The organism is Anaerovorax odorimutans (genome assembly GCF_024459955.1).
Lineage (GTDB): Bacteria > Bacillota > Clostridia > Peptostreptococcales > Anaerovoracaceae > Hominibacterium > Hominibacterium odorimutans_A.
In genome coordinates this window covers 1-115,343 of the sequence record NZ_JANFXK010000006.1, presented here as the reverse complement: position 1 = coordinate 115,343, position 115,343 = coordinate 1, and the positions used below count along the sequence as shown (strand labels likewise).

The window sequence follows — 115,343 nt, the reverse complement described above, 5'->3', positions numbered from 1 at the left end:
CTGGCAGCCTCCGATACGATCAGGCCGGAAGACTTGTGGGACCTTCCGCTGCTCTGTTCCCGCCAGACGCTGGTGCGCAACGAATTGTCCGGATGGCTGGGAGACGCCTTTGAAAAGCTGAATATCATAACTACCTATAATTTGATTTACAATGCGGGACTCATGGTTGAAGAGGGGATCGGCTACGCAATGTGCCTGGATAAACTGGTGAATACCACCGGGGACAGCAAGCTCTGTTTTCGGCCTCTGGAGCCGCGCCTGGAGGCCGGTTTGGATATTGTCTGGAAGAAATACCAGGTATTTTCCAAGGCCGCCGAGAAATTTCTGGAACAAGTGCAAAAAGAAATCGCCGCTGTCAATGCGCAGGGCTGACAGCGGGCGAAATAAGTTTTATTTTCATTTCCTGTAATCCAATATTTAACCTCATCCGACAAATCTTTGATAGAGATACTTGTTCGCCGCGATCTCTCTCTGATCGTCCAGCGGCTGCAAATGGGCATGGCCATATTTGCGTTCCAGCGCATTGGCAATAAGATAATCACAAATATGCGGGTTTTTGGGAAGCAATGGTCCGTGAAGATAAGTCCCAATTACATTTTTATAGATAACTCCTTCTGTCCCATCTTCGCCATTATTTCCCTTTCCGCAAAGGACCCTTCCAAACGGCTGGTTATCACCGATATAGGTCCGTCCGCCATGGTTTTCAAATCCCACGATGGGCATAGAATGCAAAGGGCTTTCCAGGACAACATTTCCGATGGACCTTTGCGCTCTTTCCTCCGTGTACAGATCGATCAGGCCAAGCCCCGGAGTCCTGCCGTTTCCCGTATCATAATAATGGCCCATCATTTGATAACCGCCGCATAGGGCAAGGACCACGCCCTGATCGTCAATATAATCGCGGAATTCCTGACGGATACCATAAAGCTGCCTGCATACCTGTTGCTGTTCCCCCTCAGCGCCTCCCCCTAGCAGAACCAGATCAAGGCTGGCAAAATCAATATGATCGCTGAGATCGAATTCCTTTAGTTCTACCTTTACACCCCTCCACAGGCAGCGCTTTAAAAGGCACTGAATATTTCCTCTGTCTCCATAGAGGTTCAGGAGGTCAGGATACAAATGACCGATTGTAATATTCATAACTTTTTTCCTCCATTTTCTTTAAAATCTTATGCGCCTCATAAAGTCCTGTGTAGTTGACGAGAAGATACAAATTTTTTGTCCCATCTTTAAGCCTGACTTTCGATTGAATAGCGGCTTCGATTTCCGGCTCCGGCTCACTGGGAATGTCCGCGTATTTGAGCCGCAGACACATGTCCAGACAGCGTATGCCGCTGACCGTTACCGAGGCTGCCCTTGCTTCGTGCAGCCGCTCAAAATTAACATCCCAGATCCAGGAAATATCCGTTCCATCCTGAGCATTATCGTTGATTAGGATAATGATATCTTTCGGCTTTTGATCCGCCAGGATCGCACAGATATTCTGATCAAAACCCACTTGATTTTTGGCCAGCTTCAGCATTACCTTCGTATCGCCGATTTTAAACGTCTCGTTGCGTCCGGGCGGCGGCGAGTAGCTGCAAATGATCTTGTTAAATTCACTCAGGTCCGCACCGGAAAGGGTTGCCGCGCTGTAAACGGCCAGCAGGTTATAGATGCTATAAAAATCTTCAAAACCTGTCTTTATGTGGTAATCCCGGATATTAAATTGAAGTCCTCCGGACAAGTTGACCTGCGTTCCTTCGAAATCAATGGCAGGTCGCGTAAATCCGCATTTTGGGCAGCAGTAGTCGCCCAGCTGACCGTAGTGGTAAAAACGGTACCGGAGCTTTTCCCCGCAGCATTTGCAGAACTGGCCTTCACGGATTTCTTTCGTATCCTGCAGCTCTTGCACCTGCTGACTGACTCCGTAAGTAATCATCGGGTTTTGGTTTCTCTGAGCCAGATAGACAGACAGCGGTTCGTCACCATTGATCAAAAGTTTCATTTCCGGGGCCATCTCTATTGCCCGAGACAGCAGCTCCATAGTTGCGTCAATATCACCGTAGCGATCCATCTGGTCACGAAACAGATTGGTAAGAATCATAAAGTCCGGCTGAAAATGCGGTATAACTTTGACCGCAGAAGCCTCATCAACCTCGAGACACGCATAATCCGCATCCAGATGGCCGCCTGCTCCCGCGCCAAGGACAAAAGCGGAAACCACGCCGCTGAGCATATTGGAGCCAGTGCGGTTGCAGATTACCCTGCCGCCGTCTGCTTCCAGCACAGAAGCCAGTAAGGTATTGGTCGTTGATTTGCCGTTGGTTCCGCAGACAATAAAAATATGGTTCCGCACTTCCGCGGCCAGGGCGGTCAGAATCGACGGGTCAATGCGCAGCGCCACTCTGCCGGCAAAAGTTCCCCCCTGTTTTCCACACATTCGACAAAAGAACCTAATGGCGTGGGCGCACCATACTGCGACAAGTCTTCTCAGGTACATGATTTCTTCTCCTTTTCCAATGTATAGTGATGTTTATCAGTGGACGACAATCATAGTTGCATCGTGTCTTAATATGTCTCAACAAGTCTCAACATCCGAATATCAACAGATGCACAAAAGTAATGTGCTTTTGATAGTTTTACAGTAATTCGAGTAAATGAAAGCGGCTACTATGCGTATTTGTTCAACAACGGATTCATTTCGACTTAGTTGTTGAAGTATTTCCAATGGTTGTGGCCTCTGCTGTTGTTCAAATCCGCATATTGAATGAGTTTTTGTGCTCGCAGGCGCTGTAGCTTTGAAAAAAGGTCAACAAGAGCTTAATTTTTCGCCGCATGTTGAGAAAAATCGCAATTTAGCTTTTGGGCCGTTTTTCATATGGGACGACCCCAACGGGCAGTTGCGGCAACTAACCCCGGAGAGCAAAGGGTTACGCATTTTTCAACGATCCTGCAGCCTCCAAAGCGACCGATAGCACAGATCTTCATCATTAAATGGAATATCCTTATCCGGCTTGCGACCATGAAGCTTTTTTAGGGACAATGGTCGCGGGATTTTCCGACAAAACTGGGATTTGGTCGCAAATCCCAAACCATTCGCTGCTCTCTGTTGCCTCTGGGCCACGTTCTGTCGGGAAGAAACGCCTTCGCACTTTCGCATAGTAATGTATTAAATCGTTTCCGGAACTTTCATCAAAAAGGAAAGGTAAAAGCGGATCTTTTTTCAACGTTTCTTGCCCTTGCTAGTTATATTCAAGTGGAAATTCCACAAAAATAAATCTACAAAACCCGCAAACCCGCATATTTTGTCCGCTCCGGCTTAATTTCGAAACAAAAAGCGCCAAGCCATCTTCCTGCCTGCCAGACAACTCGTAAGTTACACTATGAATTTTATTATCTCATTGCCGCAAGTATTCTTCCAGGCAAACGCTTTGTTCATAAATTTCTTTGGCCGCCTGCTTTCCCACATAGCGGTAATGCCAGGGCTCATAGCCAATGCCGGTGATACTGTTCTTATCAGACGGATAACGCAGAATAAAGCCGTATTTCCAGCAATTCTTCATCAGCCATTTTTGCACCGCCGTGTTTTCCTGTGAATGGTTCAGATTCTGGTTGCTTACGGAAACAATGTCCGCGGCAAGTCCCGTCTGATGTTCGCTGGTTCCGGGCACGGCAACCCAGACTGCGGCTTCCCGTTCAGCGGCCTCTTTTTCATAGCCCCGGTTTTGATAAGCCTTGACCTGTTCATTGAACAGCCTGGTTTGCAGTTCATTGGTCCGGTAGGAGGAACAGATCAGCGGATCGAGGCCTGCCGCCCTGGCATCCTCAAGCATCTTCTTCAGACCCGGGTATGCCCGGCGGTCAATACTATGCTCGCCCTCAAGCGGAACAAGGTCCGCCTTCCAGCCCTTAGGCAACGGATTTTTGCCATTGACCAGGGTGAGCAGCGGATCCTTTTTATTGGTCCGCGCTCCCTGTGTCTGTTTTTTCGATTCAATTGGCGCCGCGGCCTGTATGGGTGCGGGTTTCGAAACATCTGCCGTTTGACGCGTATTCCTGAAATACAGCATGCCGATCAACAAAGCAAGAGCGGCAAGGCCGATGATAACTGTTCGGTCCCGTATTCTGCCCCTTTTCCTCTTTTTTCTCCCCATTTTCCTCTCCCTTCCAAAGAGAAACATATATGAAAAATCCCCTCTGTAAAATCATACAAAGGGGATGCGTCGAAGTTGGGGCCAACTTGTATCAAAACTGCATCATTTTATTTCGCTGTCTTGCAGTTTAAGGCTGACTCTATTTCCCTTTGTAAAGGAATAAAGGGATTTGAATTGCTTTGTGCTGATGGACAGATAGCTTGAAAAAACAGCTGCAACTGTTTCTTCATCTACGGTGTCCCGTATGGTTTCAGGCGCCTTTACTTCATATTGATAGATTGTATAGGTATCTGCGTCAGCCCAGACGTTGAAGGTGACAGTGGGTGTTGAAAACTCCAGGGTATAGACAGGCAGCTCCCATCCGTCATCTGACAGTAAACTGCTCTTACTGAATATATCTCCATTGATTTTAAGCTCCTCGTGGAGATCAAAATCAGGGAATCCTCCGCGTTCCTGCAGCTTCTCCAGTTCTTTCAGGACCTGCTGCACAGACTCATCTTCTAAATATCCTTTCGGGTCTAAATCTTTAACGATAGCACGATACTCAAAAACTGTTTCGGAGTTGTACAGCAGCCTCAGCCGGTCTAAAATAGAGACATTGGACTTTTGAACATTTCCTTTGGTGACAGTCTCCGTCTTCGCCCGGTATAAAAGGGCTTTATCCTGCACGGCAGAAAGGATAATGGGAATCGAAATCGACAGGGATAAAAGTAATATGGCGAGGAAAAACGGAAGGATTGTCTTAAGCTGTTTCATCATCGCAGCCTCCTTCTAAACCAATTGTTACCTGTGTGCCCTCTCCCGGACGGCTCGCAAACTCCATGGTTCCATTGTGAACCTCAACGATCCGGGCACAGATCGCCAGTCCCAGACCGCTTCCGCCGCCGGCTCTGGCTCTGGCTTTGTCTACCATATAGAACGCCTCGGTGATCTTTGAAAGTTCCTCCTGCGGGATCCCGCATCCATCATCAGAAACGATAATTTCATAACCTGAATCTTTACAGACTCCGCGCAAGCAAATCTGCCCTTTTTCCTGTACAGCTTTATAAGCGTTGTCCAGCAGGTTGATGCAGACCGTTTTCATCAGGTCCGGCTCTATGAGCAGCACGCCGTCTTCTATTGTGGTCGAAAAATCGATATGCTTCTGTTTCATAATCGGCAGCACCGTATTGCGGACAGAATTGAAAAAGGTGTGGGCGGATACATGCCTGCGGGGAATCTCTTGATTTCTAATGACAATCAGTTCCATCAGTGTGGCGGACAGCTTTTCAAGCCGTCTTCCCTCCTGAACGATCTGATCTGCCGAGAGAATCACCTGTTCCTCAGACAGTTTTTTTGAACGCAATAAATCCGCATAGCCGATCATGGAGGTCAGAGGTGTCTTCAACTCATGGTTGAAACTGCTGACAAACAATTCCTGTCGTTGGGCAGCATCTTTCAACTCTTCCACATTTTCCGCCAATTGCCCGGCCATGCTGTTAAAATCCTGAGTAAGCTGTCCGATTTCATCTCTGCTGTAAACCGGCACTGGTTGGATATCGCAGCCGTCGGACAGCTGTCTTGCGGCCTTTGAAAGTTTTTTTATCGGCCGCATCAGCCATGCACTGACGATCAGGGTAACAACAATGCCGACTGCAAACAAAAGCAGCAGTAAGGAGATATAGCTCCTGTACTGCGTCTGCCTGTTATGAAACAGCGGCGTAATCTGGCGATAGCTTTCAATGTAGAATGGAAAATCCAGCATCTCCAGCGGACTTGCGCACAAAATATAGTAGGCATTTCCGCTCTCTGTAATTTTATATCCTCTTTGGCCGCGATCCAGACTTTTCACCAGTGAATCCACAGAATCGAGCAAATCTTCACCGGCATAAACGCTGCCCTTTTCATCCTTTATGGAATAAGGAATCACTTTGCCCGAGCTTTTGGCAATCGTTTTACTTGTTATTCGCTTGAGCAGTTTGTAGCTTTCCTCTTTTGTCTGTTCTCTTTTGTAAGCGGAAGATGCCTGCCAATCAAGGCTTTGTTCCAAGGCGTCCGAAATAATTTCGTTTTCACGGTAAGCCATGTCCACCTCCCGTTCCAGCGATGCGCGGAAACCCGACTGGATCAGCAGGTATCCTCCGATGCTGAAAAAAGCCATGGTAACGATCATGAGGCTGAAAAACAGTTTCCAGAAAAATTTCACTCGCGCACCTCCAGGCGGTAGCCTATTTTGTAAACAGTCACCAGCTTGTCCTCCAGCCCCAGCTTTTTGCGCATGCGCTGGATATGAAGGTCCACCGTGCGGCTGTCCCTCATGTAGGTATCGCCCCAGACAGTTTCGTAAATCCGGTCGCGGAATAAGGCGATATTCTTGTTCTGTAAAAACAACAGCAGCAGATCATACTCCTTTGCTGTCAGTTTTACGACCGTCTCTCCTTTTTTAACGATCCGCGAAAGGGTATCCACCGTAATGTCGTATGCGGACAGATACTGCTGTGCCTTGTTGTAGCGCCGCAGCACGGTTTCCACTCTCGCCAGAAGCTCCATAATTTCAAAGGGCTTTGTGATATAATCTTCAGCGCCCATTTTCAGCCCTTTTACTTTATCCTTGACGTCTCCCTTTGCGGTGAGAAACATGACCGGCGTGCCCAGTGTTTTAATATATGCCAGCAATTCATAGCCATCGACCTTTGGCAGCATGATATCAAGAAGAACCAAATCGTAAGATTCTTTCTCCAGCAAGTCCGCTGCCGCTTCCCCATCGCCGGCGCAGACGCAGGAATATCCCGCATCTGTGAGGCTCATGCGAATCAGATCGGAAATCGGCTTTTCATCTTCAACAATCAGTATTTTATTCAAGCGGCTCCCCTCCTCTTAACTAAGATAGATTATATCAGACTTGCATCATATTTGTATCATTCCCTGCAACAGGGCAAAAAAAGCCTCCCAATCGCAATACTTGTCACAATTGGGAAGCTCTGTTTTTGTGCCTGAAACATTATCCTTCGTAGATCACTTTGCCTTCCGAGATGGTCTGGCAGACTTTTACTTTATAGATATCGTCTACCGGCTCTTCAAAGATGTTTTTTTCGAGAATTACCATGTCCGCGCACTTTCCGACTTCAATGGAGCCCGCGATATCCTCCATTCTGCACGCGTAGGCGTTGCCGATGGTAAAGGCTTTCACCAGCTGGTCGACGGATACCCGTTCCTCCGGTGCCAAAACGAGGTCCATGTCCGAGGAGTCTTCATCGATGCCAACTCTTGTGACACCGATCTGAATGCCCCTCAAAGGCGCCGGTATTGGAGTTACGTTATAATCACTGGCCGCGCCCAGCCGGATACCGGCATCAGTCAGGCTCTTCATGGGATACTCTTTGTATGCCCGTTCTCCCAGATACGGCACCTCGATATCTTCGAAGAAACCTCTGTATTTAAAGTGCCAGTACGGGTTGGTCACAGCGGTCACGTCATGGTCCGCGATACGCTTGTAATCCGCAGGGTCCACCACCTGCAGGTGGGTCATTACGCAGCGGCGGTCTCTTTTGGGGTTATCCTTTTCGATGTCGTCGAGAACGTCAAGGACCATTGCGGCGGCTGCGTCTCCGATCACATGGAAGTGAAGATCCAGTCCCAGCAGATCGGCCTTTTTGCAGAATTGGGAAAGAACGTCAAAGTCCCAGATCGGGTCACCGCAGTATTCCGTCTCTCCTGTGTAAGGCTCCTTTAAATATCCGGTCTTTCCTTCGATTACTCCATCCGCCATGATTTTCATCTGATCGATCTTGAACATATGGGAATTCGCCCGCGCACTGGTTTTCTCATACAAATCAATATGCTTGTACGGGTCGTTTTCAAAGCTGCGGTAAGCGCCCCTCGTTTTGCAGATCAATTCGCCGTTTTCGCTCATTTCCAGCAACGCCGGAATACTGTTCTCATCCAGATCCAAAATAGGATCCAGCATGGAAGTGATTCCGTACTGCGCCAAATGCTTCTGTACCCAGGTTATGGCCTCCTTGTAATTTTCTTTTGAAAATACCGGTTTGATGGGATCCACCAGGGCGATGGCCGCAAACTCTCTCAGCGTTCCCTTGGGAGTTCCGTCCTCTTCCTTTTCGATGATATTTCCCGGAGGAACCTGTGTGTCCTTTGTAATTCCGCAGACTTCCATGGCTTTGGTGTTGACCCACAGGGAATGCTTGTCGTGGGACCACATCATCATTGGCTTGTCAGCGCAGATTTCATCCAGCAGTTTGCGGGACGGACCTGTTTTTTCAAACATGGGATTTTCCCAGCCTGCGCCTTCATATACCGGTAAGTCCGGATGCTCTTCCACAAACTTTCTTATTGCCGCAAGATAATCGTCCGCGCATTCTCCGCCAAACAGGCTTACTTTGAAAACCGCGTCAATGGACGCCCATGTCACATGGGCATGAGCCTCAATGAATCCGGGGAGTACCATTTTCCCCTCTAAATCAACGACCTTCTCAGCTTTTATGGCTTCTGCCTCCTCATTGCTGCCAACAAAGGTAAATTTGTTTCCCTTTATGGCACAGGCCTGAGCCCAGCTGTCATTGGCGTCTACGGTATAAATTTTTCCGTTTTTATATAAAACATCCTGTACTGTGCTGTCTGTCATTTTTCAACCTCCCGTTTGTTATGTACGGTTCTTTACTATCTGTATTTTTTATTTAATACGTGCTCAAAGCCTTCCGTATTGAATTCTTTTCCCGCACGCTTGTTTTCCAGCTGTGCGTACATCTTCTTGTACACATCCTGTTTCAGCGGGTAGAAGAAGATTACGATACCGCTCAGCACGAATGCGATTCCCGATACCAGGCAGAACATCATCTGAATAGCATTGAGTACCGGCTCCGCATTGGCCGCTCCCAGGGTTTCGTCATAACCAACGTTGGCAAGAACTGCTCCGATGGCTGCGGCTGCGATGGCATATCCGGCTTTCTGACATAACAGATATACGGAAGTCATGGTGCCTTCTCTTCTCTTTCCGCACTGGAATTCGTCTATTTCAATGGAATCATACATAATCGGCATATTCATCGACCAGTAAGCGGAAGAGCCTATAACATAGCAGGTGGCCAGGAGACACGCGATTCCAATGGAGTTGACTTCTACAAAATTGAAGATAATCATTGCCACGCCGGAGGCGATAACCAGCACGCAATAAAGCTTGGTTTTATCGATTTTTTCTACCATTTTCATCAGCAGGGCGATAACGATGATTCCGCCGAAGGAAATAATCATCGTACACATACTCATCTGCATTTCGCTGAGTGCCACTACATAGAGGAAGAAATAGGCCATTGTCGTCAGGAACAGGCAGTAGCCGATTCTGAAAAACAGGGATGAAAGCGTCATCAATAAGTAAGGTTTTACCTTCAGTACCTCAATATAATCTTTAAAGAATCCGGTCTTTTCCTTTTCTTCCGGTGATTCTTCAAAATCCAGTTCAATGCCCTTGGTTGACAGGAATACGATAATCAGAGTTCCCACGCATAACGCGCCTTCGATCCATGCCGTGTAGTGCCATGCGTTGTAATCGGAAAATCCGTAGTCTTTGAAGAAGGACACAAACATAGTCGGCGCAACTGTTGAGAAAAACACGCCTACATACTGAATGATCTGAGACAGCATTCTGATCTTGGTTCTTTCCTCGTTATTCATGGTCATGGAGGCGCCAATGGAATAGTAAGGAATGCAGAAACAGGAATAGGACATCCAGAACAACAATGTCATAACCAGAAAATAGATATTTGCTGTCGAAGTTGTAATTCCGCCTAGTCTTGTAAACAGCAGCAGATAAGAAGCAAATAACGGGATAATCGCTATCAGCAGAAACGTTCTTTTTTTGCCGAATCTTGTCTTGGTGCGGTCTGCCAGGTTGCCGATGATCGGGTCCATAATCATGTTCCACACTACACCGATCGTTATAATACTGCCCGCCCAGGCAGGGCTTACACCCGCAAAGTCTGTTAAAAAGAATAGCAGGAACGCCGCAATAAAATCATATGCCAGTGTATCCGTAGCACCGCCTACGCTGTAACCGATTTTCTTGCCAAAGGATACTTTTTGAGTATTTTGTAGTTTTTCCATAAATACACCTCCTTAATGGTTTTAACTGTAACAAATGAGTCATATCGGGCTTGTTTCACAATTCCCATCTCTCGACAGTGCCCATATAGTCCGATTACGATTATATCTCTATTGTACCGAATTCTACGGCTGCCTGCTATAATTTACTTGTGTTTTTTCGAACTTTTCTGACTCTTCTTTCTTTTTTTGCGGCGTAATTCGACTTCCATATAATGAATAATAGCAACTAAGACCTTTTTGGGGGTTATTAAACAAAGCAGTATGGCTGTGACTGTTGTATACATTATGGAAAGAAAGGTATCAACCATGCAGCGGCAGACCCTGTGAGACCGGAGCCGCAGATCTCCCGGATTCCGGCAGAAAAAACACCGCATCTAGCAGGCCTGGGCTAAGTCCATTCAAGACTGGCACAGCGCTGCAAGATGCGGTACATATAAAAACCTGCCCAAAAGGCAAAGTGCCGGTAACTTTTTTTGATTTTTCTAGAAAGTTACGCATTTTTCAACGATCCTGCGACCTCCGAAACTGACCTGTAGCACAAATTTTCACTTTTAGCGATTTCGAGTACCCGCAAACCCACAACTTTGCGTAACTTTGCATCGTTTTTTGCGAAAAGTTACCGCCCGGGGCCGCAAGGCTAAGCCCTGTCTATTGAGGATGGCGCCGCGCCAATCCGCTCAACATCGCCCGCCCTTTATACCCACTGAATATCTTCCCGCTTTAATCGCTGGGGGATATGCAGATATTCTTCATTCTGCGGATAACCGACCATAAAGGCGCCGTAGAAGCTGTTGTTGTCCGGCAGCTGCGGAAGCAGCTCCCGAATCTGCGGGATCGAGTTGCACAGTCTGGTCAGGTAGCCGGACCAGCAGGTGCCGATTCCTCTTGCCTGCAGGATCAGTTCTGCCGTAGTCATGGCAATGGCCGTATCCGCCGGGGAATTGATGGCGTTGTTTCTGGCATAGCAGAGGATCAGCATGGGCGCGGTGCCCATCACTACGTTGTTTCCCTCTTCGTATTCAGTAGCGATCTCCGGAGAAGTTCCGCTTTCCCGGACGTATTTCAGTATGTACTGCATCATTTTTTCGATCACTTCTTTTGAGTCGATGACGATCCATTTGGCCGGATGCTGATTCTTCGCGCTGGGTGCCCAGGATGCCAGCTCAAGCGCATGGCGGATCGTTTCCCGCTCTGGCGGCTCCGGTTTAAAGTGGCGGTAGGATCTTCTCATCAGGATGTGCTGCTCCAGCTGCTGAGGGAATTCTTCCGAAAGTACCGGAAGCGGCTGCGGCAGCACGGAGTCCTCTTCGTCAAAAGAAACAGCGTTCTGCGGGCATGCCGCACCGCAGTGCATGCATTTAAGACAGGCTTTCCCTTCCCTCAGCTGAGGTCTGCCGTCCTTTTCCCCCAGCACTGTAAAGGGGCATACGGATACGCATTTCATGCATCCAATGCATTTTTCCATATCAATTCTTATCATGTTTTTCCTCCGTTTAAATGATTTCGTATCTGCATCCTTCAAAAGCCAGGTCAAACTGGCAGATACCTTTGTATTTGCAGTATGTGCAGGCGCTCACCTGGCCGGATTTTTTCGGCTTTACGGCTATATTTCCCCGCAGCAGTTCTTCGCACAGCTCCCCAACCTTCTCGTCCACATTTTTCTGCAGCTCCCGGAAGGTCTCTTCGTCCATCAGCTTTCCCGCTCCGGTACCGGAAAAGCCTTTCTGTGTCTGTCGGACCGGCACCACATCGGAGTAGCCGGAAAACTCGCCGGCAATATCCCGGATCACCTGTGGATCATCCACCATGACCCCGTCCATTTTGCAGGCTTTTTTCGCCTCCAGCTCCACCTTTTCAGTCAGCTCCTCAGGGCGGATTGATTCTGCGCTTACGGACGGCTCACTGATGAGAAAATAGAATACGCCCGCCGGCTCCCGTTCCTGCTGCTGCGCGGCCTTCAGGTAGAGCATCAGCTGCAGGCGAAAGCCTTTTTCCGCCTCATTGACGCTAAACTTTTCGTTCCCTGTCTTATAGTCGATGATCTTAACTTTGCCGTCCTCCAGAAGATCCACCCGGTCGATCTTGCCTTCGATGAAGACCTGCCCCTGCTCCGTTTCCACCGTTACCGGCGGGATACTCTTTCCCCTGCCGAACGCCTGCTCGAAAGCAATGGTGCGGATGCTGCCCCGCCTTACGTGGTCGATCATGATCCAGCTTATTTCATTGCAGATCTCACGGAGCCGTTTTGTTCGATACGTTTCCTCACTGCCGGAAGCAAGGATGCCCTCCCGATACAAAAGCGATTCTCTTTCCACAATGCTGCCAATCTTTTTTTCACACTCTTCCTTGGATACGGTCATCCATTTGGAAGCCGGGTCATTGACCGGAATGCCGTCCTCTGTCAGCCACCTGGATATCTCCATCAGGCAAGTGTGATACAGGTCGCCGATTTCTCTGCCGCCCAGCTCGTAGATTCGCTGTTCCTCCGGCCGCAGTCCGTATCCGACAAAATGGGCGAAGGGGCACCGGCTGTACTGTTCCAGCCGGGACGGACTGACCGCCAGCTCCTGAGGATGCTCCCGCTTATAAAGCGCCTCTGTAAAGGATTTGGAAATATCCTCCTGCTTGTTGGTGAAGAAAATGCCTTCCTGCAATTGGGCAATATCCCGATTTTCCCGATACCAGGAAACCGCCGTCTGCCACCCGGGATCCAGTTCCCCGCTGTCCATGGTCCGCCGGAGAGCCGCAGTCAGATGCTCCATCGCTGCGTTTTCGGCCTGCAAAAGCTCCATCGGCACGCCTCTGCTCACAAGATCCTGCTCCACTTCCAGATTCGGATAAATCGCCTGAATCTTGCTGAATATGGAGGAAGGTTTTATTTCCCGTCCGTCGCCATCCGAAGCCGAATAGCTGATCCACAGCCGCCTTCCCGGTCTGGCCAGGTTTTTATAGATGGCCAGTTTTTCTTCCTGAAGACGGATCTCATCCACTTTACAGATTTCAATTTCCTGCTGCGCGAGATAATGCTTCTCATCCTCATTGAGAATACTGTCCATGGGCGCCGAAGCCGGAAGCAGCCCCTCGTTGGCCCCCAGGATCAACATAGCTTTCACAGGTCCGCTCCTGGTTCGCTGCATGGTTCCCATAATCAGCCCGTCAGCGGAAGGAGGAAGAAGGCCCACTTCAATGGACTCCAGGCCAGCCCGGAAAATATCCCCAAAACTGTCTGCGAGAATCGTCTCTTCACCTACGATTTCCACGAACTGATCCAGCACATCCATAACCAGGCCCCAGACCTGGGCAGTTTCCTCCGCCGCTTCCAGATATCCTTCTTCTTCCTGTCTGCGGATCATGTTTTCCAGTTTTCCCGGAAGACCGCAATCCTCCGCCAGATACAGATACAGGGCCCGTACCCGTTCTTTTACCGTGCCGCCCGCTTTGAACTTCTGGGAAAAGGACTCCACCAGCTCAACAAACGCTCTGCGGGAGCATTCCAGCTGCTCCAGTCCTTCCTTTCCGTATTCACCGGCCCCTCTGGTGAAAGCTTTCTTCCACCGGCTTCCCCGGATACGGAATTTTCTCGCATAATTCTCCAGTTCCTCAATCTCATCCCATGCAAGAGATGTGAGGCCGGTCTTGAGCAGACGAAAAACATCCTCCGTTCGGTAGCCTTTGCTGCTGATATCCAAAAGCGACAGAATAAACACAGATGCAGGGTTATGGAGAATATTCTGCTTTTTATCTAAAAACAGCTCTATCCCGTACTGGGAAAAAACTCGTTTGACGATAGAACCTCTGGTTTCCATATCGTTGCAGATCAAAATGATGTCCTTATATTCCAGGCCCTCATCCCGAACCAGGGACAATACCTCCGCTGCCGCGGATTCCGCCTCACTGTAAAAGTTGGCAGCCCGCATCAGCGTGATGCCATCGTGCTCCTCCGACGCCTTTACCGGTATGGCATACAGCTCATGCTCCAAATGAAGGATTGCCGGAGCTTTTTCCCCGACCCGATAATCCTGAGAAATGGCCGACTTTTCCCACGGGATTCCCTGTTCTTCCGCCAGGCGGCAGAACTTTCCCATGATGCTCCCGGGAAGACCGAACAGCTCCCCATCCCGGCCCCCTTCTCCATAAGTCAATACCAGATTTACCTCTTTGGCCGTCCGCATCAGCTGTCCGATGACCTCCGTATTTTTGGGGGTAAAGGAATCAAAGCCGTATACCCAGACGGCAGAATCTCTGATCTTTTCCGAAGCGGTGATCTTCTCAGCGTAAAGGCTGACATAATCTTCCGTATCGAGATACTTGTCCTTTATATATTCTTCGTAGCTCTCGAATACCAGACCGATATCCCTTAGCTTTTTTCTCAGGAACGTGCTCTCACCTAAGCCCTGAGCAATGTTCTCCAGCTCCTGAGGCGTGGTGCCGTACTGTTTTAATTCGGAAATAAAATTGTTGACCATCTCAATAAAGGACTGCTTTTTTTCCAGCCCCCGGTAGATGGAAAGCTCTTCTTTCCTTTCTGTGAGTATCTTGGTCAGCAGCATATGTCGCCCATACTTGTCAATGAGCGCCGTCCGTCCGCCGCCTGTTTCGGCCAGGATCTTAAGGCCCAGCCTGGAAATGCTGACCACTTCCAGATCCATAAGTCCTCTTGCTCCCAGATAAAAAAAGGCATCCCTCTCCGCCTGTAACGTAAACTGGTCCGGTACAAGCAGCAGGGTTTTGCCTTTTATAGAATCGAATATGAATTTATCTTTATTGATATTTTCGCGGCCATAATAAATATGAAGCATGAAACCCGTTCTCCTCCCCCGGAATCTGTTATCGTGTGAATTCGTTGAAGATATCGGCCACGCTTTCTATTTTATCCGCTTTGTAAACTTTGCTTCCGCAGAATATCAGGCCGTTATCCAAATCCCCCAGGGCCGCGTTGATCAGTCCCTGTGTAATACACCGGGGATCCTCGCTGATCCGGTCAACATAAGGGCTTTTGATCACCCTTCCCGGAAAGCCCTCCGGACTCGTAATAATTGTAACATCCTTTTCACTGCAGTTCAAATAGGCGTTCTTAAACGCTTCGCAGGCATCGCATTCTCTGGTGGTCACAAAGCGGGAACCGATCTGAAAGCCATCGGCACCATAGGCATAGACTTTTTCTGCGTCCTCTCTGGTATAGATGCCGCCGCAGACGATGAGCGGACAGTGATCCAAATCCTCCAGCTCTCCCTTGAGATCGGCGATGTTCTTGTAAAAATCCTCTGCCGCCGCTTCCATCTGGAATTCCTTGACTCCCAGATATCCACCCGCCAGCGGTCCCTGGAAAATAAACCCGTCGGGCGTGCGGTTGTACTTCTTGGCCCAGTTTCGGATAATGATATTTGCTGCCCGTTTGGATGATACGATTGGAACCAGCGCCACCTTCTTATCTTTGCAGTAGCGGGGAAGATTGATCGGCACTCCCGCCCCGCAGATAATCACCTCCGCGCCGGCCGCTACGGCCGTCTCCACATATTCCTGAGGATGCCGTGAAGACCACATAATGTTGACGCCGATGGGTCCTCTGCCCTCACAGTCCCGCACCAGCTGCAGCGCCCTTTGAATCTCTCTTTTCAAAACCCGTTTGTTGGCTGCCAGCGGGTCTGCGTCAAAATCAGGCTCGCGAAATCCGATCTTGGACGCGGCTATAACACCGACGCCCCCTTCCTTTGCCACGGCGGCTGCCAGCGAACTCATAGACAGACCGATGCTGAGAGCTCCCTGAAAAATCGGTACCGGTACGGTCACTTTGCCCAGTTTCAGAGGTTTCATGGCAAAGGGTCCCGGGTCCCTGGCCGGAGGGTGCTTGCGCATCAGCAGGTATTCATTGATATTGTCGATGGATTCGATGAATTTTCCCACCTGATCCTCCGGGATCTGGGAAATGGCCTCCCGAATCATGGCCGTATGGAACTCCTCGTGCTCCCGCACCGCTGAGGCGCCTTCGTCCGTCAGACGTATCTTTACGATCCGCCGGTCCTCCGGGATACGGAACCGGTCCACATATCCCTTTTTCACCAGCTTATTGACTGCTGCGGTAAGGGTGCTGACATTGATCTTTAAGGCTGCCGCAACCTGGCTCATGGTCTTGGGTTTTCCCTCGCCGATGGCTACCAGAGTATGCAGCTCTGTTATGGAAAGGTCCCTGCGGGTGGATTCTTTAATCGCCTTTTCTTCCAGCTTTAAAACCACATTGAAAAGGTTTACTAAAATATCGTTGATTTTTCTGACGTTATCCACCTTGGACGCTCCTTATTCAAACATAAACATGATCTCGCATTTGCAGGCCAGCTTGTCGCCCACGTAAGCCTCAGCTTTTCCGGTGCCGGCTCTTTTTCTCAGCTTTTCAAAATACACCTTCAAGGTCAGGGTATCGCCGGGGACCACCTGATGCTTGAATTTCGCCTCCTTGATGGAGCCGAAGAAAGCCAGCTTGCCTTTGTTTTCCGGCAGAGAAAGGACAGCGACCGCCCCGGCCTGGGCCAGAGCTTCCACTTGCAGAACGCCCGGCATCACTTTTCTCTCCGGGAAATGGCCCTGAAAGTAATATTCCTCTTCCCTTACGTGCTTGATGGCCGTAATCGACTTGCCCGCTTCCATTTCCACCACTTCATCCACCAGAAGGAAGGGCTCTCTGTGGGGAATGATTTCTTTGATCTGTTCCTGATTCATTAACATGTTATCACCTTATTTCTCGAACTTCTTGACAATAATGCTGCCGTTGTGTCCGCCGAATCCCAGGGAATTGGAGAGCACATAGTTCAGATCTGCCTCTCTTCCTTCGTTTGGCACATAGTCCAGCGTCAGTTCCGGGTCCGGCTTTTCAAGGCCGATGGTAGCCGGAATGAATCCATCGTTGATGGCTTCTACGCAGAATACGGTTTCGATGCCACCTGCCGCTCCCAGCAGATGTCCGGTCATGCTCTTGGTGGAGCTGATAGGAACTTTTGTATCGTTTCCAAAGATTTTTTTGATGGCATTCGTCTCAAACAAATCATTGTATGGCGTTCCGGTTCCGTGGGCATTGATGTAGTCGATCTGATCCGGTGCGATGCCCGCTTCCTGCAGCGCCAGTTCCATGGCGTTGGCCGCGCCTTCGCCGTCCGGCGCCGGTGCCGTGATATGGTATGCATCGCAGGTGGCTCCGTAGCCCACCATCTCGCCGTAGATCTTCGCGCCTCTTGCCAGCGCGTGTTCCAGCTCTTCTAAAATCAGAAAACCGGCACCTTCTCCCAGCACAAAGCCGTCTCGTTCCGCATCAAACGGTGTGGAGCATCTTGAGGGGTCCGTTCTTGTAGACATAGCCTTCATGTTGGCAAATCCGGAGAAGCATACGGGTGTGAATACGGATTCCGCAGAGCCTGCCAGAACCACATCCGCATAGCCGTGCTTTACGTTGCGGAAAGCCTCTCCCACGCTGTGAGTACCGGCCGCGCAGGCGGAAACCACACCGAAGCAGGATGCTTTCGCCTGGAATTTGATCGCCAGATTGCCGGATACGGCGTTGGGCATTACCATGGGCACCAGCAGAGCGGATGCTCTTGCGGGATTATCCTTTTTTACACATTTGGTCACTTCGTTTTCCAGGGTGGAGATGCCGCCGATTCCGGTCCCGGCGAACACGCCGAACCGTTCCGCTTTCACGTTTTCACCGCTGACAATGCCTGAATCCGCCACCGCTTCTCCTGCGGCTGTCAGGGCCATCTGGGAGGAAAGGTCCAGTCTCTTGGCTTCCCGTTTATCTTCAAAAACAAAATCTTTGACTTCCGCGCCCATTTTTACTTTATGGGAAGTGACATCAAAGCGGGTGATCTCCGCGATTCCGTGTTTTCCTGCTTTGATGCTGGCCCATGAATCGGCAATATTATTTCCAACGGGTGTAACGGCTCCTCTGCCTGTAATTACAACTCTTTTTTCCATTAATTCAAATCCTTTCTCTCTACATGGTTAATCCGCCGTCTACGCAGATGGTCTGTCCTGTAATATAAGAAGCGCTGTCGGAAGCCAGAAACAACGCGGTCTTTGCGATGTCCTCCGGCTTTCCCGTGCGGCCCAGACTGATGGCCTCAGCAATCTTTGCTTTCTGATCGTCCGTCATCACGGCGGTCATGTCCGTATCAATGAATCCCGGCGCGATGGCATTGACGGTGATCCCTCTTCTTCCCAGTTCTTTTGCCGCCGACATGGTCATGCCGATGACGCCCGCCTTGGAAGCGCTGTAGTTGACTTGGGCCGGATTCCCCTTTACTCCGGCAACGGACGACATGTTGATGATCCTGCCGGATCTCTGCTTTATCATAACCTTTGAAGCTTCGCTCAGGAAATAGAAGGAGCCGTTTAAGTTGGCGTTTATCACATCGGTAAAATCCGCGCCCGACATGCGCATCAGCAGCTTGTCTCTGGTAATGCCCGCGTTATTGACTAAAATATCCACTTTGCCGAACAGCTCTTTGGCCTTTGCTACAGCAGCTTTGGCTGTCTCCGGGTCCGCCACGTCGCCTTTTAAAAGCTCGACTTTCGTCCCATGCTCCGCAAGCTCGGCGGCTGTTTTCTGCGCCTGCTCGTCATTGCTTCGATAGCAGAGCAGCACGTCGGCGCCGTTTTTACAGAATTCCTCTCCAATCGCTCTGCCTATGCCCCGGACGCCGCCTGTAATGATAGCTGATTTTCCCTGTAACATATCTATTCTCCTTCTTTCAGAGCCGTCAGCCCTTCGATCGTCTGCTGCAGGCTCTCTGCGTTTTCGATATTGAATCTCGCGATGGCAGGGTCGGTCTTTTTGGCCAGTCCGGATAAAGTCTTACCCGGTCCGATTTCCACCAGCACCTCTGCGCCGTCGCGTTTGAAATTGCGGATTGTTTCTTCCCAGTAAACCGGGCTCATGGCCTGTCTGGACATGATATCCGCCAGGTATTCGACCGGGTCTGTGCCGTCAAAATCCTTCATCATATCTTCTGCGGTAACGTTGGCGTAGATTTTCGCACCAGGAGCTTTCAGTCCCGCCTCCTTGAGCACGTTTTTCAGCTCCTTTGCCGCCGGAACCATCATTGGACTGTGGAAAGCCGTTCCCACAGGCAGCACCATGGCTCTGATTTTCTTTGCCTTCGCGGCTTTAACAAAACGTTCAATCGCTTCTTTATCGCCGGCTACTACCGTCTGGGCAGGGGAATTGAAGTTTACGCCTTCCAGAATCCCATCTTCTCTGACTTCTTCCACCACTTCCAGGATCGCTTCCCGTTTTCCCATTCCGGCTGCCATCGCGCCCCTGGGATTGCCATCAGGCCCCAAACCGGCTTCATTCATCAGCTGGCCTCTCTTGGTTACGATCTCCATGCCTTTTTTAATTTCATCAATTGCTCCGGCTGCGGTCAGAGCCGCGTATTCGCCGAGACTGAATCCCGCATAACCGATAATTTCCACATCGTCTTCCATGCCGGCCTTTTTCAGGGCTTCCAGAAAGGCTTTGTAAGCGGCCATCGTCACTGTATAGATACATGGCTGGGTGACGTGGGTCTGCTTTAAAGTCTCTTCATCGCCCTCAAAGCACCATTCCTTCACTTGGTCTCCCGCCATGTCAAAAATTTCTTTTGCTGATTCATATGTGTCGTACAGGTCTTTGCCCATCCCTTTATACTGAGCGCCCTGTCCTGCAAATGTGATTCCGATCTTCATAAATCTCTTCTACCTCCTTAAACATTTCTTCGATGATTTCTGCTGCCGGCTGTTCCTTCTTTACCATACCGGCGATCTGTCCGGACATGATGTTGCCATGATCCGCGTCTCCGTCGCGCACTGCGGCGGCCAAGGTTCCCGTGCAGAGCTCGTTGATCTTCTCCACGTCCTCGTTTTTCTTTTCCAGCGCCAGAATTTCTCTGGCCAGTTTATTTTTAATGACTCTTACCGGGTGGCCCGTGCTCCGGCCGGTGGCCACGGTGGAAGAATCCTTTGCTTTTAAAATAGCGTTTTTATAACCTGGAGCCACGATACATTCGTTGGCTACCAGGAATCTGGTTCCTACCTGCACGCCTTTGGCGCCCAGCATATAGGCTGCGGCGATGCCCCTGCCGTCAGCAATGCCTCCGGCAGCGAGAACCGGAATTTTCACTGCGTCTACGATCTGCGGAACCAGCGCCATGGTCGCAGTCTCTCCGATATGCCCTCCGGCCTCTGTTCCTTCCGCAACTACCGCATCGGCTCCCGCACGTTCCACACGCAGAGCCAAAGCCACATTCGCGATAACCGGGACAACTTTAATACCGCACTCCTTCATTCTAGCAATATACTTTCCCGGATTTCCCGCGCCTGTCGTTACTACCGGTACTTTTTCCTCGCAAACAACATCGATGAGCTCATCCACATTGGGGGCCAGCAGCATGATGTTGACACCGAAAGGCTTGTCTGTCATTTCTCTTGTCTTTTTGATCTGCTCCCTCAGCCAGTCCGCTGATTCACCGCCTGCCGCGATGATTCCCAGTCCGCCGCCGTTGCTCACGGCCGCTGCCAGGTTGCATTCGGCAATTCTCGCCATGGCTCCCTGGATAATCGGATATTCAGTGCCCAATACTTCGCATACATTTACCATTTCATTTTCCTCCTACTTCCTATCTGACTATGGGAATGCCCTTTTCTACCATTCTATAATGGCCGCAGCGGCAGAAAGTCCGCCGCCGAATCCCATGACTGCAATTTTATCGCCTTTCTCCATTTTACCAGTTTTTGAAAGATCATACAATGCCATTGGAATACTTGCTGAAGAAACATTGGCGCTTTTGTTGATGCTGATCTGGAATTTTTCGATGGGCTGGTTCAGCCGCTGTGCCGCGGCAATCATGATCCGGCCGTTGGCCTGATGCGGTACGAACCAGTCGATGTCATCCAGAGTCAGTCCCGCTTTCTCCAAAGCCGCCATGGTTACCTCTTCAATGGAATTGACTGCGAATTTGAATACGGCCTTTCCCCGAAGGGCCAGATGCTGCGGCTGTATTTCGTCCTGCCAGAAGGGGATCTTATGATACTCCTTGCCGCAGGTCAATACGCCCCTTTCGTCATCGTAATTTTTCAGGTATGTAGCCAGTATTCCCGAGCTGCCCGGTCTGTTTTCCAGCACGGCCGCTCCGGCTCCGTCCCCGAACAGGATGCAGCTGGAACGTTCCTCCCAGTTGGTGATCCTGGAAAGGCGCTCTACGCCGATCACCAGCGCCCTTTTGATTTCCATTGTATTGGAGCCTGGCATGGCTCCGTTTTTCATCAATGCCTCCGCGTTCCACAGTCCGTACATAAAGCCGCTGCAGGCAGCGTTTATATCGAAGGCTACTGCGTTTTCCAGTCCCAATCTCCGTTTTACCTGCGCGCTGGTCACCGGAACCATGGCATCCGGCGTCACGGTGGCTACCAGTACCAGACCGATGGAATCCCGGTCAATCCCCCGCAGTGCTTCTTCCCCTGCTCCGCACGCCAGATCCACGCCGGTCTCAACCGTAGCCACATGCCGCTGTTCAATGCCGGTTCTCTCGATGATCCAGGTGTGGTCCGTATCGACCAGATCGGAAATGTCGTCATTGGTTACGACTTTTTCCGGCAGGCATTTTCCCAATCCTACAATTTCTACGCCCAAATCGTCCTCCTTTGATGCTGTTTTTATTGTTTATAGATAAAATAGTTTGATAGTCAAACTATTTTATAATATTATAATTTATTTTCAGGAAAAGTCAATGGGTTTTGTTGTTGTAGATTTTTTTGAAATACAGCAAATGCCGCGCATTCGATATTTTCTACACAAAAAAACCCGAAAAATCGGGTTTTTCCAATGGCATCATAGCTTATCTTTTATATTTCTATTGTTATATAGAATCCTTCTCACTTCCATTCATACGCTCCCTTACTCTTCCGAACACTTCATTTGCTGTAAATCTTGTTGCATCTGCTGCCGCAGCTTTATCGGCTTCATCTAATTTCAGCTCTACGTCTTCTGTCAGCGCCGCATACTGCTCAAGACTCAAAACCACCATCGAACCGTATCCGTTCTTAGTAAGATATACTGCTTCCCCTTCTCTTACGATTGATTCAATTTCCGTAAAATTATTTCTTAAATCGGAAACCGGTCTTATATTAATCATCTTCTTACCCTCCATATTTTGCACATTCTTTATGGCATAATTTTATCATAATTACGCCATATTTGCAATATACGGATCTTGATATCATTCGCTCTGGCCGGGTTCTGTTTATACTCATGGGCGAAACATAGCCCGCCCAGCTCACCGAAATCTGCTTGCCCATTTCGCCGGATAAGGTTATAATACTTTTATCAATTTAAGGAGTTTTTTATGAGCATTTTGACAGTTGAACATTTATCCCATGGCTTTGGAGACAGGGCCATTTTTAATGACGTTTCCTTCCGCCTTCTGGCCGGCGAGCATATCGGTCTTGTGGGCGCCAACGGTGAAGGAAAGTCTACCTTTCTGAATATTGTTACCGGTAAGCTGGCCCCGGATGAGGGCCGCGTGGAATGGGCAAAGAACTGCCGCGTCGGTTATCTGGATCAGCACACGGTTCTGGAAAAAGGCATGACTATGCGGGATGTACTGAAATCCGCTTTTTCCTATCTATTTGAGATGGAGGCGCGCATGAATGAGATCTGCGACCGGCTGGGAAGCGCCGATGTGTCGGAGATGGACGCGCTGATGGATGAGCTGGGAGAAATTCAGGATATGCTCACCATGCACGATTTTTATATTATTGACGCTAAGGTTGAAGAGGTCGCCCGGGCGTTGGGGCTCACGGACATTGGGCTGGACAAGGATGTGTCGGATCTTTCCGGCGGCCAGCGGACCAAGACCCTGCTGGCAAAACTGCTTTTGGAGAAGCCGGACATTCTTCTTTTGGACGAGCCGACCAATTACCTGGATGAGGAGCATATCGAATGGCTGCGGAGGTATCTGCTGGATTATGAAAACGCTTTCATTCTTATATCCCACGATATCCCCTTCCTCAACAGTGTAATCAATCTGGTTTATCACATGGAAAACCAGGAGCTGAATCGCTATGTGGGCGATTACGATAAATTCCAGGAGGTTTATGCGGTAAAGAAGGCGCAGCTGGAGGCCGCTTACAAACGGCAGCAGCAGGAAATCAGTGAATTGAAGGATTTCGTAGCCCGCAATAAGGCGCGGGTAGCCACCCGCAACATGGCCATGTCCCGTCAGAAAAAACTGGACAATATGGATTTAATCGAGCTGGCGGCGGAAAAACCCAAGCCGGAATTTAATTTTAAGAAGGGACGTACCTCTGGGAAGGTTTTATTTGAAACTGCGGATCTGGTCATCGGTTATGATGAACCGCTTTCAAAACCCCTGAACCTTTCCATGGAGCGGGGACAGAAGATTGCGCTCATCGGAGCCAACGGCATCGGGAAAACGACGCTTTTGAAAAGTATCCTGGGCCTGATTCCGCCTCTTTCCGGGACATGCGAGCTGGGCGATTATCTGCAGATCGGCTATTTTGAGCAGGAGATGCCGCCGGGGAATACCAATACCTGTATCCAGGAGATGTGGAATGAATTCCCGGGACTGAATCAGTTTGAAGTGCGCGCGGCTCTAGCCAAGTGTGGCCTTACCACCAAGCACATTGAAAGTCAGGTGCGGGTTCTGTCCGGAGGCGAACAGGCCAAGGTACGGCTTTGCAAGCTGATTAACTGCGAAAGCAATATTCTGCTTTTGGACGAGCCGACCAATCATCTGGACGCGGACGCCAAAGCGGAGCTGAAGCGCGCGCTGATCGATTATAAAGGAAGCGTTCTGCTGATCTGTCACGAGCCGGAATTTTATCAGGATGTGGTGACGGATGTATGGGATTGCAGTAAGTGGACGACAAAGCTGATATAAAAGAACAGAAACCGTTTTGCTGCGGCAGGGTCCTCGACCTGTGCAAAACGGTTTCTTCTTTTTTGAGATTTGTGTTCCAATTACCCTTAGATCAAGTCCAGCAGGTCTTCTGCTTTTTCGATTATATAATCCGGTTTATTGGGTCCGGTTTTCTCTTCTTCGGTCACAGCCATGGCCCAGCTTACCAGCACGGATTTGACGCCGGCGTTCTTGGCACAGAGGATATCGAACATGGTATCCCCCAGCATAATGCTGCGCTCCGGGGCAGAATCCAGTTTTTCCAGAGCGATGTGGATGGGCTCAGGATCCGGTTTGTGCTTGTCCGTATCGTCGGCAGTAACCACCGTATCGAAATAGTCCGCGATCTCATATTTTTCCAAACCCTGCTGGGTGGTGTTCCGAAGCCGGGAAGTTACCATTGCCGTTTTATAATTCCGCTGTTTCAGCTCGGCCAGCAGCTCTTTCATTCCCGGAAACAGGGAGATCAGCTCGCCGAAGTTGTCCCGGTGATAGCTTCTGTAAATTTCCACGGATTGCTCTATCGGTACATTGGGAAACAATTTTTCCATGGTTATCTGCAAAGGCTCCCCGAAGGTTTCTATAATCTTTTCAACATCTTCTTCCCGGTTTTCCAGCGTTTTGAAGGTATGCTGCCAGGAATTGATGATTACCTCGTTGGTGTTCATGACGGTCCCGTCAAAATCAAATAATACAGTGTCAATCTTGCTCATTATTTTTCTCCTTTTACATGCTGCACGGTCCCTTTTCTATCCGGCTGATCGGATTGCCCGATTGCCGGCGGGACAGTACACTAGTTATTATAGGTGCAAAAGGATGGTTTTGCAATGGCAAGATTGACAGCGAAAGGATGGCGGACCTGACTTAAACCACTGGTTTCTCGTTATTCCATCGCAACCAGGGCTTCCCTTCCTTTATGGTAATCCTCCACTCTCCGCACCGCATTTCCATCTTCATCATAGCCTGTCACCGCTTTGATCTCCCACTGGATTTCGGGGCATGGACCGTCATATAAATTTTCTCCCACTGTATATTCCTCGTTTAAGCAATCCAGTGTTTCCGATTCCGTGTATTCTCCGGAAATCTTCGGGATGTAGAAGATTCCTTTATCCAGCATTTGCGCCTTTTCCGTCCGCCCATCTGTGAATTCGGCTTCAATTCTCGTGATCTGCGGGTTGGAAATCAAACCGTAGAGAATCCCCTGCATTTCATATGTCTCGCCGGCCTTTGTTTCGTACAGAGGCTTTGATTCTTCAATGCGAAAGCCAAAGTCACCCGTTTGCTTTTCACGGTCATAGACGCTTTGCAAACCTGCGGGTTTCCAAAGAAAACCGCCGATTCGCTCTTCTATGGAGCACAGGGTCCATGGTCCGCAGTTGCCGAAAACAATGCTGATATTTTCCTGTTTCACACTGCCTGCGATCTCGGAAGGTCCGAAGCCGATATTTTTTTCTTCATCCCGCATTGCCTGCTGCGGCAGCAGGTTTACCTGAAAAACAGTTCCCAGAATCAGAGCCAGCAGCAGGATCAGCAGGATATTTATAACCACTTTTGTTTTTCTTGTAAGCTTTATATGTTTACGCATCGCCGCCCTCCTTCAAAGGAATGTCCACGTCCCAGCTTCTCCCATACCGGTCAAAGCTCAGATGCATCGATTCGGCGTCTCTGGGAATAGGGTTCAAACTGAGACCAATCCTGCGATAATTAAAACCCTGCCTTTGCCATATCACCCGCATGGAGGAGTTCTGTTCCCCCAAGGATTGAGAAAATTCTTCCTTTCCGGCAGTTGCTTTGAGACCGGATATATCGAAGAATTCCCCTCCAAATAAGTCTTTCTTCACAGATACGATCAAGCATCCGCTCTGGTCCTTTCCAGTGCCGCGAATCAGTTTTTCTATGGTCACCTGATATCCGTCCGCATCAATTGTCTTATCGATTTTCTGAGTAACACAGGAAATGTTCTGCTGGCTGTATTCCGCTTTTACCTCTTTTTCAGCAGAGTCAGCGGCTGACACCAGTTGATTAATACCTCCCAGCGAAAAGCCAATACACACGAAAATCAACACTGCTGTCACTGCCGTACTGATGAGCCAGAGCCACCCCAGCCAGAAATGGTGCTGCCTGTTGAGCGCCTTTCCGATTTCTTCTGCGTTTCCCATCGCTGCGACAGCCTGCTGCTGGGCCTTTTCCGCTTCCACGCCCTGTGCCCGCAGCTCCCATGCCGCATCTTCAATATGAGCTTCCAGCTCTTTTTTTATCGCTGCCCTGTCCCAGATAAAATGAATTTGCTTTAGCACATCATTCAAAAAATCGTCTCTATGAGAACCTTCCTTCTTTTTAGGCCATACCATACACACCACCGCCAATCACTTTGTTTACGGAATCGGAAAAAATATTCCATTGTTCTTTTTCCGCTTCCAGTTGCTTAAGCCCCTTTTTCGTAATCTGATAATATTTTCTGGATTTTCCCTGGGGCGTCGTCTGCTTGTAGGAAGCAACGTAGCCACTGTTCTCCAGCTTGTGGAGAATCGGATACAGAGTCCCTTCTTTGAACTGGAACGTATGATCGGAACGTTCTTCCAGCTCACGGATCAGCTGATAACCGTAAGAATCCTCTTCGGATAATAGCGTCAGGATCAGCATATTGGTGCTGCCGCCTATTAAATTTTTGTCGATTTTCATACTTTCACCTCCTTTCATACCTAGAAATTCTATGTACGGTTATTATACTTAGAGATTCTAGGTATGTCAAGTAAAAATCTTTTCTTCGCAAAGCCATTTGTTATTTTCACAGAGGTGATATAAAATAACGGAATAGGGTTGCAGCATGGCATCGGGAAAAAGGAACCTATGGTTTTCAAATCATACACGGAGGTAATCAGTGGAAAGTTCATTTATGCAAAATATCATTCAAATAGAAGGCACTCCCCTCAGTATCAGCGTCTACTCGGTTAAGGACAAGCCCCTTTGCATGCATGAGGCAGGCACGCTGGAGATCATCTTCTGTCTCACGGGAACGATAAAGTTCGCCTACGCATATGAAGAGTTCACCCTCAATGCGGGCGAATACGTTTCTGTGGACCGGGACGCATATTATCTGCACAGTGATGGTTACAATATGTGCGTTTCATTTTATGTTGATTTAATGTGGTTTGAAAAAAAATATCCTAATATTAAAGATATCCTGTTCGTCTGTGAGGGCTGCGCGGAAACTACCATGCCCTATCCGACCGTTTATCACGACCGCCTGCGGGGAATCTTGATCGCGCTGCTGAAATTTATTCTTGACAGCAGCGTAAAGCAGGATACGGCTAAGATCACCCGTATTACCGAATCCATCGTCGATCTGTTCGTTCATCATTTTGATATTGTTTTCTTTCACTCCGGCAGAACGGAGATCAACGAAGAAATTCTGAAAAGGATTCAGGAAATCTATGCCTATGTGGACCAGCATTTGGAGGAGAAAATAGCCCTCGATGACTTGTCTGCGCATCTTGGACTGAGCAGCAGCTATCTCTCCGAATTCATGCGTAAGATGTCCATTGGGTTCAGGCAGATCCTCGCATACATCAGGGCCAACAAATCGGAATGGTATCTGATCAATACCAATTATACAATCGTTGAAATTTCAGAGGCCTGCGGGTTTTCCGATCCCCAGTATTACTACAAAGCATTCAAAGAATGGTATAAATGCACGCCGAAACAGTTTCGGGAAAAATACATTAAACAGTCCCAGGACAACATGGTGTATTATGAGCCTTACGTCATCCGCACGATTGTGGATCAATTGATGATTGAACACTATATGAGTTTGTTTTTGGAATAGCTATGAATCAGGCCCCTTCAACAAAAAGGCCGCCCCGGTAACTTATCCCTTTTTTCTCGAAAAGTTACGCGTTTTTCAACGCTCCTGCGAGCTATAAAACAGCCGGAAGCACAAATTTTCACTTCCTGCGGTTTCGGACACCCGCAAACCCGCAACTTTGCGTAACTTTGCCTCAATTTTGCGAAAAGTTACCGCAGCCTGCAAAACGGCTCGAGTTCCTTCAGGCCAGCAGGGGCCGCACGAATCCGGCGAAGCCGCGCCTAATTGACCGTAACTATATGACCCTTGCGACCAAGGTGCTTTTTGGGAGTCAATGGTCGCGGGATTTGCCGGCAAAATCGGAATTTGGTCGCAAACCCGCAGCCATTCTTAGCTCCTTGCTGCATCCTTGCTGCATCCGGGTCGCATCCGGGCTGCGTTCTGCCAATTCCGCCAAGTCTGCCGGAGAGAAACGCCCATCCGCTTTCTCATTATAACGTACTAAAGCATTTCCGGAGCTTTCATCAAAATAAAACGATAAAAGCGGATCTTTTTTCAACGTTTCTTACCCTTGCCGGGCAAGCTTAAGTGGAAATCCCCAAAAAATAAAGGCCTAAAGCCCACAAACCCACACGTTTCGTCCGCCCCGGCCCCAGTTCAAGGCAAAAAGCGCCAGGCTGCTATCTGCACCATTTTCTTGCCGGATAGTTTATTGTTGAAATCATTATCCATCATCAAAAAACAACAACAAAACAACATTGCTCAGGATTAATTTTCTGAATATTATGATTGTATCGACATGATTCCATTATAATATAAGGAGGTTTATTATGAGTGAACGAAATCAAGCAGGAGAAGTTACATTAAAACGAACGCTGACACTGCCGCTGATCATTATGTTTGGGCTGGCGTATCTGGCCCCCACTGTGGTTTTCAACTACTACGGCCTGTTTACACCCAGCACCCACGGCATGTACACATTGGCATTATGCGTGACCGCCATAGTAATGGCTCTCACAGCCTACAGCTACACACAGATGGTAAAAGCATATCCTTCCGCCGGTTCCGCATACACCTATGTAAACAGATCGGTGCAGCCGCATTTAGGCTTTCTGTCCGGCTGGGTTATGCTGGTGGATTACCTGCTGCTGCCAATGATCTGCTATCTGCTTTTGGGTGTATATATCAATGAATATTTCCCGATGATCCCGGTGTGGGCCATCGTTATTGTTGTCGCAGCCATAGGAATGATCGTAAACATTGTAGGTATAAAAACCGCCAGCATCATCGATACCATCGTAACCTGTGCGGCCATTGCTTTCACGATCCTCTTCGTTGCCTGCATCGTGAGATACGTAACAAACGGAGGCGGCTCAGGAACTTTATTTGATCCGTCGGCTTTTTACAACCCTGAGAACTTTGAGATCAAGGGTACGCTTGCCGCATCGGCGGTACTGTGCGCATCCTTTGTGGGCTTTGATGCGGTAACAACTCTGGCCGAAGAAGCGAAGGAACCGCAGAAAGTCATGGGAAAGGCCATCATGGGCGTAGTGATCGGAGCCGGAATCATCTTTGCGATCGTCGCCTATTTTTCGCAGATCGCATGGCCGCAGGCGCACCTGGAGATAGAAGATCCCAACACAGGCATATTCGAGCTGTTCCCCCATATCGGCATGAACTGGCTGGGAACCATGTTTTTCGTAATTGATAACTGCGGCAGTTTCGTATGCGCAATGGCGGGCATGGGAGCCGTTTCCCGTATTCTCTACGGCATGGGACGCGACAACATTCTGCCCAAGAAGTTCTTTGGCAAACTGTCGCCCAAATTCCAGACGCCTGTAAACAACATCGTATTGACTACACTCATCGCCCTCACAGCTCTCTTTTATCAGGACAATGTAATGGGCGCCGCATCTTTAGTATCCTTTGGAGCCGTATGCGGGTTCTTCATGGTTAATTTCTCGGTCATCAGCCATTATGTCATCAAGGGCAAAGAACGAGGCGCAGCGGCAATGTTCAGGCACCTCATCGTCCCGGCCCTGGGCATGGCAAGCCTCATCGTCGTGTTCTATTTTATAGAAACCCCGGCCAAGATTCTGGGAGGTGTATGGCTGCTGATCGGTATTATCTATCTGGCGATCAAAACAAAGGGCTTCAAAGAGCTGCCGCCGGAAATGAAGATCGAGGAGTAAGGACAAGGAGGAAACAAAAATGACAACCATTATAAAAAACGCCGATATCTATACTTGCAGCGAGGGCTGTCCAAAAGCAAACTGCATTATCTTTGATAAGGAAACCATTCAATTTGTCGGCGATATAGGGGAAGTAGCGCTGGAAAAGTACGTGGATGCAGAGATTCACGATATTGGCGGAAGATGTCTGCTTCCGGGCATGATCGACAGCCACATCCATCCCGGATGGGTAACCAAGAGCCTGTGGCACATACCGCTCCCCTGGACGGAAGATGTCAATGAAGTGCTGGCCTTTGTGAAACAATATGCCGATGCACATCCAAAATCGGAATACCCGTTTCTCTATTTTGAATATTATCCCACATCCATGTTCGATGAACATGGGCCCACGAAAGAATTGCTGGATACGGCTGTAAGCGACCGTCCGGTGCTTTGTCAGGATTTTGGAGAGCACCTGTGCTGGGTCAACAGCAAAATGCTGGAGCTGTTGGGCGTGGATAAGGATACGCCGGATCCCGGACCATTGGAAACCTTTGTCAGAGATGAAGACGGCAATCCCACCGGATGGATCAGGGAGATGGCCTGGTATAAGTTCGCGGATAATATGTTCCGTGCGCTAAACTGGTACCCGCCGGAGGAATTGAATGAGGAAACCATAAAAGGCTTTTTCGATTTTCTGGAGGAAAGCGGCATAACGGCCATTGCCGACGGCTTTATCGAAAACGACGACCAGATTGAAGCGATCTATAAACTGGACAAAGCCGGCAAGCTGAACGTGTATTACGACGGCATGGTCCGGTTCTGGAATTATGAAGATCTCGCGGAAAAGATCGCCAGGCTGAAAGAATACCGAAAGCAATACACGACGAATCATATCAAAATCAACACCATGAAACTATTTCTGGACGGCACAAACGAGAGCGGCAACTCAGCCTCGCTGCACGAGCATATCAATGATTCCGGAAATTACGGCGAAATCATGATGGAAACGGATGAGCTTACCAAATGTTTTCTGCTGTGCAACCAGGAAGGTCTGGATTTACATATACATGTGGTGGGCGACCGGGGATTCCGCGTTGCCTGTGACGCGGTCGAGGCTGCTCAGGCCGCGGCCAGGTCCGCAGGCGTTCCCTGGGTGTGCATGCCGGTACTGGCCCACTGCGAAGTCGTAGACCCCGCTGATATGGAGCGTCCCGCCAAGCTGGGCATCACCATCAACTGGTCCTGTCACTGGTCGGGAGGCTATTTCGGCGAAGAAGCCATGAACTATTATTCAAGGGAAAAATGGAGCAGAATGTATCAGTTCAATCCGATGATTGACAGCGGAGCGCTCGTCACCTTTTCCAGCGATGTGGTGACAGGCTATGAGCTTCACCGAGCCTATCCCTTCTTCGGCATGCAGGTGGCAGCGACAAAAATAGATCCGGAATTCCCACTGGACCCGGATAAATACCCAAATTCTATGAGGCCGCCGGCTTCGGCAAAACTGAGTCTGCCTGTTTTGCTTAAGGGTTATACGATCAACGGAGCAAAGCAGCTCCACTGGCAGGAGAAAATGGGTTCACTGGAGCCGGGCAAAATCGCAAATATGCTCGTAACGGATAAAAATATGTTCGACACACCTTTGGATCAAATAAAGGACCTTAAAATTGACGCAGTGATTTTTGAAGGAAAGGTCATCAGGGGCAGCTTATGATTAAACTATTCGATGTGGAAATCAGGCAGACGGAAGATATTTTAATAGAAGGCACCGCTAAAGGTGATCTGCTGATATCCCCTGCCGTAGAAGGATCGTTTTCCGGGGAAAGGCTGAAAGGCAGGGTGCTGCCCGTGGGAGCATCCACTGCCTATACGCCTTCTGCCGGCGTTAATATCATTCATGCTCCGGTCGTACTCAAAACAGACGACGGCGCTAAAATCTTCATGCAAATCGACGCATACCTGCATTTAAAGCCGGAGCTGGAGGATCGGCTTCTGGCCGGAAGACCTGTTTCTGCGGGTGAGTATTATTATAAAGGTACGGTCCGTTTTGAAACCGGAAGCCCGGAGTATAAATGGCTGGAGATGAAAGTTTTTGTCTGTGAGTGCGTCATTGAAAACTGGCAGACGCTGCGGTTCGCAGTGTACGAAGTCTGAAAGCAGGGGCTGCCGGGCGGCAACTTTTATCCATAAAGGGAATTTTTTTGCTGGATATGGGTAAGGTCCTCCTCCATCAAAAAAGAAGGACCCCGCACTTGCTTTGTGCAGGGTCCTCTTTTTTGATGCGCTTATTATTCAATGGAGATCAGTTTTTTCTGTTCTTCCAATTTTTTTGGCTCTTCTTTCGGTATTGACAGATGCAGGATACCATCCTTAAAGGAAGCTTTGATGTCTTCCTCCGTCACCCCATCTCCAACATAGAAGGTTCTGGAGCAGCTGCCGCTGTAACGTTCCCTGTGGATATAGTTTCCATCTTCATCCTTTGTATCATTGGATTCATTCTTGGTTGCCGTAACGGTCATATAGCCATCTTTCAGTTCCGCATTAATATCTTCCTTGGCAAATCCTGGCAGGTCAATTTCCATCAGGTAATTTCCGTCTTTTTCCTTGATATCGGTTTTCATCACATCGCTGCGGCCCTCTGTTCTGCTGAAAAACGGGTCCTTAAACATCTCGTCAAACAGATCAAAACCAAAACCGAAACTGTTTCTTCTAGGCATCATTCTCATATATCATCCCTCCTAAATCTGCTAACCTGGCGTAAAGCGCAGGTCAATGAATTTATTTTTATTGTTCCCCCTTTTGGAACAATTATATGATAACGCTTTTTATTAGCACTGTCAAGAGGTGAGTGCTGATATTTTCAGAAAACTTTTTGTTGGTTTGCAAACCCATTGATTTCAATGAGTTTCGGTGCTATAAAAAAGAAAAAAGACTGCCTGAGCAATCCTTTTTGATGTACATGATTAAATTCTATATCTACTTTTTCTTCTTGATTCCGGCTGCTACAGCGCATAGGATTGCTGCTCCTATGGCTATCCATAAAGCGAAATTCATTTTCATTCACCTCCCAACAAAAATCCATTCGGTATGCAAACTTCCGGGTTTTCTGCTCAGCAGACAGACGTTTTTTGAGTTAAGACTATGCTCATGCTGACATTGGTCTATGGTTTATCATTTTGGAGTGTCCGCAATTGTCTTTGTTCCCCTAATTCACGGTTTGTATTCGAGAGCAACTGTTTATGCGCCTGTATCACGTCCGGATTGTGTTCTAGGTGTGTGGGCATCATCGTAAAAATTGCCGTTCTGGAACACAAATGTTAAAATAATACATTTTTCTCCCTTCCTCAACCGGCCATAGAAGAAATCATTCAGCAGCTAATACTTCAAACTCCCGATTCTCCCGTACCGCACCATTGATAATAAGCGCAATCGAGTGGATTCCGGGATAATGTTTTCTTGAACTCAAATCCGCAAAGGAATGGCTTTTCGTGTAAGCCTTTTCTTGATTTTCTTTTAATGAAATTTCGGATATTTGAAATACTTTGCGGCTGCGTTTTCCGTTGGCTTTCACATAGTCAATGCCGTATTCTAGCCTCACCTTTGTGGCTTTCTTTGCTGTAATCGCAAAGGAAAATGTTATATCCTCCCCAATGGAGACGGATTCGGCACTCAGCGCAAAGCTGTCAACCTTTACACAATCGGTATCGGAAAACCCAAATATGTTTAGCACTTCTCTGTTGCCCTTTTTTAGAAGTGTCCTGCACCCATGTTTTATGATCCAATCCGTATACTGGTTTTTACCGTACCAAGCCTTCGCAGTTTTTGCAACCAGGTCAGGATGTGTTTTGGAAATATCGTTTAAATTGTTGGCCACGCTTTTACGGACATACGGCGACGGATCGGCCTTAAGCTGCTCTAAAATGCGAAGAACCGGCGACGGGTCTCTTTGGAAACTGGGCAACGCTTGTCCCCACGGAAGTCTGGGGCGGCAGCCCTCGCTGGCAAGCCGGCGGACATGCTCATTGTCGTGCCTGGCCCAGATAGCCATCTGCCGCATCATGCGTTCTTCATGGTTTACAATAAAGGGCCTCACGGCAAACTCGGAGGATGAAGAGATCGTATACCTTTCCAAGGCCACAATTGACAAATCCAAGTATCGCTCATCCTGCCCATAGACTTCGACAAAATCAGGAAAGTACACCAGGGCATAGTCGTTAAACCCTATGGGAAAACCTGCGATAACTTTATCAATGATGCCCAGCGCCTGCTCATAATCGGCGGGCAAATGCGTCCCCAAGTTTATGGCAATCTTCCGCACACGGGCCTTCAGCTCTAATCCGTCCCATGTTTCATCCATGATGCCGCTCAGAAAATCGTCAACCTGAAACAAAGGATATACGGCTTTTATTCTCAAAGCCAGTTCATGAAGCGACTCGCGATTATAGTATTTGTTTTTTAGTAATTCTGGCATATGTTTTCTCTTTTCAATTTTCAATTTGAATCTGGTCGCAATCCTAAAACCGTTCTCTGCTCTCTGCTGCATCCGGGCTGCGTTCTGCCAGGGAGGAACGCCTATTCAATTTCGCATTGTAACGTGCTAAACCGTTTTCGGATCTTTCACCCAAAACAATTGGCAAAAGCGGATCTTTTTTCAACGTTTATTAGCTTAGCCGGTCAATTTTAAGTGGAAATTTCCAAAAAATCAATCCGAAAAATCCGCAACCCCACATATTTCATCCGCTCCGGTCCAGTTTCAAAGCAAAAAGCGCCAGTCCAGGCGGCGGCCATTCTCTTGGCAGACAGTTACGACTTTCTTCCCTGCTGAACGCAACGCTTTCCTTATGGGGCCAGCCTGTTAATTGGCATTTACCGCTCTACAACAACCGTGAGTAAAACTAAGTCTTCCTTCCCTGTATTGACGATGCTGTGTTCAGAGCCTTTTTTACATATGTGGCAGGTTCCGGCTGTAAGAAGCTCTTCTTCTCCATCGCAAACAGCACGCCCTGTACCGGAAATAACATAATTAATGTCATCGCTTGTCCCGTGTTTATGTAAGCCGATCGATCCTCCGGGGTGGATACTGCTGGGAATTATTTTTCCTTGCTCATCCATAAACATCTTCGCTGTCATTTCACCTGTTCCGCCGTTCATTCCCGGCATGGTTCTTTCAACCATCTCATTAAAATTTATAAGCATATTTGTCTTCCTTCAACTTCTACTTTCTCACTCTTCTTAACTCTTTGATAACCGCAAATCCGCATTTTGTGTTCCAGAACAGCTGTGTGGGCATGGATACAAATATACTCGCTCCGGAACGCAAATGTTAAAATAATACATTTTTATTGCTCTGCAGCATTAGCTTAAACAATTCCCAATTCCTCGTTATCCGGAGCAGTGATATCTTCTCCAACCAGGTCAATTACTTTTTTGAATCCGTCCCGCCGTTTCATTGTGCTTCCCAGAGAAGTAATGACAGCTGTTATATTTTCTTTTCCCACCGTATTTACAAAGGTCTTTATTCCCGGAGGCATTGTTCCCGCCCATAGAGGGAACACGACAATGATTTCGTCGGAAATATCCGGCTCAGTATAATCTGCCGGGATCGCTTTTCCCATGAGCGCCATTATCGCAGCCTTCATATAATTTCCTTTTCCCTTCCAGTTCTTATGATCGTCAATCACCCTCGCCGCAGTATGATAACGAGACGCCAGCTGATCGGCAATCGCCTTGCTTCTTCCAGTGCGCGAAAAATAATATACCTGCATGATATCCCTCCTTAAGTTATTAAACCGACATTGCTTCACAGCCCCCATTCCTTATAAATCGCACCGTAGAGCTTTTGGTCGGACAGCGAGCCATCCGAATTTCTTATTGCCCGCTTCAATAGGCCTTCCTGTCTTAATCCGGCTCTTTCAAGCACTTTTGAAGAGGCAGCGTTTTCACTATGGCACCAGGCATGAACTCTGTTTATCCATTCGTTTTCAAACAAATAGCGGACTGCCTCCGAAACCGCTTCTGATGCGAATCCGTTTCCCCAGGAAGCTCTGAATATGCTGTATCCGATCTCAATGCTGGAAGCATCCGGATCATAGCCATATGCGCCAACAGTCCCTACTACTTCTTCTCCATGCTGAATGATCCACGCATAGCATCCGGGCTTTTCGTAATTTCTTATATCCTCCGCCACCTTTTCGCTTGCGGAAGCCCGTGTAGCATATGGGTTCCACCCGGTATATTGGGTAATCTGCGGATCGCAGCCAAGGGCATTATAGAGAAGCTCTGCGTCTGCCATCGTTTCTTTTCTAAGAATCAGTCTCTTTGTTGTTAACTTTATTGTTCCGTCCATTCCCGCCCCCTAAACATCTTTGCGTTATTCAATAATCAAATGATTTATAAACGCCACCATATCGTATCATTTCTGGCATACTCTTTGAAGCCGCATTTTATTAGAAGCTTCTGTGATGAGGCACCATCAAGATCAGTCTCCGCAATAATATGATTTACGCCGTCTTGCCGCAGGGCCCATTTACAAAATGCCGCCACCGTTTCTGTCATATAACCATGATGTTGAAACTCCCGCCCTAAGCCATAGCCGATCTCGACCTCTCCGTTACTGTCCGGAGTATCTTTAAAGTCAATCGCTCCAACCACAACGTTATCCGATTTATTAACGATAAGCCAGAAAGTATGCCATAAATAATTTATAGGATCTTTTTTGGCTTTTTCCACTTGCCCGCATGCAATTTCGCGAAACAGCCCCTCCATTGGTTCGGCTTTATACGCGCATGCCAATTGTTTTTCAAGCTCTACGATATTATCAATCCACAATTCAAGTTGCTTAGGGGTAAGCGCGATAATATCAAGCCGCTCTGTTTCAATTTTCATCATTATTTCCTTTCTCGATTGAAACAAACGGAGGAAAAGTATCGGCGCTATCGCTGCGCCGCATAGTTTTTACGTCCACGTCAAAGCTCTTGCCATCATATTCATAGTGCAGTTTTCCGTCTTTATTATAAAAACGATGCTCCGATTGAAAGGCAACAGGCTTGAAGTGCTTGCCCTGTACGGGCTGGTCCCGATACAACGCCTGATCTTCCGATAATTTCAGCACATCATTTTCAAGACGAACATCATAAATACCGCTTACGATAGCTTCTGCCGCCACATTTTTCCCTGAAGCCGAAACAAACCGAAAACAGCCGGTAATGTCATCGGTGCTTTTTCGCTCCGCCAGTTCAAAGCGGAACAGGGATACGGCACTGAAATCTTTTCGTAAATCCTCCTGTTGTCCATCCTTTCCCACGAGCCATATCTTTTCGTTAGATACAATGAACATATCCAGCTGAAATCCACTTTGAGAATATTTCAGATTGGAAAAGGATATTTGATCAGAGTATACGCCCTGCAAGGCGCCATTTTCCAGTTCGTAAACCAGTTCCTTTGTAAACAGCGTTTTACCATTCACATTCACCTCAATAAAGTTAATGATCTCTTTCATCCGGTCTCTCATAATTGATCCTCCTTGCGGCCCTGCAACGTCAGCTCGAACAAATTCCGATTTATTCAATTGTAACAGAATAGTCGCCATAAGCAAAGCACTGCTCCCACTCGGCAAGGGAAAAAATAGTGAAACCCGCTGCGGCGCGCCTTGCGAGTTATGGCTTACCAGCTGTCTTGCAGGAAGATGGCCTGGCGCTTTTTGCTTTGAAATTGGCCTGGAGCGGATGAAATATGTGGGTTTGCGGGTTTTACGGATTTATTTTTCGGAAATATCCACTTAAAATCGACCGACACGGGTAAGAAACGTTGAAAAAAGATCCGCTTTTATCTCTTTTCTTTGCTAAAAGATCCGGAAACGGTTTAGTGCATTATAAGGCGAAATTAGATAAGCATTTCTTCCTAGCAGAACGCGGCCCGGCTCGGATGCGGCAGAGAGCAGAGCGCAGAGAATAGTAAGACTTTAAGTTTGCGACCAAATTCCAATTTTGCCGGCAAATCCCGCAACCATTGTCCCCAAAAAAACATCTTGGTCGCAGATCAATAAAATTACGCCTTATACGAATTTTAATACTGCCCGCCTGCGCCAACACTAAATGCCCTCATTTATATTCGAAATGCGCGAATCTCACATCAATGTCCCTATAAAAACCGGCATTTTTGCTGATTGAACACAAAAGACAGCAGGCAATTTTCATTTATTTGCCTGCTGCCAGCACCATTTCTTTGTTTTCTTTAAATGTCATCGCTGTCTGCAATGAGGGTATAAGTTTTCTCTTCCGCCTTGAATATTTTTTCAAAGTCATGCGCAAGAAACTCGGTGTTTTCCCCCACCGGCTCTTCGGTGGCGAATCTTACGCAGGTGCCGCAGGAAGAGCTCAGGGCCCTGGGCACCGGCTGCAGCTTTCCTTTTAACCCGGCTTTTTTCAAAAATCGTTCATACTGCAGGGCATCAAAGTGGGTGTGGAAGGTTATGATGTATTCCATATGAACCTCGTCTATTTCTTTAAAGTAAGCTGATAATAGTCTTCGACTTCTTCAACGGTTACCTGGTGCTTGCTTTTCCCGGCAAACCGCTTAACATTTTCAAGCGCTGTTTTATTATCGACAAGAACGACCACCTCATCGTGCTCCTGAGCAATCGCTTTCTTTGTCTTGATTACCGGTTCGGGGCATGCGCATCCCCGTGCGTCAACATGAATTACCATTGTATACCTGCCTTTCTGTTAAGCTTTTGAAGTTTTCTTTAGATTGCATACGGCGATCAGTGCCACCACGATCAGGCATATGATGACGGCCGCCGGACCGTAAGGCGACGGGCCTTCTGCTGATGACGCCAGACCAAAGTTGTGGCATATGGCGGCGCCTGTGATGAATCCGAAAATTACTACAACTGAGTCCGTATTGCCTTCGCCTGAAAGGATTACCTGCCGCAAAGGGCATCCTCCGAGAAGCACCGAGCCAAAACCAACGACTACCATTCCCATGAAGTTCCAGAGTCCGTCGCTGTGGGCAATGGGCTGCGCCTCAAATCCCAGGTTAAAAGTTCCCATTATCAGATTACCGATAATCGCAACTGCGATCACGCAGATAAATCCAATCAACATAGTCGTATCCTTAAATAAAATCGTATCCCGGATTCCCGCAACTGTGCAGAATCTCGATTTCTGGGCCAGACCGCCGACAACAAGCCCTGCGATCAGGGAAAGAATGATCGGCGCGTGCATGGACCCGGGGCCTTCGGCACTGAAGAAAATAAACGCAGGCGCAGCCACCAGCAGGACCAGCAACCCGATGTTGATTACCGGATATACCGCACCCTCACACTTGCTCAATTTATATGCCCGGTTGAGTGTAAACCCTTTGTTCAGGCAGAGGATTCCCACAGCGATTCCCACGATAAACCCAACTAATCCGACGATCGCGTTCAGGTCACCGCCGCCGATGCGGAGCATCATTCTCAGCGGGCATCCTAAGAATACCAGTGCGCCCACCATGACACAAATCGCCAGCACGAAACGGATTGCCGGCGAGGAACCGCCCCTCGGTGAAAACTCTTTGCCGATCAGCGACATAATCAACGCGCCGAATACCAACCCGATGATTTCAGGCCTTATATACTGTACCACTTCCGCCCGATGAAGCCCGATTCCGCCTGCGGTATCCCTGAAAAAGCAAGCGATGCAGAATCCCATATTGCCGGGATTTCCGAAATAAACCAGCGCCACTGCGATCAGTCCGATGATTCCTCCTGTAATTCCTATTAAAGCTGTTTTCTTCATTTTTACTCCTGTTCCTCCTGAAAATTGTTAAATAATTGCTTTCACCTTTAGGGTAACAGTCTTACAATTATTAGTAAAAATGAATCTATTTATTTTAAAGAAACAGATGATCGATATTTTCTATATGTGAATTTTGTTTCAAAAAACAACGCTGCCGCAGACCGTCCATTTTATTTTCTCGTCCGCAGCAGCATGATTCTATCCCACTATAACGCTGTAATCATTGAACATTTCAGCCCAACCGATTATCTCAGCCGCACCTCCTAATTCTTTCGCAAGCTTCATTCCCTCAGCCTCGGGCAGCGATATGAGCAGCCCTCCCGCAGTCTGGGGATCGTACAGAATATCTTCGGCGGCCAGGGGAACCTTTTCCTTTACAAGAACCACATCGTCCAAAGATTCTCTGTTTCTGTAAGCTCCCGCCGGAATGATTCCCATTTCAGCCATATCGAAAGCTTCCGGCAGCACCGGCAGCTTTGTATGATCCAGATTTATGGTCACCCCGCTTCCGTACGCCATTTCAAAGGCATGGCCCAAAAGTCCAAAGCCTGTTACATCCGTACAGCTGTTTACGCTGTACTTTTTCATAATTTCGGCGGAATATTTGTTCAGCTGCGTCATGGATTTTACCAGCGCTTTATATGTGGCTTCATCCAGCAGCCCGGCCTTGGCCGCAGTCGTTAGAATGCCAGTGCCCAAAGCCTTTGTTAAAATCAATACGTCTCCGTCTTTGACATTGTTGTTCATGAGAATTTCCGCCGGATGAGCAAAGCCAGTTACGGAAAGCCCATATTTGGGCTCATTGTCCTGAATCGTATGGCCGCCGGTTATGAGCGCTTCTGCTTCCTGCACTTTTTCATAGCCGCCCTGGAGGATCGCCTGTACGACATCCTTCGGCAAATCTTCGGGGAAACAGAAAATATTCAACGCCAATTTAGGATCCCCGCCCATGGCGTATACGTCGCTCAGAGAATTGACCGCCGCAATCTGCCCGTATTCATAAGGGTCGTCCACAACCGGCGGGAAAATATCGACAGTCTGGATCAAGGCCGTGTTTTCATCCATCTTATATACCGACGCATCGTCGCTTGTGTCAAACCCCACTAAAAGGTTGGGATCGCTGAATTTCGGCAAATGACACAGCACTTCTGAAAGGACACCCGGTCCTATTTTAGCGGCTCAACCGGCGTGGGCAGACATGTTGGTTAATTTTATATTGTCTTTTTTCATTGTGATCCCTCCTTTCAATCATCCCGTATCAGCATTCGCTTACCTCTTCAATCAGGCTTGCGGTCCGTGTTCCCCACTTGTCCTTTGAACTGAGGAAATACAGCGCATGCGGCACCTCTACACATTTTACGGCTGCGATCAGCTTTTCTTCTTCCACATCCGCAAATCTTATGGCAAAGCCGCAGCTTTTTGAAATCTCCCTCGGCGTGGGGATAATCATGGTCTTAAAGTTTTTCCGCATCGCCTTCTCAGTCTCTATGGTATCTGTGGTACAGGAAAATACCATGGCAAAGAACGCTTCCCGCAACCTCGCTTCGCTCATATCCGCCACCTAGGAAATTACGATGGTGCTGTCCGCCTCATGCATAATTTCAACGTTGGAATACATGTTTGTTACAGTCCCCACTTCCAGGGCGTCGTTCAACTGATAGAAGTCAAGACATGCGCCGCATGAAAGGATTTCCACGCCGTCGGCCTCCAGCTGCCGCAGCATCTCGATCACCGGCGAACCCGCTGTCGTCAGATAAACGCCCCTATTTAAAAACATGATTGTTTCGGGCTTTACATCCGCTTCTGTCAGTGAGTAGATGTAGCTTTTCATCAGGTTATGTCCCAATTCTTCGCTTCCTTTTCCGATCGTATCTGCCGCTATCATGATGGCAATTTTCTTGGTTTCACTCATTTTATCCCCTCTCTTTTGGCTTTTTCCTATTAACGAGTCACGTTCCTTTCCGAATAGTATAATATTATCAGCCGGGGCTTTTCAATCCTGCGGAGGCAGTATAGATTTTTTCTATCTATTGCCGGGTAATCATTTGATTTTACTCTTCATATTTTTTGGACAGGCCATAGAGCACTGCCGCTGCTGCCATATAGATAGCCGTCATCACTCTGATTGCCGTAATAATAAAGGCGTAGGCCTGTTCAGGACCGTATGTCTCCATATAATATTCCGGGCCCCAGGAGCCTTCATAAAATGGGATAAAGAAGCTGCCGATGATCCCCAGTACGGAGAAAACGGCGAACAGCTTTGTCATTCTCTTCAAGTCTCCGCAGCACAGCTTCGTCTTCTCGTTTATCGCTTCTTTGTTGTAGCCCAATTTAGACAAACCGCCCCTTCTCCGTTTAAAGTAAACATAGAGAATCGGTATAATGGCAACACCGATGATTCCGCCCAGAAAATAGTCGGCGCCGTTAATCATGAGCGCAATAAAGGCAACCACAAATACGGGCGTTACAAACAGTGCTACCCCCTTTGTTCCAAAGGGCAGCTTGAAGGGTCTTTCCAGATCGGGCGCTTTCTTTCTCAGCATGATGCCCGCAATGCAGACCAGCACGTAGTCAACCATGAACAGCGTTACCGACATCGTCACCACCGTTGAAAAATCCATAGAACAGCCGACAATGGAAATCGCGGCGATTGTGAGGATCGCGATATAAGGCACGCCCCTCTTCTTATCAACCTTTGTTAAAATCTTGGGAGCCAGCTTATCTTCCGCTATAGCGTAAAAGTTTCTTGACAGCGAAATCATACAGGAATTGTAGCAGGACAGGCAGCCGAAGATCGCCACAATCATCATAAAGGAGCCGAACAGAGGGCTTGCCAATGCCGCTACTGAACCGTAGTTAAGGCTGTCAGGTCCCCAATCCTGCCAGTTGCCGATTGCCGACACGCCGGATAAGGTGGGCAGAAGATAGGTAAGGGTAATGAGGGGAAGTCCAATCATCAGCGCTTTGGGAACAATGGTCGGGTCCTTGCAGTCTCCTGCCAGGGTTGAAACAGATGTGTATCCGGAATACATCCACATTCCAATGGCAAGCGCGCCGGAAATGCCCCAGAACAAACCTTCTTCTTCATTGTAAAATGGTACAAGGGGGTTGGTGTCCCAATTGACAAATCCAACCGCCGTCACCGCGGCAAAGGCGATCAGTATGGTAAGCGAAAGAAGTGTGCTTACCCAGCCTACTTCTTTTATCCCTCTGAGATTAATCGCCGTGAAGAACAATATGATCGCGACCTTTACCATATACGACACGCCTTCTGACATAGGAACCAGCGTGCTGAGATAGCCCACGCTCAGGATAATATAGGAAGCGTTTTCCACATACTGGGCGATGACGCGGCACCACCCTGCGGTAAAGGCCCAAAATTCTCCCAAACCTGCCTGGACCCACTTGTAAAATCCGCCCGTGTAGGGCATCGCCGAGCCAAGCTCTACGGATATGAAGGCCTGGGGCGTTGCCCAGAAAATCGCGATCAGCAGCAGGAGCAACACTGTCATTCCGGGGCCTGCCACAGGGATCATTTCTTCAATACCAAAAGCTCCGCCGCTGCAAAAAGCGTACATCATGAACACCATGGTAAACAGTTTTACATCCTGCTTTTTAATTTTACTGTTGTCAATGACGATGCCGTTGTTTTTCTCACTCATTTTCATACCTCCTGACCGATTCCACTTCAAATACCGTTTGTTCCGTTATCTCTGTCTCAAGCGCCTTAAGCGCTGTTCTTACAATCTTTTCTCTGATTTTCAATTCCTCTTCCCGGCTTACATGGGGATTTCCCGCAGGATGGGGGATCGAAACGCCGGGAACAATTCTGTTTGCCCCGACGGTCATGGAAATCGGTGTGACGGTACAAATATGCACGATGGGGATTCCTGCTTTGTCGATATGTTTTGCTATCGTTGCGCCGCAACGAGTACAGGTTCCTCAGGTGGAGGTGAGAAGCACACCGTCAACACCGTCCTCTTTGAGTTCCTCGGCGATCCTGTCGCCAAACTCAGCCGCATGATCGACCTCGGTTCCGTTTCCCACGGTCACATAGGTGTGATCATAGAATTTACCGAACACGCCTTCTTCCTCCAGCTTAACCAGTACGTCCGCAGGCAGTATCCGGTTTCCGTCAGCGTTCCCGTATACAGGATCATAGCCGCCGTGCACCACCTGTCCGGCCGCCGCTCCTTTTCCGCCGTAAGCCTCTTCCAGGGAATACTTTTTATACTTGGTGCAGTTGCACGTTTCCAGCCTGTCCGGATTACCTTTCGGCACCAGGCCGCCGCTTGTCATAACCGCAATCGTCGCATGTTTCATATCCTTTATGGCAGGACTGGGAGCAAACTTTTTAAATACGGGCATTTCTCTTTCTGTGACGAATGCCTCACCCTTTATCTTTGCCAAAAGCATGTCTGTCGCTCTCTGCGCCGCGTTTCGTTCCACGTATACGTTTCTGCGCAGGCCTCTTTCAAAATAACCTTCTTCCTCCGCAGTTGCCAATGTTTGCCCACTGAGGATTTTCTTCGCCAAACCGCAAATAGATTCCAGGGCTTCTTTCATTCTCCTGGCATTGTTGGCAGTGGATGCGATATAGCCGTACCTGCGGTACATTTCCACTCCCGGATTTTCCCGGTACATTCCGCTCACAGCCTCGATGCCCATTTCATAGGCAATCTTGCAGACAGCGCCGCAGGCGATTCCATACCTTCCCGCATTGAAGGCCGGCCCTGCTATCAATAAATCAGCATCGTATTTTTTCAGCGCTTCTTCGATTTGCCGGCCCACGGTCTCTGTATTTTCATTAAAATAATTATCGCCGCAAATAATCGTGGCAACAATTCGTGCGTCGTCTCCAAGCATGGCTTCGATCCTCTTTCCCGGCCCAACCGCTTCTTCTTTTACCTGCAGTGGGCAGTAAGCCTCCGACTCACCTCCGATCTGCCCGTAAAACTGATTTAAGTAATGTATGATTCTCATTCTTCTCACCGCCTTTCCTGTCAATACACTTCGCCTCTCACATGAGAACCGATCAGACTTCCATGCAGCCCGGTAATTACATATAGAGGGACCTGTATTGTCCCGTCATCGCCGATACAGTTCTCAGGTGCTCCGGATAACAGCTGTACTTGTTCTTCGTATCCGAGTACCTTTTTTACAGGCGGAAGCGTAAGCACTTCGTCATCGTTTCCTACGTCAATCACCGCGTCGGCTTCGGGTGTCGTATCCGTAAGCGGGTCCTCCAGGGCGATAATCAGCACGGTTTTAATGCCATGCTTTTCACAGGCCCTGCATGTCATCATCAGATCCGCCTCAGGGTTTCCGCCGCCTTCTTCCGGAATAATAACCCCGTCTGCCCGGATGGTCCGCGCAAGGTTGACAGCCCCATTGCAGCATCGTTTCTTTTCTTTAAGCTCAGGTCTTACAGGGACTACGATCACCCCCGCAAAGTTCAGGTCAACGCCGTGTCTTGCGTACAGCTCCCTGACAAGCGCGTTGTTTTGGTGTCTGTAGGTGGTCTGCTTGTCGGCGGCCACAACACAGGTTCCGTTTACCAGCACCCCATCCAGCAGCTCGTTTGGATGAAGCAAGGTAGGATGAAGCATCTTTGCGTCGATGCCATATACGTAGTTGTCATGGAGCAGTCCCTGGGCAATGGTCATATACATAATTGCCACTCTGGGCAGCTCCGCTGAAACTTCGGGAAGCTGGTAGGTTTCTACCGAATCAAAACCGGCTCCGATTCCGGCCTTTGCCAGGAAATGAGCTGCCTTGAGTCCCGCCTCTCTGATCGCGGCTTCATGTTCGGAGGGTTCTATACCATCCGCCGGGTCCGCTTTGACAACGACATTGTTCAGCTCAGAAAATTCACAGTGCCTGGCTGCCGGTCCTGACATATCGATGATGCCCTCCTGAAAGCCTACGATTTTCCCTGTGGTTATCACGCTGCATCCCCTCAAAACGATCGTTTTGCCGTCGCCGACGCCTTCATAGCCGCCTAAAAATCCGGGGAAGCTGCCTCCCGTGCCGTCATCCTTAATCCTCGGTTCTATGACATCTTTTACCGGAATGATCCGCACTGACTCACCGGGCCGTGCCAAATCGACTTCCATGTTCTGCAGGCGGGGATCGTCCAGATAGTTGATAAGCTCTTCTTTATCAATGTACAGAATATGATCCCTGACCGCGGTTGTGCTGTCGAACGCGATATCCTTGATTTCGACAATCTCCAATTCTAATTTCAGGCCATTCATAATTCTCCCTCCTTATATGCTGTAAACAAACGCAATAACCATGCCATGTACAAAGCCTTGAAATTTAAACGTTCATCGAATTGAGGGCAAAAAAAATAGCGCAGAATTGATCGACATCAATCAATTCTGCACGAAGTACGCTACTCACCCAGTCCATATTTCCTCAGCTTCCTGTTCAGTGTAGCCACGGATATGTCCAAAGCGTCCGCCAGTTCCGACCGTTTTTTGTATTTTTTCAGGGACCTTGACAGGACCTCCTGTTCAATACGAGCCACATTTTCTTCCAGCGAAGCCTCGGTTATTTCAAAATCTTCAAAGGCGCTGTCGGCAAACAACAGGGGCTGCAGCTCTTCTTCTTTGATTATTTTATCTTTGCTTATGAGGATCAACCGCTCGATTACATTCGCCAGCTCTCGGACATTGCCCGGCCATTTGTAATTCTGTAAAGCTTCCAGCGCTTGCCTTGAGAACATTTTATCGGTGCCGTATTTATCATTAAACCTCGCGGCATACAAATATACCAATGAAGCGATGTCGCTCTTCCTCTCACGCAAGGGCGGTATCTGAATGGGAAACACGTTTAATCGATAATACAAATCCTCGCGGAACCGGCCTTCTTTTATTTCCTTCATTAAATCCCGGTTCGTAGCTGCGATGATCTGGACATCGACGGGAATGGCCCTGTCTCCTCCCACTCTCGTTACGGCACCTTCCTGTATGCACCGCAGTAGCTTGGTTTGGAAATTAATTGAGGTTTCCCCGATTTCATCTAAAAACAGCACGCCGCCGTCAGCAAGCTCAAATACCCCTTTCTTTCCATCCTCTCTCGCGCCTGTGAAGGCTCCCCGCTCATATCCGAACAGCTCCGATTCCAGCAGATTTTCGGGAATGGCACCGCAATTCACATCGACAAAAGGCTTGTCGGCCCGCTTGCCGTTGCGGTAGATCAGCTTGGCGATTACCTCTTTTCCGGTTCCCGTTTCTCCCTGTAAAAGTACCCTGGAATCAAATCTGGCGGCCGTGAGCGCCAGCTCTATGACATCGTGCATCTGTGCGCTCTCCGCGATAATGCCCACATCCCTGGTGGCATTTTTTCTCAGGTACCTGAGCTCCTGCTCGTACTGCAGATTTTTCGCTTTGCTTTCTTTCAGTTCCCGCCTCAAGGCATCCAGTTCGTAAACTTCGCGTTCACAGCAGACGACCATTTTCACCTGACCGCTCTCAATATGAGGAATGGCCGTCGTTAAGATATCCGTTTCTTCATGCTGTACCATGCTGAGAGGCTTTTTTTCTTTTATGACCCGTAAGGCCAGGGAATCTTCGTATATTCCTTCCTCAATTAACTGCCTCATATTTTTTCCGATCAGGTTTTCTCTGCTTTGACATCCCAGTGCGCTTTTATTAAGCGCAACTACCGTTCCCTCGCCGTCGGTTATAAAAATTCCGTCGTCTATACATTCGATGACCGCGCTGATACATCGCTTTGTTCCATCCGTGAGTTTGTTAAAATCCATAGAGAAGCTCCTTTGTGGGGAAGTTACAAGATGTAATGCCTTAAATCAATCATAGCCGTTAGTATTATAAAAATCAATATTTTTTTACTCTTATTGCGGTATCAGTCTATTAATTCACCTTCACTGCACACAATAAATAGAAAGTTGCTCCATGGCAAAAGACATACGTCCCGATTGTCGGCATCAGCCTCAGCCCCCGAATATCAATATATACAACTAAACAGCAAAATTTTGATACTTTTACGGCGATTTTGAAAAAGAAAAACAGCAAAATATCCATCAGCCACAGCTCATTGCATTATTTTGATAGTTTTACCAAGATCCTCCCGCATTTTTTCCTAAAAGTATCAATTAGCCAATAAATAACTTCCTAGTTATGACATTCTCCCTTATTTCCACTGCCCGCCCAGCCGGAATCAAGCGCCTTTCACTTTATCACGTCATTGCGATAATGCAACAATTGCGTTTCTGCCGCCTGAATTCCCAGTGCCGCCGGGCCGCTTAAAAAAATTAAAATCCTTGAACACATTGCAAATCAAGGCTTTGGCTGCTGCGTTCCTCCTGATCTTCCCAATCTGGCACATAACCTGCACTTATTATTGCGTGAGAAAAAGATCGACATATCTCTCAATTTAAAAAACGGAGGTGGAGCATGAAAGCAATTCGATGTAAAAAGATCTATACAGTGGCTTCGGACGCTCTGATTGACGGGTATCTGTTAATCGACGGAAACCGGATCCGGGATATTATTCCGGCGGAAGAGTGGCACGCGAACCTGGCGGATGAAATCCTCGACTATGAGGACGGGTTTTTAATGCCGGGCTTTAACGATTATCACGTTCACATAGCCATGGCCGCCATGATGGAGTACTTTGGCACCATCCGCCGGACAGCGACGGAGGAGGAAGCCGCAAAATACTTGTACGAGCACAACAAGGATAAAGATCCGGACCAGTGGATTTTGGGCGGAGCATGGGATCACTTCGTCTGGCCGGGTCAAAAGCTCCCGTCAAAGGAAAGCCTGGATAGGTATTTTCCCCACACGCCTGTATTTTCTTTAAACAAGGAGTGTCACGGAGCATGGCTCAACAGCGAGGCTTTAAGAAGGCTTCACATTACAAAGGATACGCCCAACCCGCCCAACGGCGAATATTTCAAGGATGAAAACGGCGAGCTGACCGGCTATGTCCATGAGCTGGCGGTGGCTCCCCTGCTGAGGATAATCTTTGAGGAAATCTCTGATGAAAGAATCGCTGATTTTACAAGGGCCTTTGCAAAAATGGCCAACCGTCTGGGAATAACTTCTGTCGGCGATTTGCCGCTGCACGGGATTCTCAGGGAAGGCGCTTACCGGATTCTGCAGAAAGCGGGAGATTCCTCCATTCGCATCAACTTTTCCGTGGCTATGATGGAATCCAATGAAAAAATCAAGGCTATGGAAAAGGAATTTACCGGACCTGTTGTGACCTTCAATGGCGTAAAGGATTTTCTCGACGGCACGCCCATGGGCTACACCGGATATCTGGCCGCGCCCTACGAGGACCGGCCGGGCTTCGTAAGCGAGCCCCTTATTCCACGGGACAAGCTCCTGAAAAGAATCACCGAGCTGGATGCCCTGGGGGTTAAATGTCGTCTCCATTGCTGCGGCGACGGCGCTGTCCATCTGGCGCTGGACGCGTTTGAAGAGGCCGGGAAAGTCAATGGTTTCCGGGATCTGAGACATGCCATTGAGCATATTGAAATGATCGTCCCCGAAGATATTCCAAGGTTCAAAGAATTGGGCGTTATCGCTTCCGTTCAGCCGGAGCATTCGCCCCGCACCCATTACAGCACCCATCCCTTCCACCATCTCATCGGAGAAGAACGGATGAAATACATGTGGGCATTTAAATCAATTTCAGATACCGGTGCGCACATGGCCTTCGGAACCGATTACCCGGTGGTGGATTTCACGCCCTTTAAGGGATTATTCCGCTGTGTAAACAGGCTGACCAATGAGCTTGAGCCGGAAGGCGGCTATAACCCCTGGGAAAAATTATCCCTGCGGGAAGCCCTGAGAAACTATACCTATGGGTCGGCCTACGCATGCGGCAGGGAGAAGGAGCTGGGTACTCTGGAAGCGGGCAAGCTGGCGGACATCACGGTTTTAGGCAAAGATCCATTTGAAATAATCGGCGACCGCGATCAAATGTTTGAAATGCCGGTACTCATGACTATGATGGACGGCAATATCGTATATGAAGCATAAATTTATTATAAAGGAGAAATGATATGAGCGGAAATAAAGTAAGTCTGGGAGGAATTTTAACCGTAGCCGGCACCTATATCGCATTTGCGATCGGTTCGGGATTTGCCACGGGGCAGGAGGTTCTGCAGTATTTCACATCCTATGGTGTCAGCGCCTTTGCCGCCCTCATCGCCTATCTGATTATCGGCTCCTGGATGGACACGGAATTCATCACCACCGGATACCGGGAGCAGTTTGAAACAAAGGACGGCGTCTATAAATACTATTGCGGAAAGTACATAGGCACCTTTTATGATTACTTCACCAACCTGTTTGTCTATATGTCCTTCATCGTCATGTGTTCCGGCGCCGGAGCGACCCTCAATCAGCACTACGGACTGCCTACCTGGGTCGGCGTGATCGTACTGGCGGCTGCGGGCGGCTTGACCGTTACCCTGGGACTCAACAGAATCGCCGATATCATCGGCAAAATCGGCCCCGCGTTAATCGTAATCACCATCCTAATCTGTATTCCCAACATCTTCATGGGAGACCTGTCCATCAAGGAAGGCATGGCCCTTACGGCTGACCTGGATCTGGTCAAGCCTGCGGACTCCTGGTACATGTCCGTATTCAATTACCTGGGATTCGGCATCCTCTGGATGGTAGCTTTCCTGCCTGCGTATGGCAAAACTCTGAAAAGCTTTAAGCAGGCCGCCTATGGGCAGATTTTAGGCGTTGTGCTCTTTACCATCACTGCTCTGATCGTGGTACTCGCCATGTTTGCCAATATGGCGTCCATGGAAGGGTCGCAGATTCCGATCCTCACTCTGGCAACAAACCTCAGCCCTGCCCTGGGCGGAATATTCGCCATCATCATCATGTTCGGCATTTACTCATCCGCCGTGCCGCTGCTCTACAGTCCGGCCACCAGATTTGTCGATGAAAAAACGAGCAAAGGCAAGATCGTAATCGTTGTATTGGCACTGCTGGGCGCGGCAATCGCCTTACTGCTGCCGTTCAACAAGCTGCTCAATATCATTTATGTCATAAACGGCTATGTGGGAATCATCTTTATCCTCTTTGTGGCAGTCAGGGTGGTAATACGAATCGTAAAAAAGAACTCAGCAAACAAGCAATCTTGAATTTTCTTCTGACATAAACACGATAAAAGCCAGCTTGAAATTTAGAGCTGGCTTTTATCCGTATAGAATTATTTAAAACGCTCCTCCACAAAAGATTTAAACAGATTCACCGTGGGGGTTCCGGTAATTTTTTTGTTATAGGTGAGATAAAATTTTCTCTTAACCCCCAGGTTATCGATCTCTATAATATGAAAAACATCTTCGTCCTCTTTTTCCACCGCGCATTTTGAGATAACCGCAATTCCCATACCCTTTTTTACAAATCGCTTCACCATGGCGTTGTTATTGACAATCACCGCAAGATTCAGGTTTTCCAGCTGAATGCCGTCTCTCATCAGCACCGCTTCGATGAGTTTTCTGGTGCCGGAGCCCTGTTCTCTGAAAATCAGCGGATAGGCGGCAATTTCCGATACCTTGACCGTATCTTTTATCAGATCCTCATATGCTTTTTCCTTCGGCGTGATGACCACCAGTTCATCCTCAAATAAGGGCATGTAGGTGAGGCCATAGCTGCCCTTTACCCCCGTAAATCCCACTTCCGCTTTATTTTCCAGCATGTTTTTCAGCACCTGCTTGCTGTCATATTGTTCAATTTGAAATTTTACATTTGGATACAGATCGGAAAAATCTTTTATCAGATCCGGCAGAATATATTCGGCCGGGAAATTAGAAGCGTGAATTCTTATGATTCCGCTGATGTTTTTTTGGAAGCCCTTAACCGAGTACATGGCGGTTTCCCGCAAATTAATCATATTTATGGCATAGTCATAAAACACCTGTCCTTCCGGCGTCGGCCTCGCCTCGCGATGGGTCCGGTCGATCAGCTTTACGCCCATTTCCCTCTCCAATGCGTTGACATGGGAACTTATGGTCGGTTGTTTTACATTGCTGATATAGGCTGCTTTTGAAAAGCTTTTTTGTTTTACAACATTTACATATGCCTCAATTTGTCTGAAATCCATCTGACACCCCTTTAAACTCAGAAATCGCAGTATTTGATTTTATGCTACCACGATTTACCAATCAATTCAATATTATATTTATATTTCCGTTGCCGTACGTCAACGGCGTTGCCAGGCGGCAACGATACTTTGCGATTAAAGAATCCGCCGTTTTACTTTTCGTTGAAATTCCAACAAATTCTTTCTTGCAAAAGGTTGGCATCATTTATGCGTATACTATAGATAAGCTAAAACGAACTGATCTGCGATTAACAAGGAGGATATGATTATGGCAAAAGTAGAAGCTGAAAAAAGAGCTTTATTGGGCGAAGTAAAAAAGGGAAAGGACGTAACCGAATTAACGTTCAGGATGTCCATCAACGGTGAAGATATGCATTATCCTGGGGAAATGATTTCAGGATGCAAGTTAATGGAGAAGTGTATCGACTGTGTTACGGAGCTGTGCAACATCCGGGACAACGGCGACGGCGGCCTGTTCGTACATACCGAAGCAGACATTTTGCGCTCCGTCCATATGCTGGACGCAGTGGAAATCATCGTATGGCTGATCAAACAGGGCACCAGATCCAGAGTATACGGATATGAAATGTACAAAACCTCTGAATACAATCAAAAAACCGATCGCTCAGAGGTCTTCGATGAGCCGGTTTTAACCGTAAAAGGAAAGACTACCTTCGTAGTTGATGAAGCGTAAAAGTTATTGTTACCATACTGGAAAACCGACCGTGCCTTTCGGCGCACGGCCGGTTTTCATTCCCCTTTCAGGATCCGCTTATGATGATTTTAGAGACCATATTCCTTCAGCTTTTTCGATATGGTCGATTTATTAACCTGAAGGGCTCTTGCGGCAGCGCTGATGCTCCCGCATTCATCCACCGCTTTCATTATGATTTCCCGTTCATACTCTCTCAGCAGCGTATTCAGGGACTGGTTTCTCCCTTCCGGCCCCATGCTGTCGCCGGTATTGCTGTTGTCGTTGAGGCACAGATTCACCTGAAACCTGGTTATTTGATCTCCCGACCCGCTGACGGCCAATCGTTCAATTACGTTTCTCAGTTCCCGCACATTGCCTGGCCAGTAGTAGGTCTCCAATTCTTTAATAGCGTCCTCACAGATGACTTTATTCATTTTATACTGCTCATTAAAAATTTTTATAAAGTAATTTGCCATGGGTGCGATATCTTCGGGCCTTTGCCTCAGCGGCGGAATATGAATAGGTACAACAAACAGCCGGTAATAAAGATCGCTTCTGAAGTTCCCCCGTTCCATTTCCTTTTTCAGATTTTTATTGGTGGCGGCAATGAATCTGATATCCACAGGGATGACCTTTTCTCCGCCGATCTTGCGAACTTCTCTCTCCTGAATGACCCGGAGCAGCTTGGACTGCATCTGCAGCGGCAGATCGCCGATCTCGTCTAAAAACAGGGTTCCCCCGTTTGCCAATTCAAACAAACCGATCTTGCCGTTGACGTTGGCGCCGGTAAAGGTGCCCTTCTCGTATCCGAAGAATTCCGATTCAATCAAGGATTCGGGGATTGCCGCGCAGTTGACCTTTATGAAGGGAGCGTCGGCCCTGGTGCTGTTTTTCTGGATCAGGTTCGCCATAACCTCTTTGCCGGTTCCCGACTCGCCGGTAATGATAACCGTGGCGTCCGTTCTGCCTGTTTTGGCAGCCATATCCTTGATGCGGATCATGTTTACATTGTAGGTAACCATTTCCTCAACGCTGCTGTTATCGCCATTGTTCTGCCCTAAAAATTTCAGAAGCTCATCTCTGTACTTTCTGGCAATATTTTCTTGGTTTTCCAGAAGTCTTTTCAGGCGCATCACCTCTGTGATGTCCAGCTCAACACATATGACCAGATCCAGCTCATCGCCGTCGAACAGAGGAATGCTGGTAGCCATCAGGTTTCCGCCTTCTCCCTCTTCCTGCACGATGCTCTCTTCATGTCCGCTTTTTATCGCCTTTAATACCGACGATTCATATAAAATATATCCGGTTTCTATCAATTCTGTTGTATATCGTCCCAATAGTTCATCGCGGCCCAGGCCGCCTGTGCTGAGCGAGTAGTCATTAACCATGATTACTTTTCCCTCTGCGTCCGTGATCCATATACCGACTTTCATGCAATTAATAAAACTCATCAGATAATCATAATTTTCTTTCAGAAACTGAATATATTTCATTCTGATACCTCTCCCTCAAAAATTCTTTGCAATATATCATATTAAGCAGAGTATTTATTTAAAAAATAAATACTCTGCCCATAAACTATTCTATCAGATTATATAACACAGTTCCTATTTTTCTTCGGGAACACTGACGATTTCTTCATCGATATATCTTTGGATCTCCTCCTGGCCGTACCCCAGGGATGTCAGAATATCAAGGGTGTTTTCACCCAGCCTGGGCGAGGATTTCTTTACGAAGCAAGGGGTCTTGCTGAATTTTATCGGATGTCCGAACGCTTTATACTTTCCTATGTTCGCATCGTCGATATCAATGACCATCTCCCTGGCTAAGGTCTGCGGGTGTTCCATAGTCCGCAGGGGAACTAAAATCGGCGCGGCGGGTATGTTATATTTCGCAAATTGTTCCAATACCCAGGCCTGTTTTTTTTCCTTCATAAAGTCCCGCATGATTTCTGTGAACTGGGCAAAGTGCTGACACCGCAGATCATTGGTACGGAATCTGGGGTCATCCTTGAGCTCCGGCATTTCCACGGCCTCGCAAAAGCCCGGCCACATGGACTCCTCCGTGATGCCCACCGCCACTGAGCCGTCCTCGCATTTGTACACGTCATAAGGCACGATCTCTCTTGGCTTTGCGTTGCCGGATCTGCTGATTTCTTCTCCGGTCAGGCTGTAGGCTAAAACAGCGTCCTCAATTGTCGCGAACATGGTGTCGAACATAGCCACATCCAGTCTTCTGCCTTTGCCTGTCCGCTTTTTGTCGTAGCAGGCCAGCGCGATGGCAAGCAGCATGGTCAGGCCCGTATAGCTGTCCCCTACGGAAGTCCCTGAACGCATTGGCTCTCCATCGGGATAGCCCGTCATTTCCATAAACCCGCACATACATTCGATCACATTGTCGTAGGCTGTGTTTTTGCGCAGAGGTCCTGTCTGCCCGTAACCGGTGATGGAAGCGAAAATGATTTCCGGATTGATTTCCTTTGCCACCTCATAGCCGATTCCCAGCTTGTCCATGGTGCCGTACTTGAAATTTTCCAGAACCACGTCGACCTCCGCAAAGAGCTTTTTGATGATTTCTTTTCCTTCCGGCTCTCCCAGATCCACCGCCAGACATTCCTTGTTGCGGTTATAAAGAGCGAAATATCCGCTTTCCCCGTCTTCCGTATAGGGGGTCCAGTACCTCGACTGTTCGCCGTCCACCGCCCGTTCCACCTTGATGACCCGCGCGCCGTTATCCGCCAGGTTCAAAGCGCAGTAGGGTCCGCTGTACGCCTGTGTAAAATCCAGTACCGTTATTCCGTCAAAAGGTCTCATGCCGCATCCCCTCCTCCGCACATAATCACGCCATCCGCAGCCATGGCCTCAATTTCCTGCTCCGTATATCCGGCCTGCTGTAAAAACGCTTTGGTATCTTCGCCCAGCAAAGGCGCGGAGCTGATATCCGTATCATCGATTCCTGAAATTTTGATAGGAATCCCCGGCATCTTGATTGCTCCCAGACTCTTGTCTTCAACCTCAACGACCATGTTTCGGATCTGCAGCTGCTCATTCTCAAAGGCTTCGGGAACGGTGAATCCCGGTCCGCTGGGAATGTTGTACGGCCTGAGCATATCCTCGATCTCCCACTTTGTCATGGTTTCAAACTTGCCGGCGATCCGCTGCCGCAGACCATTTTCGCCATAGTAGTTTTCTCCCCGAAGCTCGTTGGTGGCATATTTTGGATCATCGATCAGGTCATCGAAGCCCATGGCCAGACAGAATTTCTTCCACTGGGAGTTGGTGGACACGGCTGTCGATAAAATGCCGTCTTTCACTTCAAAGGTATCGTAAGGCGCTATGGCTCTCGAGCCGTTTCCTTCCCGATGCTCCGTCACCCCGTCCATGTATGCCTCGGCAACACAGTCCTCCAGCGCGGTGAACATGCAGTCCGACGAGGCAACGTCGATCTGCTGTCCTTCTCCCATTTCGATTCTTGCCATCAGCGCCGCCACAATGGAAAAAGCAAAGAATACCCCTCCGAACTGGTCGGCGATTCTTGAACCGTGGGCAGTGGGGTCTCCCTCAGGCGACCCGGTGGTTTCCATCAGTCCGCAGATAGCCTCCGATGCGATGTCGCACCCGGCGGTATTGCTCAGCGGACCGGTCTTGCCAAACCCGGTATGGGAAGCGTAAATAATCCGGGGATTTACTTTGCGTGCCTCATCATAACCGATCCCGCATTGTTCCATTTCTCCCGCAGGAAATCCATCGCAGACAACATCGGATTTTTCGATCAATTTGAGGATCATTTCCTGCCCTTTTGGCGAGAAACGGTCTATACAGATGCTCTTTTTCCCCCGATTCATGTAGGCGTGATACGCGCTTCCCTTTTCCGTCTTGGGGAAACTGCTCCGCATGACATCGCCGCCCTTCTTATAGTCTTCGATCTTTATTACCTCAGCGCCAAAGTCAGCCAGGAGCATAGTCCCGTAGCTGCCCGTATGGCCCTGTGTAAAATCAATGATTCTGATTCCGTCTAATATTTTTGTCATATGTATTTGCTCCTTTCAGCGCAATTACAGTCATCTTCTGCTGCTAAAGCTTTTCCGCAAGGCGGTCGATCACCTGGTTTGCGTCCAGCACGGCCTTATAGTCCGAGGCCGCGAACACTTCCGCATTTTTGTCATTATTGATGCTTATGATAATGTCCGCGTCCTTTATCCCGCAGAGGTGATGCGCCGCGCCGGATATGCCAAAACCGATGTATACTTTCGGTCTTACGGTTTTCCCGCTGGTACCGATCATATAATACTCATCCGGGCCCCAGTCCATATCCACCACCGGCCGGGTGCAGCCTGCGCCGCCGCCTGTCTTTTTGGCTAAGGCTTCTAGCTTTTGCCAGCTTTCTTTTGAGCCTATGCCGAAGCCTCCGCAAAAGATCAATTCCGCTTTTTCGATGGCGCTTTGCTGCTGGGCGATCTCTTCCGTTTCCACGATGCGCAGCCCGCACGAATCCTCTGAAATGCAATCGCAAAGAATTTCTCTGTAGTCCGCCGCATCCTTTTTATCGTATGAGAATACCCCTGGCTTTACCGTCGCTATGGCCGGTCTGCTACCCGGGATAAAAATTTCCCCTATGACCTTGCCGCCAAAGGCCGGCACCATATACGCGATCCGGTCCTCGCCATTGATTACAATGTCCGCGCAGTGAGCCGCCACACCGGTTTTCAGCCTTACGCCCAGGGCCGGCGCGACCTCCTCCCCCAAGGGAGTGGCCGCAATAACCAGCAGATCCGGACTTTCCGCTTTTATGACCTGTTCAATGGACAAGACCGCCTGCTGCGGATTCTCGCAGTGACAGCACAGCCGCACGAATTCTACCTGCTCACCCTGCAGGAGCCGCTGCAGCTTGGCCATGTTCTGCCAGAAAGACGGGTGGGGCTGACCGGCCAATCCCTGGTCGTAGACCATCACTTTTTTTATTTCGCTTTTTTTCATGCTATACACCCGCCTTTTTCATGATTTTCACGATTTCATCAGCTGCCGCCTCCGCGTCGCTGCCCAAATCAATGGACGCTCTCCTTAAATCCGGCGTTATCAGCTCACCCGGTTGCGTGGGCGAACCGGCCAAACCGATTGTTTTTTCATCCAATCGCAGATCTTCATTGCTCCAGATGGTCAGAGGTTTCTTTTTTGCCTTGATGATGCCCATGGCATTGATCAGCCTCGGCTTGTTGATTTCCGTACTTACTGCGATTACACATGGCCCATTCACTTGAAAAACCGCTTTTCCGGCTTCCACTCGTTTCCACGCTCTGAATGCGTTTTCGCTTTCGTCCCCGGCTTCTAATCTGCTGACCTTGCACAGATGGGGCAGGCCCAGCCACTCAGCGGTCTGGGCCGGGACGTGGGCGGTGGCGCCGTCGGCGCTTTCGTTGCCTGCCAGCACCAGATCAAAGGCCAAGTCTCTTTGGGGATCAATTCCCTGGGAAATCTTCTTGATCGCTGCTGCCAGTACATAGGATGTGGCGTAGGTATCGGCGCCCCCGAAAGCTTTGTCTGAAACCAGATAGGCCTCGTCCGCTCCCATCGCCAGGGCCTCTATCAGTTTGTCCCGGCTGAATTCCGGCGCCATGGCCAGCACAAAGACTCTGCCGCCTTTCAGATCCCGCAGCTTTATGCCTTCCTCCAGAGCGTTTTTATCCGCCGGGTTTATGACCGCAGGGATTCCTTCCCTGACAAGCCGTTTGGTTTTTTCATCTATTTTCAGCTGTCCATACTTTTCCGGATCGGGTACCGGTTTTATGCAAACTAATATATTCATTTGAATCTCCTAGAATTTCTTTAAGGTGTCTCCCGCTATGATGATTTTCTGGATTTCGCTCGTTCCGCCGGAAGAAATGCAGGCCATGGCGTCTCTCAGATATCTTCCCGCCGCATACTCGTTGACAACTCCGTACCCGCCCATCAGCTCAATGGTTCTTCTTGCCGCGTCAGCAGCTTTATCGGTGGCAAAATATTTGGCCATGCCGAATTCAATGGTCGCCGGTTTTCCCGCATCCTTTACGGCCGCTGCTCTGTACAGCATCAGTCTGGCTGCTTCGTATGCCACCCGGTTTTCCGCAACGTGGAACTGGATTGCCTGCAGCTTGGCGATGGGTTTTCCGTATACGATTCGTTCATTGGCAAATTTAACCGAATCCTCCAGACAGCCTCGGAGTATGCCGACTGCGATGGCCGTCATGCTCGCTCTGCCCACTTCTCCGATTTCCTTCATGGCGATAGGCGTTCCCTTGCCCACTTCTCCGATCAGATTGCCTTCCGGCACCTTAACGTTGTTCATGATCAACTCGCCTGTTACTGAGCCTTTGAGCCCCAGCTTATTTTCGTGTCTTCCCGGAGCAAAGCCCTCGGTTCCTTTATCAATGGCGATCGCGGAAAAGGATGCTCTGCCCCTTTCATCTTCTCCTGTTTTGCAGGTGATAACGGTGGTATCCGCTATGTGGGAGTTGGTGATGAAGCATTTTCTGCCGTTGACGATCCACTGACCGTCTGCCAGCTCAGCCGTCGTTTTCTGTCCGGCAACATCAGAGCCACCTCCGGGCTCGGTCACTGCCAGTCCGCAGATCTTTGTGCCCGCGCACATTTCCGGGAGATAGTTTTTCTTTTGATCTTCGGTACCGAAATCGAGGATCGCGGCCATGCCCAGCTGATGGGTGAATACCATCATTGCCAGACCTGCCGAATAACGGGCGATTTCTTCAAGAGCCATCACTCGCTCTGTATGGCCGAGGCCCACTCCGCCGTATTCCTCCGGGACAAAGATGCCCAAAATTCCCAGTTCGCCCATCTTTGGCATCAGCTCTGTAGGCGTATAATCGTCTTCGTCCCATTTAGCGGCATTGGGCGCTACGTCTTCTTTTACAAACTCCGCAAACGCGGTTCTCAGCATTTCCTGTTCTTCTGTAAAGTTAAAGTTCATTTTTCTCCTCCTTCATATCTTGGTCAGGTATTTCCTTGCTTCTTGGGTCGATCTTAACCGCTGCTATCTTAATTACCACAGCTGCGGCCAGGTACAGTACGGACAGCCATTTCGTGGTCGTATAAAGCCAGTTGACAATTTCCTCTCCTGTATCACCCATAAACTTAAGTTTTCCATAGGTATCCAGATAGTCCGCTTCCCAGCCGACTTCATAAAAGCCGAACCACCACGTAGCGCCGATAAAACCAATGACTCCGAATATGACCAGAATCACCACGACCCTGTGCAGGTCGCCTATCGCCAGTTTGGTTCTGGGGTTGATGGGATATTTCACCGGATCGATCTTGTAAAGACCTCCGTACATTCGCTTCCAGATGATATAGAGGATCGGAGCTGACATTAAGCCGATCATTCCGCCCAGGAAATAGTCCGCTCCATTGAGGAACAGAGCTACCACTGAAATGATGACTCCCGGAGCCACTAAAACCTTAACGAAGGTATCTCCGCCCGGAATTTTAAAAGGTCTGGGCATGTTGGGTTCCGTTTTTCTCAGTCTGGCCGTTGAGAGGAACACCAATACATAGTCGACCATCAGTAAGGTTACATCGATTGTAATCAGTACGGAAAAGTCCAGGTTGCACAGGCAAAGCGCGACAACCGACAGAGAAAGAACTCCCACATAAGGAACTTTACGTTTCTTGCTCAGCTTCATCAGGGCTTTTGGAGCCAGATTGTCGATGGACATGCCGAAGAATCCTCTCGATACGGAGATGATCTGCGTATTAAAGATGGAAAGCTGCGAACATACCGCCGCCACTGTGAAAACCGGAAGTCCCCAGGCACCGGCCAGAGCCAGTACGTGACCGAAGGAAATTCCTTCCGTGCCCCATTCGGACCAGTTGCCCACAGAACCCAGTCCTGCGATCGTAGGCAAAATGTAGGACAGCGCGATGATCGGCATTACAATCATCAGTCCTCTTGGAATGACGGTCTTATCCTGACATTCCGTAGCCAGGGTTGACATGGAGGTATAACCGGAATACATCCACATGCCGGTTGCCAGGCAGGAACCCAGTGCCCCGATCAAAGTATAGTCCCCGCTGTTGTAGAAGGGTTCCAGCGGATTGTGATCCCAGTTGACAAAACCGATAATCGTCACTCCCACAAATACGATGAAAATAACGGTCGAGAAAATGGTGCTTACCTTGCCGACCTCTTCAATGCCGAGCAAATTAATAACCGTAAAGATTGCGATCAATACTGCCATAAAGATAAATTTCGCAGTACTTGACATTGGAATCAGCATGCTTGTGTAGGAGCCTGCCAGTACAACATAGGTGGTGTTGTCCACATAGCAGGATAAGGTTCTGCACCAGCATCCCTGGAATGCCCAGAATTCTCCCATGCCCCTCTGAATCCATTTGTAGAATCCGCCCGCATCGGTGATGGCCGAGCCAAGCTCCGCCGCGCAGAGGGCCTGGGGCGCTGCCCATATAAAAGGCAGGACGCACAATACCACGATGGTCATTCCCGGGCCTGCGTCAGGTATCATTTCCTCGATGCCAAAGGCACCGGCCGCTACCAGACAATACATCATCATAACCGCTGCACGCAGGGTCACAGGATGTTCTTTTAATCCTCCTGTTTGTGTATTATTCATAACTACTTCTCCTTCCGTTTCAGAAACTGTACTGGGTACATCATTTCGTTTTGGCGCCGTCAGGTTGAATATAAGGAAAGCTTTCACTATATAGTTGTCGCAATTTTCATACCACATGATTTGAAAAGCATTTCTTTTTTATTTCCCCGAAATCTTAGGGTTTTGGGCTGTAATATTCAGTATTTTTTTAATTTTCCAGTAAAATCGTTGCCGCATGGCAACGCCGGTTGCCGTGCGGCAACGAAAGTTGTTCAAAAGCAACCTGCTGCCGCATTGGTTGGTAAAATCTGGGCGCTGCCATTTGCTTGGACACGGATCAGAAGCTCCGTTCTGGACCAGTTCGCCATATTTGGGGTTTCTTATCCGTTTTAAGCAGGAAAAACGCCTTTATGGATAAAAGTCATGGCCTGGAAAGACCTGTTTTCGATCATTTCCTGTTAAATAGCCTGATTTTAAGAAATGAAGCGCGGGGACCGTTGCAAAGTTTTCTTTCTTAATGCGACAGTCCCTTCTCATCTGTTATTCGACCTGAAAGACAGTCTGTTCCGTGATGTCTGTCTCCAATGCTTTCAGAGCGGTTTCCATCATCTTTTTCCGATAAGCCTTTTCTTCTTCCAGCGGAAGATCCGGCCTTCCCACAGGATGAGGAATGGAAACACCCGGAACGACTCTGTTGGCCCCTACCGATATGGAAATGGGCGTTACCGTACATACGTGCACGATGGGAATACCCGCAGCGTCGATATGTTTTACGATCGTTGCACCGCAACGAGTACAGGTTCCTCAGGTGGAGGTCAGTATAGCGCCCTGTATCTCTTCCCGCTTTAATTCCTCCGCCAGCGCGTCGCCGAATTCGGCAGCCTGGTCGGTTCCCATGCCGTTGCCCACGGTTACATAAGTAAAGTCGCACAGCTCGCCGATACGACCCTCCTTTTCCAGCTCTGTGAGCATATCCACGGGAAGTATCCGGTTGCCGTCCTCATCGCCGTAAACAGGGTCGTATCCGCCATGGACCACTTTCCCCTTCGTTACCCCTTTGCCGCCGTAATAAGTCTCATAATCGTATCTTCTGAATTTGGTGCAGTTGCACGCTTCCAGATGGTCGGGATTGCCCGGGGGCACCATGCCGCCGGAGGTCATTACGATGATCTTCGCCTTGCTCATATCCTTGATTGCGGGGCTTGGAACTACCTTTTCAAAAACAGGCATAGGCAGCTCGGTCTCAAATTCCTCGCCTTTTATCTTTTTCAGCAGCATGTCCAGACATCTCTCGGCTCCCGTTTTCTCTTCAAAGTAATTCTTTCTTATGCCCCTCTGCACATAGCCTTCCTCTTCCGGGCCTTTGATTTCTTCGCCGGAGTTAAGTTTCTTCACAAAATCGCTGATGTTTTTGAGAGCATCCTTCATATTTCTGGCGGAATTGCCGGTGGGCAGTATATAGGCGAATTTCCGGAACAGCTCCAGCCCCGGATTTTCCTCATACATTCCCGAAACCGCTTCAAGGCCCAATTCTTCATAGGATATTTTGCATACCTGCCCGCAGGCCATTCCGTATCTTCCGGCGTTGAAGGCCGGACCCGCCACCAGCAGATCCGCCTTTTCGTCCTTTAGTATGTTTACGACATCCTCTTGCAAGGCCTCGGCGTTTTCCACAAAGTAATTGTCGCCGCATACAATGGTGGCTGTGATCTGAATATCCTCCCCCAGCAGGCTTTGCAGGGCCTGGCCCGGACCGAAGGGGCCCTTTCTTACTTCCAAGGGGTGATGCGCCATTTCTTCTCCGCCGATCTGGCCGAAGAATTGATTGATATAATGTACAACTCTCACGTTAAAACCTCCTTAATATACGTATGAACTCATTTTCAGCGTTCCCTGGCCAATGACCGATCCCATGATGATGGACAGGGACACGCGGATGCTACCGTCTTCATTGATGCTTTCTTCCGCGCCGCCCGACATGTATTTCACCTGCTCCTGATCCCCGATAATCCGCTCCATCGGCGGCAGTACCACGAATTCGTTGCAGTCGCCCACATTGATTACTGCGTCGGCCTCGGGAGCGGTATCAGCAACCGGCTCTTCCACGCCGTCCGGTCCCAGCATCATGACCGTCTTGATGCCGTTCTTTTCACATTGGCGGCAAAGCATCATCAGATCCGCCTCGGGATTGCCGCCGCCCTCTTCAGGAATGGCTACACCGTCAACGCCCAAAAGCCTTGCCATCCTTACGGCGGACGAGCAGCATCTTCTCTTGTCCGCAAGTCCGGGATAGGTGGGCACTGCAATGAGCCCCTTAAAGTCGATTTCTTTGCCGTGACGTTTGTAAAACTCCTGGACAATGGAGTTGTTCTGATGGTCGTAGGTGGTATATTTATCTCCGGCGACCACGCAGCAGCCGTTCACAATGGCCCCGTCAAACACTTCGTTGGGATGCAGTAAAGCGGGGTGCAGCCTTTTGGCGTCTACGCCGTATACATAGTTGTCGTGGAGCAGGCCCTGGGCCATAATCATATACATGATCGCAACCTTCGGCAGATTTTCCTTGCTCTCTGCCAGGGCGTAGCTTTCCCGGTAATCGGGAGTTTTTCCCAATGCGGATTTCGCCAGATAATGGGCTGCCTTCAATCCGGCCATCCTCACTGCGGCCTCGTGTTCCGCAGGCTTGATTCCTTCTATGATCTCTGTGACAAGAACAATATTGTTGAGGCTGGAATATCTGGTGTACCTGGCGCCGGGGCCGGACATGTCGATGATGCCTTCCTGAAAGCCGACGATCGTACCCGTGCTCACAACTGCGCAGCCTCGCAGCACCTTGGTTGTGCCTTCGCCGCATTCCGTATAATCGCCGATGATTCCCGGAAAGGAAGTCTTTCCGTCTTCCTTGATTCTCGGTTCGATCACATCCTTTACCGGGATGATCCTTGCCGAATCGCCGGGCTTGGCCAGCTCAATGTCTATTTTGGAAAATACCGGGTCAGCCAGGTATTCGATGAGACCCTTTTTGTCGATAACCAGCGTGCCGTGGTCCAGATCGTCTTTCTCTCCAAAACAGACATCCTTGATTTCAATAACATCCAAATCCAATTGCATTTTACTCATGTCGATAAATCCCTCCAATCAGTATTCATGATTCAATAACTTGCCTGCGGCCGGCCGCAGTGTCGGATCAATTTTCTGCTTGCCGCAGGGCCCGGCCGGGTTGCTGCGGGCTTGCGATCGGCTTTCTGCGGTTTTGCGACCAAATGGCCGGTTTCCCTGTTTTTCCCGCGACCATTGGCCAAAAAGAAACACTTTGGTTGCAGATCTAATGCGGTACCTCCTTTTCACGACAGCTTTCAGCCTAAAATTCAAAGACAATTCCCGCCAATCGGCCGGCAGTTTGATTATATATTTCAATATAATTAAACTATATGATTTATTTTATATATAGCAAGTACAATGCCAAGTTGGGAAACCTTGAAATCACGGTGCTTTTGGAAAGCACAAAAAATAAAACTGCTCTCAAATGAGCAGCTAAACTCAGTTGAGAGCAGTTTTGAACAGACGAATCATTCAATTTTCATATTTATACGAAAATTATTCTAAGATTTTTTCAAATGCAATATCGCCACGGGTATATCCATAATCATCAATATTTAATTCTTTGAACCCGAATTTTTCATAAATATGAATTGCAGGTTTCAATCTTCTATTAGAAAAAAGAAGTAATTTCTTTGCACCATGCTCTATTGCCCAATTCATTGACGCTTCAAATACGGCACTTCCACTTCCTTTATGATCGCGATGTTTATTAGAAGCTAGTTTGCATATTTCCCATGTATCATATTGCATAGGCTTTGACATACACGTTGCAAGTACCTCGTCATTTTCAATCGAAAAATATACCATTGCGCCATTTTCTAATTCTTTTTCTATATTTTCAAATGTTTCTTCATCCTCTTTTTCTAAAGTTCCAAAATTATCAATTATCCAATCTTTATTGTACTCTATAAATTTATCTTTATATTTTGAATCATATTTTATGATTTTCATGGTTTAATCCTCCTGTAAGTATTTTTTTAATCGTATCCATTGACTTCTCTAACTGGATACATTCTTCTGTTGAAAGTGACTGAATGATATTTCCTATTCCCTGATTGGATTCATAAATTAATGCTTCTGTTATCTTCTTACCCTTTTCTGTTAATTGAATATGATAAAATCTTGCATCTGTTTGGGATTTTTCTCTTTGTAGAATCTGTTTGTTTTCAAATCGTTTTATTATTCTACTTAAATATCCTTTATCAAGATGTAATTTCTTCACAACGTCGTCTGCATTGCATTTCCCGGTTTCATAGATTTCATACAATACTCTGGATTCCGTCATGGAATAATCGGAGCTTAAATATTTAGCTTCGTAAAAATCCATAGTAGATAAATAAAATCGATTAAACTCTCTTATTTTCAAAATCGTCTTATTTTCCATACCTATTCTCCTTTTCAATAGTTGACATCGTCAACTTCTTTTAATATATCACACATAGTTGCTAATGTCAACTTTATTCAAGATATGACAATAGTAAAAATGCCCGTAAAACCGATAGAATAAGGCTTTGCGGACATATAAAAAGTTATAAACAGATAATCAAAAACTTATTTTAATACTTAAAGGAATAGCGAAACCGCGCAGTAAATAAGCAGAAGAGCCATAATTGTGTTTACCAGTCTCGTATGCTTGGAGAAGAGTTTGCAGAATGCCGCTCCGAACAACGCCCATATAAAAGAGCCCGAAGCTCCAATCAGCGAAAGTATCGCTGTGAATCCGATCAGAGCCGCGGCAGAATGATAAACCGGCAAGATATAAAGCGACATTGCCGTAATCGCATAAATGTAAATCTTGGGGTTGGCAAATTGCAATACCATACCTGAAAGGAAGCTGGCTTCCCTGCCGCCGTCGGCGCTTAATTCAGAAGAACTTTTCCAAACTTTCCATGCCAGGTACAGCATATAGACGGCGCCCAATATCTGCATGACGATTTTGACCTTCGGCAGAAACGAATAGAGCGTTGCGCTAAAAACGGTGCAAATGGACATAACCGCCGCGAATCCAACCAGTATTCCAAGATTAAAACGGACGCTCCGGCGGAATCCCAGCCGCATCGCGTTGCTCATGGAAAGCAGGTTGTTTGCTCCTGGCGTGTAGGCAGTAATAAAACAATAAATCAGAAAATCGTATAAATGAAACATCTTGAACCCCTCTATTTCAATCATAATTCAAAGCCTGGAATTGCCTTTACAAGCTTAACCCAAAAGTGTATAATGATACAAAATGAACATTATATTGCACATGTACGATATAATAATACAATTTGTACGATATATTGTCAATAAGGAGGGTGGTTTTTTTGGATTCAATGAATCAGATTGTTGCGAAAAACATTAAGCGGTTACGTGAAGAAAACAAATTAAGCATGGACGAGCTCGCGAAACTGAGCGGGGTCAGTAAGAGTATGCTTGCGCAAATTGAACGCGGCGATGGGAACCCAACCATATCCACGTTATGGAAAATCGCAAACGGAATGAAAGTGCCCTTTGACGCTTTAACGGTTCGCCCCAAAAGTCCGTATGAAATTGTAAAAACGTCAGACATCCAGCCATTGCTTGAGGATGGAGGAAAAGTAAAAAATTATTCGATTTTCCCAGACAACGAGAATCGCAGATTTGCGGTATATTATCTGGAATTAGACGAGGGCAGTTATTGGGAATCCGAACCGCACTTGAAAGGAACCATTGAATTTATTACCGTCTTCGCAGGTAAAATTGAGATTTGCGCTGACCGCCAAAGCTTTGCGGTTGAAAAGGGCGAAAGCATACGATTCAGAGCCGACGCCGTTCATTCATACAAAAATATCGGCAGTGAGCCGGCAGTGCTGCACATGATTCTTTTTAATCCTTGAGCCAGATGCGGCAAGCTTTATCTCAACCCATACTTATTGATTTTCCGGTTCAGCGTTGCTCTGGATACGCCCAGGGCCTTTTCCAGCTCCGCAGGATGCCGGTATTTTTCCATGTATTTTTTTATGAGATTTTTCTCCGTTATGGCCACCGCTTCCTCTAAATCCAGCCCTTCATACTGAAGATCGTCGATGCCGTCGCTGTCAAACAGCATGGCCGTCACGTCGTCTTCCTTAATCACGTCATTCTGGCTGATGAGCATGAGCCGCTCCACCACATTTTCCAGCTCACGGATATTTCCCGGCCAGGCGTAATTCTGCAATATTTTCATGGCCTGGGGCGAAAAACACTTTTCCCTGCCGTACTGCTTGTTGAGCTTGTCTGAAAAAAACTGCACCAGGGACATGATCTCTTCTTTTCGCTCTTTCAGCGCCGGTATTTTGATTGGGAAAACATTTAAGCGATAGTAAAGATCGGCTCTGAATTCGCCCTGCTCCACCTTTTGCAGTAAGTCTTTGTTGGTGGCGGCTATGATCTGCACGTCAATTTTTATGGGCTCGCTGCCGCCCACACGGATGATTTCGTTCTCCTGAATTGCCCGCAGCAGCTTTACCTGAAAGCCCAATGACACCTCACCGATTTCATCCAAAAACAGCACGCCTTCATGGGCCAGTTCGAAGAAGCCTTTTTTCCCTGCGTCATTTGCCCCTGTGAAAGCGCCTTTCTCATAGCCGAACAGCTCCGATTCCAGCAGGGTTTCCGGGATCGCGCTGCAATTGACAGCGATAAAGGGCTTTCCCTTCCTCTTGCCGCTGCTGTAGATCAGCTTTGCGATTACCTCTTTACCCGTGCCGGTGTCGCCCTGAATCAGCACCCGCGAGTCAAAGCTGGCGGCTGTTATCGCCAGGTCCACAACCCTTCTCATCTGAGGGGATTCGGCAATGATATCGACGTTTTTCGTCATTTCCGCCCGGATATATAAAAGCTCCTGCTCGTATTTACTGTTCTTTTCAAGGCTTTCCTCGAGCTCCCTTTCGATGGCCTCCAGGGTGTGTATTTCCCGTTCGCAGCAAACCACCATTTTCACTGTTCCGTTTTCCATATAAGGCATGGCGGTGGTTAAAAGATCGGTTTCCTCATACTGAAACATGCTCACCGGCTTTTTTTCTTCGATCACCCGCAGAGCCGCCGAATCCCGGTATATGCCGGCCTCAATGAGCTCTCGCATGTTCCTGCCTATGATGTTTTCCCGCTTCTGACAGCCTAGACTGTTGGCGTTCAGGTCAATTACCGTCCCTTCGCCGTCTGTAATGAAAATACCATCGTCAATGCACTCTATGATGGCCCTGGCGTACTTCTTTTCATTTTCCGTAAGCTTATTAAAATCCATGCCGCACCTCCATGATTGCGTCATCGCCGGCCTGTTCAGCCGCATAAAATCCGATTGAGCGCGCCGGCTGCAAATCTTATCTCAGTAATGGTATTAAAGCAGCCAAAGGAAAAGCGGACCGTGCCCTGAGGAAACGTGCCCAGCGTTTTGTGAGCGTGGGGCGCACAGTGAAGGCCGCACCTTGTCATGATCCCAAATTCGTTTTCCAGGCGAAAGGCCACCTCCGCGTTATCCTGATCCACAAAATCCAGAGATACCACCGAACATCTGTCATCGCCCGCCGGAAGCCCGATGAGCCTGACGCCCTTCATATTGCCTACCTCTTCCAGAAAAGCATCGGTAATGCGCTTTTTCTTCTCCATCATACTGACAAGGCCTTCCTTTTCAATATACGCAAGGGCATGTTTCAGTCCGATGATACCGGGGATATTCAGCGTACCCGGCTGGAATTTGTCCGGCAGCAGCTCCGGCATTTCCTCCCGGTGAGAAGCGCTGCCCGTGCCTCCCGAAAAGAGAGGCTCCATGGTTTCCGCCATGGTCCTGGAAAGAATCATTCCGCCGATTCCCTGAGGCCCCAGCAGAGCTTTATGTCCCGGAAAGATCAGTGCGTCCGCATTGCACTTCTGCATATCAATAACCGCGCTGCCCGCAGTCTGAGAAGCGTCGACGCAAAAGAAAATGCGGTTTTCCCTGCATATCCGGCCGATTTCTTCGATGGGGATCAAAGTTCCGCAGACATTGGAGCCGTGTATGGCGAGAACCAGCTTTGTTTCCGGCCTTATGAGCTTTCGGATTTCCTGCGGATCGAGCCGTCCTTTTTCATCGCACTGGGCCCGGCTCCACAAAACGCCTTTCGCCTCCAGCTGTGCCAGAGGCCTTACGACAGCATTGTGCTCCATGGATGTGGTTATGACATGGTCTCCTCTTTTCAGGAGGCCCTTTAATACCATGTTGAGGCCTATGGTGGCCCCCGGAGTGAAGATCACCTTTTTCACATCATCGCAGTGAAACAGCCTGCACACGGCTTCCCTGGCCTCAATGATCTCCCCCTCCAGGCTGTAAGCCTTGCTGTATCCGCCCCGGCTGATATTATATCCGTTGTAGTCGATATGTTTTCCCATCGCCTCTCCCAGCCCGGGCGCTTTGGGAAAGGAGGTGCTGCCATTATCAAAATAAATCTGCTTCATTTTCCTGTCTCCTAATACTCGAATTCGTATCCGTACTTTTCAAGGACAAAGAACTTGAAGGTCTCCGCGGTGGGCGACATGGTGATCTTATCGTTATACACCATGTAAAACTCTCGCTCCACATCGTAGTCCTCGATGTCAAAGACCAGATAGCCTCTGTCCTCCCTGTTCCTGTCCGCCGCCACCTCGGAAATGATGGAAACACCCATGCCGCCTCTGACTGCCTGCTTGATGGCTTCCATACTGTTCATACTGGCCGCGATGTTGATCGAGGTGTGGGGGATTCCTTTGGCATCCAGTTCCCTTTCAAAATTTTCTCTTGTGGCCGAACCCTGCTCCCTCAAGAGGAAGGGTGCGCCCACCAGGTCCCTCATCCGCAGGCTCTTTCCCTCATGCTTATCAAAAAAACCGTTCTCCGGCGCTATGAGCACCGCTCTGTCCTTCATCAAAAGCTCATAGGTCAGCCCGTCATTTTCCCGATGCCCGGTAAATCCGATTTCACCCTTGTGAGCCTTTATATTATCCGCTACCGCAGAGCTGTCCGACTGCTCCAGACGAAATTTGGCTTTGCCGTATTCCTGTTTAAATTCAGCGATGAGGCCGGGCACGATGTACTCTCCCGGAATGCTGGAACTCTGTATGTCAATGGTACCGCTTATGTTCAGGGAAAAGTTCTGCAGCGAGTAAATGGCCTGCTCTCTGGTGTTGAGCATGGTAAGGGCGTAATTGTAAAAGAGTTTTCCCTCCGCTGTCAGCATGGCTTCCTTTTTCGTCCGATCAATCAATTGCAGCTTTAATTCCTTTTCCAAAGCGTTGACATGGGCGCTTATGGTGGGCTGGGTCAGAAAGGTCGCCTCCGCCGCTTTGGAAAATCCTTTGTACTTTATCACGTTTACAAATGCCTCTATCTGTCTGAAGTCCATATCATTTCTCCTGTCCGTAAAGCACTCTGAAATCTTCTGTCAGCTTTGTAATCTTGTTTTCATCCGCGTATTCCAGTATCATAACCGCGTATTTTCTCGATGTCCCGATCAGGTCCCGGTACTGCGCCAGGGTGATTTTCCCCTGGTTCTTGATGGTACTGATCAAAGTTTCCATGGCCGGTTTCAATGCCTGCGTATGAATGTAGTATTGGTAGTTAAGCCTTGTCAGTACGCCGCTGCCGCACATGGAATCCAGGAGCTGCCCCGCCAGCTTTTTATCCTTGGAATCCGCAGTCACCTCTTCTGTCAGCGGGGGTTCCAGACCTGCCGCAAGATACACGGCCTCGAAGGCATCGGCTGCTTTCTTCTGCTCCGGCGTATATGCCACCTGGAACTCTTTCAGAGAAATCATTCCCGCCTTTTCTTTTATCCCTCCGCTGTCCAAAAGCTCCGCGACCAAAAGCTCAAGCTTTTTCACATCTTCCGTGCGAAGCAGTTTTTTCAGCTTTGCGCGAAACTCTTCTTTGAGCATGCCGCCGCTGACCGGGTTTTCTTTGTGATACGCAGCTAAAAGCGCCGCCGCCCGGTTTCCGGCCTGGTCCAGGTACGCCTGGTGCAGGAGGAAGTTTTCGCTGATCTTTTTAATGGTTTTTTCCGCAAGCAGGGCCGCGATCAGCGCTTCCGATTCTTCCTTTGTCCTGCCGAATTTTTTAATGATCTCCGTTAAATCCGCAAGACGGTCGCTTTCTTCTCTGAAAATCTGCGCCAATATCTCCTTATCGGTTCCGCTGTCCCGAATCTTGAGTCCGGTGATGGCCGCCTGGTCAAAGCGTTTTTTCTTTCCGGCCGCAGCGTTCAGTATCCTGCCGCCGCCGATGGTTTCCATGGGTGAGTAAAACCGCAGTATGAAACGGTCGCCTCTTTTGACGGCGATCTCCTCTTCAAACCGCAGCTGGGCGTAACAGCTCTGTCCTTCGCCAATGGCCTCTTCATCCAGAAGAACGGCCTTGCATAAAGCTTCTGCGGAGCCGTAATAAAAATGGAGCCGGCTGCCTGATTTGAGTATCCTGCCGGTGTTATCGAAGAGATCGATCTTTACATCTATGATACGCGTGTTTTCAAGGAGTCCCGAATAAGCGACCACATTCCCCCGTTCCAGCTCTTCTTTCTTGATTCCGGCCAGATTGATGGCTGTCCGCTGTCCGGCTCTCGCTTCCTCCACGGTGTTTCCATGGACCTGGATATTTCTCACCTTGGCCCTCTTTTGCTGAGGATAGATCATCACTTCATCCCCGGTCTTCACGGAGCCCTCCATCAGCGTCCCGGTAATGACCGTGCCGAATCCGGCGATGGTGAATACCCGGTCGATGGGAAGGCGCAGCAGGCTTTTATCTTCTCGCCTGTCGCCGCATTCCGCCGCCATTTCAAAAATCAGCTTCTTCAAGTCCCCGATACCCTGACCGGTATAGGAGGAAACTTCCATGATCGGCGCGTCTTCGAGAAAGGTACCGGCTACATGATCCTTGATGTCTTCTCTTACCACTTCCAGCCATTCGTCGTCCACCATGTCGATCTTGGTCATTACCACAATGCCTTTTTTGATCTTCAGCATTTTCAGAATTTCAAAATGCTCTTTTGTCTGGGGCATAAAGCCTTCGTCAGCCGCTACGATCAGCAGCACGATGTCGATGCCGCCTATCCCTGCCAGCATGTGCTTGACAAATTTTTCGTGGCCCGGTACATCAATGATACCGATGTCCATATCCAAATCGTTGGGGAGGTCCGCAAAGCCCAGTTCTATGGTTATGCCCCGCTGCTGCTCCTCCTTTAAGCGGTCCGTATTGATATCCGTAAGCGCTTTGATGAGACAGGTTTTTCCGTGGTCGATATGTCCTGCTGTCCCGATTATTACATTTTTCATCTTCCCGGCCCTCCCATCGCTCTTTCCATTGCTGCCATGGCATCGGCGATGACAGGCAGTTCCTCATCGCTGACCGTTCTCATGTCAAAGTGGACTGCGTCCTTTATGATTCTGGCGATAACCGGCACTTCATTCTTCCTCAGAAAGCGCTCTATTTTTTCCGCCGGCACTTGCGAAGTTATCTTTACCGCAATGCCCGCCAGCTCTGCGGTAGGAGCGCTGCCGCCGCCCACCTGCTCCGTGGCCTCCACCACCTGACATGTGAACAGCTTTGCATCGCCTAAAAGCGTTTTTAACTCTTCGCCCCGCGTTTTCATGGAAGCTAAATCCTGGGTCAACATCCTCAGAGTCGGTATTTCCTCTCTGGCTTTGTCTTTGTCTAGATAGGCCCGACAAGTTGCTTCCAGCGCGGCCAGGGTCATTTTGTCGATCCTCACGACTCTCGCCAGCGGGTGACTTTTCATCTTATTGATTAAACTGGTTTTCCCCGCTATGATGCCCGCCTGGGGGCCGCCCATGAGCTTGTCGCCGCTGAACAGTATCACATCTATGCCTGTTTTGAGGCTTTCGCCCACCGTAGGCTCGTGGATGCCGTAGTGGCTCAGATCCATCAAAAGGCCGCTGCCCATATCGTATATAACGGGTAGCTTCGCTTCTTTTCCCAGAGCCGTCAGCTCCTGCAAATCAGCCTCTGCCGTAAATCCCACGATCCGGTAATTGCTGGTGTGGACCTTCATGATGGCGGCAGTCTCTTCGCTTATGGCGTTCCTGTAGTCTGCGGGTTTGGTCTTGTTGGTGGTTCCCACTTCAATGAGTTTTGCTCCGCTCCTGGCCATGATGTCGGGAATTCGGAACGACCCGCCGATCTCTACCAGCTCGCCTCTGGAGACGATGACTTCTTTGCCCTCGGCAATGGCGGAAAGGCACAGCATGGTTGCCGCGGCGTTGTTGTTTACAACCATGGCTGCTTCCGCCCCGGTTATTTTGCAGATGAGCTTTTCCACATGGGAATGGCGGGAGCCTCTGGCTCCCTTTTTTACATTGTATTCCAGGTTCGAATATCCTTTGGCGATCTCCATGACATTTTCGCAGGCCGCGGAAGACAGCCCCGCCCGCCCCAGATTGGTATGGAGCACAACCCCTGTGGCATTTACCACCTTAATCAGGCTGCGGCGGTTCTTCTGCCTGATCCTGTCTGCGATCTTTTGGAAGAAATCCTCTTCACAGAAGGAAAGCTCCGGCTCCTCCGCCTGCAGGATATTCTCCCGTTCCTCAGCGATTATTTCTCTCACGGACTCTACGATCAGCTCTCTGGGCATGTCCTCAAAAAACCCAAATAGACGCTGGTCCTGCAGCGTCTGGTCTACTTTTGGAAGCTTTGATAAAAGCCTTTGCTTCTGTTCCATTTTAAAATCCTCCTAATCTGCAAGTTGATGGCGGGAGTATGCGGGAATCGAACCCGCCCGGGAAGTTTCCGCGGTTTTAAAAACCGGAAGGCACACCAGCGCCTGTCTGCTCCCATGTCTTGTCTGAGTACGGATGTTTGTTTGTTGAATAATCAAATTTGCGGCCAGGGTATTTCTTTTCTCCCATGGGTGCGGAAAAAACGAGGGAAACGGCAATTGGCCGCAAGCCCCGCAGATCCCCCGTTATTCCGGCTGACGCTTCTGCCAGCCTGACCCAAAGGAATGATTAAACGCGTTTTTCGGAGATGGACTCCGCAGTGTAAAGAAGGAGGACTTAACACCACAGGAAACACGTTTTTTAAATGTATTGTTTTTCTGTCAAAATCTCGATTGCTCTTTCTTTGTTTTCTTCGCTGATACGGACGATCGGTCCCGTGCAGCCCATGCCGCTTTCGGCGTATATCTTTTCCCGCCAGAGAGCCATTACCGCGTCTTCAAGGTCCATGACTTCGATCCCCGGGATCTGGGCAGTAACGATTTCTTTCGGCGGAGCCTCCACTTCGCCCTCATCTGCCGCCCCGGCCTTTGGCGCCGAGAATTCTTTTAAGATCTGATCCAGTCCCGCTTTTTTCGCCTTCTTGAATTCTTCCTTCGCGATGCGGTTCATGCCGTTTTTCAGAAGGTTTGCCGCGTATTCCACGGCTCCGGCGATCAGCGGTGCTCCCGATGCTCTTGAAATAATCATGATGGTCTTGTCAAAATCCTCGCCTACTCCCGGTCCGTAGCCCCAGCCCAGGGCTTCATATCCGCCGCCGGTCGTGTAGGAGGAAAAGATTTTTACCATCAGATTTCCCGTAAGGGAATCCATTACCATCACATCCGGCGTGCCCTGCAGCAGGTCGTTTCCTCGCATCACGATGCCGCCGTCCGCTCTTTTGGACTGGGCAAAGTTAATCGGGTATCCGCCTTCTGCCAGCTTGCTCAGTGCTTTCTCACACTGCCGTGCTCCGTCTATGTTGGCAATTCCCACCGTTGGATTTTCAACACCGTCAGCCTTGGCCGCGATGATTCCGTATACGGCGTTTTTGATCATTGCGCAGACCCGGTCCGTGTCAGCGGTGCCTGTGGTCGTGGCAAGATACATGGTTTTTCCCTCAGCGGGCGTTACGACTTTTCCCACTGTGGATACGCCAATGGGGAAGGGATAGTGCATGGTCACCGCCCCGTCAATTTCTCCTGCTTCCAGCCTTTTTTCCATTTCATCGTGGGCATCTTCCCCTTGTATCAGTACGGCTTTCAGACCCTTTGCCTCCGCCAGCTTTATCGCCTGCAGCAGGTTTTCTTCGCCATGCTCGCTGCCGTCGGCCGCGATTCCTATGGTAAATTTTTTACCGTAATCGCCCGATTCTATGCCATCGGCTATGTCAATGAAGGTCTTTGCGATCATTTCTTTTATTTTCTGCTCTGACATCGTCTTCTCCTTTCCGCTTATTTGCTGAGAAGACTTCCGGCAAATTCCCGCATGGCTTCTCCGATCAATTCCTTGATTCTTCCTTCGTCAATACCTGCCGTTTCTCCTGCGCCGCTTCCATCGTTTGCTTCGATGACAAAGCTCACGCCGTCGAAGAGGTTGGTCATCCGTCCAAGGAAGAGGCTTCCTTTGCCGATAATCATCGCTCTTTTTATCTTGCCTGCCAGCATGTCTTCTCTGGCAAAGCCCAGATAAGGCACTCCCGATGGGATATGGCCCTGCGTAGGCGCCCAGCCTGTCAGCCCGTGGTCTTTTACAAACTGCGGAATTGCTTTTCTTTCAATTTCGCCTCTTTTTACGCCCAGAGCCGCGATCATTTTGTAGTTGGCTTCCGGAACATCGCCTGCTCCCGCCGGTTTTGTAATATCCGGGTTCTGCATTTCCGGTGAAAACTTATCTATGTCCGTGAGCTTGAGGCCCGCTTCATCCAGAGGATTTGTCACCAGCGATCCGATTACCGCCTGCGGGGAAGATCCGGTTCCCACGGTATGTTTTCCTACGATGTCTGTGCGGATCTGCGGACTTACGCCGTCATCTGCTGTGATGAGTACGGAAAAACCCGCGATTGCGTCTTCCAGAATGGGCATGTCTTTTTTCACATGGTCTTTTCCGTTCATTCCCAGCTTGGCCGTGCATCCGCCTGCGGTTACGGCTACTGCCTTAAAGGTTCCGGCCTTTACAAGGGACGCCGCGTTTAAAAGCGCGTGGGCCGGCCCGGCGCAAAAGCCTCTGGCATCGGAACCGGTGGCGTTTACAAGCCCTGCCACTTCTGCCGCCGCCTTTGCGAAGTTGCCGCCGCCTCTCTGATTCATGTCTCCGCATGCTTCCTCGCAGCAGTCGATTACGTATTCGATTTCCGACGGGTCAATGCCGGTTGTTTTTACAAGGTGCAAGAGGGACAGAACGCTGGATGCCTTTGTCACCAGGTTTTCCAGCATAACATGGGCCGACAGGTTCACGTCTATGTCGTGGGCCCGTTTTACTGCTCCCACCAGCTTTCCGTCATGGTAAAGAGGCTCCGCGTGCTCCTCTTTTACCAGCTTTGCTATTTCTTCCTGCGTATCTTCGTTTTTATCTAAAATCGCTGCTCTTTCCACTCCGATGAGCCCATGAGCCGCCAGTTTTTTTCCTGTTTCTTTTGCAAAAGCTTTTTCCAGTTTTACCAGGTCGAACACATCGCAGATCTGAATGAGTCCGATGAATTCATCCTGGGGCATGATTTCTCCGTATTTGCCTTCTCTTTTGCCTTCTGTTTTCTTGTCATACCACGGAAACTCTTCCGCTGCCAGATCTTCCGGCGTTTTGTTTCCTATGTATACCTGATTCGGCAGATAGCTGACCGCGTCTTCGTAGCTTCTCAGGTGCTTTGGTAATTCCTTTAAATATTCCGATTCCGGATTTACTGCTTTCTCTGTTGTCTGTGTGGTGCCGCTTCTTAAAACCATATCTGGTGTGATTGCCAGTGTGTAGCTGCTGCCCTTTAGTACTGCATATCCGCCCATTTATTTCTCCTCCATCGTTTTTAGTAAGAAGCCGCCCTTTTTTCTGAGGCGGCTTCCCGCTTGTTTTTAATCTACAGCTGATCTCTGATCGCAGTCATTTCACTGATAATGTCATCAACGTCAAGTACCATTTCCATCATGCTGATCTGCTCTTCATAGACAGCGTCATCTACTTCTGCCTTAACCTCAGGTTCACAGATGTGGTATACTGAGAGTCCCAACGAGACTCCTGCTAAAGGACCTGCATAGGTTGGATCTCCGAGAGTTACGGTTTCTGCTGCTAAGCCGGCGGCTTCTCCTTCCGCGGCTCCTAACAGAACGACTAAGTCTTCCTTACCATACTGGTCGTGGAATTCTTTTACTCTCTTCTGATTCTCCAGGTCCATAGCGCCTGCGGCGGTTCAAACGAAGCATTCCGTTGATGAGAATACAACTTCTGCTCCTGCGCTCTTGGCGCATTCTTCAATCGCAGGGCCCGGAATACCGTCACGGTCTCCGATGATGACTACTTTCTTGTCTTTTAACAATGCCATTTTGTTGTCCTCCTTTCTTTCCTTTTCTTGCTGCGGCGCATCAATGATCTTCGATACGCCGTGCTATATATACATAAATTTATATATATCTGAATTAAATATATTTCTGGATCATCTCTTCCACGGCTTCTGCTGTGGCATCATCCTTCACCAGTTCTTCCACCTTGTCGCCGTCTTTGTAAATGGCGATAACCGGCAGGCCCATGATCTTCTGGCTGATGGCCAGTCTTCTTGCCGCTGTTGTGTTCAGCTTGCAGAACTTGATCTTGTCGCCGTACTTCTCAGCGAAACCTTCGATATGCGGCATGAGCGCCTGGCACGGCACGCAGCCGTCTCCGAAGAAATCAACCAATACCACGCCTTCCGCCTGTAATACTTCCGGTTCAAATGTTTTTTTGTCACAAATAATCATGTTTTTCTCCTTTTCTCTTTCTTTTTTTGTTTTGGGTTGTAACTTACGAGCTGCATCATGTGGCCTGCGACCAAGAAGCTTCTTTGGGGGCAATGGTCGCGGGATTTGCCGGCAAACTTGGGGTTTGGTCGCAAACCCCAAGTTATTCGCTGCTCTCTGCCGCATCCGGGCGGCGTTCTGCCAATTCTACTAATTCTGTCAATCCTGCCAGGTAAGAAACGTCCATATTTAGTTTCGCATTGTAACGCATTAAATCGTTTCCGGATCTTTCATTGAAAAAAAGAGGCAAAAGCGGATCTTTTTTCAACGTTTCTTGCTCTTGCTGGCCAATTTCAAGTGGAAATTTCCGAAAAACAAATCCGTAAAACCCGCAAACCCACATTTTCTGTCCGCTCCGCTCCAATTTCAAAGCAAAAAGCGCCAAGCCATCTTCTTGTCATGCCATCTTCTTGCCAAACTATCTTATTGTCAGGCCATCTTCTTGTCAGAGCCTTCGTAAACGTCAATCCGGGCAGAACGCCCCTTGCAGCCGAACTACTCGTTCTCTTCGATGTACTTGCCTGCCTGTACGGCTGCGATTGCTCCGTCAGCCGCGGCGGTTACCACCTGCCGCAGGCTTTTAACACGAATGTCTCCTGCCGCGTACACGCCTTCTACGTTTGTCTTCATATCGGCGTCGGTAACGATGTATCCGTTTTCCATTTCCACTTTGCCTTCAAAGACTGCGCTCTGCGGTTTAAAGCCAATGAACACGAATACGCCGAAGGTGCCGTCTTCTTCATCTGCTTTCACTTCCGTAAGCTCTTTGGTCTTTACGTTTTCCACTACCATGGATTCCAGCAATCCGTCGCCTTTCAGCTCTTTCACGACGCTGTCCCACATAAAGGCAATTTTTTCGTTTGCGAAGGCCTTTTCCTGTATGGATTTCGCTGCTCTGAGGGCGTCCCTTCTGTGGATGATCGTTACTTTTCTCGCGAATTTTGTCAGGTAAAGCGCTTCCTCCACCGCAGAATCTCCTCCGCCCACCACGTACACCTCGAAATCCTCGAAAAATGCCGCATCGCAGGTGGCGCAGTAGGATACGCCTTTTCCTGTAAATTCTTTTTCTCCCGGACAGCCGATAGGCACAGGGGATGCTCCGGCTGCGATGATTACGGTTTTGGCCCTGTATGTATCTTTCTTTCCTTTAAGGATTTTTTCCTTACCGCCAAGATCCATATCTTCGATGGTGTCCAGGACTTTTTCGGCCCCAAACTTGTCCGCCTGTCCGCTCATTCGGTCGATCAGCGTGGGGCCTGATTCCTCTTCCAGCCCTCCGGGATAGTTTTCGATTTCCGCGGTCTGTACGATCTGCCCGCCCTCTTTATCCTTTTCGATAATCAGAGTGGACAGCCTTGCTCTTCCTGCGTATAGGGCTGCCGACAGTCCTGCGGGGCCTCCGCCGATGATTACTACATCGTATAATTTGCTCATTGTTTTCTTGTCCTCTCTTTCAGATTTTTAAAGCTGTCTTAGTAAGCGAGCAATCCAGAATCCGAAAATCCTCGTTTAAGCTCTCGCTGTTGTTTTCATATTGGTCCATTCGTCTGCCGTTAAGCACGGAATAATCCGCGATTCGTTCCCAGTCCGCAAGCTCTGCGTCCCGTCCCCTTTCCAATATGATCGTCAAATAGGGAAACGGTCTGGCCCGCCTGCCGCCCATTGGGTCGGCTGCTAAGAAATGATTGCCCTTTGAGAAGAATTCCTCGCACATGGAAAGTACGGCCTGCACACTGCCGTCAATAAAGTGCAGTTCATGGCCTGTCCGTTCTTCGACCAGCTCCCTGGTCATCGGGTTGTTTGTCAGGATAATGTAATTCATGGGCTTTTCTTTCACCTGCCTTATGTATTTTGCATCTGTACATGGGTCAATTGCTTTCTTCATTATGTTAATGCAAATATAGTGCCATTTCTTGAATCCGCAAGAATGGCAGCTTTCACAGGACTGGCACTCGGCGGCCTGCGCATTTTTGATCGAACCTGCTCAAAATCGAGGAGTTCCTGTGCGGGGCGCTGCTCCTTGTGTCTAACGGCCTTGCATTAATATTATTAGCAAGTCCTGTGCCATTTTCTGATTTGTATTATCAATATATCGCAGTTCCTTTATAATTATTGGAAATGCTTGACCGCGGGTTTTCCGCCGGCTCTCTCGAGGTTCCACATTCCAACCCTTATAGCAATGCGGCGGATTTCTTTTTAGAAAATTCCATTTGAGTGGTTTGAAAAAAATTTGTATCGGCGCTTACTTATATGGTTAAAAAACAGGCAATTTCCGGTTGTTCGAACCCATTTGTTATTGCGCTATCGCAACGGGTGCGTTTTTGCACCTTTTAGCAGAATACAGCTCCGTCTTATCCGCCGCCGCTCTATGGAACACAAAAAAGCAGAAGGTAAAATACCTCCTGCTCTGTTAATCAAAAATAGTTTAATAGGAACGTCCTCTGGCGCAGACGGGCCATACAGCTTCAACGATACCGTTTCTTACGCCAAAGAGGTTGTCGTGCAAATTGACGGTTGTGCAGCAGTGACTCGGTATCACCAGCATCGTATCGCCAACCGCACAGTCTTTTAGTTTTTCAGTCATATCTACCAGACAATGTTCTTCATTCAAATCCATCCCTGTCTGGGGGTCATCCAGCAAAAGAGGTTTGCCCTGGTCGTTGGTGATCGACTTTTCCCCTGCCGTCAAGACGATTCTATCGCCATAGATGCTGCAGATTTTCGTCACTATGTACAAGCTCTGCTTAAAGGGCAATCCAATCACCTCCGGATCGTAAGCGCTTTCCATGAAAACATAGGACCCTGCCTGAACCTCGGTCATCCCCTGCGGAATCTGCGTCGCATATTTTACCGTACTGGTGCTGACCCCGGAAAGGATGTCCACTTGAATTCCTGAATCTTCCAGATATTTTTTTACCTCTGTCGCAAAGCCTGTCGTTTCCTTTGAGAATGCTTTCTTGCTCTCTTCTGAAAAACAGTCATCCGGAAATCTCCCTTCATATGCCTGCATTCCTTTAAAGATTAAATTGGTTTTCTGGCACACATACCTGGCTAATTCTAAAGTTTCTTCGGCGGTTCTGACGCCGCACCGGTCCTGAACGATATCCAGTTCCACCAGGACAGGAATTTTAGCGCCAAAGGCCCCCGCCCAATAATCCAGGTCATCGATATTTTTTTTCTGATCCACGCACACCATCACTTCACTGTATCGGTTCAGGCCGGCGAGAACCTTGATCTTAGGTTCCGAAACAATCTGATTGGCAATCAGTATGTTTTTAATACCGGACATTGCCATGACTTCCGCTTCCCCTATCTTGGCACACGTTATACCTGCGGCGCCGGCAGCGATCTGCATATTGGCGATAGCCGGACATTTATGGGTCTTAATATGGGGCCGCAGCACGCAGGACGTGTTATGACTGATATAGTCCTGCATTAAGTTTATATTGTAGTCCAGCTTATCCAAATCAACGATAAGACACGGATCCGGTAGTTCCTGGTAGTGTTTGCCTACATAACTTTCGCTGATTAACATTTTATTTCAGCACCCCTTTCTATACGTCAAGCTTGTCTGGCCCTGCTTTTTTTGTTTTAATGGTAACGGTAAAGAAATTGTAGAGAAGGCCGGCCAATATCACAAATCCGAAATATCCGGTAAATGGATACAGGAAGTTTACAAGACCGACAAAGCCGCCATAGCTGCACAGATAAGCGACGATGGTAATAATAACGAGCATAACGGGTTTGCTCATTTTTATATTGATTTTCGAATCCTTCAGTCTGTTCAGTTGTATGTCCAGTGCAAAGAGACTGGCCGCCGCCGTTGTATAAACTGCCAGGAAAAGGGCAATCGCATACACCGCTCCTGCCACGGGAGATAAGTTTTGAGCCATAACAGCCGTTGGCATATCCACATCTTTTACAAGATTGTAATTTTCCATAATGGCTTTACAGCAAATAATTGCCATGATACATACTGTTGCTCCGGCGATCAGAGAACCCCAGATAATGGTCCTGTCGTTCTTTGCCAAAGGTCCCAGAGGTGCTACAACCGCAATGCCGCAGAGCATGTTGTAGGAAAGGTAGAGCAACGCGGAAAGGAACCAGTTCTGCAGAAGACCGTTCGTCGATACCGGGTTAAACTCCGCGGACGTATCCACCGGATTAAAAAGAAGATAGATGCAAATTATTACAGACGATACGACAAGAATCGGCACCGCAATACTGAGACTGTTGACAAATCCCCGGGTGCCAAACATGACAGACAGTAACGTAATAACAGCCATAAAAACAGAGCCGATGATCGTTGGGATGCCAAACTGCATTTCCAGTATGGATGCTCCCGCCGCATACATGATTGGCAGACACCCAAACAATCCGAGAAAGATTATAACCGCATTGGAAAACCATCTGAAATATTTATTGTTCTTTGGGGCAAAGACCGCGTCATAATACGGAGAATCCATTCTCCTGGCGGTAAGCGCGCCCATGACCCCAAGCATGAAATAACCGAAACCGACAATCACAATTCCGATCAGACCTTTAGTTCCAAAATTGCCGAAAAAAGACATCAGCTCCTGACCGGAAGCAAATCCCGCTCCTACCTGCATTCCGATAAACGGCGCCGCAATTCCTAATACACCGACTTTGACTGCTGCTGGAACACTGGTTTTTTTGTTCATCGAATTCCTCCTTTCAAAGTTCATTTTGTTTGTCTAAATCATATAACAGCAGTGATATCGGGACAATTGTATGAAATTTCAAAAAAATTAGTGTTTTATTGTAGGTTCCTACAAAGATTCTTCATAGCAAATTATATATCATCATTCTCTATCAACATCTCTCTGATACATTTTTTTATTTTATATAATCTCACAATTATATACATTTCTATATAGTAGCTTTCTGAGTCTTCCATGGCAAACATTTTTTTAATGCGATCTATCCGGTAGCGAATTGTATTTTCATGCTGGAACATTTTTTGACTGGTGAGCTTTATACTTCCGTTGCTTTCAACGAAAGTGAGCAGAGTTTTAAACATGAAAGAATTATGTCTGCTGTCGTATTGTGTTATCAGATCGATTTTTTCCTCATAGCTTTTAACAACACAGGGATTGTTCTGTATTGGTATCAATAATTTATCGGCTCCTATGGCATCAAAGGAACGTATTGTTTCATTATCAATCCTGCTGCTTATATTGGCAAAGATACTTTCTTTCATCGCTTCACTGATTGCATTGCGGTTTGTATAGTTTCTACTGACGCCTATATGGAACGCCTTCAGCTCTTCCAGCTGTTTTAGCAAATCGGAAATAGCCGCTGAAGTTCCCTTTTTATCTACTTCTCCCTCCGCATAAGAATAAGTGATTAAAATTCCGTTTCCTGCTTTTATGGTTGAATAATCGGCATTATCCGATTCCTTTTCTGAGACAATCCGAACAATATCCTCTTCCATGCGCCAGTCCTCATAAAGCTCTTTGTTTCCAACAATCAAACCGCAGCAATAGATGCAAATGAGATTTTTGTATATGCGCATTCCATTTTGCTCGATAAAATCATGAACCAGTTCCTTATTTTGCACATCGCCCAACAGCTCACGCGCCAGTCTGGCAGCAAACCGTTTATTGGCATCCTCGGCAATCTTTTTTCTTATAAAATAAATGATGTCTTCTGTGTATCCTTTTTTAAACAAAAAAATCGGCACACCGAAGGCATCTGCATTGGTTCTAATATTTTCCGGGATTTCATCGTAATATATGCTTCTGACCGCAATCGCTGAGACCCTCATATAAAAAAGAGTTTTGACGCATTCTTCCGTAAGTTTTTTATCCTCTTTCGCTTTTCTCAGTGTTGTTATGACAAAGTCGCCTTTCTTGAAAGTCTTTTTGATTTCCTCAGGAGTTTCCCAATCAAAGATTGCATTGCCTGTCACAATATTATTTAAGCCCTTTTCACCTGCAACAAGTTTAAAATCCTCAAACAATTCATCCTTTAGTATTCTTTTTACAGTAATCATATGTGCCTTTCCATATAATCTTTTACGTTATATGAAACTCCTTTCCATTTGAAATAAAATGATTATAGCATAAGTATTATTTTTTTCAAACTACAGGATTTTTATTATTTATATTTTATATTGTTGGCACCTGCCCCGAGCAGCAAAAGAGGCCGGCCACAGGTACCTTATCCGTTACCTCGTGTGCCAGCCTCTTATCATCTGCTGTTTAACCTGATTAAATTTTCAAGAGCCTATTTTTCTCCGGTTTCACAATATTTCTTAATCTGATCTCTGGTTAAACCGGTAAAGCCCAGGTCGTCCAGGGTAACGCCCTCCTCCCACCAGTCGATTTCGTGGAAAACAGAGTACAGGTTTACAATGGAATCAATGGTAGGTGTGGATATTCCCACCGCTTTTGCGATATTGGACCAGGGAACGAGTCCGCACGGCGCATCTTCCGTTAAATATCTGCTGAAAATGTCGTTGGGTCCCTGTATCGGTGTCAAGCCGATGTCCCCGTGGGCCGCTCTGTACAGATCCTGCCATTCATACTCTTCTCCCCGTTCTTCGATATGCCGGATGTTGGGGAAGCAGTGGAAGGGGTTGACTTCATACCCGAACACTTTGGCCACGGCCTTTCTTTCCCTGTCGAGACTTACGCTGACCTTTATCGCCGAAGGCGTCAGCCCGTGTTCGTACAGGTAAAAGTCATTGTTTACATATTCGATCGGACCAGCGTTGAGAATGCAGGCTCCGCTGTGCAGCGCCGGATTTACAAGGGCCAGCCCACACTCCAAAACATCGTGAAACGTACCGCAGATATCGAACATATCGTTGAGCTCGGGCATTAATTCCGCTTCTGCGGCGGTGGGCAAAAATCCCAACTCTATTTTATCAAGCTCCAGAATGTTTACTTTACCCTGTTCCACCAGTCTTACGTCATACATCAGATTGTTGGCATCGACCAGCACCGGGCAGGGATCGTCGCCGATTATGTTCTTAATCTTAAGTGAAGCAAAAGCTCCCGGGATGGTCACGATTACCTGGTCAGCCGTAACCTTTCCTTTCAGCAGCCGGGCATAGTCGGTGTGAGCGAAGGCCGGAGTCAGTATAACAATGTATTTGACATCCTTAATCGCTTCTTCTATGTCGTCCGTAACCATGTTCATTTCAAAAGTTCCCTGAATTACGCCGATGGATGTAATGGTTTTTGTTTCAAAAACCTTTTTCATATTCTGCTTGAATCTTGGCATTTCATATAAATTTACGGAATAGCCTCTGTTGGTCAAATCAACAGCAAGGGCATGGGCTCCGTTTCCGCCGCCTAAGACAGCCACTGTCATTTTGTTCATTTGCGTTCCTCCTAACGATACAATTTCATTTGATCCCTATTTTGCTTGTTTCACTTCGTCTTTCGGTTCAGGAAGCGGATCTCCTGATTTGATCCCCCGAATTAGTTTGATATCTCTCCAGATGATGAACGCAAACTCAATAAAGCCAACATACCCGATCAGCGGATAAATGTAATTAATGAGCTGTTCAAACGGCAGCTGTCCTCCGAAGAAGCCCAATGCTGCGATAATTAAACAAATAATGGCGAACTTTACGGTCTTTTCCTTTGCCAGACGTGAGGCTACCGACCACATGAGAGGTACTGCTGTTGTGAAGATCGCCAGAATAAGAATGACTGCGTAAATAACGCCGAATACCGGAGATAATTCCTGCGCCATGGATAATGCCGGAATTGACATTTCTCCTACAATATCAATCTGTGAACCTTCTGCCAGTACCAGGAACAGGGTTCCGATTGTGAATAACACATTTCCTAAAATAGTTCCGGTAATAACCTCTGTCTTGTTTCTTGCTTTGGAACCCATCGCGGACATGAAGGGCAGGCACATTACAATGTTCCACAGCGCATAGAGTACGCCGGACATGAACCAGCTGCCGGAAGCCAGCAGAACGTCGTGGGTGGTAATGTAATTCTGCCAATTGGCAATATCAATTCCCTTGGTTGCCAGTACGCCGATGGCCATAATCATGGTTACGATAATAATTGCCGGTCCTATGAAACCGATGGTATCAATTACTCTTGCAAGGCCCAATAACACTACTGCTGTTACAACAACTGCGAAAACCAGGCATCCTACCCAGTTGGGCGTTCCGAACAGCTGACTGAGCGTTGAGCCGAATCCCGCGATCATGATTACCAGAGTCAGGAACATGAAAATGGGAATAAACCAGGATAAGAATGCGCCTACGTATTTTCCGCACAAGTTTTTGTAGGAATTCAGCCCCTGTTCGTCCTTGGACTCATTCCCCAGATTCATAATTGCCGCAGCTGTCCAGGCCCCGAGTATGCAGTTGACGATCATAACACCGATACCCTTTGTAAGCCCATAGTTTGTAAAGTACTGCATGATTTCCTGTCCTGTGGCAAATCCTGCTCCGATGAGGAATGCACAGAATGCACCCGCAAGCTTGATGACCATGCTGATGCGAACTTCGTTTTTTCCGATCTTTAACATTGCGTTTTCCTTTCTTAAATGTAATGAAAATATAAAATAACGATTACATTAAGTAATAAGCGCAATTCATATGCCAACAGGGCAAAATAGAATTTATTTTCTGAAAACTCCCGCTAACCCCTTAAATTTACACAGTTTTGGCCAATTACATTTTTTTGTATTTATAATTGAAAATTTGCTTTTCCGTTCTATTTCTTTGCAGTTCTACAATCGTTGCAAAAATGCACCCCAAAAAAAGAACAGCTTAACCTTCCTAGTTAAAGCTGTTTTGAGTCTGCTAAAAGCTTTTCATCATGGCGAAAAGCTTTTACTATTTTTTATCTTACAGAAGCACCGGCATTGCTGTAAGGTGCAGAATAAGTGAAAGATGCTCGACGTGGCTCGTATCGTATAACTTACGAGCCAGGTCGAGTAAGTTTCACGTATATTCAACCTCTCGGCGAAGCCGGTTAAATTGGTGAATAATATCGTATAACTTACGAACGTCCTGACAAAGAAATGGCCTGGCGCTTTTCGCTTTGAAATTGGACCAGAGCGGATAAAATATGTGGGTTTGCGGGTTTTATGAATTTATTTTGGGGAAATTTCCACTTCAGCTTGTCCAGGAAGTGTAAGAAACGTTGAAAAAAGATCCGCTTTTACTTCTATTTTTGATGAAAGATCCGGAAACAATTTAACGCATTATAACGCGAAATCAGGTAGATGCTGCTTTCTGTAAAAATGTGGCAGAAAGCAAAGAATGGTAGCTTTTGGTTTGCGACCAAATTTCAAATTTGCCGGCAAGTCCTGCAACCATTGTGCCCAAAAAAGCTTCGTGGTTGCAGATCAGATAAGGATGTTTATTTAATGAAACATATTAGTGTTATTCACCAAAAATGATAGTCCATCGGAATTTTTTCAGTGGATAAGACAGAATGTCCCATAGCTTATAATGCCTCAATCTCTTTCAGGCTCAGCTTTGTGACCTTCGAAATCTCTTCCGGAGGTCTGCCCAGTTTTTTCAATTCGGCAGCCATTGCTTTACTTGCTTTTTTCTGCCCCTCCTGCAGCCCCTTTTCCAAGCCCTCACGCAGCCCATCTTCCCGGCCTTCTTTCAACCCTTCTTCTCTGGCCTCCTGCAATTCCAGCAGTCTCTCCTCATATGCGTTCATGTATTTCACTCCAATCTCCTCGCTGGATCGGATTTGTTCGATTTTTTTCTGCATCTTCAGAATCTTTCCGCTGGAAGAATGCTCCGCCATCTCTTTGGACGTGTCTTCAAAATATCGCAACAGGGCGATCAGCTCTTCGCTGACACCCGCAGGGTCGGTTCCTCTGGTGTTGAGGAAGATCCTGGTAGCCCCATCGTCCAGTTCCAACCCGGGCACTTCCTGGCAGGCCATGCGGAAGGTGTAACGGTACAGGCCAAGCCCGAACAGGTCAAAGGGCATGATCATGATAATGTACACGTCGTTCATCCTGTTGTATTCGATGTCCCCTGACTCCAGCAGCTTGCTGTCGATGAGTCCGTTATACAGACGGGTTCGTCTGGGCAGGTTGTAAGTGTTTTTCTTCTGTACCTCCGTGTCGTAGATGGCTTCATCTTCATCCATAGCCCACACGTCCATGCGGATTTGACGGCTCCAGGCCGCCCGGCGGCCTTCCTTCTCGGTCTGGGGCAGGTGTTTCAGCACCACGTCCCTTCCCAGAATGATCTCCAGCATATCCTGTAGAATCTCCGGGTCCTCCACGGCTTCGGCAAACAAAAATCGATCCAGTAAATTTAAATCCTTTAGTTCTTTCTTTTTCTCCAATCTCTTTCTCCTTTTAGTATACCAGTTTGCTTGATGAAGGCAAGGAAATCTTCCTGCCCGAACATGAAAATGCAGCAACAAAATATTACATTTATTTACATGTAATATTTTGCCATATCTGTGATGTCATGTCAACCAATTTATGGAAATTTAACAATCTCCATTTCTCGTAGGTTATCAGATAGTGTCAGAAAAAAAGAAAAAAATGATGGTTCTATTTAGCTTGCCGTTGGAAAATAAAGAAGAATATCAAAGCATACGATTATATCGAGGCTCAATGATATTTTCAGGAAAGAATGCGGTGAAATTCAGAGGAAATTATCAAAATCGTATTATAAAATACGCTTCATTAGATATTCGGTCGCCTCTATTTCCCCGAAATACTGTAAAAGTATCAAAATTATGTTGCGGCTGGGCATCTATTGATATTTGAAGGAAAATGAAATCCCGAAGTCAGATTCTGTGGCCGAAGCGCCTGAAATACCTGCACTGACCGGAGCCAGGATTATCGCTTGATCCCCAGCTTTCTGATTTTTCTCGTCAGGGTCGATTTATCGATTCCCAGATTTTTTGCCAGTTCCGCAGTGGTCTTACAGGTATCCATTCTCGCCTCAATGATCCGCTTTTCATAGGCGTTCAGTTCTTCTTTCAAAGTCATTTTTAAAGAAGATTCAAACTGCTGCTCAACCTGTATGTTTGAAAAAAGGTCGGTTAAATCACCCTTTTCAATTCGGTCCTCCTGCGTAACGATCGATAATCTTTCGATCAGGTTCTCCATTTCGCGGACGTTTCCCGGCCATTTGTACGACTCCAAATCCTTCCAGGCGGCATCGCTGATATATTTGTTCTGTTTATAGCGCTTGTTGCATCTTTCAAGAAAAAACTGCCCCAATACCCGTATATCCTCTTTGCGGTTTCTTAAGGGGGCCACGGTCACAGGCACGATATTTAACCGATAATACAAATCTTCCCGGAAAGTCCCGGCTTCCACCGCTTCAAGCAGATCCGTATTTGTAGCCACGATAATTCTGGCCTCTACGGGCAAATATTCTGCCCCGCCGACTCGCATCACTTCTTTTTCCTGTATGACCCGCAGAAATTTCACTTGCAGAGACATGGGAAGCGAATTGATTTCATCCAAAAATACGGTTCCGTCACCGGCAGTTTCAAACAGCCCGGGCTTTCCCGTATCAAGCGCCCCTGTAAAAGAACCGGCCTCATATCCAAACAGCTCGGATTCCAACAGCTTTTCGGGAATAGCGGCACAATTGATATCCACAAAGGGTTTGTCCTTTCTGTCGCTGCTCATATGGAGCAGCTTTGCGATAAAACCTTTTCCAGTTCCCGTTTCTCCCTGTATCAATACGGTGGTGTCTGTCGGCGCTACCGCTTCAAGCAGTTCTATAGTTCTGCGCATGGTATCGCTTTTAAAGATAAAATCGGTCTCTTTATAATTCAGAGAGTTTTCAGAGCGATCATCGAATGCGTCGTTATATTTAAAAATTTCTACATTTTGATTTTTGCAGAAGTCCTTCAATGCGTCCAAATTCGCGGAAACAGCCAGGGCCTCTTTTTCTTTGTTGTATATCACAAACTTTTTATCCATCCCGTCGATGAGCGAAATGAATTCTTTCCTGCCGATTTTCTCCATATCTTCACCTGAATCATTGCCCGGAAAATACAATATGTGCTCTGTAACGGAGCACATACTTCTTAATTACCTATATATTTTGGCGGGAGTATGTGGGAATCGAACCCACCCAAGAAGCTGCTAACTCCTCGAACTGGTTTTGAAGACCAGAGGGCACACCAGCACCCATCTACTCCCATAACCCATTTTATATTACCATATAACATAATTTTTATCTATATTTTGAATTAAAGTTATTTAAATTTTATCTATTTTAGAAGATACGGAGAATCCGCTGATCCTCCGTATCTTCCGCAGTGTCACGTGATACTCGGATAAATGAATCACTGCCTTAGGTTATTGCTACATGTCTTTTCCAAAGATTGTCTGTTCCGTAACTTCCACCGCCGTAGTCTTGATCGCCTTTTCGCAAAGCTGCACTCTTGCTTCCAATTCTTCTTCCTTAGAAAGGTTCGGATAGCCCGCAGGATGAGGAATTGCCACAGCTGCGTAGATTCTGTTCGCTCCTACGGAATAGGAAATCGGACAGATGGTACAAAGATGCACGATTGGAATACCAGCATCGTCGATCTGCTTAACTAACGTTGCACCGCAACGTGTGTCGGTTCCTCAGGTGGAGGTTAAGAGAGCTGCCTGAACACCGGCATCCTTAAGATGCTGAGCCATCTCTTTTCCATACTTGGTGGCCTTGGCAACGTCCATGCAGTTGCCTACGGTAACCAGCATTTTGTCATATAATTCGCCGATAACGCCTCTCTTTTCCAGCTCCTTAAACGCGTCATAAGGCAGAATTCTTGTTCCCCATTCATTGCCATATACCGGGTCATATCCGCCGTGGGCTACTTCACCCTTGAAATTTTCAGCACTGCCGCCGAAATCTTCGATGGAGTAAGCGCACCACTTTGATGCTGATAACGCCTCCAGATGATCCGGGTTGCCTTCGGGAACCATGCCGCCTGATGTGAGGATAGCGACTTTCGCCTTTGAGAGATCAACGACAGGAGCGCTGGGAACGATATGGTCGAACTTCGGCATTTCAACTTCCGTTGTATAGGGTTGTCCCAGAGTTTTTGCCACTGCCATGTCTACCGCTCTTTCAGCTCCGCTCTTCTCTCTCCAGCACGGTCTTCTGATTCCTCTTGGGAAATATCCCTCTTCATCAGGAAGTCCGATCTCTTTTCCTTCGGCGATTTTGTTGGCAAAGGCGGAAATCTTGGTCAAAGCATCTTTCATGTCTTTTGCCTTTGTTCCTGTAGGGAAGATATATCCGTATTTTCTGTAAAGCTCCAAACCAGGGTTTTCCTCGTTGAGGGCGGAAATCGCGATAATTTCTTTTTCAAAAGCGATTTTGCATACGCCGCCGCACGCCATGCCGTACCGGCCTGCGTTGAATCCCGGGCCTGCGAATACGATGTCGATTTCTTTTTCTTCTAAGATCTTTGCCAGCTCTTCGCTGACTTTTTCCGTGTTTTCAACGAAATAATTGTCACCGCAAACCACTGTATTGACGATTTCAATATCCTTTAACATCGTCTGCAGAATATTTCCCGGACCAACCGTGCCTTCTCTCAGTTCCAGCGGCGCGTAAGCGGAATCTTCACCGCCAAGCTGTCCGAAAAACTGATTTATGTAATGTAAAGCTCTCATTTTCAATTTTCCTCCTTCTTTAATACGGCTCCGTGCAGTAGAATCCGTTTGCTGTGTTGCTCGCCGATCCCATGATTACCAGTATGCCAACTTTCACCTTTCCGTCCCCGATTTCGCAGTCATCAGGCGAACCGGACAGCAGATGCAGCTGCTCTCTGTAGCCGATGTTTTTCTCCATCTCCGGCAGCTCGATGATGCAGTTGTCGTTTCCGGTTGTAATGACGGCTGTCGCTTTCGGAGAAGTGTTTGCCATAGGCTCTGACGTTCCGTCAGGACCAGGATTGTCGTGAAGCACGATGACGCTGGCAATATCTCTTTCCTCGGCTCTTTCGCATATGAGCATCAGGTCGGCTTCCGGATTTCCGCCGCCTTCCTGGCTGATGATGATGCTGTCCGCCAGACAGGTCTGAGCCAGATTTACCGTTACCATGGCATTTCTTTCTTTTTCTGCCAGAATCGTGCTGATGGGCGATGCGATCAAACCGCAGAAATCCAGGTCTACGCCGTGCCTCTTGTAAAGCTCTTCTATGATCGCATGGTTCTGAATATCATAAGTTGTGTTCTTATCGCTGGCTGTTACGCAGTTTCCGGAAACAATGGCCCCGTCAAACACTTCGTTTGGATGCAGCAGCTGCGCGTTCAGCTGGATGGCGTTCAGCCCGTAAACATAATTGTCGTGCAAAAGCCCCTGGGCCATAATCAGGAACGCATACGCGACCTTAGGCAGCTTTTTCGCAGGGTCTACCGGATCTCTTCTGTAGGTCTTTACTTCATCGGCTTCTACATCTAAACCAGCCTTGGCCAGGTAAAGAGAAGCTTTTAATCCGATCATACGAATTTCCGTTTCGTGTTCCGCAGGCGTCAATCCTTCCACCGGGTCAGCAACTACGACTACATTAATCAGCTCTGAAAATCTGCAGTATTTTGTCGCAGGGCCTGACATATCAATGATGCCCTCCTGAAAGCCGATAATCTTGCCGCATGTGGTTACGCAGCAGCCGCTCAGCACTTTTGTCGTTCCCTCCCCGCAGGATGTATAGCCGTCCAGCACGCCGGGGAAAGCCCTTTGGGTCTCCACCTTTACTCTCGGTTCTATTACATCTTTGACAGGGATTATTCTTGTCGATTCACCTGGCTTTGCGATATCAATTTGGATGTTTATCAATTTGTCACTCTTGATCGTATCGATAAGCTCCTCTTTGTTAACCGTCAATACTCCATTTTCGATAAATGTTTTTTCACCAAACACCACATCTTTAATATGGATATATTCCAGGTTTAAGCTCATGTCCTTCATTGGATACTAACCTCCTATATTATTATTTGACTATATAATAAGCATTTGGCGTGCCAAGTATCGGAATTATCGACATAAAAAATATTCTTTCTGCTAAACCCTGCTATTTTCAATGGTTCTGTGAATCATTTCGTTTTTTGAAAAAAATATTTAATAGGGCAAAGCAGCTCCAATTCCCCTATCGCTGTTGTCCCTTTACAACCAATGCAAAAATGCACCGCTTTGGATTTTATATTGATTATATCTATATCATTGTATTATAATTATATAAATTACCAATATTTTTCCAATTCAATGTACAACAAAACAACCAGGAGTGTGTTATGAAAACTTTCAATGATGAAGAATTTCAGGATCTGTTAAACTGCATTCAGGATGGTATCTTTATAACCGACGGGATCGGAACAGTCGTCGCATGCAACGACGCTTCTTTAAACTTCTGTTATTCAAAGAAGGAAGACCTCATCGGAAAAAACATGCGGGATTTAGTCGAAGAAGGCATCTTTGATGATTCGGTGGCCTTAAAAGTAATTGAGCGAAACTGTACGGTGACGGAAATGCAGAAAAGCCTGACCGACAAACTCGATCTCTTAGTAACAGGCACGCCTTTCTATAAGGACGGCACGATTTCTTATGTAGTGATTACCGAGCGGGATGTTACGGAATTAGGCAATCTGGAACATAAATTGAATCAGTTAAAAGAAATAACAGAAAAAGATCTGTATTACCAGGCCAGTATGCCCAACATAAAGTCTGAGCTCATATTCGAAAGTCCCGTTATGGTCGAGCTGATTAATATGGTCGCCAGAATTTCCGCCAGCGACGCCACGGTCCTCATCCAGGGAGAGTCCGGCACAGGCAAAAGCCTGATCGCAAAATTCATTTACCAGAACAGTCTGAGAAAAGACAAGCCTTTTGTCGAGCTCAATTGCGGCGCGATTCCCGAAAACCTCCTGGAATCCGAGCTTTTCGGATATGAAAAAGGAGCCTTTACCGGTGCGAATCATACAGGAAAAATCGGCTTGTTTGAGATCGCCAACGGCGGCACGATTTTTTTAGATGAGATAAGTACCATACCGCTCCATCTCCAGGTGAAAATTCTCCGCGTTCTGCAGGAAAAGGAAATTATGCGCGTGGGCGGCACAAAATACATACCTATTGATATAAGAATCATATCTGCCACCAATTCCGATCTTGTGGACCTTGTAAAAAAAGGGGAATTCCGAAAAGATCTGTTCTACAGGCTCAATGTCTGCCAGTTTGCCATGCCCTCATTAAAGGATCGAAAAGAGGATATCGCCCCATTGTGCGAGTTTTTTCTGGAAAAGTTCAACGCAAAATACAGATGCAATAAAATCCTCTCTTCTTCTGCGAAAAAAATACTCCATTGTTACAATTGGCCGGGAAATATCCGTGAATTGGAAAACATCATGGAGCGTATCGTAATCATAAATAATGCCGATGTTATTTCCGGGGAAAACATTTCCTCCTTTTTCCCCATGTCAAATCTGGAATCCGCAAACCACAATAACCCGACTGTGATCGACCTGAAAACGGAAATGGATAATTTCGAAAAAAACATCATTCTCTCAAAGATGAAGTATTGCAAAACCATTACCGATCTGGCAGTCAGCTTGTCAATTGACAAATCCACAGCCACAAGAAAACTCCAGAAGCACAAAATCAAATTGTAGCTGTTTTTATTTGGACATGATATAATGTTCTTCCTATAAATTTGAATTTGAAGCAGATATTATTTATATTAACGGAGGGATTAACGTATGGAGAACTTTCTCAAAGCGCTGACAAGCGAAGGCAAAAATGCCGGGGTGCCCGAAGAATTTAATTATTTCGGGAAGCTTATCGGCAGTTGGAACATCGACTATATTGATAATAGCACTTCCCACTCGATTAAAGGCGAATGGCATTTTTCATGGGTTCTGGATGGAATGGCCATTCAGGATGTTATTATCTTGCCCGATTATGAATCCGGAACGACGCTCCGCATGTATAATCCCGATACTCATGCTTGGGATGTGGCCTATTGTTATACGGGGAGGATTATGCGGCTTGAGGCGAGAAAACAAGGCGATAAAATCGTTCTTACAAACCTTGAGGACGAAAGGAGAAAATGGGTCTTTGCCAAAATCGAGGATAATCAATTCCACTGGCAGGATGTTATGGTAAAGGACGACGGCCAGTGGCAGGTTAAATTTGACTTATACGCCCAGCGCATGTGATAAGCATTTTGTTTAAGGCGGTCTGATTGTGGTAAATGCTTTTTGTGAAGTGAAATTATCGATCATACCTTTTGACATAAGAAGCCGATTCAATTTACGAATATTGTATAACTGACGAACAATCTGGCAAAAAGATGGCCTGGCTCCTGGTCTGGCGCTTTTTGAATTGAAATCAGATCGGAGCGGATAAAATATGTGGGTTTGAGGGTGTTGCGGATTTGTTTTTTGGAAATTCTCACTTGAAATTGACCGGCAAGGGTAAGAAACGTTGAAAAAAGATCCGCTTTTACCTCCGTTTTTTGATAAAAGATCCGGAAATAGTTTAGTGCGTTACAATGCGAAACTGGATAAACGTTCCTTTCTGGCAGAATGCGGCCCGGATGCGGCAGATAGCAGAGAATGGTTTTGGGTTTGGGTTTGGGGTTTGCGACCAAATTCCAATTCTACCGGCAAATCCCGCAACCATTGTTCACAGAGAAGTTTCATGGTCGCAGGTCAGATACGCATATTCAACCTTGCGGTGAGACCTGCAGAACAGAAAATTTAAGAGGATATTTTTATGATAAGATTAAGGCCATACAAGGCTTGTGATGCACAGGCAATAGCAAAATGGATAAAAGATGAATATGCTTTTCGCCAATGGAGCGCGGACCGTTATGAGAAATACCCCATTACTGCTGATGATATGAATTCGTATTATGACAGAGACAAGAACAATGAACGCATTTGGGGCATGACAGCATTCGATGATACAGGTATCGTTGGGCATTTTACCTTGCGTTTCCCAAAGGACAAGAGCCTCGATGAAATCCGGCTAGGATTTGTAATTGTTGACGATAAAAAGCGGGGAAACGGATACGGAAAGGAAATGCTTTCTTTAGCGATCCGGTACGCATTTGACTTTGTTAAAGTCAAAAAAATATCACTGGGAGTTTTTGAAAACAACAAAGCCGCTATAAAATGCTACGAAGCTTGCGGGTTTAAAAAGGTCGAATTAGAAAATACGGAAAGCTACCATTGTATGGGTGAAGTATGGAACTGCATTGAAATGGAAGTGGCCTTGGATGAAAGAAAATAGATATTTCCAAATGGTTTATCTGCTGCTGGAAAAAGGCAGTATGACCGCTCCGGAATTGGCAAAACATTTTGAAGTGTCCGTGAGGACCATATACAGGGATATTGATATTTTAAGCGCTGCGGGCATACCGGTATATGCCACACAGGGTAAAGGCGGCGGCATCTCCATTCAGGATAAATTCGTGCTTAAAAAGTCCGTCCTCAGCGAACAGGAGCAGACCCAGATCCTTATGGCTTTACAGGGGCTTCGAATTGTTGAAGATGAAGACACAAGAGCCCTTTTGTCAAAGTTAAACAGTGCGTTTCAGAAACAAAATGTAAACTGGCTGGAGATTGATTTTTCCAGTTGGACAAAGAGCGGAGCAGGGAAAGAAAACTTTCAAAAACTGCAAAGCGCCATATTTGAGAGCAGGGTGGTGTCATTTCTTTATTACAATGGGAAAGGGGAATCGACCAAACGCGTTGTAGAACCGCTTAAACTGGCTTTCAAGAGTACGGACTGGTATTTGTATGGCTATTGCTCTATGCGCAGTGACTTTCGTTTTTTCAAATTAACCCGTATACGAAATCTTGAAATTACCAAGGATCGATATACCCGCCCCATACCAGATCAAATATTTACAGAAGCCGAAGATTTTGAAATGGAAACCATTCAGGTAACGCTTTTATTCGATAAAAGTATGTCCTTTCGGGTGTACGATAAGTTTGATGACGAAGTGACGGAAACCCAGGACGGCAGTTTATTAGTGGAAACCGTCATGCCAAACAATGAATTATTATTTCGCTATATTCTTTCGTGCGGGGATAAAGTGGAAGTGCTTCATCCTCAAAGTCTGCGTGACAAAATATCTGAAAGAGCGAGAAACATTGCAGAAAAATATAAAACCTGACACCGTGTTGCAAGTTCTATGTGATATGCTGACAGCAACATATATTAGGAGGAGTCAGCATGACAAAAAAAGCATTAGTGGTAATTGATATTCAAAATGATATCACAAAGAATTATAAGGAAATAATCGGTAATATAAATAAGGCCATCGATTGGGCGGTAGAAAAGAAGATTCACGTTGTCTACATAAGACATGAAAATCTGTCAGCAGGAACGAGAACTTTTAAACCAGATACGCACGGTGCTGAATTGGTCCCGGACATGAAAGTGGTATCAGAAAACGTCTTTACAAAATACAAGGGAAACGCGTTGAGCAGTGAGGCGTTCGCGGATTTCATCAGCCAAAATGAAATCGGTGAATTCTACATAGCAGGTGCAGATGCCGTTGCCTGTGTCAAGTCAACCTGTTACAATTTGCGTAAAGCAAAATACGGCGTTACGGTAATATCGGATTGCATTACCAGTTACGATAAAAGGAAAATTGACGAGATGCTGCGCTACTATGAAAGTAAGGGCTGCAAATTGGTTACTTTGAGTGATTTGCTGGATTTATATTCGAAATGCCCGGATTGCGCAGCAATGTCCATATAAAAACGGGAAATTTTACTGATTGGCAGTAAAGAAAGCAGGCAATTTTAATTTATTTGCCTGCTTTTAATATTATACGCCTATTAATCTGCAATTAGTATTGGCTAATATCCGTCCTTGTACTGCACAATGCGGCATTTTATCAGCAAAAGCTTCACTCTCCGGTCCCCCGGACATGCTTGTAAATTTGCTCTCCGTTCCAGGCAGGATGCTCCGTGATAACGGCAAAGATTGCCTTAACCGTTTCCGGTTCCTCCAACAGATCTTCTGCGATCTTTTCTGCGGACTGCCCCTTCCCAGCCTTTTTCTGAACCTGGGCAATCAATTTAAGCATTTCACCCTTTTCAATGCCTTCTACTTTGCCGCGCTCATAGCCATCCTCTTCCCGAATGGCCTCACACTCTTCTCTGCTCAGCTCCTCGAATAAAAAACTCACCATATCACCACCGTTCCTTTTCAGAAAATCCCGCAGGACGTTATGGTCCATGCAGTACTTTACGCTTTCACGGATCGCGGCGGTCAAATCTCCGTTTCTCCGGTACCGGACACGGATATCGTGCATGAACTGACTGTACTCCCTCAAGGTCTCGCATCTCTGCAAAAGCTCCGCGCCTTTTTCGTAGTTCACGTTGATCACCCGCACCACCGCTTCTAAAGCTATTTTACCACATTTCTCGACGAATGAGTCGGAAAGTTTCAGTTCCTGTTCCAGGGGCAGATCCTCCGTTCCGTTGTAAAAGACGTACAGCTCCGGGGTTGGAATGGGAACCGGACGTCTGCTGTAGATGCCGCGGGAAAAGAGCAGGCGTTCATATTCCTTGGCTATGTAGCACAGCATCCGCAGAGGCATGTTGGGGTTGATGGTGGACTGGTGTTCGATCAATATGATCAGCCGATTGTTGATGACAAAGGCCAGGTCGTTTTTCAGGCCGCCGAATATGGAGTCTTCCAGCGTAATGATTTCGACCGGCGTTTCCTTGGGATAGTTGCTGCCGGAGACGGCGTTGTAGAGTTCGATGAGTTTTTCTTTGTCGTTGAACAGGACTCGAAAGAGACCATCCTTGTAATTTCGTTTCGCGGTTTGTGCCATAAGTTCCCCCTTTTGATAGAATGGTAATATTTGTAATTATCATTATACCTTTTATGGAAATATATGTCAATTATTTTTTATCCAATGAACAAGTAATGCGCAAACATTTTCCGGAAATATCCGGTATACTCAAAAAAAGGGGCCTGTCACATTGGCCAAAAGTTCCATGTGACAGGCCCCCTGCCTTCCTGATTCAAAAGCTTATTCTTTGCTTACTACAACCAGTTCCGCGATGCAGTCATCCCAACCTTTAATCAAACGGTCAATATCTTCGTCCGAAGTCACCGGTGAAATCAGCATCATATTGTGGAACGGCGTAATGAGAATTCCCCGATTGGAGAGGAATACGTGGGTATAATACATCAGCTGCCAATCGAAATGCTCCTTGGCCTCTGTTCCGTTTTTCGGAAGCGTAGGCATGAACTGCAGCTCGCATCTGGCGCCGGAGCGGGTCAGGCTCCACGGTACATTGTGTTTTTTCAATACGGCTTCCAGTCCGTCGGAAAGCCGCTGCTGTCCCCGGAACATCTTTTCAAAGGCTTCTTCTGTGGCCACTTTAGCCAGGGTTTCGCGCATAGCTGCGATAGCAAACTGATTGGCCGCCAGCGTTCCGCCGATTCCCATAGGGTCAGAAACCCCTGCGTTGCCGTAAGTGGCGTTGATTTTGTCGGTAATTTCTCTGGTAAAACCATAAACCGCTACCGGTATTCCGCCTGCGATGGATTTTCCAAGGGTCACAAAATCAGGCTTCAGTCCATGAGCACGGGTATAGCCGCCGTAGCCGTTGGAAAGGGTGTGGGTTTCGTCGATAATCATATAGGTGCCATATCGATCACACAATTCTCTCAGACCTTCCAGATAGCCTTCCGCCGGCAGCACCATTCCGCAGTTGGTCATGACCGGTTCCAGAAGAACCGCCGCGCAGTCCCTGTGGGCCAGCTCCCTTTCAGCTGCTTCAAGATCATTGAATTCGACCACTCTCGTCAGCTGGTCCTTCGGCAGTCCCGGGTTGGAATCGTACTCAGTTCTCAAGGCCAGCTTTCCTTCTTCATTGATGTGCGGCAGGGACTCGTCCAAGCTGCCGTGATAACATTCCTGCATAACCAAAATCTTTGGTCTTTGGGTCAGTGCCCTGGCATTGCGGATTACATAGCGGTTGGCTTCTGTGGCGGTCATGGCTACCTGCCAGGTGGGAAGTCCGAACCGTTTTTCCAGTTCTTTTCCGATTTCCAGGGCATCCGGAGTGGGCATCATAGTGGTGATTCCATTTTTGGCCTGTTCCGCTACCTTTGCCGCAGTGGCCGCCGGAGAATGGCCGAACATGGCTCCGGTATCTCCCAGACAAAAGTCAACGTATTCATTTCCGTCAATATCATAGCATCTGTTTCCCTGCGCTTTTTCCAGAAATACCGGGTGGGTGGTTCCCCAGTCTCCCATCCAGGGCATCGGCACGCCATTGAGCAGGTTCTTATGGGCCTGCTGAAATATCTCCTTGCTCTTTTGTGTCCGTTCATCAAATAGCTTATCTTCCCGCGCTCTCAATTTGCTCAGCTGTTCATCCGTAACCAAACGATATGGGCTTTTCTTATCGGTTATCATTTTATTTCTCCTTTTCCTCTTTAATACCCATATATAGTGCAAGTACCGTGCCAGACGCCCGCGAAATCCGCCACTGTGCCCTCCAACCCCACAAATTTCAACCTTAAAAAAAATATGGCGCAAAAGGGGTACGGATGGATGTCCCATTTCATTACTAAATTTAAGAATTAGTTATTAAATTTAGTAATAGAGTCAACAGCGTACGCTCTGATCAGACTCGATTCCCAGCTCTTTCATTTTTCTATATAAAGAGGATTCGCTGATACCTAAAACAGCCGCCGCCCTTTGCTTTCCTTCCCGGCTCATTCCTGTGGTTTTCAGACATTCCATTATAATCAGTCTTTGTGCCCGCTCTGTCTGTTCCTTCAGGGTTGCCTTCGGTTCGATCAATCGCTCATTCTTTTTGCTGCGGATTCTGTCCGGAAGATTGCTCAATTGAATCTTATGACCCTGTTCCATATTCACTGCGTATTCAACGGCATTTTCCAGTTCCCGGACATTTCCCGGCCAATGGTAGCCCTTCAGAGCCTCCACTGCCTCCTCATCAAAACCTGTAATTTGTTTTCCAATAATGCGGTTAAACCGATTCAGCGAGTTTCGGAGCATCGGTTCAATGTCCTCCGGCCGGTCCCGCAGAGGGGGAATGTGCAGAGGAATTACGTTCAGTCGAAAATACAGATCTTCCCGGAATTCATTGCGTTCAATCATCTCCTCCAGATTCTTATTGGTAGCCGCGACGATCCGCACGTCGATTTCCAGCGGAGTGGAGCCTCCAATTCGCTCTATGACCCGGCTCTGCAGGGCCCGCAGCAGTTTGACCTGCATATGCAGCGGCATGTCCCCGATTTCATCTAAAAACAGGGTTCCATGATTCGCCAGCTCAAATTTACCCGGTCGCCCATTTTTATCGGCTCCTGTAAACGCGCCCTTTTCATATCCGAATAATTCGCTTTCCAGCAAAGCGTCCGGAATCGCCGCACAGTTAATTGCGATGAATACGTTTTCGCGGCGGCTGCTCTGCGCATGAATTGCCCTCGCGAACAGTTCTTTTCCTGTGCCGCTTTCTCCTGTGATTAAAACGGTCGAATTGCTTTCCGCCACTTGAAGCGCCCTTTCTTTCACTTTCCGCATTTCACGGCTGACGCCGAATATATCGTCAAAGGTTGTCTGGTTTTGTATGTTGGCGATATTCCCGGCGTTTACAGCCACATCCTCAAAGTCCTGAAACAGCAGCATAGTTCCGATTTCCGGAATTGGCACGATGGTGAACATCAGCCTCCGCTTCTTTTTTCCATCCTCATAGATCAGCTCTTTTTCCCTGTATTCTTTCAGCAGCCCAGGATGAAGCTCCTTTGAAGAAAACAGATCGCATATGCTGGTCCCCATCAGCTGCTGGCGCTTTTTTCGAAGCAGGGTTTCACTGGTGAAATTGCATGCAAAGATCACCCCTTCAAGGTCCACGGCAAGAAGCCCCTCCGGCATGGATTCCAAAAGCACTGCCAGTTTACTGCTGCTTTGGGATTCAATGAGTTTGCTCGCGATCAGCTCGGACATGCGCCGCAGAAAATTCAGCAGGCTTTCGTGATTTTCTTCCATCTTGCTCTGCTGCTCTTTTGTAAAGGCAACCAGGCCTATAATTCCGATGACCTGCGCTTCCACCTGTATGGGACAGGCGATTTCCGCCAATTCCTCCTCCAGCGGAGAATACGCTTTGTCCCCGGTTACGTCCATACACACATATTCCCTGCCGCTTCGAAGAATTTCACTGTAAATGTATGGGGAATCCAGATTGCCATCTTCCTCATAGGACCCGATTTTCTTAATATATCTTCCCGTTCCGCCGATTATTTTCAGATGCGCATCGACAATTTCCGATTCAATGCCGATAGCTGCGGTAATGGCATTGGCTACTTGAATAACCGTTTCCCGGATCGTTGACAGTTCTAACATGTTGCTCCCCCGACGCCTTTCTGTTTCTTCTCTTCCATGGATTCTTATATTTAATAAAATACTACCCCTTATTATTATTTTTAGCAACACAGAAACGCAAATATGGAGAAAACTTTTTTAAACACACAGTACACAAAGTCGGCCTTTATTTTACCTCCGCCCGCCGATAGCTTTGATACAACACCAGTCCGATCACCAGGAACAGCGCCAGATACAGTACAAATAGAATCGGAATGGAGCCCATCACCTTTTCCCCTGCGGAGTACAAGTCAAGATTGCGGATGGTCCGGCTTATCTGCATCAGCTGATGAGGCATAATGCCTAAAACTTTTTTCAGGAAATCGCTATCCACACTATCCAGAACCGTTGGTATCAGAAACAAAATAAAGGGAACAGCCGCAGCGAGAACCGGGGATTTGGTCTTTGCGGAAATCAGCATCAGCAGCGCGGAGAAGAACAGGCAGCCCACATATCCGCCCAGCACAATCAGCAGATACTCCTGTCCGATTGTAATATTGTAAAAGATCTTCCAGCCGTCAAGGTTGGATTGAACCATGCAGTCGCTTCCGCCTGCTCCGAAAAACCACAGAACAAATCCGGTATAGAGCAGCACCATCACCCAGTAAATAACCGAAGCGATCAGCAGGGCTGCTTTCAATTTGGACAGCACCGCCTTCCTACGCCCATGATAGGATGAATAGAAAACCGAATCCGTCTTCAGCTGGCTTTCACAGGAAAAAATGCCGGACAGCAGGAAGCCGATAATAAATATGGTAAAGATCAGCAGCATCGGAGAAGAATAAAACACTTGCTCCCAGCCATCCGCATATTTATAATCCAGCGGCGTTTTCAGTTCTTTATACTGACTGACCAGAAAAGCCTTTTCCTCCTCTGTAAACCGGGCGCTCCCTGTCCCGTCAAGCCAATCCTTCAGGCTGGAAATCCTGCTGTCGTAAAATTTCTCCGCATCCTTCGGCTTTAGGGAATCCGCGGCATAGTAATCAAACTCAATAAAATCTCCGAAGGCGCAGGAGAGAAGATCCCGGATGTCTCCATAGCCCTGGGTTTTCGCATAAGCTTTGTCAAGCTCCTGCACATCGTCGGACTTTGCCTCCGGAGAAGCATTTATTTTTCGGTGCTGCCGAATCACTTTCTCCAGCTTTTCCGACGTCAGGGGGCCTTCCCATTGCTGCTTTTGCTCCCGCAGCTTCGCGATTGCCGCTCTTCCCGATTCTCCATCTCCGTTCTCATTGACATACTGGGCTTCACCGGTAGCAAAATTACACACAACGATTAAAACAATACACAACACTGCCAGCGACAATTTACTGCTGGTCTTTGCAAATACTTTCTTGATCTCATAGTAGGTCATTCTCGTCCCCCGATTTTTCTCCAAAATAATATAGGAATACATCCTCCAAGGAAGCCTCTGCCTGTACGGCCTCTGAAAATGGCCTTTTCGCTGACAGGATTCGGACTTCGACGGTGTTGCTTGCCCCTGTCTTCACGTTGGCCAGTTTGTACCGCTTCTGCAGGGCAGGCACCAGCTTTTTATCCGCTTTGCAAATCCATACCTTCTCCGGCATGGAGGAAATGATTTGCTCCGCCGTCCCCGTATGTTCAATGCGACCACGCTTCATTAAAAGGATCTGATTGGCAATGTAGGCCACATCGGAAACAATATGGGTGGACAGCAGCACCAGTCTTTCCTCCGACAGCTCGCTGATCAGATTACGAAAGCGGATTCTTTCGTTGGGATCGAGCCCCGCGGTTGGTTCGTCCAGGACAAGGATTTTGGGATTGTTGAGCATTGCCTGGGCAATTCCCACCCTCCTTTTCATGCCTCCGGACAGCTTTTTCATTTTTTTACCCGCTGTTTTCGCAAGGCCCACTTTCGTCAGCAAGTCTTCCACCCGTTTTTTCGCCGTCGCCGGACGCAGTCCTTTAATCGATGAAACGTACAGCAAGTAGTCCCGCGCCGTAAAGTCCGGATAATAACCAAAATCCTGGGGCAGATAGCCCAGCAGTTTTCGGTACTGCCCGTCCATGGAAAAAACATCTTCTCCGTCGCAAGTTATTTTTCCGCCGGTCGGTTTGATGAGGGTGCAGAGCATCCGCATCAGGGTTGTCTTTCCCGCGCCGTTTTCTCCCAGTAACCCGTATACACCATTGCGCATCGTATAGTTGATGTGGTCCACAGCTGTAAACCCCTGAAATTCTTTTGTTAAATTCTCTAATTTTAATTCCATGCCTGTTGTTCCTCCCAATAATTATCGCATGTGTTCAAAGTCCGGTGTATGATCCTGCACAGGCAGAAAACCGCCGCTACCAGCAGTGCTAACCAGATCGGCGGTGCGACCGCTGTGTATATATTGTCGTTGGATACAATCAAATTCCACGCTGCGCCCCAAACCACACACAGTACCACCGCAACCGTTTCGTCCCCATGCTTTCTGCTGCACAGCGTCTGAAAACAAATGCAGGCGGTTACGCTCATCGGAAGTACGAACTGCGTCATCAGTTCAGCAAGTGTCACTCTGAACGTAACCGAAGCAATGCCGAAAAAAACACTGATCAACAGAGCATCCAAAAATGCGAATAAAATCAGTCGTGCCGCGTACACCTGTCTCAGCGAATAAAAAGCTGCGCCTTCCACTTCCAGAGAGCAGGAGGTTTTGTTTTTCCAAAACTCCGGAATGATCAGGATGACAAACAGCGGAGCGGCCACGCCCAGTTCCTCCCGGATATCACCAGGTTCCCCCTTCCAGATAACCAGCGCCCAGATTCCGGCCAGCAGCAACAATTGCAGAACCCACCATTTTTTAGGAATAAACTTTGACTGCTGCCACAAGAACTCCCAATAAGATACCATTCGCCCCTGATCGTTTTCATAAAAGGCCGATTTTGAGCTTCTGACAGCAGCTGCGATTTTCTCTTCTCTGGGCGCAATCTGTTCCGCAGCTTTATATAAGTTCAATTGCTTTTCAATATTCATACCGATTCCTCCTCTCGAAACAATTCTTCCAACTGCGCTTTCGCCCTCTTTATCCGGTATTTTACCAGAGGGAGGCCGATCTGCAGGATGCCCGCGATATCTTTTAGCTTCATATCGTGAAAATAGTATAGGATCACCACTTCCCTTAATTCAGTGGGAAGCCTGCCAAGAGCCCATTCTACAAACAGCTTGTTCTGAACCTCCTGACTCTGGTTCACTTCCGGTTCAGGCAGCTGATCCATCGGTATCTCCGCCGCCTTTTTGTAATGATCCCGGCAGAGGTTGGCAGCTATGGTATATAAATAATTCTTTGCTTTTCCCAAATGCCGGTATGTGTCAAGATGCTGAAAGAAGCGCACAAAGGTTTCCTGCGTCAGATCTTCCGCCCACTCCCTGTCTTTGCAGTGATGACTGCAATAGTTCAGAATATCCGGGTAGTAGCCGCGTACAAAAATGTCGATGGCATCCTCGTCACCCTGCTTCATTTTTCGTATTAAAAGAAAATCCGCGTCCACTAGCCCCTCCTTTCCATTTGTAATGATCAAAACGTTTTTCCCATTCTAACAAGTATAACGAATCGGCTCACGAAAAAGATAGTCCTCATGCAAAATTTTTACGGCCGGCAGTCCGGCAGCCTGCGTCCGTCCCCGCCCGAAATCAATAAATATCAAACAGATTCCGGGGAAAGCGAAAAAACGATAGTCCCGCCTGGATTTCCATCGGGGAATGAGGGCAAATATCAAAGCATCCGATTCCTTAAAGGATAATTGATACTTTTAGGAAAAAACTTTGTAAGACCTTCGTAAAAGTATCAAATTAGCGAAAGAGACTGCTCCTCATTGATATTCAGCCGTTTCTATCTACCCGAACCCCTCTGAAATTATCAAAATCCCGTCACTTCCCTACAACTATTGATATTGGGTAGCTAAGATCCGATGTAACCAAGATTCCAGTCCGCTGATTCACATCGCTGATGCGGCTTGAAGACAATAAAATATCACCTGGCAACTCAGGTGATATTTTATTGCAAGCTAATTTTATTTTCCTACTTCCTCAATATGTTCGCAAATCTGCGTTTCATTCCAAGTGGGATGTTCTGTGGCAGCCTTGAAAATCTTCCTGATCATTTCCGGCTCCTCCAACAGATCTTCTGCGATCTTTTCTGCGGACTGCCCCTTGCTTGCCTTTCTCTGAACCAGTGTGATCAGTTTGAGCATTTCGCCCTTTTCCAATCCTTGCTTTACTCCTTTTTCAATGCCTTCTGCTTTGCCACGCTCATAGCCATCCTCTTCCCGAATGGCCTCACACTCTTCTCTGCTCAGCTCCTCGAATAAAAAACTCACCATATCACCACCGTTCCTTTTCAGAAAATCCCGCAGGACGTTATGGTCCATGCAGTACTTTACGCTTTCACGGATCGCGGCGGTCAAATCTCCGCTTTTTTTGTACCGGACACGGATATCGTGCATGAACTGACTGTACTCCCGCAACGTCTCGCATCTCTGCAAAAGCTTCGCGCCTTTTTCGTAGTTCACGTTGATCACCCTCACCACCGCTTCTAAGGCTATTTTACCACATTTCTCGACGAATGAATCGGAAAGTTTCAGTTCCTGTTCCAGGGGCAAATCCTCCGTTCCGTTGTAAAAGACGTACAGCTCCGGGGTTGGAATGGGAACTGGACGTCTGCTGTAGATGCCGCGGGAAAAGAGCAGGCGTTCGTATTCCTTGGCTATGTAGCACAGCATTCGCAGAGGCATGTTGGGGTTGATGGTGGACTGGTGCTCGATCAATATGATCAGCCGATTGTTTATGACAAAGGCCAGGTCGTTTTTCAGACCGCCGAATATGGAGTCTTCCAGCGTAATGATTTCGACCGGCGTTTCTTTGGGATAGTTGCTGCCGGAGACGGCGTTATAGAGTTCGATGAGTTTTTCTTTGTCGTTGAACAGGACTCGAAAGAGACCATCCTTGTAATTTCGTTTCGCGGTTTGTGCCATAAGTTCCCCCTTTTAATTTAATCTTTTCCTTCATTAACTTTCCAATAGCCTGTTTTCTTTGATCCAACACGTTCAATCATACCTTCCGCTTGAAGTTCTTTCATCATTCGCTGAACACAGGTGCGGGAGATTCCCATTTCACTTTGAATTCCTGCTTGTGTAATGTTGGGCATTTGTTTTATCACGTCAATTAACACTTTTCTCTCCTGAAGAAATTATTCTCTTTTTGAAGCTTTATTTTGGACGGCTTTATTTTTTGAAGCTTTAAAAGGACAATTAGACTCCCACTATATTCCGCACTATCCAAAGCATCTACTTGCCCGCCGCTTTTATCCAAACCGTTCCATCTGGTGCAAAACAATCGCGAACATCTGACGGGTGATTTGTCGGCAAGCAAAGCCCCTGCATTTGTCAGTCTACCATCTGCATCCGTTATCCCAAAAGACTCAAAACTCTTCTCTGACATACTATCGGCATTCCATTCCTTAAACCGCTCCCTCAACTTAGAAAATGAATAATCCGTAAAAAATCAGGACACCTCCGCTGCCATTGGCAAATGCACTGATGCTTTTCAGCCAGCTTTTTGGTTTCTTCATCTCCACTGCCTGCTTTTTGTCATATTCAGCAGCTTCTCCAAACACTTCGGTTATATTTAACATCCCATTCCTTTCTATCAGGTAATACGGGGATAGCTATCTGCCCGTTGCCCTTAATCGCCCATACGCAAAAGCCCAGTCACTGCGAGCACTGCCTGCAACTATACGCACATTTATGTAATTTATTTACATGTAATATTTTACCATATTACACATTCCGGTGTCAATCATAATTGATCGGGATTGTCCAAGACCCTATAAAAAGCTCAAATACAAAACAGACTCCGTGAAAATCGAAAAAACGATAGTTTTGCCTGAATTTCCATTGGAAAATAAGGGAAAGTATCAATATATACAATCACTTAAAGGCCAATTGACACTTTCAGAAAAAAACGCTGTAAAATTTTCGTAAAACTATCAAACTGGCGAAATATAATGCGCCCCATTGATATTCCGCCACTTTTCCCTTCCCGATCCCCTCATCCGTATCTCTGTTGCGCCTCCAAGGCAATAAAATATCACCTGGCAGCCCAGATGATATTTTATTGATATCCAAGTCTATTTTCCCGCGTCCCGAACATGCTCCTAATCCTGCTTTTCAGGCCAATTCGGATACCCGGCTATTCCACCCCGCGTATTCGTTCCACAACCGCTTTCTTCCCAACCAGCAGCCGGTAAGCCAGCAGCGGAACGATCACACAAATCGCAGTCACAACCAAAACCATAGCCAGAACCGGAAGTGCCGGAACAGCAAAAGCAATATCCATATAGTTCATACTCTGATAGATCAGATAGGTTACGCCAAGGCCAATGGTTCCGGTCAGCAGCAGGGAGACCGCCGCATAAAGCAGACCTTCCGCCACCAGCATTTTCCTGATCTGCCGATCGGTCATTCCCACACTTTCCATGATCGCCAGCTCCACCTTCCGGTTTTGGATATTTCCCGAAACCGTATTGATGTAGTTCATAATGCCGATCAGTGCCAGCAGCACGGTGATTCCAATGCCGATTCCCATCATATTGTTCTGGGCCTTTTCCGTAGCCTTCATTTCCTCAAGCTTGGAGTCGTAAGAAAAATCTTTGGCATAGGGGCTGGCCTCCATTGCCGCCATTACTTCTGACTCCGCCGTCTCATCGTATTCCTCCTGATAATGCACCGCCAGTTTTAAGATATACGGCTCCTCAATAATCGTTTTCATAAAGGCCTCGCTGACAATGATCGTAGGCGTGACCCCCGGAAGGGCGTAGTAAGTATCATCTGTCGCACCTGCGATTTCAAGGGAGTATGGCTTATCCGGCCGCTCCTTCAAAGCGCAGGTCAATTCCTGCTTTTTCAGCGTCTTCTCATCAAACTCCAGATCGCTTCCATAAAGGATACAGGCTTTGCCCGCAAGAAAATCCTTTTTATTCACCGGGGTTTTGAGGGTACTGTTCAGATATTCGAATTCTCCCTGATCGATTCCGATCATATTGGAATAATATTTTTCCGGGTGTTTTTTATAATCCTCTTTCACTTCATCATAAGTTTCATTCATCCACATTTCATACATCTTCTCCATCCAGGAATCGACGAAGCCCTGCTTCCAGGGGACAACGATTCTGGCGGTAAACATGGGGTGAAACTCTCTAATTTCCTCTTCCTCCGAAAGCCGGGAGAAAAAATCCCGGTCAAAGAGCTGCTTCCACTGACTCTGGTCCTCCTTCCACATGGTATCATTTTTTATCACCATATCGGTGTCCATATAGCCGGAAACAATGGTTCTCGGTCCCTGGCTGGCAATCAGGGTAGCCAGGCACAAAAACACCGACAGCGTAGCGGTAAGAGACAATACCACGACCAAAGTTTTCTTTTTGTCCCTGGTCAGCTGCTCCTGCGCCAACCTTCGGATCAGCCGGCCTCTTCCGGTTTTGTGGGATCTCTTTGCCCCCGCCTGACTGCGGTAGCCCATTGCTTCCACCGGAGAAATTTCCGTTGCGATTCGAACCGGTTTCCTGCTTCCCAGATAAATGGTCACTGCCGCTAAGAAAATGACCGCCAGCAGAATCGCCGGGTGGAAGAAAACGCTGATCTGCGTCTGCCGGATGCCCAGAGTTTTGACCACAGCCGGTATGATAACAAACGAAGCCGCCGCCCCTAAAATCAAGCCGCTGCCGATTCCTGCCGCTCCCACAAAGAGCATCTGCTTTTTTATCAGTCGGCGGATCTGCCTGCCCGACATACCGACGGTCTGAAGCAGGCCGTAATAGCGGATGTTTCCTGAAATGGACAGGTATAAGATATTGTAGATCAGCAGATACGCGCTGAGACAGGTTATCAGAATCAGACCCGCCATACCCGCCAGAAGCTGCATGGACCAGGCTGCGTCCGAGGTGAAAATCAAATGCTGCTTTTTACTCAAATTGAGGCTGGATTCCAGTTCCTTTTGTGTTTTCCCGGTCACCAGAAAGGATTTGAATTTGAGATATAAAAAGCTCCTGCCGGAATCGGTAAACTTAAATCCGGACTGCTGGAAAAAGGATTGAGACACATAAAAAACCTCCTGATCTCCGTATCCATCCCGAATTCCCGATAGAGTGAACCGTTTCGTATGGCTGCCCAGGTTATCCGTGTAAGTCAGTTTAAAAGAATCACCGATATTAAGATGCTCAAGTCCGCAGTCCTCCAGAGCCTTCTTTGTCGCCATCACCTCATCGTCTTTTTGCGGGTAACGGCCTTTCACCTGCTTTACCGCCGGCGCCATCATTTTATTCCATCGCGTATCATCGGCCCATATAAATATCGTGTGCAGTGTATCGTCTAACTCACTCTTTTCCGCCCAGCCCGCCATACCTTCAACGCACACAGTCTCAATCTTCGTATTTTTATCACACACTCTCTTTTGTTCTTCTGTAAATCCGCCATAAATATATGCGTCAAAATCCGCCCCCGAAAGGCGGATATCCTGCTGCCGCTGCATTTTGAAAAATGTTCCCCCAACGGTCAGGACGCTGAAAAGCATAAAGGAAGCCAGTAAAACGGCGATCACCATCATCAGGTTTTTGCGCTTATTGCTGACGAGCGAGCGTTTCGCCATTCTGGTAATGACCTTGCGGTTGTTATTGGCAAGCATGGCTGTCACGCTCCTTCACAATCCGTCCGTCTTCAATGCGTACGATCCGGTCCGCCAGCTGAGCGATATCCTGATCGTGAGTAATCAGCACAATCGTCTGGCGGAATTTTTTCGCCACCACTTGCAGCAGCCCCAACACATCGTGGCTGGTGGCGGTATCCAGATTCCCCGTCGGCTCGTCCGCCAGAATGATCGCCGGCTTTGCGGCTATGGCTCTGGCAATGGCCACTCGCTGTTGCTGTCCTCCCGACAGGGTGCTGGGAAGCGCTTCCCGCTTTTCTTCCAGTTTTAGCAGCCGCAGAAGTCCATCGACAAATTTATGGTCAATGCGCGCTCCGTCCAGTTCAATGGGTAGCACTACGTTTTCATATACATTCAGATCCGGGACCAGATTATAGCTCTGAAACACAAAACCCACTTTCCTCCTCCGAAAAACCGCCAGCTGTTCCTTATTCATTTTGGAAAGCTGCCTGCCGTCCACGAAAACTTCTCCATCCGTTGGCGTATCCAGCCCGCCGATCATGTGGAGCAGCGTACTCTTACCGCTGCCTGATTTCCCTATAATCGCTACAAATTCCCCTTCCCGGACCGAAAAATCCACTCCGTCCAGGGCTTTTACCGTATTAACGCCCAGTTTGTAATATTTTTTCAATGCCTGGGTCTTTACAATCCATGTGTCCATGTTCTGGTTCTCCTTTCTTCGATACCACAAGCATAGCTCATAAAAATCACAAACCGCTCACAGCCTAAAAGTTTCACGAAACTGTGACTATCGTCCGCAAAACTCTACTCGTTTGGAAGAAAGACGCGAAAGGCAGAGCCCTTTCCCAGCTCCGACTGAACTTCTATATAGCCTTTCTGTAGGGTGATGATTTCCCTCGCCAAATAGAGTCCCACTCCGATGCCTTCCTGATCGTGGACCTCTGGCTCCCGGTAAAAGCGTTTGAAAATAGACCCTTGCCGTTCGGGAGCAATGCCTTTGCCCGTATCTTCTACGCAAATTTCCGTAAAAAACTCTCGAACAGATACCCGCACATGGATGGTTCCGCCATCCGGGGTGTATTTGACCGCGTTATCCAGGATGTTGAACAGCGCTTCTTCGGTCCATTTTTTATCGTGGTTCACCTGAACATCTTCGCCGCAGTCCACGTACAGCCGAATTTCCTTTTTCTCCGCCGCAGGTACGATGAATGCCACCGCAGACGCCAGAGTCTCGTAAAGACAGGCCGGCTGCTGGCGAATTTCAATGATCCCCGTTTCCAGACGGGACATTTTCACCATGCTCTGAAACAGAAAATCCAGCTTTTCCGTCTGGCCGGCCATCTTTTGCATCAGCTCTCTCCGCTTTTCTTCGCCTGTATCCTCATTTTCCGCAATTTCCAGATACAGCCTCAGATTGGCAATAGGCGTTTTGGTCTGGTGGGAAATGTCGGAAATCAGTTCTTTCATCTGCTCCTTTTCCCTGCGGTTTTCCTCGCTCCGCTTCCTGTTTATGTGACTCACCCGCAGCAGCTTTTCATAGATTTTATCCCACAGCGCATCCCTGGGTTTGTCGGTATTCTCCAGCTCTTTGCCGGAAATCAATTCATCCAGACATTCTTCCAGACGATCGGAAAACTGATAGATGTCCCGTTCCATGCGCTTCATTTTCAGATAAAAAACCGTTGCCGCTGCCGCCAGGCAAATTGTTGTGATGATTAATCCAACCATTGATACCCCATCCCATATACGTTTGAAATATATTTATGTCCGTCCTTTTCGATCTTTTTTCTCAGCCGGTTTACGTTGACGGCCAGCGCGTGCTTATCCACAAACTGCCCGCCGCAGTCCCAGAGGCGTTCCAGCAGCTGGGAGTAAGTCAGCAGCTGCCCGGCGTGCTCGGTAAAAAGCCGCAGCATGCGGAATTCCGTAGGCGTGATCGGACAGTCTTCTCCTGCCACTTGCGCCGATGCCCGGTCAAAATCAAGTTTCAGAAACCCATCGTCAAAAACAGCCCTCTGCACGCTTACAGAGCGTTTGAGGATTACGCTTATTTTTTTCAGGAGAATGTGGACGGAAAAAGGCTTGGTGATGTAATCGTCCGCACCCAGCTCATAACCTTGCAGCGCGTCTTCCTCCAGGTCCCTGGCCGTGAGAAAGATAACCGGCACTTCCTGCCGCTCCTTGATCCACTGGCAAAATTCAAATCCTTCACCGTCTGGCAGGTTCACGTCCAGCAGAATCAGGTCAGCCTTTTCTCTGCCGCAGATTTCTTTGGCCTCTTCCATGGAAAAGGCGGACAATATGCCGTATCCTTCCTTTTCCAGGGCGTAAGCCAGCCCCTGATTCAATTCTCTGTCGTCTTCTATAATTAGTATAGTTTCCATAAGTCACCTCTGTTTTCTACCGCACCGGGATACAAAAAAGCAAATCTGTTACAGTAATGGAATGATAATCTGTGATGTTATTATAAACAAAATCAGTAAATGGGCGGGATAAAAAATATAAAAGAAGTATTTCATCCTGATTCCACGTTTCCCATTGTACAAGCTAATCGGTATTAGTGCGCATAAAGCAGTTAAAAAGTAAGGGTTAAGCATTCCTTTTATGGTAAAATCCAATCCGCAGCCATACATAATCAAGGCTGCCGTTATATATTTTATGAAAGGTTTATCACGAAGTAAGTAAAAAGCAACCATTAGCAAAACCCCATAATAACTGCCGTCCAGCATACACTTATAGGCCAGGAAAGCGCCTGCGGCCGTGAGAATACAAGCAGCCGGAATGTTATTGTTTAATTTTTTTATCGCTGCCAATATGACTAACCCCAGCAACAATGTGAACAGAACATTTTGTGCCTCACTGCTGATGAACTGCCCTCGAAAAGCCAAGTCATAGACAGGCTCAGAAACGATTGCAAATATCCCCAGATTCAGCATATATTTTTTCAAATTGTGCGTGTGCAGAAACCCTTCCACCAATAAAAAGCAGAAGATGGGGAAAGCCAGGCGCCCGATGATATGACATACATCCAATAGTGATAGCAGCATGGAAAACGCTTTATCCGTAAAGGCGGAATAAGGGGCGTTTAATATGATCCCATTTTTTAAAACAATTTGTCCTGCGTGGTCGATCAGCATGGATACAACTGCTAATAGCTTTAACGTACTCCCTGTAAAATATTTTTTCATTGTTTGACAGCTGATGATTTTCTAGTTTTTGATTTCAAGATGATAGCCAAGGCTTATCACATTTTCTGTATATTCATCAGCAACGATTTGAATACTATAAGAGCCCTTTTCAAAATACAAGGTCTGTTTGTCCTTTAAAGTCTGACCGTCAAGCTGATAATAAATTTGTTTCTTCTTATCCGTAATGAAAACATGCAATTCGCCATCATCCGTTTCAGCCTTTAGCACTATGTCCAAGTGGTCGCTCTTGGGTACAGTGAAGTATCCCTCGGCAACATTCAGCGCAGGTTCACTCGTTTGATACGTTTTATCGTTTGACATGGTAAGATTTACGGAAGCGTCGGCCTGAACTTTCAAGTATATCCCCAAAACAACCGCTCCAAAAATTACAATTAAAAGAATTATCAACACTAAAAGTTTATGGTTCTTCTTTTTTTCCGAATCAATCTTTTTAACAAAGGAGCCATCTTGTTTCAATAATTCATCAATTGAAATTTGAAAATGCTCACTGATTTTTACAACCATCTCCAAGTCGGGATAGCTTTTTTCGTTCTCCCAATTGGAAACCGTTTGTCTGGAAACTTTTAATAAATTCGCAAACTCATCTTGACTTAGTCCGCTTTGCTTGCGCAAGCGATTGATCTGTTCTCCTATATTCAAATCTGTCCTCCTTTCAAACAGCATTATCTCATTTGGAAGTTAAATAATCTATCAAACGCGCTTTACATCCTGACAAAACTGCTTGTCAAAAGGGGGCAAATGCGTTTTACATTGCTACTTACTTATTATACAGGCATAGAAAAAACACTGCAATTGGGAAGTAATCACAGTGTTGTGATAATTTTGGGGTTTGGGTTGGGGATGCGGTTGTCTTTATTTTTGTGAGAATGAGGGTTTGTTTATTTATTATTAAGGTTTGAAATCAATGGGCTGTTGGGTGTAAGGATAATATATAGTTATCAACGATACTAATCATTTTTAAGGGGATTGATTATGGC

Annotated in this window: 105 protein-coding genes and 2 tRNA genes (1 of these 107 running past the window's edge); 15 read left to right on the top strand and 92 right to left on the bottom strand. The window is 47.7% G+C overall.

All coding sequences use genetic code 11. The features are described 5' to 3' along the window. Positions 1-372 carry the final stretch of a LysR family transcriptional regulator gene (locus NE619_RS07070; RefSeq protein WP_256131701.1) on the top strand. The gene continues 525 nt to the left of window position 1, outside the view, so only the last 372 of its 897 coding nucleotides appear in the window; its start codon lies beyond the left edge, outside the window; its stop codon occupies positions 370-372. A gap of 51 nt (positions 373-423) precedes the next feature. Here NE619_RS07070 and NE619_RS07065 read toward each other — a convergent pair whose 3' ends face one another. The 18 genes from NE619_RS07065 to NE619_RS06980 form a co-directional block, all read right to left on the bottom strand. Then, entirely contained in the window at positions 424-1,140 is a 717-nt protein-coding gene (locus tag NE619_RS07065; RefSeq protein ID WP_256131700.1) for a type 1 glutamine amidotransferase, read from the bottom strand. Beyond that, the gene (locus NE619_RS07060; RefSeq protein WP_256131699.1) at positions 1,109-2,482 is read right to left on the bottom strand and encodes a MurT ligase domain-containing protein; all 1,374 of its coding nucleotides are present in this window, start codon (positions 2,480-2,482) and stop codon (positions 1,109-1,111) included. The genes NE619_RS07065 and NE619_RS07060 overlap by 32 nt, the downstream gene beginning before the upstream one ends. An 898-nt stretch (positions 2,483-3,380) precedes the next feature. Beyond that, entirely contained in the window at positions 3,381-4,136 is a 756-nt protein-coding gene (locus tag NE619_RS07055) for a M15 family metallopeptidase (protein ID WP_256131697.1), read from the bottom strand. Positions 4,137-4,238: 102 nt separating this feature from the next. Beyond that, positions 4,239-4,895: a hypothetical protein gene (locus NE619_RS07050; protein WP_256131695.1), complete on the bottom strand. Its 657-nt coding sequence runs from the start codon at positions 4,893-4,895 to the stop codon at positions 4,239-4,241. Continuing rightward, the gene (locus NE619_RS07045) at positions 4,879-6,321 is read right to left on the bottom strand and encodes a sensor histidine kinase (RefSeq protein ID WP_256131694.1); all 1,443 of its coding nucleotides are present in this window, start codon (positions 6,319-6,321) and stop codon (positions 4,879-4,881) included. The genes NE619_RS07050 and NE619_RS07045 overlap by 17 nt, the downstream gene beginning before the upstream one ends. Then, entirely contained in the window at positions 6,318-6,977 is a 660-nt protein-coding gene (locus NE619_RS07040; protein ID WP_256131693.1) for a response regulator transcription factor, read from the bottom strand. The genes NE619_RS07045 and NE619_RS07040 overlap by 4 nt, the downstream gene beginning before the upstream one ends. Before the next feature lie 139 nt (positions 6,978-7,116). Further along, positions 7,117-8,757, bottom strand: a complete 1,641-nt coding sequence (locus NE619_RS07035; RefSeq protein WP_256131691.1) for an amidohydrolase — start codon at positions 8,755-8,757, stop codon at positions 7,117-7,119. A gap of 35 nt (positions 8,758-8,792) precedes the next feature. After that, a complete protein-coding gene (locus NE619_RS07030; protein WP_256131690.1) occupies positions 8,793-10,232 on the bottom strand; it encodes an MFS transporter in 1,440 nt (479 codons plus the stop codon). 694 nt (positions 10,233-10,926) lie between these two features. Beyond that, positions 10,927-11,712, bottom strand: a complete 786-nt coding sequence (locus NE619_RS07025) for a nitroreductase family protein (RefSeq protein WP_330640676.1) — start codon at positions 11,710-11,712, stop codon at positions 10,927-10,929. Between the two features lie 13 nt (positions 11,713-11,725). Next, positions 11,726-15,031: a PD-(D/E)XK nuclease family protein gene (locus NE619_RS07020; protein WP_256131689.1), complete on the bottom strand. Its 3,306-nt coding sequence runs from the start codon at positions 15,029-15,031 to the stop codon at positions 11,726-11,728. Positions 15,032-15,059: 28 nt separating this feature from the next. Further along, positions 15,060-16,514, bottom strand: coding sequence for a nitronate monooxygenase (locus NE619_RS07015; protein ID WP_256131687.1), 1,455 nt, complete (start codon positions 16,512-16,514; stop codon positions 15,060-15,062). A gap of 12 nt (positions 16,515-16,526) precedes the next feature. Further along, complete coding sequence (fabZ, locus tag NE619_RS07010) at positions 16,527-16,952, bottom strand: 3-hydroxyacyl-ACP dehydratase FabZ (RefSeq protein ID WP_256131686.1); 426 nt, start codon at positions 16,950-16,952, stop codon at positions 16,527-16,529. 9 nt (positions 16,953-16,961) lie between these two features. Beyond that, a complete protein-coding gene (fabF, locus tag NE619_RS07005) occupies positions 16,962-18,194 on the bottom strand; it encodes a beta-ketoacyl-ACP synthase II (RefSeq protein WP_256131685.1) in 1,233 nt (410 codons plus the stop codon). A gap of 19 nt (positions 18,195-18,213) precedes the next feature. Next, positions 18,214-18,954 carry a 3-oxoacyl-[acyl-carrier-protein] reductase gene (gene fabG, locus NE619_RS07000; protein WP_256131683.1) on the bottom strand — a complete coding sequence of 247 codons (741 nt, stop codon included), beginning with the start codon at positions 18,952-18,954 and terminating at the stop codon, positions 18,214-18,216. A gap of 2 nt (positions 18,955-18,956) precedes the next feature. After that, complete coding sequence (locus NE619_RS06995) at positions 18,957-19,946, bottom strand: ACP S-malonyltransferase (RefSeq protein ID WP_256131681.1); 990 nt, start codon at positions 19,944-19,946, stop codon at positions 18,957-18,959. Next, the gene (gene fabK, locus NE619_RS06990; RefSeq protein WP_256131680.1) at positions 19,903-20,856 is read right to left on the bottom strand and encodes an enoyl-[acyl-carrier-protein] reductase FabK; all 954 of its coding nucleotides are present in this window, start codon (positions 20,854-20,856) and stop codon (positions 19,903-19,905) included. Before fabK ends, NE619_RS06995 begins: the two co-directional genes overlap by 44 nt. A gap of 45 nt (positions 20,857-20,901) precedes the next feature. After that, the gene (locus NE619_RS06985; protein ID WP_256131679.1) at positions 20,902-21,888 is read right to left on the bottom strand and encodes a 3-oxoacyl-ACP synthase III family protein; all 987 of its coding nucleotides are present in this window, start codon (positions 21,886-21,888) and stop codon (positions 20,902-20,904) included. Between the two features lie 226 nt (positions 21,889-22,114). Further along, positions 22,115-22,390, bottom strand: coding sequence for a type II toxin-antitoxin system Phd/YefM family antitoxin (locus tag NE619_RS06980; RefSeq protein WP_256131678.1), 276 nt, complete (start codon positions 22,388-22,390; stop codon positions 22,115-22,117). A gap of 210 nt (positions 22,391-22,600) precedes the next feature. Between NE619_RS06980 and NE619_RS06975 the strand changes: the two genes are divergently transcribed. Further along, a complete protein-coding gene (locus NE619_RS06975; protein WP_256131677.1) occupies positions 22,601-24,157 on the top strand; it encodes an ABC-F family ATP-binding cassette domain-containing protein in 1,557 nt (518 codons plus the stop codon). Positions 24,158-24,243: 86 nt separating this feature from the next. Here NE619_RS06975 and NE619_RS06970 read toward each other — a convergent pair whose 3' ends face one another. The 4 genes from NE619_RS06970 to NE619_RS06955 form a co-directional block, all read right to left on the bottom strand. Next, positions 24,244-24,888, bottom strand: a complete 645-nt coding sequence (locus NE619_RS06970; protein WP_256131676.1) for an HAD family hydrolase — start codon at positions 24,886-24,888, stop codon at positions 24,244-24,246. Positions 24,889-25,058: 170 nt separating this feature from the next. Next, the gene (locus tag NE619_RS06965) at positions 25,059-25,760 is read right to left on the bottom strand and encodes a hypothetical protein (RefSeq protein ID WP_256131675.1); all 702 of its coding nucleotides are present in this window, start codon (positions 25,758-25,760) and stop codon (positions 25,059-25,061) included. Beyond that, positions 25,753-26,526 (bottom strand): permease prefix domain 1-containing protein, encoded by a 774-nt coding sequence (locus NE619_RS06960; protein ID WP_256131674.1) that lies wholly within the window; start codon positions 26,524-26,526, stop codon positions 25,753-25,755. Before NE619_RS06960 ends, NE619_RS06965 begins: the two co-directional genes overlap by 8 nt. Beyond that, positions 26,513-26,857 carry a PadR family transcriptional regulator gene (locus NE619_RS06955; RefSeq protein WP_256131673.1) on the bottom strand — a complete coding sequence of 115 codons (345 nt, stop codon included), beginning with the start codon at positions 26,855-26,857 and terminating at the stop codon, positions 26,513-26,515. Before NE619_RS06955 ends, NE619_RS06960 begins: the two co-directional genes overlap by 14 nt. A 214-nt stretch (positions 26,858-27,071) precedes the next feature. On the opposite strand from NE619_RS06955, the gene NE619_RS06950 reads away from it, so the two are divergent. Further along, the gene (locus NE619_RS06950) at positions 27,072-28,001 is read left to right on the top strand and encodes a helix-turn-helix transcriptional regulator (RefSeq protein ID WP_256131671.1); all 930 of its coding nucleotides are present in this window, start codon (positions 27,072-27,074) and stop codon (positions 27,999-28,001) included. A 310-nt stretch (positions 28,002-28,311) separates the two neighbouring features. On the opposite strand, the gene NE619_RS06945 is transcribed toward NE619_RS06950, so the two are convergent. After that, positions 28,312-28,539 carry a hypothetical protein gene (locus tag NE619_RS06945; RefSeq protein WP_256131670.1) on the bottom strand — a complete coding sequence of 76 codons (228 nt, stop codon included), beginning with the start codon at positions 28,537-28,539 and terminating at the stop codon, positions 28,312-28,314. Positions 28,540-28,810: 271 nt separating this feature from the next. On the opposite strand from NE619_RS06945, the gene NE619_RS06940 reads away from it, so the two are divergent. The 3 genes from NE619_RS06940 to NE619_RS06930 are packed head-to-tail and all read left to right on the top strand — an operon-like array spanning position 28,811 to position 32,308. After that, positions 28,811-30,172 carry an APC family permease gene (locus NE619_RS06940; RefSeq protein WP_256131669.1) on the top strand — a complete coding sequence of 454 codons (1,362 nt, stop codon included), beginning with the start codon at positions 28,811-28,813 and terminating at the stop codon, positions 30,170-30,172. A 19-nt stretch (positions 30,173-30,191) separates the two neighbouring features. Then, complete coding sequence (locus NE619_RS06935; RefSeq protein ID WP_256131667.1) at positions 30,192-31,868, top strand: amidohydrolase; 1,677 nt, start codon at positions 30,192-30,194, stop codon at positions 31,866-31,868. Then, positions 31,865-32,308 (top strand): DUF3237 domain-containing protein, encoded by a 444-nt coding sequence (locus tag NE619_RS06930; protein ID WP_256131666.1) that lies wholly within the window; start codon positions 31,865-31,867, stop codon positions 32,306-32,308. The genes NE619_RS06935 and NE619_RS06930 overlap by 4 nt, the downstream gene beginning before the upstream one ends. 134 nt (positions 32,309-32,442) lie before the next feature. Here the strand turns inward: NE619_RS06930 and NE619_RS06925 are convergent, their stop codons facing one another. The 17 genes from NE619_RS06925 to NE619_RS06845 all read right to left on the bottom strand — a co-directional run bounded on the left by NE619_RS06925 (position 32,443) and on the right by NE619_RS06845 (position 47,704). Next, positions 32,443-32,880, bottom strand: a complete 438-nt coding sequence (locus tag NE619_RS06925; protein WP_256131665.1) for an Hsp20/alpha crystallin family protein — start codon at positions 32,878-32,880, stop codon at positions 32,443-32,445. A 638-nt stretch (positions 32,881-33,518) separates the two neighbouring features. Further along, complete coding sequence (locus tag NE619_RS06920) at positions 33,519-34,625, bottom strand: DNA alkylation repair protein (RefSeq protein WP_256131663.1); 1,107 nt, start codon at positions 34,623-34,625, stop codon at positions 33,519-33,521. A 395-nt stretch (positions 34,626-35,020) separates the two neighbouring features. Beyond that, entirely contained in the window at positions 35,021-35,350 is a 330-nt protein-coding gene (locus NE619_RS06915; protein WP_256131662.1) for a cupin domain-containing protein, read from the bottom strand. A 164-nt stretch (positions 35,351-35,514) separates the two neighbouring features. Continuing rightward, positions 35,515-35,919 carry a flavodoxin gene (locus tag NE619_RS06910; protein WP_256131661.1) on the bottom strand — a complete coding sequence of 135 codons (405 nt, stop codon included), beginning with the start codon at positions 35,917-35,919 and terminating at the stop codon, positions 35,515-35,517. A 35-nt stretch (positions 35,920-35,954) separates the two neighbouring features. After that, positions 35,955-36,500, bottom strand: coding sequence for a GNAT family N-acetyltransferase (locus NE619_RS06905; protein ID WP_256131660.1), 546 nt, complete (start codon positions 36,498-36,500; stop codon positions 35,955-35,957). A gap of 44 nt (positions 36,501-36,544) precedes the next feature. Next, the gene (locus NE619_RS06900; protein WP_256131659.1) at positions 36,545-37,039 is read right to left on the bottom strand and encodes a GNAT family N-acetyltransferase; all 495 of its coding nucleotides are present in this window, start codon (positions 37,037-37,039) and stop codon (positions 36,545-36,547) included. Continuing rightward, positions 37,029-37,664, bottom strand: coding sequence for a hypothetical protein (locus tag NE619_RS06895; RefSeq protein ID WP_256131658.1), 636 nt, complete (start codon positions 37,662-37,664; stop codon positions 37,029-37,031). Before NE619_RS06895 ends, NE619_RS06900 begins: the two co-directional genes overlap by 11 nt. Positions 37,665-38,386: 722 nt before the next feature. Further along, positions 38,387-38,638, bottom strand: coding sequence for a DUF3343 domain-containing protein (locus NE619_RS06890; protein WP_256131656.1), 252 nt, complete (start codon positions 38,636-38,638; stop codon positions 38,387-38,389). Between the two features lie 11 nt (positions 38,639-38,649). Continuing rightward, positions 38,650-38,859, bottom strand: a complete 210-nt coding sequence (locus tag NE619_RS06885) for a sulfurtransferase TusA family protein (RefSeq protein WP_256131655.1) — start codon at positions 38,857-38,859, stop codon at positions 38,650-38,652. Between the two features lie 18 nt (positions 38,860-38,877). After that, positions 38,878-39,933: a YedE family putative selenium transporter gene (yedE, locus tag NE619_RS06880; protein ID WP_256131654.1), complete on the bottom strand. Its 1,056-nt coding sequence runs from the start codon at positions 39,931-39,933 to the stop codon at positions 38,878-38,880. A gap of 198 nt (positions 39,934-40,131) precedes the next feature. Continuing rightward, entirely contained in the window at positions 40,132-41,163 is a 1,032-nt protein-coding gene (gene selD, locus NE619_RS06875; protein WP_256131653.1) for a selenide, water dikinase SelD, read from the bottom strand. Positions 41,164-41,191: 28 nt separating this feature from the next. Next, entirely contained in the window at positions 41,192-41,485 is a 294-nt protein-coding gene (locus tag NE619_RS06870; protein WP_256131652.1) for a DUF3343 domain-containing protein, read from the bottom strand. Between the two features lie 9 nt (positions 41,486-41,494). Further along, positions 41,495-41,875 carry a sulfurtransferase-like selenium metabolism protein YedF gene (gene yedF, locus NE619_RS06865; protein ID WP_256131769.1) on the bottom strand — a complete coding sequence of 127 codons (381 nt, stop codon included), beginning with the start codon at positions 41,873-41,875 and terminating at the stop codon, positions 41,495-41,497. A gap of 109 nt (positions 41,876-41,984) precedes the next feature. Continuing rightward, the gene (locus NE619_RS06860) at positions 41,985-43,595 is read right to left on the bottom strand and encodes an APC family permease (protein ID WP_256131651.1); all 1,611 of its coding nucleotides are present in this window, start codon (positions 43,593-43,595) and stop codon (positions 41,985-41,987) included. After that, positions 43,588-44,916 (bottom strand): glycine/betaine/sarcosine/D-proline family reductase selenoprotein B, encoded by a 1,329-nt coding sequence (locus tag NE619_RS06855; protein ID WP_256131650.1) that lies wholly within the window; start codon positions 44,914-44,916, stop codon positions 43,588-43,590. The genes NE619_RS06860 and NE619_RS06855 overlap by 8 nt, the downstream gene beginning before the upstream one ends. A 20-nt stretch (positions 44,917-44,936) precedes the next feature. After that, positions 44,937-46,190 (bottom strand): glycine/sarcosine/betaine reductase component B subunit, encoded by a 1,254-nt coding sequence (locus tag NE619_RS06850; protein ID WP_256131649.1) that lies wholly within the window; start codon positions 46,188-46,190, stop codon positions 44,937-44,939. 140 nt (positions 46,191-46,330) lie between these two features. Beyond that, positions 46,331-47,704 (bottom strand): sigma-54 interaction domain-containing protein, encoded by a 1,374-nt coding sequence (locus NE619_RS06845; RefSeq protein ID WP_256131648.1) that lies wholly within the window; start codon positions 47,702-47,704, stop codon positions 46,331-46,333. A 652-nt stretch (positions 47,705-48,356) separates the two neighbouring features. On the opposite strand from NE619_RS06845, the gene NE619_RS06840 reads away from it, so the two are divergent. Beyond that, positions 48,357-49,952, top strand: coding sequence for an amidohydrolase (locus NE619_RS06840; protein WP_256131647.1), 1,596 nt, complete (start codon positions 48,357-48,359; stop codon positions 49,950-49,952). A gap of 23 nt (positions 49,953-49,975) precedes the next feature. Continuing rightward, positions 49,976-51,076 (top strand): hypothetical protein, encoded by a 1,101-nt coding sequence (locus NE619_RS06835; protein WP_256131646.1) that lies wholly within the window; start codon positions 49,976-49,978, stop codon positions 51,074-51,076. Positions 51,077-51,144: 68 nt separating this feature from the next. Here NE619_RS06835 and NE619_RS06830 read toward each other — a convergent pair whose 3' ends face one another. Beyond that, on the bottom strand, positions 51,145-52,038 hold the full coding sequence (locus NE619_RS06830; protein ID WP_256131645.1) for a selenium metabolism-associated LysR family transcriptional regulator: 894 nt from the start codon (positions 52,036-52,038) through the stop codon (positions 51,145-51,147). A 268-nt stretch (positions 52,039-52,306) separates the two neighbouring features. On the opposite strand from NE619_RS06830, the gene NE619_RS06825 reads away from it, so the two are divergent. Beyond that, positions 52,307-52,732: a hypothetical protein gene (locus NE619_RS06825; protein ID WP_256131644.1), complete on the top strand. Its 426-nt coding sequence runs from the start codon at positions 52,307-52,309 to the stop codon at positions 52,730-52,732. 89 nt (positions 52,733-52,821) lie between these two features. On the opposite strand, the gene NE619_RS06820 is transcribed toward NE619_RS06825, so the two are convergent. The 12 genes from NE619_RS06820 to NE619_RS06765 form a co-directional block, all read right to left on the bottom strand. Continuing rightward, a complete protein-coding gene (locus NE619_RS06820) occupies positions 52,822-54,225 on the bottom strand; it encodes a sigma-54 interaction domain-containing protein (protein ID WP_256131643.1) in 1,404 nt (467 codons plus the stop codon). A 114-nt stretch (positions 54,226-54,339) separates the two neighbouring features. Further along, complete coding sequence (locus NE619_RS06815) at positions 54,340-55,545, bottom strand: CaiB/BaiF CoA transferase family protein (RefSeq protein WP_256131642.1); 1,206 nt, start codon at positions 55,543-55,545, stop codon at positions 54,340-54,342. Further along, complete coding sequence (locus NE619_RS06810; RefSeq protein ID WP_256131641.1) at positions 55,542-56,762, bottom strand: CaiB/BaiF CoA transferase family protein; 1,221 nt, start codon at positions 56,760-56,762, stop codon at positions 55,542-55,544. Before NE619_RS06810 ends, NE619_RS06815 begins: the two co-directional genes overlap by 4 nt. Before the next feature lie 43 nt (positions 56,763-56,805). Then, positions 56,806-57,708, bottom strand: a complete 903-nt coding sequence (locus NE619_RS06805) for an electron transfer flavoprotein subunit alpha/FixB family protein (RefSeq protein WP_256131640.1) — start codon at positions 57,706-57,708, stop codon at positions 56,806-56,808. 1 nt (position 57,709) lies between these two features. Next, a complete protein-coding gene (locus tag NE619_RS06800; RefSeq protein ID WP_256131639.1) occupies positions 57,710-58,534 on the bottom strand; it encodes an electron transfer flavoprotein subunit beta/FixA family protein in 825 nt (274 codons plus the stop codon). 9 nt (positions 58,535-58,543) lie between these two features. Further along, complete coding sequence (locus NE619_RS06795) at positions 58,544-59,692, bottom strand: acyl-CoA dehydrogenase family protein (protein ID WP_256131638.1); 1,149 nt, start codon at positions 59,690-59,692, stop codon at positions 58,544-58,546. Beyond that, positions 59,682-61,352, bottom strand: a complete 1,671-nt coding sequence (locus NE619_RS06790) for an APC family permease (RefSeq protein ID WP_256131637.1) — start codon at positions 61,350-61,352, stop codon at positions 59,682-59,684. Before NE619_RS06790 ends, NE619_RS06795 begins: the two co-directional genes overlap by 11 nt. 519 nt (positions 61,353-61,871) lie before the next feature. Further along, positions 61,872-63,179: a glycine/betaine/sarcosine/D-proline family reductase selenoprotein B gene (locus NE619_RS06785; protein WP_256131636.1), complete on the bottom strand. Its 1,308-nt coding sequence runs from the start codon at positions 63,177-63,179 to the stop codon at positions 61,872-61,874. A 12-nt stretch (positions 63,180-63,191) separates the two neighbouring features. After that, complete coding sequence (locus NE619_RS06780) at positions 63,192-64,451, bottom strand: glycine/sarcosine/betaine reductase component B subunit (RefSeq protein WP_256131635.1); 1,260 nt, start codon at positions 64,449-64,451, stop codon at positions 63,192-63,194. A gap of 477 nt (positions 64,452-64,928) precedes the next feature. Next, positions 64,929-65,384 carry a GNAT family N-acetyltransferase gene (locus NE619_RS06775; RefSeq protein WP_256131634.1) on the bottom strand — a complete coding sequence of 152 codons (456 nt, stop codon included), beginning with the start codon at positions 65,382-65,384 and terminating at the stop codon, positions 64,929-64,931. After that, positions 65,365-65,817 (bottom strand): MarR family winged helix-turn-helix transcriptional regulator, encoded by a 453-nt coding sequence (locus tag NE619_RS06770; RefSeq protein ID WP_256131633.1) that lies wholly within the window; start codon positions 65,815-65,817, stop codon positions 65,365-65,367. The genes NE619_RS06775 and NE619_RS06770 overlap by 20 nt, the downstream gene beginning before the upstream one ends. 179 nt (positions 65,818-65,996) lie before the next feature. Continuing rightward, on the bottom strand, positions 65,997-66,578 hold the full coding sequence (locus NE619_RS06765) for a LysE family transporter (RefSeq protein ID WP_256131632.1): 582 nt from the start codon (positions 66,576-66,578) through the stop codon (positions 65,997-65,999). 167 nt (positions 66,579-66,745) lie between these two features. On the opposite strand from NE619_RS06765, the gene NE619_RS06760 reads away from it, so the two are divergent. Continuing rightward, a complete protein-coding gene (locus NE619_RS06760) occupies positions 66,746-67,288 on the top strand; it encodes an XRE family transcriptional regulator (RefSeq protein WP_330640678.1) in 543 nt (180 codons plus the stop codon). 17 nt (positions 67,289-67,305) lie between these two features. On the opposite strand, the gene NE619_RS06755 is transcribed toward NE619_RS06760, so the two are convergent. The 23 genes from NE619_RS06755 to NE619_RS06645 all read right to left on the bottom strand — a co-directional run bounded on the left by NE619_RS06755 (position 67,306) and on the right by NE619_RS06645 (position 93,044). Then, the gene (locus NE619_RS06755) at positions 67,306-68,676 is read right to left on the bottom strand and encodes a sigma-54 interaction domain-containing protein (protein ID WP_256131630.1); all 1,371 of its coding nucleotides are present in this window, start codon (positions 68,674-68,676) and stop codon (positions 67,306-67,308) included. 35 nt (positions 68,677-68,711) lie between these two features. Next, a complete protein-coding gene (locus tag NE619_RS06750) occupies positions 68,712-69,863 on the bottom strand; it encodes an aminotransferase class V-fold PLP-dependent enzyme (RefSeq protein ID WP_256131629.1) in 1,152 nt (383 codons plus the stop codon). 11 nt (positions 69,864-69,874) lie between these two features. Then, positions 69,875-70,786 carry a selenium metabolism-associated LysR family transcriptional regulator gene (locus NE619_RS06745; protein ID WP_256131628.1) on the bottom strand — a complete coding sequence of 304 codons (912 nt, stop codon included), beginning with the start codon at positions 70,784-70,786 and terminating at the stop codon, positions 69,875-69,877. Position 70,787: 1 nt separating this feature from the next. After that, positions 70,788-72,707: a selenocysteine-specific translation elongation factor gene (gene selB, locus NE619_RS06740; protein WP_256131626.1), complete on the bottom strand. Its 1,920-nt coding sequence runs from the start codon at positions 72,705-72,707 to the stop codon at positions 70,788-70,790. After that, complete coding sequence (gene selA, locus NE619_RS06735) at positions 72,704-74,113, bottom strand: L-seryl-tRNA(Sec) selenium transferase (RefSeq protein WP_256131624.1); 1,410 nt, start codon at positions 74,111-74,113, stop codon at positions 72,704-72,706. Before selA ends, selB begins: the two co-directional genes overlap by 4 nt. Positions 74,114-74,141: 28 nt before the next feature. Further along, positions 74,142-74,227 (bottom strand) — tRNA-OTHER (locus tag NE619_RS06730). Positions 74,228-74,471: 244 nt separating this feature from the next. Then, entirely contained in the window at positions 74,472-75,584 is a 1,113-nt protein-coding gene (gene grdD, locus NE619_RS06725; RefSeq protein WP_256131622.1) for a glycine/sarcosine/betaine reductase complex component C subunit alpha, read from the bottom strand. Between the two features lie 17 nt (positions 75,585-75,601). Beyond that, positions 75,602-77,146, bottom strand: coding sequence for a glycine/sarcosine/betaine reductase complex component C subunit beta (grdC, locus tag NE619_RS06720; RefSeq protein WP_256131621.1), 1,545 nt, complete (start codon positions 77,144-77,146; stop codon positions 75,602-75,604). A 71-nt stretch (positions 77,147-77,217) separates the two neighbouring features. Continuing rightward, positions 77,218-77,679 (bottom strand): glycine/sarcosine/betaine reductase complex selenoprotein A, encoded by a 462-nt coding sequence (grdA, locus tag NE619_RS06715; protein WP_256131620.1) that lies wholly within the window; start codon positions 77,677-77,679, stop codon positions 77,218-77,220. A gap of 94 nt (positions 77,680-77,773) precedes the next feature. Continuing rightward, positions 77,774-78,091: a thioredoxin TrxA gene (gene trxA / locus NE619_RS06710; RefSeq protein WP_256131619.1), complete on the bottom strand. Its 318-nt coding sequence runs from the start codon at positions 78,089-78,091 to the stop codon at positions 77,774-77,776. Between the two features lie 142 nt (positions 78,092-78,233). Then, a complete protein-coding gene (locus tag NE619_RS06705; RefSeq protein ID WP_256131618.1) occupies positions 78,234-78,515 on the bottom strand; it encodes a hypothetical protein in 282 nt (93 codons plus the stop codon). Between the two features lie 110 nt (positions 78,516-78,625). Then, on the bottom strand, positions 78,626-79,564 hold the full coding sequence (trxB, locus tag NE619_RS06700; protein WP_256131617.1) for a thioredoxin-disulfide reductase: 939 nt from the start codon (positions 79,562-79,564) through the stop codon (positions 78,626-78,628). Between the two features lie 19 nt (positions 79,565-79,583). Beyond that, the gene (locus NE619_RS06695; RefSeq protein ID WP_256131616.1) at positions 79,584-79,952 is read right to left on the bottom strand and encodes a GrdX family protein; all 369 of its coding nucleotides are present in this window, start codon (positions 79,950-79,952) and stop codon (positions 79,584-79,586) included. A 603-nt stretch (positions 79,953-80,555) separates the two neighbouring features. Beyond that, a complete protein-coding gene (locus NE619_RS06690; RefSeq protein WP_256131615.1) occupies positions 80,556-81,665 on the bottom strand; it encodes an alanine racemase in 1,110 nt (369 codons plus the stop codon). A 19-nt stretch (positions 81,666-81,684) separates the two neighbouring features. Further along, a complete protein-coding gene (locus NE619_RS06685; protein WP_256131614.1) occupies positions 81,685-82,812 on the bottom strand; it encodes a hypothetical protein in 1,128 nt (375 codons plus the stop codon). A 131-nt stretch (positions 82,813-82,943) separates the two neighbouring features. Further along, a complete protein-coding gene (locus NE619_RS06680; protein WP_256131613.1) occupies positions 82,944-84,146 on the bottom strand; it encodes a helix-turn-helix domain-containing protein in 1,203 nt (400 codons plus the stop codon). Positions 84,147-84,379: 233 nt separating this feature from the next. Then, positions 84,380-85,480: an NAD/NADP-dependent octopine/nopaline dehydrogenase family protein gene (locus tag NE619_RS06675; RefSeq protein ID WP_256131612.1), complete on the bottom strand. Its 1,101-nt coding sequence runs from the start codon at positions 85,478-85,480 to the stop codon at positions 84,380-84,382. Positions 85,481-85,516: 36 nt separating this feature from the next. Then, positions 85,517-86,656, bottom strand: coding sequence for a hypothetical protein (locus NE619_RS06670; RefSeq protein ID WP_256131611.1), 1,140 nt, complete (start codon positions 86,654-86,656; stop codon positions 85,517-85,519). Positions 86,657-87,582: 926 nt separating this feature from the next. Then, a complete protein-coding gene (locus NE619_RS06665; RefSeq protein ID WP_256131610.1) occupies positions 87,583-88,449 on the bottom strand; it encodes an Rpn family recombination-promoting nuclease/putative transposase in 867 nt (288 codons plus the stop codon). A 505-nt stretch (positions 88,450-88,954) separates the two neighbouring features. Then, complete coding sequence (locus NE619_RS06660; RefSeq protein ID WP_256131609.1) at positions 88,955-90,100, bottom strand: sigma-54 interaction domain-containing protein; 1,146 nt, start codon at positions 90,098-90,100, stop codon at positions 88,955-88,957. An 80-nt stretch (positions 90,101-90,180) separates the two neighbouring features. Continuing rightward, a tRNA-Sec gene (locus NE619_RS06655) sits at positions 90,181-90,277 on the bottom strand. Positions 90,278-90,442: 165 nt separating this feature from the next. Then, positions 90,443-91,747, bottom strand: a complete 1,305-nt coding sequence (locus NE619_RS06650; protein ID WP_256131608.1) for a glycine/betaine/sarcosine/D-proline family reductase selenoprotein B — start codon at positions 91,745-91,747, stop codon at positions 90,443-90,445. A gap of 19 nt (positions 91,748-91,766) precedes the next feature. Further along, positions 91,767-93,044 (bottom strand): glycine/sarcosine/betaine reductase component B subunit, encoded by a 1,278-nt coding sequence (locus tag NE619_RS06645; protein WP_256131607.1) that lies wholly within the window; start codon positions 93,042-93,044, stop codon positions 91,767-91,769. A gap of 323 nt (positions 93,045-93,367) precedes the next feature. On the opposite strand from NE619_RS06645, the gene NE619_RS06640 reads away from it, so the two are divergent. The 5 genes from NE619_RS06640 (at position 93,368) to NE619_RS06620 (ending at position 97,841) form a co-directional block, all read left to right on the top strand. Beyond that, positions 93,368-94,738, top strand: a complete 1,371-nt coding sequence (locus tag NE619_RS06640) for a sigma-54 interaction domain-containing protein (RefSeq protein WP_256131606.1) — start codon at positions 93,368-93,370, stop codon at positions 94,736-94,738. Positions 94,739-94,825: 87 nt separating this feature from the next. Then, a complete protein-coding gene (locus NE619_RS06635) occupies positions 94,826-95,284 on the top strand; it encodes a hypothetical protein (protein WP_256131605.1) in 459 nt (152 codons plus the stop codon). Between the two features lie 559 nt (positions 95,285-95,843). Then, on the top strand, positions 95,844-96,362 hold the full coding sequence (locus NE619_RS06630; RefSeq protein ID WP_256131604.1) for a GNAT family N-acetyltransferase: 519 nt from the start codon (positions 95,844-95,846) through the stop codon (positions 96,360-96,362). Then, on the top strand, positions 96,349-97,251 hold the full coding sequence (locus tag NE619_RS06625; RefSeq protein WP_256131603.1) for a helix-turn-helix transcriptional regulator: 903 nt from the start codon (positions 96,349-96,351) through the stop codon (positions 97,249-97,251). Before NE619_RS06630 ends, NE619_RS06625 begins: the two co-directional genes overlap by 14 nt. Before the next feature lie 59 nt (positions 97,252-97,310). Continuing rightward, positions 97,311-97,841 (top strand): cysteine hydrolase family protein, encoded by a 531-nt coding sequence (locus tag NE619_RS06620; protein WP_256131602.1) that lies wholly within the window; start codon positions 97,311-97,313, stop codon positions 97,839-97,841. A gap of 151 nt (positions 97,842-97,992) precedes the next feature. On the opposite strand, the gene NE619_RS06615 is transcribed toward NE619_RS06620, so the two are convergent. The 16 genes from NE619_RS06615 to NE619_RS06540 all read right to left on the bottom strand — a co-directional run bounded on the left by NE619_RS06615 (position 97,993) and on the right by NE619_RS06540 (position 115,005). After that, a complete protein-coding gene (locus NE619_RS06615) occupies positions 97,993-98,928 on the bottom strand; it encodes an Rpn family recombination-promoting nuclease/putative transposase (protein ID WP_256131601.1) in 936 nt (311 codons plus the stop codon). 201 nt (positions 98,929-99,129) lie between these two features. Continuing rightward, complete coding sequence (locus tag NE619_RS06610; RefSeq protein ID WP_256131600.1) at positions 99,130-100,527, bottom strand: transaminase; 1,398 nt, start codon at positions 100,525-100,527, stop codon at positions 99,130-99,132. Positions 100,528-100,719: 192 nt separating this feature from the next. Then, positions 100,720-102,477, bottom strand: a complete 1,758-nt coding sequence (locus NE619_RS06605; RefSeq protein WP_256131599.1) for a sigma-54 interaction domain-containing protein — start codon at positions 102,475-102,477, stop codon at positions 100,720-100,722. A 145-nt stretch (positions 102,478-102,622) separates the two neighbouring features. Continuing rightward, positions 102,623-103,849: an ABC transporter permease gene (locus NE619_RS06600; RefSeq protein ID WP_256131598.1), complete on the bottom strand. Its 1,227-nt coding sequence runs from the start codon at positions 103,847-103,849 to the stop codon at positions 102,623-102,625. Beyond that, on the bottom strand, positions 103,836-104,726 hold the full coding sequence (locus tag NE619_RS06595) for an ABC transporter ATP-binding protein (RefSeq protein WP_256131597.1): 891 nt from the start codon (positions 104,724-104,726) through the stop codon (positions 103,836-103,838). Before NE619_RS06595 ends, NE619_RS06600 begins: the two co-directional genes overlap by 14 nt. Further along, complete coding sequence (locus NE619_RS06590; protein WP_256131596.1) at positions 104,717-105,472, bottom strand: hypothetical protein; 756 nt, start codon at positions 105,470-105,472, stop codon at positions 104,717-104,719. The genes NE619_RS06595 and NE619_RS06590 overlap by 10 nt, the downstream gene beginning before the upstream one ends. Then, positions 105,469-105,987 (bottom strand): RNA polymerase sigma factor, encoded by a 519-nt coding sequence (locus NE619_RS06585; RefSeq protein WP_256131595.1) that lies wholly within the window; start codon positions 105,985-105,987, stop codon positions 105,469-105,471. Before NE619_RS06585 ends, NE619_RS06590 begins: the two co-directional genes overlap by 4 nt. A gap of 522 nt (positions 105,988-106,509) precedes the next feature. After that, the gene (locus NE619_RS06580; protein WP_256131594.1) at positions 106,510-107,469 is read right to left on the bottom strand and encodes an Rpn family recombination-promoting nuclease/putative transposase; all 960 of its coding nucleotides are present in this window, start codon (positions 107,467-107,469) and stop codon (positions 106,510-106,512) included. A 17-nt stretch (positions 107,470-107,486) separates the two neighbouring features. Beyond that, the gene (locus NE619_RS06575; RefSeq protein ID WP_256131593.1) at positions 107,487-107,666 is read right to left on the bottom strand and encodes a MarR family transcriptional regulator; all 180 of its coding nucleotides are present in this window, start codon (positions 107,664-107,666) and stop codon (positions 107,487-107,489) included. A gap of 306 nt (positions 107,667-107,972) precedes the next feature. After that, on the bottom strand, positions 107,973-108,128 hold the full coding sequence (locus tag NE619_RS06570) for a helix-turn-helix domain-containing protein (protein ID WP_256131592.1): 156 nt from the start codon (positions 108,126-108,128) through the stop codon (positions 107,973-107,975). 557 nt (positions 108,129-108,685) lie between these two features. After that, complete coding sequence (locus NE619_RS06565; protein WP_256131591.1) at positions 108,686-111,175, bottom strand: ABC transporter permease; 2,490 nt, start codon at positions 111,173-111,175, stop codon at positions 108,686-108,688. Further along, a complete protein-coding gene (locus tag NE619_RS06560) occupies positions 111,162-111,857 on the bottom strand; it encodes an ABC transporter ATP-binding protein (RefSeq protein ID WP_256131590.1) in 696 nt (231 codons plus the stop codon). The genes NE619_RS06565 and NE619_RS06560 overlap by 14 nt, the downstream gene beginning before the upstream one ends. Positions 111,858-111,961: 104 nt before the next feature. Continuing rightward, the gene (locus NE619_RS06555; RefSeq protein WP_256131589.1) at positions 111,962-112,885 is read right to left on the bottom strand and encodes a sensor histidine kinase; all 924 of its coding nucleotides are present in this window, start codon (positions 112,883-112,885) and stop codon (positions 111,962-111,964) included. After that, the gene (locus NE619_RS06550; RefSeq protein WP_256131588.1) at positions 112,873-113,541 is read right to left on the bottom strand and encodes a response regulator transcription factor; all 669 of its coding nucleotides are present in this window, start codon (positions 113,539-113,541) and stop codon (positions 112,873-112,875) included. The genes NE619_RS06555 and NE619_RS06550 overlap by 13 nt, the downstream gene beginning before the upstream one ends. Positions 113,542-113,589: 48 nt before the next feature. Then, entirely contained in the window at positions 113,590-114,345 is a 756-nt protein-coding gene (locus NE619_RS06545) for a TraX family protein (RefSeq protein WP_256131587.1), read from the bottom strand. A gap of 21 nt (positions 114,346-114,366) precedes the next feature. Then, positions 114,367-115,005: a helix-turn-helix domain-containing protein gene (locus NE619_RS06540; RefSeq protein WP_256131586.1), complete on the bottom strand. Its 639-nt coding sequence runs from the start codon at positions 115,003-115,005 to the stop codon at positions 114,367-114,369. Positions 115,006-115,343: the final 338 nt, after the last annotated feature.

What these genes read in the sequence shown, in the direction of transcription:
- NE619_RS07065 (WP_256131700.1), bottom strand. Translation starts at nt 1,140, where the DNA reads ATGAATATTACAATCGGTCATTTGTATCCTGACCTCCTGAACCTCTAT.
- NE619_RS07060 (WP_256131699.1), bottom strand. Translation starts at nt 2,482, where the DNA reads ATGTACCTGAGAAGACTTGTCGCAGTATGGTGCGCCCACGCCATTAGG.
- NE619_RS07055 (WP_256131697.1), bottom strand. Translation starts at nt 4,136, where the DNA reads ATGGGGAGAAAAAAGAGGAAAAGGGGCAGAATACGGGACCGAACAGTT.
- NE619_RS07050 (WP_256131695.1), bottom strand. Translation starts at nt 4,895, where the DNA reads ATGATGAAACAGCTTAAGACAATCCTTCCGTTTTTCCTCGCCATATTA.
- NE619_RS07035 (WP_256131691.1), bottom strand. Translation starts at nt 8,757, where the DNA reads ATGACAGACAGCACAGTACAGGATGTTTTATATAAAAACGGAAAAATT.
- NE619_RS07030 (WP_256131690.1), bottom strand. Translation starts at nt 10,232, where the DNA reads ATGGAAAAACTACAAAATACTCAAAAAGTATCCTTTGGCAAGAAAATC.
- NE619_RS07025 (WP_330640676.1), bottom strand. Translation starts at nt 11,712, where the DNA reads ATGATAAGAATTGATATGGAAAAATGCATTGGATGCATGAAATGCGTA.
- NE619_RS07020 (WP_256131689.1), bottom strand. Translation starts at nt 15,031, where the DNA reads ATGCTTCATATTTATTATGGCCGCGAAAATATCAATAAAGATAAATTC.
- fabZ (WP_256131686.1), bottom strand. Translation starts at nt 16,952, where the DNA reads ATGTTAATGAATCAGGAACAGATCAAAGAAATCATTCCCCACAGAGAG.
- fabF (WP_256131685.1), bottom strand. Translation starts at nt 18,194, where the DNA reads ATGGAAAAAAGAGTTGTAATTACAGGCAGAGGAGCCGTTACACCCGTT.
- fabG (WP_256131683.1), bottom strand. Translation starts at nt 18,954, where the DNA reads ATGTTACAGGGAAAATCAGCTATCATTACAGGCGGCGTCCGGGGCATA.
- NE619_RS06995 (WP_256131681.1), bottom strand. Translation starts at nt 19,946, where the DNA reads ATGAAGATCGGAATCACATTTGCAGGACAGGGCGCTCAGTATAAAGGG.
- fabK (WP_256131680.1), bottom strand. Translation starts at nt 20,856, where the DNA reads ATGGTAAATGTATGCGAAGTATTGGGCACTGAATATCCGATTATCCAG.
- NE619_RS06980 (WP_256131678.1), bottom strand. Translation starts at nt 22,390, where the DNA reads ATGATTAATATAAGACCGGTTTCCGATTTAAGAAATAATTTTACGGAA.
- NE619_RS06975 (WP_256131677.1), top strand. Translation starts at nt 22,601, where the DNA reads ATGAGCATTTTGACAGTTGAACATTTATCCCATGGCTTTGGAGACAGG.
- NE619_RS06970 (WP_256131676.1), bottom strand. Translation starts at nt 24,888, where the DNA reads ATGAGCAAGATTGACACTGTATTATTTGATTTTGACGGGACCGTCATG.
- NE619_RS06965 (WP_256131675.1), bottom strand. Translation starts at nt 25,760, where the DNA reads ATGCGTAAACATATAAAGCTTACAAGAAAAACAAAAGTGGTTATAAAT.
- NE619_RS06960 (WP_256131674.1), bottom strand. Translation starts at nt 26,526, where the DNA reads ATGGTATGGCCTAAAAAGAAGGAAGGTTCTCATAGAGACGATTTTTTG.
- NE619_RS06955 (WP_256131673.1), bottom strand. Translation starts at nt 26,857, where the DNA reads ATGAAAATCGACAAAAATTTAATAGGCGGCAGCACCAATATGCTGATC.
- NE619_RS06950 (WP_256131671.1), top strand. Translation starts at nt 27,072, where the DNA reads ATGCAAAATATCATTCAAATAGAAGGCACTCCCCTCAGTATCAGCGTC.
- NE619_RS06940 (WP_256131669.1), top strand. Translation starts at nt 28,811, where the DNA reads ATGAGTGAACGAAATCAAGCAGGAGAAGTTACATTAAAACGAACGCTG.
- NE619_RS06935 (WP_256131667.1), top strand. Translation starts at nt 30,192, where the DNA reads ATGACAACCATTATAAAAAACGCCGATATCTATACTTGCAGCGAGGGC.
- NE619_RS06930 (WP_256131666.1), top strand. Translation starts at nt 31,865, where the DNA reads ATGATTAAACTATTCGATGTGGAAATCAGGCAGACGGAAGATATTTTA.
- NE619_RS06925 (WP_256131665.1), bottom strand. Translation starts at nt 32,880, where the DNA reads ATGAGAATGATGCCTAGAAGAAACAGTTTCGGTTTTGGTTTTGATCTG.
- NE619_RS06920 (WP_256131663.1), bottom strand. Translation starts at nt 34,625, where the DNA reads ATGCCAGAATTACTAAAAAACAAATACTATAATCGCGAGTCGCTTCAT.
- NE619_RS06915 (WP_256131662.1), bottom strand. Translation starts at nt 35,350, where the DNA reads ATGCTTATAAATTTTAATGAGATGGTTGAAAGAACCATGCCGGGAATG.
- NE619_RS06910 (WP_256131661.1), bottom strand. Translation starts at nt 35,919, where the DNA reads ATGCAGGTATATTATTTTTCGCGCACTGGAAGAAGCAAGGCGATTGCC.
- NE619_RS06905 (WP_256131660.1), bottom strand. Translation starts at nt 36,500, where the DNA reads ATGGACGGAACAATAAAGTTAACAACAAAGAGACTGATTCTTAGAAAA.
- NE619_RS06900 (WP_256131659.1), bottom strand. Translation starts at nt 37,039, where the DNA reads ATGAAAATTGAAACAGAGCGGCTTGATATTATCGCGCTTACCCCTAAG.
- NE619_RS06895 (WP_256131658.1), bottom strand. Translation starts at nt 37,664, where the DNA reads ATGAGAGACCGGATGAAAGAGATCATTAACTTTATTGAGGTGAATGTG.
- NE619_RS06890 (WP_256131656.1), bottom strand. Translation starts at nt 38,638, where the DNA reads ATGGAATACATCATAACCTTCCACACCCACTTTGATGCCCTGCAGTAT.
- NE619_RS06885 (WP_256131655.1), bottom strand. Translation starts at nt 38,859, where the DNA reads ATGGTAATTCATGTTGACGCACGGGGATGCGCATGCCCCGAACCGGTA.
- yedE (WP_256131654.1), bottom strand. Translation starts at nt 39,933, where the DNA reads ATGAAGAAAACAGCTTTAATAGGAATTACAGGAGGAATCATCGGACTG.
- NE619_RS06870 (WP_256131652.1), bottom strand. Translation starts at nt 41,485, where the DNA reads ATGAGCGAAGCGAGGTTGCGGGAAGCGTTCTTTGCCATGGTATTTTCC.
- NE619_RS06860 (WP_256131651.1), bottom strand. Translation starts at nt 43,595, where the DNA reads ATGAGTGAGAAAAACAACGGCATCGTCATTGACAACAGTAAAATTAAA.
- NE619_RS06850 (WP_256131649.1), bottom strand. Translation starts at nt 46,190, where the DNA reads ATGAATGGCCTGAAATTAGAATTGGAGATTGTCGAAATCAAGGATATC.
- NE619_RS06845 (WP_256131648.1), bottom strand. Translation starts at nt 47,704, where the DNA reads ATGGATTTTAACAAACTCACGGATGGAACAAAGCGATGTATCAGCGCG.
- NE619_RS06840 (WP_256131647.1), top strand. Translation starts at nt 48,357, where the DNA reads ATGAAAGCAATTCGATGTAAAAAGATCTATACAGTGGCTTCGGACGCT.
- NE619_RS06835 (WP_256131646.1), top strand. Translation starts at nt 49,976, where the DNA reads ATGAGCGGAAATAAAGTAAGTCTGGGAGGAATTTTAACCGTAGCCGGC.
- NE619_RS06830 (WP_256131645.1), bottom strand. Translation starts at nt 52,038, where the DNA reads ATGGATTTCAGACAAATTGAGGCATATGTAAATGTTGTAAAACAAAAA.
- NE619_RS06825 (WP_256131644.1), top strand. Translation starts at nt 52,307, where the DNA reads ATGGCAAAAGTAGAAGCTGAAAAAAGAGCTTTATTGGGCGAAGTAAAA.
- NE619_RS06820 (WP_256131643.1), bottom strand. Translation starts at nt 54,225, where the DNA reads ATGAAATATATTCAGTTTCTGAAAGAAAATTATGATTATCTGATGAGT.
- NE619_RS06815 (WP_256131642.1), bottom strand. Translation starts at nt 55,545, where the DNA reads ATGAGACCTTTTGACGGAATAACGGTACTGGATTTTACACAGGCGTAC.
- NE619_RS06810 (WP_256131641.1), bottom strand. Translation starts at nt 56,762, where the DNA reads ATGACAAAAATATTAGACGGAATCAGAATCATTGATTTTACACAGGGC.
- NE619_RS06805 (WP_256131640.1), bottom strand. Translation starts at nt 57,708, where the DNA reads ATGAAAAAAAGCGAAATAAAAAAAGTGATGGTCTACGACCAGGGATTG.
- NE619_RS06800 (WP_256131639.1), bottom strand. Translation starts at nt 58,534, where the DNA reads ATGAATATATTAGTTTGCATAAAACCGGTACCCGATCCGGAAAAGTAT.
- NE619_RS06795 (WP_256131638.1), bottom strand. Translation starts at nt 59,692, where the DNA reads ATGAACTTTAACTTTACAGAAGAACAGGAAATGCTGAGAACCGCGTTT.
- NE619_RS06790 (WP_256131637.1), bottom strand. Translation starts at nt 61,352, where the DNA reads ATGAATAATACACAAACAGGAGGATTAAAAGAACATCCTGTGACCCTG.
- NE619_RS06780 (WP_256131635.1), bottom strand. Translation starts at nt 64,451, where the DNA reads ATGAGTAAAATGCAATTGGATTTGGATGTTATTGAAATCAAGGATGTC.
- NE619_RS06775 (WP_256131634.1), bottom strand. Translation starts at nt 65,384, where the DNA reads ATGAAAATCATAAAATATGATTCAAAATATAAAGATAAATTTATAGAG.
- NE619_RS06770 (WP_256131633.1), bottom strand. Translation starts at nt 65,817, where the DNA reads ATGGAAAATAAGACGATTTTGAAAATAAGAGAGTTTAATCGATTTTAT.
- NE619_RS06765 (WP_256131632.1), bottom strand. Translation starts at nt 66,578, where the DNA reads ATGTTTCATTTATACGATTTTCTGATTTATTGTTTTATTACTGCCTAC.
- NE619_RS06760 (WP_330640678.1), top strand. Translation starts at nt 66,746, where the DNA reads ATGAATCAGATTGTTGCGAAAAACATTAAGCGGTTACGTGAAGAAAAC.
- NE619_RS06755 (WP_256131630.1), bottom strand. Translation starts at nt 68,676, where the DNA reads ATGGATTTTAATAAGCTTACGGAAAATGAAAAGAAGTACGCCAGGGCC.
- NE619_RS06750 (WP_256131629.1), bottom strand. Translation starts at nt 69,863, where the DNA reads ATGAAGCAGATTTATTTTGATAATGGCAGCACCTCCTTTCCCAAAGCG.
- NE619_RS06745 (WP_256131628.1), bottom strand. Translation starts at nt 70,786, where the DNA reads ATGGACTTCAGACAGATAGAGGCATTTGTAAACGTGATAAAGTACAAA.
- selB (WP_256131626.1), bottom strand. Translation starts at nt 72,707, where the DNA reads ATGAAAAATGTAATAATCGGGACAGCAGGACATATCGACCACGGAAAA.
- selA (WP_256131624.1), bottom strand. Translation starts at nt 74,113, where the DNA reads ATGGAACAGAAGCAAAGGCTTTTATCAAAGCTTCCAAAAGTAGACCAG.
- grdD (WP_256131622.1), bottom strand. Translation starts at nt 75,584, where the DNA reads ATGTCAGAGCAGAAAATAAAAGAAATGATCGCAAAGACCTTCATTGAC.
- grdC (WP_256131621.1), bottom strand. Translation starts at nt 77,146, where the DNA reads ATGGGCGGATATGCAGTACTAAAGGGCAGCAGCTACACACTGGCAATC.
- trxA (WP_256131619.1), bottom strand. Translation starts at nt 78,091, where the DNA reads ATGATTATTTGTGACAAAAAAACATTTGAACCGGAAGTATTACAGGCG.
- trxB (WP_256131617.1), bottom strand. Translation starts at nt 79,564, where the DNA reads ATGAGCAAATTATACGATGTAGTAATCATCGGCGGAGGCCCCGCAGGA.
- NE619_RS06695 (WP_256131616.1), bottom strand. Translation starts at nt 79,952, where the DNA reads ATGAATTACATTATCCTGACAAACAACCCGATGACCAGGGAGCTGGTC.
- NE619_RS06690 (WP_256131615.1), bottom strand. Translation starts at nt 81,665, where the DNA reads ATGTTAATCAGCGAAAGTTATGTAGGCAAACACTACCAGGAACTACCG.
- NE619_RS06685 (WP_256131614.1), bottom strand. Translation starts at nt 82,812, where the DNA reads ATGAACAAAAAAACCAGTGTTCCAGCAGCAGTCAAAGTCGGTGTATTA.
- NE619_RS06680 (WP_256131613.1), bottom strand. Translation starts at nt 84,146, where the DNA reads ATGATTACTGTAAAAAGAATACTAAAGGATGAATTGTTTGAGGATTTT.
- NE619_RS06675 (WP_256131612.1), bottom strand. Translation starts at nt 85,480, where the DNA reads ATGAACAAAATGACAGTGGCTGTCTTAGGCGGCGGAAACGGAGCCCAT.
- NE619_RS06670 (WP_256131611.1), bottom strand. Translation starts at nt 86,656, where the DNA reads ATGTTAAAGATCGGAAAAAACGAAGTTCGCATCAGCATGGTCATCAAG.
- NE619_RS06660 (WP_256131609.1), bottom strand. Translation starts at nt 90,100, where the DNA reads ATGGAGAAAATCGGCAGGAAAGAATTCATTTCGCTCATCGACGGGATG.
- NE619_RS06645 (WP_256131607.1), bottom strand. Translation starts at nt 93,044, where the DNA reads ATGAAGGACATGAGCTTAAACCTGGAATATATCCATATTAAAGATGTG.
- NE619_RS06640 (WP_256131606.1), top strand. Translation starts at nt 93,368, where the DNA reads ATGAAAACTTTCAATGATGAAGAATTTCAGGATCTGTTAAACTGCATT.
- NE619_RS06635 (WP_256131605.1), top strand. Translation starts at nt 94,826, where the DNA reads ATGGAGAACTTTCTCAAAGCGCTGACAAGCGAAGGCAAAAATGCCGGG.
- NE619_RS06630 (WP_256131604.1), top strand. Translation starts at nt 95,844, where the DNA reads ATGATAAGATTAAGGCCATACAAGGCTTGTGATGCACAGGCAATAGCA.
- NE619_RS06625 (WP_256131603.1), top strand. Translation starts at nt 96,349, where the DNA reads ATGAAAGAAAATAGATATTTCCAAATGGTTTATCTGCTGCTGGAAAAA.
- NE619_RS06620 (WP_256131602.1), top strand. Translation starts at nt 97,311, where the DNA reads ATGACAAAAAAAGCATTAGTGGTAATTGATATTCAAAATGATATCACA.
- NE619_RS06615 (WP_256131601.1), bottom strand. Translation starts at nt 98,928, where the DNA reads ATGGCACAAACCGCGAAACGAAATTACAAGGATGGTCTCTTTCGAGTC.
- NE619_RS06610 (WP_256131600.1), bottom strand. Translation starts at nt 100,527, where the DNA reads ATGATAACCGATAAGAAAAGCCCATATCGTTTGGTTACGGATGAACAG.
- NE619_RS06605 (WP_256131599.1), bottom strand. Translation starts at nt 102,477, where the DNA reads ATGTTAGAACTGTCAACGATCCGGGAAACGGTTATTCAAGTAGCCAAT.
- NE619_RS06600 (WP_256131598.1), bottom strand. Translation starts at nt 103,849, where the DNA reads ATGACCTACTATGAGATCAAGAAAGTATTTGCAAAGACCAGCAGTAAA.
- NE619_RS06595 (WP_256131597.1), bottom strand. Translation starts at nt 104,726, where the DNA reads ATGGAATTAAAATTAGAGAATTTAACAAAAGAATTTCAGGGGTTTACA.
- NE619_RS06590 (WP_256131596.1), bottom strand. Translation starts at nt 105,472, where the DNA reads ATGAATATTGAAAAGCAATTGAACTTATATAAAGCTGCGGAACAGATT.
- NE619_RS06580 (WP_256131594.1), bottom strand. Translation starts at nt 107,469, where the DNA reads ATGGCACAAACCGCGAAACGAAATTACAAGGATGGTCTCTTTCGAGTC.
- NE619_RS06570 (WP_256131592.1), bottom strand. Translation starts at nt 108,128, where the DNA reads ATGTTAAATATAACCGAAGTGTTTGGAGAAGCTGCTGAATATGACAAA.
- NE619_RS06565 (WP_256131591.1), bottom strand. Translation starts at nt 111,175, where the DNA reads ATGCTTGCCAATAACAACCGCAAGGTCATTACCAGAATGGCGAAACGC.
- NE619_RS06560 (WP_256131590.1), bottom strand. Translation starts at nt 111,857, where the DNA reads ATGGACACATGGATTGTAAAGACCCAGGCATTGAAAAAATATTACAAA.
- NE619_RS06555 (WP_256131589.1), bottom strand. Translation starts at nt 112,885, where the DNA reads ATGGTTGGATTAATCATCACAACAATTTGCCTGGCGGCAGCGGCAACG.
- NE619_RS06550 (WP_256131588.1), bottom strand. Translation starts at nt 113,541, where the DNA reads ATGGAAACTATACTAATTATAGAAGACGACAGAGAATTGAATCAGGGG.
- NE619_RS06545 (WP_256131587.1), bottom strand. Translation starts at nt 114,345, where the DNA reads ATGAAAAAATATTTTACAGGGAGTACGTTAAAGCTATTAGCAGTTGTA.